Origin of the sequence: Chryseobacterium carnipullorum (assembly GCF_003815695.1) — a bacterium.
In the GTDB taxonomy this organism is placed as follows: domain Bacteria; phylum Bacteroidota; class Bacteroidia; order Flavobacteriales; family Weeksellaceae; genus Chryseobacterium; species Chryseobacterium carnipullorum.
Genome location: NZ_CP033920.1, coordinates 3,599,798 through 3,711,941, shown reverse-complemented (window position 1 = coordinate 3,711,941; position 112,144 = coordinate 3,599,798). Strand labels below are relative to the sequence as shown.

Below are 112,144 nucleotides of genomic sequence, written 5' to 3'. Positions count from 1 at the left end.
GCTATCGCTAATTATAAACACAATTTTCCAAATGCAAAATTCATCGGTTCAGTTGTCGATATTTCCGGAAGAGACTTTACAGGAGTTGACATTATCACTTTCGGATCGCCTTGTCAAGATTTCAGCCTTGCTGGAAAAAGAGAAGGGATGGACGGTCAAAGAAGTGTTCTTATCCTCGAAGCAATTAGATTGGTTACTGAGCTCAGACCATCTGTGTTTATCTGGGAAAATGTTAAAGGAGCTTTCTCCTCAAACTCTGGCGCAGACTTTTGGGGCATTCTCCAAGCCTTTGCCAACATTGGGGGTTATAGACTTGAGTGGCAACTGCTTAATACAAAGTGGTTTTTGCCCCAAAATAGAGAGCGGATATACCTTGTTGGACATCTTACAGGAAGAAGTGTCTCAGGAGTATTTCCTATCGGAGAAGATGACATCATACCTTCATTCGAGAAAGAATCAGAAAAAGGACGGTCACAAACCAAATATAGTGCCACAACATTAAGGGCTGGAAATATGAAGGCTACAGATACATATATTTCTGTACCTATAATTGCAGGAACATTGACAGCAGGAGGCAATTCGGGAGGACTTCATTCTGATATGACAACAATCCAAATTAACCCATCAAAAGAATCTGGGGGTGTTCAGCCATATCAGCAAAATCGTGTGTATTCAGACAAAGGTTTAATGGTAACACTCGATTTAGATCATCGTAAAAATGTAGAAACTAAAGGTCAATATAGGCGTATGACGGAGATTGAGTGGGAGCGCCTTCAAGGCTTTCCGGATAACTGGACTGAATTAGGGAATTATGATGGAATTGAAAAAAAAATACCAAAAACACAACGATACAAGATGCTAGGTAATGCAGTTACTGTAAAAGTAGTTGAAGAAATTGCAAAAAGATTATAGAAACAAACCATACAATGGAGTGATGTCGAAGTATGGAATAGGTACAGGTGATTGAGGCCTGGTGAATTGCTTTTGAAAATTACTAAATACTGAAGAATGAATGAAAGATCCTGCATTCTTATTTTATAGCAAAGACTTTTACGAAGGAACAAGAATGATGCTTCCGAAAGAGAGAGCTTGTTACATGGACTTACTTGTTTATCAACATCAAAACGGTAAAATACCCGATGACAACATTATTCTATTGGATTTCTGTCATGGGGTTGATGAAGCAACCCTTAAAACGACCCTTAATTTAAAATTTTCTCCTTCGGATAATGGTTGGGTTTGTAGAGATAATTTCATTCGAGCATTTAATCATCTGGGAGGTGAAAATCATTGGAATTGGTTGGGAGGTGTTTCTGATGCTGAGACTAAATTTCGAACATCTGCACCTTACGTCAGGTGGAAAAAGAAGGTACTAAGACGAGATAAATACAAGTGTGCAAATTGTTTTTCAACTGAAAATTTACACGTCCATCATATTAAACCTTATGCATTATTCAAAGACTTACGAACCGTAATTAGCAACGGAGTAACACTTTGTCAACCGTGCCACGTAATCGCACATAAAAACTTAATTAAATGAAAGATCCGGCAGTATTACTTTATGTTAACGATTGGCTAAACAGTACAGCTTCTATGGATTCTGATTGTAGAGGATGGTACTTGAATCTTATTTTACATAATTACGATAAGGGAAGTTTGCCAAATGATATTGAGAAACTTGCAGTTTTATGCAATGTTAAATTTTCAGAATTCCAACGCTTTCAACAAGTGTTCGAACAAGTGTTGAAACAAAAATTTGACGAAAATGAAGATGGTACAATATCTAATCCCAGAACACAACAAATTTTGCGAGCAAGAGAGGTTTTTAAAGATAAAAGGTCTGATGCAGGTAAAAAGTCTTATTTGTCAAGGTATTTTCAAAAGAAATTCCCGCAACAATTTAAAAAGAAAGCAATTAAAGAGTTTGTAATGGATCATTTAGATACTTCCGTAGACTTGAAAAATGAACAAATACTTGAACAAATGTTTGAACATGTGTTTGAACTATATAGAAATGAAAATGAAAATGAAGATGTAAATAAAGATTTAAATAGTTTAAAAGTAATAATTCCTAGCGAAAATGAATTTTTGGAATTTGTTAAAAGTTGGATGACTCAAAACAACAAAGACTTTGAATCAAAAAAAACTCAGATTATCACCAAATATCAAACTTGGGTAGATGCAGGTTGGAAAGATGGATTTGGAAACGAAATAAAAAATTGGAAACTAAAATTTCAAAACGTAGAACCTCACTTAAGAAAAGATTTCAATAATGGACAATCAAACAGCTTTAAAACAAAATCAAACGGGACCGGACTTAGACAGTCAGTTGAGCGGTGACGCCCCTCCTATTCTGACAAGAGCCATAGAATATCTTCTGGTAAATAATCCAAAACACCCGGTTGCAGAAAAATACAAGGAATTATTGATCAGGTATGAAAATGATTTTGATAAAATGATCGATTCGATACCAAAGCAGAAAGAGGTCATTCTGCCGGAATTAAAGCCCATGAGAGCAGAAAGTCTCTATGAGGTATTTAAAGCGAATTTTCCGCTTGTAAACGGCAAAGAATTCGATGATACGGCTAATGATGGAGAAGCGAAAAAGCTAGCCTATACTCTGATCGCTTATTTCCTTCAAAGAAAATCATTTTTTAACAGCCCTCTTCTAAACGATCAAAGTGTTCCAAGCCTCAATAAGGGATGGGTGATAATTGGAGAACCTGGAATTGGTAAGACTGCAATTGTAAAGACATTCTATGAAGTTTTCAGATATGCATCAGTAAATCCCTTGATTGTAAAGGATATTGAAGGCACAGATCAGTTGTTAAGAAGATATAATCTGCAGTTCAAGTATAATTCAGTTGATGAAGTTGTGAAACAATATGAATCTGCTAACCGTCATGATAGAGAGGTTGATCGCGATTATCAATTGTCACTTTTCCAGAAGAGATATGAGCTTGGAACTAACGCATTTGATGATTTATTATCTGAGGATATGGCTAAAAACTACGGAAGTGTTGATTTGATGAAAAAGATACTTAGTGAGCGGTACGTAAATCACGCTAGAACATTTCTCACTCTGAATTATTATGGGGATAACGTCAGAGAAACCATTAAAGAAATAAAGATCAGATATGGAGAACGAATCTATGATAGGTTCTTTGAATGCTTTAACATCATAGAATTACAAGGAATGAGCTTAAGAAAATGAAAAAATCAAGACCATGAGCCCAGAAATGAAAAGCCTAACTGAAGTATACAGGCAGAACAGAATAGAAAAATCAGCATGTATTAAATATTTTAAAGTGCTTACTGTAGGTAATTATCCAAAGGAATTGCAAACAAAAAATACCAGACATAAATTGAAAGATAGATCGGCGCCTGAAAAAGATTACTTCTTTTCCTCAACCAAAAGATCGCAAACACTGACGTGTAAAAACTCAGCTATTTTAAAAAATACATCAATAGAGGGTTGAGCCTTGTTATTGCACCATCTAGAAACTGATGTTTCTCCAGTTCCTAAATAAGCAGATAACGCTTTTTGATCCACATCTTTGTCGGCTAAAACAGCTTTTATTCTATTGTATTTACGCTTTTCCATATTGCAAATATAATAATTTATACTATATGTGCGATTAGTTGTATTTCAAATATATATTTTAACATATATTTAACACATTTAATTATTGTATTACAAATACAACTATATATATTTGTACAGTAATTAATATCAATCCAAGTACAATTATGAAAACAGTTAAATACACATTAGAAACTGGTCAAGAAATCGAATTAACACCAGAAGATATAAAGGCGCTTAAGCTGATAGTAGATGCAGCGTTCGCTAATCTGGACGATACGGTTTATAAAAAACTGAAAGCCTCAACCCCGGTTGAAATCAAAGAAGCTTTAGCAGCAATGTCAGATGAAGATCTTCTGCAGTTCGCGAGAATGAATGAGCCCCACCGAAGAAATGGCTATAAACCGGACCCTTTCAGTCTCAAAATTTACCAAGAGTTATTCAAACGAAATGGCTACGGTTACAAGCAGGTTTCTCACTTGAGTTTCAAGCAAGAGAGATTCTTAAAAAGTTTAGGACTTAGAACAAAATAACGCCCCGGGGTCGGCTTAAAGACCCCATATAAAATAAAAGAAATCAAAAATTATGATAGTAACTGAAATTTTTTACGGTGTAAAATGTGACCGTTGTGGCGAAATGAACGATAATGGCGAATACGCTTTTTGGAATGATGAAAGTGGCGCGATAGAAAACGCTTATGATTCTGATTGGCGAGAGATAAAAGGAAAGCATTATTGTGAAAATTGCCATGAGGTAAACGAAGAAACAGATGAAATTATTGTTTATCAGGATTATTCAGATCAATTAAAATCCCTAATCAAGTTCATCGATAGCGTCGCTAAGGGTATTAATAGAAAAGTCCATGAATATAATGCAGAATTCGTAGTAAAATGTAGTTTCTATAAAAAGCCTAAGATGGAAGTATTTGAGGAAAATTTCATCCAAAGCCTTCTAGGCAAGTTGTTTATCTCTTTGGAATACGAGCAGGATAAATACAATCGTACTACATGTATTATTAAGCTAAAACACGGGTTAACCACCTAAACAATCATGGTTAATTAGTTTTCCGGGCAGAGGTACGCCAAAGCCTGGTTTTAAAAATTTCAAAAATCAAAAAATATGAACAGAGAAATAAAATTTAGAGCATTCTGCCCAAAATTAAAAGTAATGTCAAAGCCTTTTTCATTTAATCAAGTATTGAATTTTGGCGATGTAGTATTTAATAGCCTTGATCTTAAAAAACACATTGTAATGCAATTCACGGGCTTAGTTGACAAGAACGGTGTGGATATTTACGAAGGGGATTTATTAAAAGGATTTGGAATGGTTTATCAAGTTGTATTTTCGGATGGAGCTTTTTATATGAAGCTAAAAACAGTACATCATAGACTTTCAAGAGTTTTCATTTCACAAGAAGAAATTGAAGTAATCGGTTCTATCCACTCTAACCCAGAACTAATAAAGCGATAAATTATGAAAAAAGATGTGTACACCATAGAGAATGATTTTACAAATGATTTAGAATTATTTGACAAAGTTCTCCATAAGCAGGTTATTTATAGGGATGGTCGAATTTACCAAAGCTTTATACTTGAATGGGAAAATTATAGGATTTTAGATAGTAGAGATTTTATTAAAAACATTCAAAAAGACAAAGGCATAATGAGTATGTTATCTTCCGCTCAGCCATTTGCTTGCTACGGATTTACATCTAATAAATTAGCAATAACCTTTAAGAAAGATTTAAAATTCTCCAAAACAAGAGCACTGGCAATGTTGAAGAATATAATCAAGGTTGGAAATACACGAAATAAAGTTGAGAACTAATAAAATAAATTATGATTTACTTATTATTAATAGCCCTGATAGCTTTGTTAATTTATTCACAATATGAAAGAAATAATTTAAAATGAAAACATTTACAGTAATTGAATACTACGTTGGAGACGCTGGTGATAGAGGAAATAAAATAGGTACTATTGAGGCGGAATCGAAATCAGATGCTAAAATTAAATGGCAGCAATTACACAATATTTCAGATTATGAGATTTGTTTTTACTCATTTGAAGAGCTTGAGAACTACTAAACAAAAAATCATGAGTAAAACAAAATACATTAAGGTGGCGGTGAGCGAAAGACTGCCGGAGCAAAGCGGTAACTATTTCGTTTTTACAGAGAGTGATGATTTAAAAAGCGGTGAATTAATGTGTACTAAAGATTTTGGTTTATTCGCTCAAAGGTTTGCTAAATGTCCATTTCCTATTAAATATTTCCTAGAAGAGGTCCCAGACAGAGAGCAGGAGATGAAGGAGATGCTGGAAAGAAAGATTGAATTAAATATTCAGACGGCTAAAGAATATGTAGGCTATTGTCTGGATAATAATATGGAAAATACAGCGCATTCATAGGAAGGAAGAATTTTAGCGTACAGGGAATTTTTACAGCTACTTAACTCAATAAAATAACAATAATGGAATTCAAAGGAACAAAAGGAAATTGGACTCAGAAACACGGTGATGTTTATTCTGATATTCAAGAAGGAGATGATGCAATATGCGATGTGTATAAATATAACACAGAAGAAGGTGAAGCTAACGCCTTGTTAATATCCAAAGCACCTGAAATGCTTGAAATGTTAAAGCAAATTTCTAAAACGGCTGAAAAGATTTGGGAAATAGAGCAAGACAGTCCGTTTTTCGACGAAATAGACTTTGCCGAAATAGATGATTTAATCAAAGAAGCAACAGAACTAAAATAAAATAAAAAAAACAATGGAAAACTTAAATTTTTTAAACGGCAAACAATATCCATTTGGATATAAATATTGGATCTGGCAAGTGTGCGTAGGTTTAAATTTAAACGATAAACACATAAATACCGCATACAAGCAAATAGATATTGATGCTTACTTGCCATATTTTATGGAAGGAAAATCGCCTAGCGAAACCATAAGAGAGGATTTGTCGCATGAACAATAGCAACAGCGCTAAAATAACCCGGTAAGCCTGCACCGGTTAAACGCAGGCAAAAAATCAAAATCTTTTACAATGAAAAAACTATTTTCAATCGGTGTGTTAACGCTGGTAATGCTAACTTCATGTCAAAACTCAAATGACGAAATCACGTCTAAACCTGAAGTTTCAAACTTAAAAGCTTCCAAAGTTCCTGAAGGAAAAGATCCTAAATACTTTTTCGAGATCGATACAGAGAAAAGAGAGCTAAAGTATGGGGGTAAAGTTTTAGGGCCTGTTGAGGATAAGGTTTTAGAAGCCGAAGTACAATTATCTGTTACTGGTCAAACTACAGGGCGATTCTTATCATTAAAGCCCCACTTCTGGCTATTTATAGCCTCAAATAATAACTTGTAGTTAGGATTGGTTTCTTCGGTAATAGTTGTTAACCTACTAAACAGCTTATCCACCTCTCTATCATGGATAAGCTGCTCTAATAGTAATATTTCCGAATCAGTTAAAGACATTTATATAATTGATGTTTAGGAAAGTAAAAATTAAAGGAGAATAATGTTGTCTTTGTTTGTGATTATTGATTCCAATAGCATTTTTTCATCCATACTATCATAAGGTAATTTCTCACTCGCTTTATCCAAAGAGGCCTTAATGCATTGTTCTGAATAAATTTTCATTGCCCTAATTACGGCTTTGAAAATAGGGCTATCTTCATCCATTTGATGAATAGTTTCTTCATTTACAATCATCTTCTTTTATTTTTAGGTTTAATAAATTTAGGTTTGTTATACTGGGAATAATTGTTTTTCCTTTTCTGTGATTAGATTGTCAATCCTCGCTTTTCCATCATCGAAATATTCTTTATCAATCTCAGTTCCGATGAATTCAAATTCTATTTCCGGAAATTCTGATTGTAGATTTATAACAGCTTCACAACAAGAGTTTGAGCCGCTGAACCAATCTGCAACAACTATATTTTTATTTTTCATTGGAATAACCAATTTTAAAAGGCGCTCTAAAAGACGGACGGGTTTTTGGGTTGGATGAATGTTTGAATAATGATTTCCATTATCATTAATAATACTTTGCTCACGCACGCCATTTTCCATCGCCAACAAAGTGTAAGTGCTAACACAGCTATTGTGGTTTTTATCTCCAAAAGAAGTCTTATGGGTTATCCCTTGTTTTATGCCATGCTCATAACTTCCTTTTTCGTCATTCATCCTAAGATTTTCTAAAACTTTTTCGTAAGATTTTCCTTTATTAAACAAACCTCCTAATCGTTTTATATCTTCAAAAACTTTATCTAAATCGAAAGCTTTAACTTCACCATAACAGACCTTAATTTTATTTATTTTACCCGTTTTTTTGGTGAATATCGCTACTGTCTCATGAACTCTCATTAGTGGTAAAACAGGAGACGAACCCCTTCTTTTGTTCCAAATTACTTCCTCCTTAAAAATAAATCCCAAATCTTCTAAAATCGTATTCCATCTGTAAAAAGAAGTTCCGCGACCAAACATCACAATAAATCCGTTTTTTGTTAAAAGTCTTTTGCATTCACAAAAGAATTTCAACTCATCAAAAACCCTCTCGAGCTTCTGATTTTTCAGATATAAATACGGCGGATCGATGCAAATAACATCAACACTTTCATCTGGAAGCCTTTTCATTACTTCTAAGTTGTCCTCGTTATATAAATCTATCTTCATATGCTTGGTTTGTTATTCTTTCTTCCGTTGGGTAGAGTGATGTATTTCTTCATAGTCTAATATTTACAAAAAGCGGTCAAGACAATAATTCTCCAACCATCATCTAATATTCCAATAATCCCCGTGTCGTCTGAATTTCCACTATTTGAAACCCACACTGGTGTGTCCTCATTCATAATGAATTCACCACCTTTCCAACCTGTATATTCTTTGCCGATAGCTGATTTTAATTGTTCTAAAAACTTATCAGCTTTACAGTCAGAAAAATGTTTTGAATTATTATCATACCCGCTTAATTCGTAACCTAATGCCAATTCTTCATAAGCACCTCGCCAACTGTCTAAAGTTGTAGGTATAGCACTTCCAAAATCGAAGCAAACATCTTTAATTTCATTATTATGTTCGGCAACAATTCCTATCCTTTCAATTTCAGAAATAAATTGTCCTAAAGTTAATTGAGAGGAATTTTCAAATGATTCATTTCTCATTTGTCTTATTTTATTATTTAGTTCTTCGTATGTCATGAGTATTTTATTTTGATGAATTACTTCTGAATTTTAAATAAACTCCAAACCATAGCCATTCTAAAGCAATACCATTGCTTGAAAATTCAATGCGCCTACCATAAATAATTGTAATTCGTGGAAGTAATTCAAATTGTGAATTGTAAGTGTTGTAAAATTTCATATCCTTTATTGTTTAAGCCACTCAATCAAATCTTAAATACTTTATCAGCGAATTCAGTTTCCTTTTGATTTCTGAGCCATTCCAAGACTTTCTCAGTATCAAATAATACTTTGGTCTTTTGCTTTCTGTGTTCATAGCCACCTATTACCAGGTTCTCCGGGAGAAGTTTATTCTTTAATAGTTTATGAATCGCACTTCTGTCTCTGCCGATTACTCTACAAAATTCCTCTAACGTAAGTGTAATTTTCTTTACCCTCTCAATTCTGTAAGCTGTTTCCAACATATCAATCACCAGCAAATCAGCACTCCTTTTAATCAATAGTTCGTCCATTCTATCATTTTATATGGTTATAAAGTAACACTTTAAGTAAGTAGTGCTAAATTACGTAATTGCATATTGTTGTGCAATAGTAATGAAAGTATTTTTGAATTCAATAATTAACAAATAAGAATTCATAATGTTTGAACAAGAAATCCTAACACAGCTTAAAACCAAGTATAAGAATTTGGGGTTGAGCGAAACAATTTTGAAAGCCAAAGCAAAACAATTGTCTAAGGCGGTCGAAAAACAGGAAGACATTGAAAACGCAGTAGCAGGGGTAGAGGATGATTTGGCAATATTCCAATCATTCGCTGATCAAAACCGAACGTTGGCAAAAAAAATAGAGGAATTGGAGAAAGGCAAAATCACAGACAAACCTGAGGATAAGCCAGAAGACAAACCTGTCGAAAAGCCAACGGGCGAAGCAGAACCAGCGTGGGTAAAAGCTTTCAGAGAGCAAATGGAAAAACAAAACGAGTTAATCTCTGGATTTCAAGCTGAAAAAACCGCACAAACCAATGCTCAAAAACTGCAATCGAAATTAGACGAGCTGAAAGTATCTAAATCTATTCAAGCTTTAATTCCGAGTAATATCACATTTGAGAATGAAGAACAAATTGAAGCATACGCAACTGAGATGAAAACCAAATCAGACGCAATTGCTCAGGAGTTCGGCAATCTTGCTTTAGGATCTACACCTAAACCATTATTCGGTGAAGCTAAAAAAGAGGGAGAGGTTTCGCCTGATGTTCAAGCATACGTGGATGCTAAAAAACAAGCAAAAACCAATGAATAATATTAACGATGATTTCCAGTCAGGAAGACAGATTGTTGTATTCGATCAGATTGACGCAACCTATCCGGGCGGTGTTCATGTGTCGAAAACAGATGCAGCATCCAGATTCTCTGATGGAGTAATTCCAGCTGGTACCGTAGTGGTTCCAGACGCAGACGGAAAATACAAAGTCTTAAATGCGGCTTTGACGGCACCCTTGCTTGCTGGTACAATTGGACTAGTGAAACATGATATTAAAATCGATGATTTCCCTTTAGCAGCAATTGTCATGGCAGGAACAGCAAGAGTTGATGCTTTGCCTGACAAAGAAAAGACCGGGATTGCTTTACTAAAAGCTGCTTTACCAAGAATCTCCTTCATCTAAAAAATAACGAACAATGATTATAAACGCAAACAATATTGTACCTGAATTTTCAGCATCCAATATGAACGCAATCATCAATGCGTATACTCTGGGAGATTTACAGTACAGAAACTATTTCCCACTTCAATATCAGACTGATTTGACGTATCAAAACCTTGAATCAACAACTTCAGCCAAAGTAATGGCGGACATTGTTGCAATTGGATCTAAGGCACCAAGAAAAGGACGTGATTTTATCGCGGCGATGAAGGGAGAGATTCCAAAGATTGAGATTGCCCGTGACCTTGACGAACATGATCTTATTAAGATTCAGCAGTTGAGAAACGCGGTGCAGTTGAATCCGACAAATGCAGCGATTAAAAACCAGATGATTGACAAGATTTATGGGGATTCAAACTTTGTATTAGATGGTGTGAACGCAAGAGCGGAGCATGCCGCAAAACAGTTTGCATCTACTGGTAAATACAAAATTACCGCGACAAACAATTCAGGAGGTGTTGCAGACCTGTTGATTGATTTCAAAGTGAGAGTTGTCAATGCAGCTAAAGACTGGTTCACTGCAGCAGACGCTGATCCAATCAAGGACATTCAAACATTGCAAACAGAAGCTTTGAGTAAGGGGTATAGATTTTCTACTATTACAGTAGATCAGGCGACAGCGAATCAGATCCCTACCATCAAATCTATGCAAGAATTTGTGTACGGAGTTGCAAACAATGGAGGAACAACCCAGATGTTTAAGCCTACTCTGGAAATGATCAATACAAGACTTGCCCTGTATGGCTTGCCTACGATCAGAATCTGGGAAACTTTTGTGAACTACGAAAGTAAAGCAGGTGTATTGTCAGCTACAAATGGATGGGAACCTGGCAATGTACTATTGTCTGTGTCGCCTGTTTTAGGCAACACGCAGTATACAACTACTCCAGAATTCAACATGACTTTTGGCGATACGACTTCACAGACTGTAAGTGATGGATTTATCCTGGTGAAAACTTTCGGAGTACAGGATCCTATTTTGGTATCCACGAAAGCTACAGCCTTTGCGCTGCCGGTTCTGAACGATACGAAGAAAAACGTAATTCTGAAAACGAAATTGGCATAATGACTATCGGGGAATACATACAAGAAAAATTTTCTAACTGGTCGGTTGAGTACTCCGATGGAATGGTCGCTGCAGAATTAGCACGCGTAAACCTTGATCCGTCCGATACCATAACGAATGACATTAATCTTGATACTTTCTTTTACAACATATTCCCCGACATCATTTTGCTTCCTAAATCAGTTTCAGAAGGTGGCTTTTCTATCTCATACGATAAAGATGCTATTACTGCTTACTACAAGATTTTAGCTTCCAGATTAGGGCTTCCAAATCTTTTGGCGAAAGATACAATTACAGACATTACTCATAAATGGTAAAACGTCTTCCTTACACTTTAATGGTGTTTCAAAAGATCGAATCTGTCTACAATCCAGAAGATGGTAGTTGGTCAGGTGGTTCTGAAGAATGGGTAAATGTTTCTAAATGCCGTGATGAAGGAAATGGAGGTGGTAGAAGTATAATGACAGAAGATAGTGAGGTATATGTGTTTAACGCTGTGATTTACCTGCCTAAAAACTGCCCAAAGGTAGCAATGGGAGAAAAGATAAAGGTAATCGATGCCGAAGGAAATACCAGAATCGAAGGAAACAATAAGCTTCATAAAAAAGAGCAATTACACTCAAGATTATGGCTGTAAGATTTATCGGAAATATGAACGCTATCAATCAGCGATTTGTTGAGGCTCAAAACGAAATCACTAACAAGGTGCTTAGAATTTTGAGATACGTCGGAGAAATGGCAATCAATGAAGCGAGAGCAGCCGGATCATATAAAGATGTTACTGGAAACCTTAGATCATCTGTCGGATATTCAATCATTATCGAAGGAAAAATAGTTGAGGAAAATTACAGCGGTCATGCTGAAGGTGTGAGTAAAGGAAAAGCAAAAGCCAGAGAATTAGCAAGTCAGCAAGTAGAAATCGCCTTAGTGGTAGTCGCAGGAATGAAGTATGCCAGTCAGGTAGAATCGAGAGGTAGAAATGTTCTTACATCTGCTGAGCAGTTAGCAAAAACGATGGTTCCAAATTTAGTGAGACAGTTACGATGAAAAAGACAGTAGGACAAGGGAAGCAATGGATTTTTGAGTTGCTTAATCAAGGGAATATCAAATCTACCATTAATGGACTTCTTTACAAAGACAGGAGACCAGCAGGAAGCACTAAGGAAGATATAGTAATCAATTCGCTACCAATGACTAATGATTTTCTTCAAGATGGTGTTTTCAATGTCAATTGCTACGTTCCGATGCTTTCGATAAAAGAAAATGGCATAACTCAAAATGTGCCGAATGCGCCAAGAGAAGAAGCAATTACGCAAGCGGTTTACCCACTATTAGAAAACATTTTCAGACCTCAGTTCAATCTTACAGTAGTCAATCACTCAACATTTGAGGAAGTAGAAGAAAAAGCTACATACGTGAATTTCAGAATCAATTTAAAAGCATATAACAATTAAAAATAAATAATACAATGGCAGGACTTATTACAGTAGGAGTTGCAAAAATCGAAGTCGGTGCAATCGCAGTTGATGGAGGTATGGGAACAACTCTCGCACCATTAGGATATACAGAAGAAGGATCAGCAGCAATCAATATGGATGATCCCACGGAAACAGAATTTCCGGTCGAAGAAATTGAAACGCCTCTTCACATTCAGTCAAAAGCAGGTAAGACTTCAATCGCATTTAAGGTGGCTAATCCGGATGAAGATACTTTGGTTTCTGTTTTCGGAGGTTCTAAAACTGGTACCGGACCAACGGCAGTTTACAAATGGCCAGTTACACCAGTAACAATTGAAAGATCAATCAAAATCACGCCTGCTCAAGGTATGGGAATCAATATTCCTCGTGCAAAGATTACCGCAAAATTCTCTTCTGAAATCGGAAGAGCTGCTCTCTTAGGAGTTGAAGTAACCGGAACTGTTATGCAACCAACAAAAGCAGACGAACCGGCACTTTCTACTTTCAGAGTAGTATAACAGAATTCTAAAATTAAATAAAAAAGAGCCTATCTGATTGGGTAGGCTCTTTTTCTACAAAAAATTACATGGAAAAACAAGAACAAGAAGAGCTGAATATCTTAACCGGAAAAGGTTATGAGTTTGAAACAATTCTTTTTGGCAAAAAAAGGAAATGGAACACCGGAAAGATGACACTCGGCAAAATGCTGAGACTTTCGCAGGTATTCATAAAAATGAGAATTGATGAATCAGAGATTTCAGATCCGGATTTAGCTGTTCAAATTCCGGCTCAATATAAAGCTATCAGAGAGAACGCAAAACTATCTATTGATGCTGTTTATATCTCGATTGAATCAGAGCTTCCAAATTGGGTTAAGAGTTTAAAATACATCTTAAAACCCTTAATAAAAAAACATTTACTGAATTCTTTCAGTTCTGCAGAGTTGGCAAAATTCACAATGGAACTATTGAAAAATTCAGATTATCAAAGTTTTATCACCTCTACGGTATTAATGAACGGAAATCGACCGACCAAAGCGATACCGATAGAGAAAACGGTTTAAAGTCAATTTACGGAGTAATGGGGCAAATCTGCCATCATTTCAGTTGGACTTTAGATTACCTGCTTTGGGAAGTAGACTGGCGAATAGTACAAAGAATGCTCATCGATGCACCAAGCTACGAAAGTGAAGAAGAAAAAAAAGAAAAGAAAAAACCTGTCATAAATCTTTCAGAACAAACCTCAGAAGATTTTCTACAACAATTATTAAAATAATGAATACCAGTCAAGGAGCCTTATATTTTGGAGCAGGAATCGACACCGCACAATTCCGCAGAGATATCGAATCTATGCGTAGAGATATATTAGGGCTTACTCAGACAACAGTCCAGCAGACGGGGCAAATGGATTCTGCTTTTAAGAATCTTTCTATAGGAATTGCGAGCTATTTTTCCATTGGCGCGATTAAAAGCTTTGTAACTGAACTTATAAACGTCCGGGGAGAGTTCCAGAAAACAGAGATAGCATTTTCTACAATGCTTAAAAGCGAAGCGAAAGCAGCCGAACTTATGGGGCAAATGGTTGATCTTGCAGCAAAAACACCATTCTCATTACAAGAAGTTTCCGCGGGTGCTAAACAGTTGCTAGCATTCCAGATCCCGGCTAATGAGGTTGTAGATGTCCTAACTCGTATGGGGAATATCGCTGCCGGATTAGGCGTGCCGTTAAGCAGGATCAACTTGGTGTATGGCCAGGTGAAAGCCAAAGGAAAGCTAATGGGTGATGATCTTCGTCAGTTTACTGAAGCCGGAATTCCAATGGTTGCGGAACTTGCAAAAAAATTCAATAAGACAACCGGAGAAATAACTGCAATGGTATCGGCAGGAAAAATTGGATTTAAAGATGTTCAAGATGTCTTATTCAATATGACCAATGAAGGTGGAATGTTTTTCAATTTGATGGAGAAACAGTCTAAATCACTTTCAGGACAAGTAGCGAATCTAGGAGACGCATGGGATCAGATGCTCAATAAAATTGGAGAAAGTCAGCAGGGGATTCTATCAGACGGCATACAGGGCTTAATTTACTTAGTTGACCATTATCAGGAAGTAGGAAAAGTATTACTTACTCTTATTGAAATATATGGAGCTTACCGGGCAGCATTAATTGTTACGAGTCTTCTACAAACTGGGATGACGTCTCCAGCAATTATTCAAGGATTTGCAAACTTAATAAAAATGATAAGAGGTGTTACGGTAGCCCAGGAAGCGTTGAATGCGGCGACAATAGCAAATCCATATGTTTTAGTTGCAACACTTATCGCAGCTCTTATTGCCATTACGTACAACTATCGTACAGAGCTGGGTGAACTACTAGGAATTATCGAAAAGCAGACAACGGCCCAAAAAGCACAAGAGGCTGTAATGGAATCGTATAATACAAGTTTTGGCAAAGGTGTAGCCGCAACTAAAGCAAGTGTGTCCCAGTTGATTGCTATAATCAGAAATGAGAATTCGTCATTAGAACAGCGAAAACAAGCATACGACCGATTGATTGCAATAGATCCAACTTTCCGCGGAACCTTGGATGCTCAATATAGGTCTACACGTAGACTAGGAGACGCGCTTGAATATGTGACTGGTAAGATTGATGCGTTTGCTATGGCCCAAGCTAAAGCTGCAGCCGCAAGAAAATATCTAGAAGAGTCATTTGAAGAACAATTCAAGGCCGGAGCATTAAAAACTCAAGTTTTAGATGCTGATGCTGAAGCAAAGAGATTGAGAAAGCTTTCAGATGATGCGGAAAAATCCGGAAAGGCGAGTTTAGATCTGCTACGTAAGGCTATCGATGCTGAAAATAAGAGGGGTGCATTATCTAAAAAATGGAGAGAACAACAAAATATAGCCAACGAAAAAGGGTCAATATCGAATACTATTATTCGCAACAATAATACTGAGATTGCTCAAAAAGAAAAACAATTATCTCTATTAGAGAAAGAAATAAAACTAGGCAAATTAAGCGGAGAAGTTTTAGAACTTAAGAAAAAACAAGCGGATAAAATAAAATATGAATTATCTGGGTTTAAGCCTGAAGTAATCACGGAAGAGGAAGATAAAGCACCTAATCTTGGTTGGGCAGGTAAAATTAAAGCTCAAATTGATGAATTAGAGGCTCAATTAGATAGCGCACCTACACAGGCTGCATATAATAAAATTAAGGCTAAAATTAAAGAGCTAAACGCCCTATTAAATCCTAAAAACAAAAACGACAATAAACAACTTGCAGAATTATTTCCTGAGGATAGTATTAAAGACCTAGAGCGTGATGCACAGTTAATCACTGATGCACTTCAGACTATTGAGAATGGGGTTGTAAAAATTCGTAAGCTGGACAAATATGGAAATGATAAGGATAAGAAAGGGAATCCTCTTTTAACAGGAGAGATCGTTTCTGTTGATGAAGCCTTACGCCGACGCGCTGAAATAAACGCACGTCTCGATGCAAAAAGAAAAGAAATTGAAGTAAGATCTTTTGAAGAAGAAATAAAAGAGACCAAAAGACAAATCGACGTACGGGATGAATTATTGAGATCTGGCTATTCTAAAGAAACAGTCGACGAAATGTTTCCGAAAGTAAAAGACAAAAGTTTCCTTCAATATCTTAATGATTTAAGTGATTCTTTACAAAAAGTACAAAGTAAAGAATCTGGAGAAAATTTAGTAAAACTTCAAAGTATTCTGTCAGATTATAGAGGCTCCGAAACATTTATTGAAAATGTAAATAAGCAGATAGAGGTGTTTAAATCAAAATTTGCAGGCGATGAGCTAATTGACAAATTAGAGGGATTCAAGAAAGCAACTTTCGAGAATACTACAGGCGAAGAAAAAAACGCCAAAAATATTGCCATTACTAAAGCTCAACAAGCTGAAGTAGATCGACAGAAAAACCTCTATCAGGAATTCCTTAATGAAGAAGCGTCATTTCAAAAGAAAAAAACTTTAATTCAACAAAAGTGGGATAAAATAAGAGCTGATATTGCCGCTTCTTCAATGTCCGATGAGGATAAAAAAACATATTCAAATACAGCTAACAAGAATGAAGCAAAGGAAATTTCTTCTGCATCATTTGAAGCTTTCAAAAAGACAGATTTATGGGTGAAAGCTTTTGGTGATCTTGACAGAATTGGTCCTAAAACCTTGTTGAAATTAAAGAAAGGACTACAGGATTTCATTAATTCTGACAAAGGTAAAAGCTTAGCTCCTACAGAATTAAAAGAAACTCAAGATCAGATAAAAAGACTGGATGATTTAATAACAACCAATAACCCCTATAAAGCCATTGGGATAGCTGTCGATTTGTATAAGCAAAAAAGAAAGGAGCTTAATGAAATCGAAAAAAAATCTGGCAAAGGCAGTGATGAATATAAAGCTAAGTTGGAAGAAACTAATAAGGCCTTTGTAAACATTGTTGAAATAACAGGAGCTGCAGCTCAAGCTACCATTGCGGTCGTTGGCACAATAGGAGATGCCTTTGGAGGCCTTTCAGATGATCTTAAACAAACGCTAGCTGAAGTCCAGCAGCTGATAGATGGTATCGTCAACACGGTAGCTGGTTATTTCTCCGGAAATTATGGACAGATGATTTCGGGTATAGTTCAGATCGTTGGTGCCATGGTTAAGCTTTTATCTGGTGACAAAGGAAGGGAAAGACAGATCAGAGAGTGGCAAACCGCTGTTGAAGATTTAAAAACGGCTTATGATTCTTTGCAGCACTCGATTGAAAAAACAGCGGGCGAGGCTGCTATCGCAATGCAAAGAGGCTTGATAGAAAATCTGGAAGATCAAAGAAGGATTGTAACTCAAATGAGGGATGAAGAAGCGAAAAAAAAGAAGGCCGATAAAGATAAAATCGCCAGCTTCAACTCCCAAATAAGCCAATTAAGCCAGCAAATTGAAGATGTATTTGATAGTTTCAAGAAAAGTGTTACCACTACAGATTTTAAGGATTTATCCGATAATCTCGCTAATGCCTTAATTGAGGCATTTGGCAAAGGAGAAAGCGCTGCTGAATCATTCGATAAAGTCGTTGATGAGGTAATGCGCAATGCTGTAGCTAATGCACTAAGAATAAAGATTCTTGAACCAGCCGTAAAAACCATGGTTGATAGTCTTTATTCCTCAATGGGATTCGGTAACGGCAGTGCAAATACAAATGACAATCAAATCGCTAAATATAAAAATGATATTGCAGAGCTTGAGAAACAAATAAAACTCAAGGAAAACCAAACATACAGTCCGTATTTAGCAAAAGAGGTAATAGGATTAAAAGAGCAAAGGCAAAAATTACTTGACTTAATTGGAGGATTGCAGGCTCAAAATGCGTCCACTCCTGCTGGAGGATCTTTTGATGGATTGACTCCTGAGGAAAGGGATAAAATTAAAGCAATGGGTGAGGATGCCATGAAAAAATACATGGATGCTCTCAAGCAATATCAGGATCTTTTTGGCCAATCTTCCGAAAATGCCCAGGGACTAAAAGGAGATATCAAGGGCATTACTGAGAAAACGGCCGGAGCCCTTGAGGGGCAATTTAATGCAGTCAGGATTAATATTGCTGCAGTCCTTAAAATCATGCAAGGAAACCAGATCGTATCAAATGCTCAAACCGCCCTTCTTTCCCAAATAGAAGTTAACACAAGGAATCTCCATCAAATGAGAAAAGATCTCGCTGAAATGAACTCTAAAATAAAGCCGGGACTTGCCGGAATACCATAATGGAAACAAAAGAAATATACAGAATTGCCAAGCAGGTTGGAATGTCGCCTGATTGTAAAGAGAGAATGTCATCAGATCTTTCAATTGAAAATCTATGTCAGATGTATTTTGATGGTGATGACTGGTCGATGGAAAATGATTTCCCAAAAGTAGAAGTACTAAGACAATTCAAGGGCAAAAGTGAAGTCCATGGACTTTTTACGGATTTCGTTGGAATGCCTAACAATTTACCTAAAGCAGCCTTTTTCGGTAAATCAAATGTGCAGATGATCTACAACGGATTTTCTGTTTCTCAATTGGTAATTCGTCATGAAACAACAGCAACGATAAAAGCAGCCGAAAATGCCATTGTCATTATCAATCTACTGGATGATGCAGAACTAGATATTGACTGCATAGAAACTGCTAGGGTCGATGTTTTCAGCTACGGAAGAGGAAAAATAAAATATACAGGTGATGTAAGAATTCACAAATCAAGTTTTAAAAAATGAGTGAAGTAAAATATTCAATAAACGGCAAGTATTTTAAGGATTTCGGAGTGTATGTTTCGGAGTCCTCAGGTCTTGTTGGTTTGTTAGAAAGAAAAAGCATCACGAATTATGAATGGGCTGAATATCATGGCTCATCACCGGATCTGCGAAATCCGAAATATAAAGACCGAGAGATTGAACTTAAATGTTTCATCCGCGGAGAAAACTGGGAAACGCTTTTCACATCATTCCGGGAGTTCATTATTGCTGAATTTTCAAAAAAAGGAACTCAAAGACTTCATATTGAGCCATTAAATTATAAGACCTTGCCTTACGAGGTTTACATGAAGGATGATGTCAAGCCAGAAAAGACATTTTCTGAGGGTGAAATGTTCGCAACCTTCTCGCTTAAATTGATTGAGCCAAATCCAATCAAAAAAGTATTGCGAACAATGCTTGATCAGTTCACCCTATCATATGAGATTGACTCGGAAACGGAAATATTCATGGGAGATGGTACCAAGCAGATCGGCCGAGGGAATGTAAGCTTTACAAAGTCATATTCACAACCATCTTATCAGGGCTCCGGAATATCGCTAATAGCAACAAGTGGTGTAAACAATACTTACTACGAGGCGTATACTATTCCTGCTGAAAATAACATCTATGAATTCTCTGTTACAGTAAGTCTTCAGTCACCAAAAAATATTGTTTTATATGTGTTAGGCAGAACTTTAACTGGGGTTTATGAAGCAACAGCTGTAAGTGTCGTGTTTGAAGGTAATGCCGGAAAAAATACTCTTTCTATTGTTAAAGAGTTGAACATAAATAACTATGGCAAATTCATTTATAAAGTTTTGGATTCAGAAGGAAACGAGGTCCCAGGAATTACATTTAATAATGCACGAATTGAAATAGCTGAGGTCCTTGGAGAATGGCGAGACATGGTAGGAAAAGAAAAAATAATCATCATAGCTGGAAATATCGAGAATATTAAAAACCTTGAAACCCCAGCAGAAGAAATTTGGAGTAAAATATAGAAAAATGGGAGAACAAATTAATATAACTGTTACGGACTTAATACCACCTGATAACCTAGCGACGATTGACGCGAATGGAAAGCTTGGAAATGCAGTGTCAAAGAACCAATTTAATTTAAAAATACAAAATATTGCTGATGAACTGGATGAAAAGATATTGCAAATTCAGCAGCAGGTTGAAACAGATTTTAAAGGAACCTTAAGTCCTCAAGACGCAGCGCCTTCGGAAGACGGATCGTACAAGCCTACAATTTCCTCTAAAGATAACATTGATGTAGATCCTGTTAACTACGGAACACTTTATGTTAATGCGGGTAATTTAAGAGCAAAAGAAGGATATGATACAATGTTTTATAAAAAGGGAACAGCCTGGACAAAATCTGAAAACAAAAAACCAGATATTGATTATAATACTACAACTTTAAACCCAGATTCGATTTCTAAAGCGGAAACAGGAAAAACAATTTCGAAGTATTTTAAAAACCAAACCATACTACCGAGGCAGACTTCTTTTTTAAAGGAAGACATTGTAAATGTATTTGATAAAAGCACAAGCTCTCAAGGATATTTAAATCAAGGTGTTTTTGCTTCAAACCCCAATTATCTAACGTCCGATTTTACACCCTGCCAGCCTGGTGATATAATTAGGTGTAAGACATACATTAACTGGGCTTGCTATGACGACAATAAGAACTTGGTTGTATACGACACGGTGCCTGGTTCTGCTAAAGAATTTATCATACCGGATAACACTCTAATTGCTTACTTTAGGATCGATGCTCCAATTTCAGAGAAAGACACAATGATGATCGTTATTAATATTCCTTATCCGCAAACGTATGTTGGATATGGGCAAAACGATATTGAGTTCGGAGATGATAATTTCAAAAATCTGATTGTTTCAACAATTAAAAACAATCAATTAGCTTTGCGAGAAAAGCATTTTAACTTATTAGATACTTCAAAATTATCTGATGGTTTTTTCAATTCTGATGGATCTATTAATGCAAACCCGGCGGCAAAACTAACGGATTTTATCCCAGTACAGCCAGGTAAAACATATTACGCTCCTGGCGCTTGGGACAGTGGTTACTTCGACTCTAATAAAGGTAATTTTCAGCTGGCATCAGGAACCGGTGGAACAATGGTGATACCTTCTGGTGTTTATTACATGCGCGTCGCAATACCAGCGTCTACACTTACTCCGACTTCTATGATATATGAGAAGACGCAGAATCCAGTAGATTTTATTCCCTATAGTTTGGCATCAATAATCTCCACTCTACCAGCTGAACAGCTAAGGCCATTGTCTTCCTCGATCCGCGGTAAGAAATGGGGAAATATTGGGGATTCTATCGCAAATTTCACAACTGGCTATAGAGTTTTAATTCCTACCATGTCAGATTGTGACATGTACAATTATGCCGTTGATGGAGGGAGTTATGCCCCTAAAACTGGCCAAACAATGGTTATCTCCGAAGAGTATGTAAATATGTCTAATGATTTGGATATTATAACTGTTCACGCAGGGGTTAACGATGTATCTGGAGGCATTGCTATAGGATCTAATTCAGATACAACCAACGCTACATTTAAGGGAGCTCTGAATGTTACCTATAAAGGACTGATAAAGAAATATCTTGGAAAAAAAATAGGCATAATAACTCCTATTCAGCGTCAGAATAATTCAGATCTACTCCCTTATGTTGATGCTATCAAAGATGTAGCTAAAATATATGGAATTCCTGTTCTGGATCTAAATGCGGGCTGTGGTCTTTGTCCCGATATTCCTGAGGTAAAGGCTGCTTATTTTGATGACATTGGACTTCACCCTAACCGTGCCGGGCATAAGGTATTTGCAAACAAAATATTAAGCTTTTTAGAATCGCTTTAAAAAATGAACAACATAACGCTATACAGGAATGGAAACCCTCTTTTCAATTTAATCGAAAGGGGGAAACTTTCTGTAGATTCTGCATCACTTAATCGGGTTTTGCTTTCTGATGATTCGGTTTCGTTCAAGCTTAATTCGTGCGATATTCTGGAAATTCGTATTAATGACTATTTCGTTCTGTTTGGGTCTGTGTACAGAATAAATTCACTGCCAACATATTCAAAAAATAGTGATTCTGAATACGAATATAATATCATTGCTCAGGGCTTAATGTTCGATCTACTTCGTTGTAAATTTTTCAATGCAGATGGTACCGGATTTAAAACAGACACAGACTTTCCTTTAATCGGAACAATGGAGACTTTCCTTATTTGCCTAAAAAACAATATGGAGCGATTTTCCGCAGGCTGGGAGATTGGAAACTTCGTGAATGGCGAAACTAAAACATTGACTTTTGGTGATGATACCTGCCTATCTGCTCTTCAGAAAATTTGTAATGAATTCAAGACTGATTTCTGGATCAAAGTAGAAGATGGAAAGTTCGTTATCCATACCGGAGACTACGGAAAAAAGGTGCCGATTAAGTTTGAGTATGGAAAAGGCAAAGGACTATATTCTCTCTCACGAAATAATGTAGACGAAAATGACATCATCAACCGTCTTTATGTTTCGGGTGGTTCAGAGAATATCCCGAATGAATATCGAAACTTCAGCACTAAATTAAAACTACCGGGTGCAGACTATCTTGAGGATCCATCGGCAATTGCATCGTTTGGACTTAAAGAAGGATCAATAACATTTGACGACATTTACCCGCACAGGACTGGAAAAATAACAGCTCTAGGAGATACAAAGTTCAAATTCTCAGATTCCACGATGGATTTTGACCTGAACGCAAAGGAATCTGATGGCGTTACCACGAAATACCTTGTTGCTGGAACTTCAGCGAAAGTACATTTTAACACCGGCAATCTGGCAGGGTATGAATTTGAGATCAAAAAAGGAGGTTATAATCATACGACAAAATCGTTTGAAATAATTCCTTTCAAAAATGATCAGGGGCAAAGTTTTCCAGATGAGGTATCATCAGCTTTTCAGTTTGCAGTTGGCGATGAATACGTGATCTTGGATATCGTAATGCCGAAAACGTACATTGATAATGCCGAAAACGAATTACTGGTAAAAGGACTGGAACAATTTGACCTGCATAAGAACGCTAAAGTTTCATATGATCTTGAAGTAGATCCATCCTACATGGAAAAAATAGGTTTAGGCAGGTTTGACATAGGAGATTATATTCAGGTTTACGATCCGGCTTTGCGAATTGATAAAGTCCTTCGGGTAAATCAAATTACAACTGATTTTATCCAAAGTGGGGATTATAATCCTTTCCGAACAAAAATTGTGATTGCGGATTCTTACGAGATTAATTATAGCTCTCAACTGATTCTGGATATCAAGGAGATAAAAAATGTAATGTCAATTACTAATCTCGGCCAGATCAACTATTCAAAACTAGGATTGAGAACAACGCAGGAATTGCAGAACCTAGTTTTTGATACAGATGGATTCTTTGATCCGGAGAATATTCGGCCAAATTCCATCGAAACAAATATGTTGACAGTAGGAGCAAAAAGCCAGCAAATAAGCTGCTCTGTAGTATTCTTTGTGATGTTTGAAAACAACAAGAATAAGGTTAAAGTAAATGCCGGATTGATTTATTCTCAGACATTTGAAAAGACCTGGAATATTCCGGAGGATGTTGTAACAATCGCAGATGACCAATATCGTTACGTATATGCTGCCTGCTCAAAAACGAATAATACAGCTTCAATGGTTTTCACTCAGGATAAAAAACTTTTCGATGAAGACGCAAATGATTATTATTTCCTGATAGGCATTCTTCACTCAGTAGTAGATAATGTGCGTGTTCTCTCTATTACCGTAGGAACCACAACCATCAATGGGGGATTGATCAGAACCGGAATTATATCTTCTCTTGATGGACAGATGACAATAAATCTGGACACACAGGAGATAAAGGCTAAAATTAAGTTTTTAAATGGATCTGACGGATTCACATCCATTAATGGTGGAGTAGTAACCAGTGAAAGGATTGAAGTCGGAGACGGAACCGAAAGGAACGCCTTTATATCTGGAATTACAGACAATGGTGAAGAAAGCATAAGATTTGCAGCAGGAGCCGATTACGAGCATAAAGATGATGCTCCATTCAAAGTACTTGACAATGGAAAATTGATTGCTGAAAACGCTGATATAAAAGGAGTGATCAATGCAACATCAGGAACTTTTTCTGGAACAATAAACGCTTATGCCGGGACATTCGGAAGCGTAATTACAAATAAGTACTTCTCTATAACAGCAAATGGGCTTGAAACACCGAAAGGGTGGATTGTTGCAGGTGATTACACTGGATCCGGAGATAGAAAATTCATTCAGATTTCGGGTGCTGATCTTGGAGCGCCGTTAATGATTTATGACGAAAAAGCAGACGGTAACTTTCATACTTGCTTAAGTTTAAGTGCTAAAAATGGGACAGGGGGGAATCTGGCATTGGATATACAAAATGGGGGAATCAGGGTAGCAGGACAACTTGGACGTAATGGAGCAATCAAAGTAAAGGATGTAGACGGCAATGATCTATTTCTTTCAGTAATTAACGGGATAATTACAAATACAATCTAAAATTATAATAAAAACCCCTTTAAAATGAAATGGCGAATCCAAATACAAATCAAATTGGAAAAATACAAAGTCTTATTGCAAAGAATCCAGTCGCCTTCATTGCGGCCGTCTTCTTTCTTATGTTTTGGGTTACCTACTTCTTAAACATAAATAAGAATAATAGTGCAGAACAATACTGGAAAGAGAAATTTGAAAAGGAACAGAACGAGAAAGACAGATTAAAAGACGAACTTTTAATGAAAGCAGGGTACATCAAGCAGGAAACAATAAAAAAAGCTGATAGTACTCTTCGAGAAAAAACACAGCAACAAGCAACAACACTTTTAGAACAAGCAAAATGAAAAACAAAGCAGTTATCGCAATTTTAGCATTGATCATACTCGCACTTGTTGCGAACCTGATCGGCGGATGGTTTACTTTGAGTAAAAAAGATCACATTGCAGAAGAATCTGAAAAAAATATAGATACGATCTATCTCAACACGTATGTGAATCCCAAGGATAGTACAACGCACGGAAAATTTGAGCAGAAAGAAGGAGAAGTCGTAAAGAATTACATCACTAAGAATTACATGACCTATGTAAGTGATACCCTTGCGCCGGCTCTGAATATTGCTAAGGAAAAAATCGATGAATTAACCAGGGCGAAATTTACTCTTGAAGGACAATTAAAAGCGAGTAAGATCCAACGAGAGAAAGATAGGGTTTATTATGAAAATAAATACTTACAGATAGTTTCAAATGTCCAGGATAGTACAGTTGATTATAAATATAATGCTATTGTTGATGTAGTGAAGTATCAGGACCGAAAATGGCTTCTCGGAAAAGAAAATACTTACATTGATATTTCATCACCGGATAAGAACATGAAGATAAACGGCGTTGAGCATTTCAAAAAACGCATTGATGTGAAACCAAAGCGGTTCGGGCTTGGAATTCAAGCGGGGTATTATTATGTTCCGGCGGCTAATCAATTCTATCCCGGTTTTGGAGTTGGTCTTTCTTACAATTTAATCCGACTATGACAGAAAACCTGTTAAGAGTCTCATTCTATTTAACACTTTATCTTATAGGAGCCGGGAGTGGTTTCTGTTTAAAATCAATAATTGATAAAATACTTGAAAAATGACTAACGAAATAATAAATCTTACAAAGAAAGTATCATCTGAGTTTGGATTTGACCCAGCGGTGATGCTTGCCTTTATTGAGGTGGAAACCGGAGGGAGAGGATTTGATTCTTCCACGGGTAAAATAATGATTCAATTTGAGCCCGCTTGGTTCAAAAAGAAAGCAGCTTATGCGCCTTCCGGATTATGGAATCTAAATAAAGTGGATGTACAATCCAAAGAGTGGCCAGCTTTCAATGATGCTTTTAAAAAGAATGAGAACGCAGCAATGGAAAGTACATCGATTGGATTAGGACAGATAATGGGATTCCATTTTAAAAGACTTGGGTTTGCCACTGTGGGTGAAATGTGGGATCACGCAAAAGAATCTTTACAGAATCAGATATGGCAAATTGCGAAATTCATTGATACTGACAAGAATCTAAAACAGGCAATAAAAAATAAAGACTGGTTTACAATTGCTAAGATCTACAATGGCTCCGGATTTATGGATATAGCCCGGAAATATAAGCGCGAACCATACAATATTAGTATGCAAGCAGCCTATAATAAGTATTCAAAATAACACTTTAAAAAAATGAGATGTATTTTATCTATGCCCCACGAGTTGGGGCTTTTTCGTATTCGGTATATTCTGGTGAGGTCATTAAGGTTTTAACTTTTGAATTTCACCAATGGGAATGAATGAGCCGTCTCTTTTGATATAAAGCTCTTCGTTGTCTCCTGCTTTTGTTGGTTCGATTAATTCTCTTACATCTACATCAATAGCTTCTGCAATAGTTCGTAGTGATTTTATAGTTGGGTTACCGTTGATTTTTTTATTCAATCCTTCCTTTGATAATTTCATTCGTTCAGCCAATTCTATTTGGCTAATGTTTTTTTCTTTTAAAACTTCTTGTATTCTAAGCATACTCTTATATCTACTGCAAATATAACACATAAGTTTAACAATTAACAAAAATATTATACAATTAAGTTAATTTTAATTTGCGTAATTAAATATTTAAGTTTAATTTTGTAAAAGAATTTAAAACATATAAGTTTAATTTCAAAAAACAAAAATGTTATGGTTGTAGAAAAGCATATTATTAATTTCGCTAAGAGAAATGACAGAAGAGAAACTCTTCTGTATAATAACAGATGTTTAATTATGTACATCAATCCATCTCAGCTGAGAAAAGACCAGTACGAAGCAAACAGACTATGGATTTTAAATCATTTTGCGTCATGAATGACAATACTACTTTATCTCAATTCATAAAGAATTGTAAAGCCGTGCGATTTGAACAAAGAATTCAGCACACGGGCAGATTTAGCCATACAAGATCATGCGGTTGTAATTATTATGTTTATGTGTGTCCTATAACATTTGAGGTCTTCAATCCATACACAAAGAAACATGAAGGTAGAGGTTATAAGAGCTTTTTCAGTTCTATTTCTGCTGACCATGCAAAAGAGCAAGCGTACAATTATATTATTGAGCAAAAGTCTTCCACTCTAACCCAGAACTAATAAAATAAATTATGAAAATGTTGGCCATTTATTTAAACGAGAAACAATTAGATGTTTTAAAATACATCTTTCAAAATACGTCAATTGAAGTATTTAATTACGCTGTGAAAAACTATAATATTCAGCGTATCTACACTCTTGTTGAAAATGGCGTTTCTGTTAATTTCTTTTCTAATGATAAATTACGAGCATCAGTTTTTGTGGCTGAATTATTTAATTTATTTCAAACAGAATATCAAGGGCTGAGAGCAAAAGAAATTAAAACCAATATGGATAAGCTTGAAAGATTAATAAAATTTAGAATGTCTTGCAAGCGGTCTTATTATAATGAATTAAGAACCTTTAATGAATTTAGAGACGAATATAATTTATTAAACGTAAGATTTTCTGAATTCCGAAAACTCTATAAAAAATATAAATCATGAATTGGAAACCTATTACCACAGCACCAAAAGACGGCACAAGAATAATTGTATGTCATTGGAAACATTACAGTCCTACAACAGCATCATGGCGAACCTATCACCCGAATGCTCAAGGTAAAGCCCAATGGCGTGATGACAGCGGTATAAAAACCGTACCAACACATTGGGATCTTTTACCAGAAGAGCCAATGCAAGACCAATGCGAGAAATGCAAAAAGATATTATCATTCGAAGAAATGAAATACAGCGAGAATAGTTTTATCTATTGTGAAGATTGCGCTGAACTACTAACTAAATAGATTATGAACGAGCACGAGTTAAAAGAAAACGGATTTACTTTTCAATCCAAAGGCAAATTGGATGGTGGTGAATATTACAAATGGTGGAAACTTAAAATCAGAGATATTATAATTTGTTACACGATTGAGTACACAGCCGAAAACGATGCTATTACAGAATATTGTGAAGTAAACGAACATAAACTAAAGAATCCCACAAAAAGAGATATTTTGACCTTAATACGGATTTTAGGAAATTAAATAGATTACTAACAAACAAAAATTAAATTATGAGAGATATAAAATTTCGTGGATTAAGAAAAGATGGTGCAGGTTGGATTTACGGATTCTTCTATAAGATCAGAGATAAAAGCTACATATTGAATGAAAAACTATCACCTGAAGGCTTTGTGATGCTTGATGTTATTATAGAAGTTATTCCTGAAAGTGTAGGTCAACTAATTGGCGAGACTAAAGAAGGCGACTTTCTTTTTGAAGGTGATATAATTATGAATGGTGAATCAATTCGATTTATAGAGTTTCGTTGGTCAAATTTCGTTGCAACCACTCCATCCAAAACAGAAACTATCCTACTAAGTTTCATAAAAAACGCTAAAGCAATCGGGAATATTCACGAGAATTCAGAATTATTAAACCCTTAAATAAAAACAAAGATGAAAAAGATAGAATTGAATTTACAGAAAAGACTTCTTATTGTGGAGTACGAAACGGAAGCAGAATTAAAAATTGAATGGGCGTTAATGAATGCTTTCAGGAATCCTAATATAACAAATCACGGTCATAAAGTTAAACCGATTTGTAAAGGCATCGAATTTAACGATGAAATAGCGAAAGATCTAGTAAAAAGTCCTGATAATTTTCAATTTCTAGATGCTGAAAACACATTCATTGGCGAGATTGAAAATCAAGGTTATTATTGGGGTGAAAATCTGATTGAACAGCCGTTTGTTGAAAAATATGGATGGTATACGGCGAATTCTCAAGAAGAAGAAAGTGGATGGATGTACGAAGAAGGAGAAGATAAATACTACGAAGCTTTGAAAGAATGGCAAGAAGCTGAATCAAAAACATTCAACCCAGAGAAAACATTAATATTCGAAATACTATTATGAGCAGATTACTTTCTCAAGAAGAAATTGAAAAGCATTTTGAACTATGCGAGTTCGATGATGAGTGTGACTTTTGCGATAATCCAGAACACGGAACCTACGCAAAAATTGATTACATCCCAGAAGATGTTGCTGAAACTGATTTCTATATCTGTGGTAAATGTGCTTCTGTAAGATTGGAAAACTACGATCAGGAAGAAAAAGAACATTGGGAACAGATGGGAAAAATGGCAGATTGGTGGGCAAAAGAACAAGAAAATAAAACTCTCTAATTTTTGAGGAATTGGAACTAAAATAAACGATATGGAAAATACAAAAGAAAAACAGTGTCCTCAATTTCCTTATTTCGGCGCAAAATATCCTGATGCAAGCTGTTCAGATGGTTATTTATGGGACTTAGACAGCTATGATAGCGATTCAGGCGGTTGTACTAAAGGTGGTGAAGACCCTTGCCCTTTTTGTAATGAATCAGAGTATGTTCAGCGGCTTAAAGATTCTGAATTCTCAGAAATTGAAATTGAAGCACATATTGAATATTTAAACAAAAAATACAATTATTAAATTGAAGTCTGAGTAAACTAAAAATTTAGATTATGGATAAAAGTCACGCAAAATATCTTTCAGAAAAATTGGATAATGACCACTTAAAGCAAATGCTTTACAAAGCAAAGGATAATATTAAAGATTGGACAGTTGCTTCCAGAATTAATAAAGGATTATCTAAAGGCGTTGCATGGAATATTCTCGCAAAAGATTTTGATGTAAATAAACAACTACATAATATCGTAAAGTATAATCTTATCAGAGAATACGGTGAATTTCTCCCAGAAGGTTTTCAGCAAAAGAAAAAACCAAAAACCGAAATAAAACCAGTTCACCAAAATCCAATTTTTTAAGCCGACATCTTACTGTCTAAAAAACAATTTAAAAATAAGAATTATGATAGTTACTGAAATTTTTTACGGTGTTAAATGTGATCGTTGTGGCGAGTTATACGAAGATGGTGAACACTCATTTTGGAACGATGAAAGTTCCGTAATTGAAAACGCTTATGAAAGCGAATGGCGAGAGTTAAAAGGAAAGCATTACTGCGAGGGATGCCACGAGATTAACGAAGAAACAGACGAAATTGTTGTTTTTGCTGATTACCCGCAACACTTAAAAACCCTAAACAGCTTTATTGATAGAATTGTGAAAGGCTTATCAAGAAAAGTATTTGAATACGAATCTGACTTTCAAGTAAAATTCAAGTTGTATAAATATTCAAGACTTGAGGAATCAGAGGAAAATTACATTAAAAACCTTTTAGGTGAGAATTTCAGCTCTTTAGAATATGAAGTTGGCAAATACGACAGTAAAAGTTGTATCATCAAAATTAAGCGTTAAAATACGTTTTCATGGTTTAGTTTTATCCTCGGCTTAGGTCGGGGATTTTTACCATAATTTTTAATACATTTGAAATATGGATAATGAAATTTTACTACTCAGGGAGTTTTTAACTTCCATTGGTTTTTCAGAAGATAGAGAATTGGTTTTCTTCAATCAAAATATTATGATTTATTTTAATGAAGTTCAGAACCAATGGAGAATTAAAAATGTTAATTCCTATCATGGCATGGACATAACATCTTTCGACATTCCTCTGGATGATGAAGAAAAGAAAAGAATCTGGAAAACAGTCTCAGACAATTATAGCGAGAAATAATTACTTCACAAACTTTTTATTTTCCTCTAAGAAATAAGGCTTTGATTTCCTTCTTTCAATCATTTCTCTGTTATCATTTACCCACTTATTGAAATTCTGGGGAACATCACCAACATAATTTTTAGAGGCTTCTGGTGATAGGTTTTGACCGTTGTTTATTTCGGTGATGAGTTCGGATTGAGATTTGAGAATCATTGTTCGGAAGCATTTACACGAGGTGTGCCATAAAAGCCAATTAAAATCTTTCGGGTAAGTTCCTTGCAATTCGTCACAGACATCAAACACCTTGTGTTGTGGACTTAGATTAATCTTTTGACCTACTACATCACTGTTTGCTCTGATTCGCTCCATTTCGGCACTTCTGTAAGCCATATTGATTTCATTTGATGCCAAACGTAAAGCATTTTTATGAGCAGAACGATAAACACCTTGTCCGGGATGAAAAGCTTGAGCGTTTTTCGACAAAACTAAATTTCCGTGCTTGTCTCTTACTCTTCGGAATAGCTTATCAGGATCATTTAGGTTTCCTTTTACTTTTCTTGCTAAATCTTGGGCAGACATACCCTCTTTGAGCGCATCATCAATAGCAAATTCGAGGTTTTCTTTTGCTTGCTTGGTAATATTCCAAACTCTTTCAGATACGGTGAATTTGCCGTTCTTTCGCTCTTGGAATGCTTCAAGTGCTTTTTTGTTTTGAGATTGCTTTGAGATTTCTCTCATTTTGGAATCGTAGGCGGCGGCAGGAATCTTTGGTTTGATACCATTTAGATTATCGGTAAGCAAATCATTGACTTTCTGATTAGCGAAATCCCATTCATATTCCGTGTAGATATTAATCTTCGACAAAAGACCATTGTTGTAGGTTATTAATGCTTCGCTTACAGCTTTTGTAATCCTACTGTAATCCTTGAATCTGAATAACTTCTCACTTACTTTTAAATTCACCACAAGCAAAGCGATTTCCCTCACTAAATCATCGTACAAGACATTGATTGAAGTGAGGTATTTGTTAATGCGCTTTATATGTTTTTCGTCTTGGGTCATCAAATAGCTTTATCAAATAATTCTGGTTGTTTTTCTGGAAGGTTTTCGATTCTTAATTTTCCATCATCGAAATATTCTTTGTCTATTTCGGTTGAAATTCCCCGCATTCCCATATTGTGAACAGCTTCCATGCATGACATTGAACCTCCGAAAAAATCAGCGATTACAGTTTCTTCACGTCGTTTATCTTTTGGAATTACTAAGGCTAAAAGACGTTCTATGAGGCGGACGGGTTTTTCTGTTGGATGAATTGCTTTGTAATGATTTCTTACTTCTTTTATGATTGATTTTTCATTCAGTCCAAATTCTACACCTTGAATTACATCAACACAGCGATCTCCTTTTTGTCTTTTATCACAGTTAACTCCAAATTTTGTAAAGGTTTCAGCATCATATCTGTCGGTACGAATTATAGATTTTTCATTTAAACCGTTGCTTATGCTATTGACAACTATTGCACATCTATCCATTTCCTTTGAATATCCTCGTAGATTAGCTTTACTAACGTTTTCTTTGGTATATTCATGATTATTTGCCTGTAAAAACTGCAATACAGCATCAAGTGATTTTGTGTTTTTCAAAATACTTTTCATTCTTTTCACGTCACCTATTACCGAATCTAAATCATGTGACTTCATTTCTAAATACGGAATTTTAACTTTATTTATACCAGCTTTCCCTTTACAGAAAATAGTAATCGTTTCATGAACACGAGAAAGATTCATTAGAGGGCTTGTACAGTGAGATTTATTCCAAATAATTTCTTCTTTAAAAGTGAATTTCAAATCACACAAAATCGTATTCCAACGATAAAAGCTTTCGCCACGCCCAAACATCACTATAAATCCGTTTTTCGTCAAAAGCTTTTTACATTCAGAAAAGAATTTGAATTCATCAAACGGTCTTTCAAGTTTCTGATTTTTTAAATACAAGTAAGGCGGATCAATGCATATTACGTCAATACTTTCATCTGGAAGCCTTTTCATTACTTCCAAATTGTCTTCATTAAAGAGTTGAATATTTTTCATTTCGTTTTTATAATAAGTCATTACTCATCTTCTTCTCCAAATCAGAATCAATATCTTTCATTTCCTGCTCAACATCTTTCACTCCTGCTCTTTCCATTGTTGATTTCTGGCTAAATAATGGTTGATTTCCGTTAACAGTCATAAGCATTTCATAGAACTTAGCTTCATTGTTTATGATGTAAGGTGTAATCACTGGTTCTGCATCTAAATCGGAATTTCTGAAAGATGTATTCATTAACTGCAGGAATGATTTTACTATTGACATTCTACGCTTCAAAGCAGGAATATAAACGCTCATTTTATCCATTACTTTGAGGTGTGGAAGCATAAAGAGAAATGCAGCGTTTTCGGTGGCGAGCATATTTCCCATGCCTTGAAGTGCTTCGGGGGAAATGTTCACTGAATTGGTCATCTTGTAAAGGATAGTTTCCAGATCTTCTTTCTCGTTGGCTAGTGATTCGCTTGCGTTTGGTGGTTGAACAAATTCTGCTCTAGAATTATCTCCGGTTAATTGTAATACCTTGCCTGTTTTGTCTTTAGAAAAACTTCCGGTTACTTTACCGCTTAATGCTAAGATAGGGGCTGAAAACTTCTTATTCACTTCTCCGGCATCACTTGATATTTCTTCAAGTCGCTCGATTGCCTTCTGTACTTTTGACCATTCCACATCTTCAAACTGATAAAAAACCAAAGGAATCTTGCCAATTGGATTAATGGAATCAGAAATCAAATCAAATTTGCCATCGAGGTCACGAAGTTGTGCTATCCTTTCAGCAGTGAAAATATCGTAATGTTTGACCTTTTGTCCGTTAACTCGCTTTTCATACTCTCTTAAAATAGCTATCAGATTTCCTTGATCATCAAAGAATGGATATATTTTGTTTTTATCTGGCGTAAGTAGGGAAACTTTTAATCTGTACTGAGAAGGAAATCCATAATAATTGTTAGGCTCGTCAACTGGGTACCATAATTCAGCGCATTGAGTAAATCTTCCGTTTGCTTTCGCAATTTCACGATCAATAAAGATTATCTTCTCCTTATCAGTAACCTTAAGAAAAGCATCATACATTGCAGTGTCTTCGAGATTGTTCGTGTACTTCACAGGGTTTCCGAAAAGAAACGTAACTGCAATTGAAACGATTTCTTTTTGATAAGCTAATGGGATACGATTGAGCTTCTCTATACGTTTACCCTCTTTTTTTTCGCCATTTTCATCAGTGTATTCGTACTCAATAATGCGATCAGGATAATTGTATAAATCGGTCATTATTCGGTGCTTTTTCTCATCCCATTCATTATTGAATTGCTCAATATTGGGAAGTTCCAAACCGTTATCCTTGAGATATGCGATTTTTTCACCGATGGTGCTGAGGTTGTTAAATTTTTCGTCCATTATATCATTCCAGCTATTTTGCTTAAGTTATTATTTGGTGCTTCTGTTAATTCGAGAACTACATATCTAATCGGATCAATTAAGTGATTCCAATCATCTATTGGAGTGCTTGATTTTTTATCGTGCCACACGTAATTGTTTAATTCTTTTTTCAAATTCTTACTATCTGGATCCACAACTAAAGTATAATCGAGCATTCTTGCAATTCCTCCACTTACCGAACCTGGTCCCTTTTCTGCAGGAATAATATTATTTCCTTTTTCTTGTAGCTCTTCGATTAGTCTCGGCTCGGCGCTATCTCCTACTATTAATGTTTCTCCTGCAATTAGTTTGTTAAACTCGTATATTTCTGAGGTCTTCATTTTAGGTTTGTAGAGATACTCTTTCAGATAAATCTTTTTAAGCGACTTCTCTATACAAACCTTGATCAATGTTGTTGGATCAACTGAGAATCCATAATCTTGACCGAAAATTGCTTTTCCATTATCTCTAAACTCTCCTGTCTCCCAATCTTCAAATATTACTCCCTCTGCTTTGCTTAACCATCCACCTAAAATAGTATGAAGAAAATACTTCGCTTTTTTTATGAGCTTCGGGTCCATTGCATCTTTCTCTTTTGGAGATGCTTCTTTCCACGCTTCGTAAATAAGTCTTAACTCTTCATATTCCTGCCAAGTATCATCTGATATAAATTCACGCTCAATATCTCGATATGTTGAATGGATGTAGAGAACATTTCCAACTATTCCATTGAATCCTGACTCTACTCCTTTTCCTTCAAATAATTCCTCGTGAATCCAATGCTCTTCCGTCGCCGGGTTTAATGAGAGAATAGAAAGATTTCGCACATCTAACGCTCTCATGGATTTCTTAATCTTATCCCATGTTGTGAAGTCCGGCATTTCTTCTGCTTCATCAAGGATAAAGATTGAGAAATTCTTCAGGGATTTTAAAGAAGCGGTTTGATTTCCAGAACCTGTCTTTATTCCTTTGAAAACAATCTTACTTTTATTATAAACACCTTTTATACTGTCTTTTGTAACTCGAAATTCATCAGCACAATTCAAAAGACCCAATTTCTCTTCAAACTCAGGAATGATCGAATCTTTCGCTGAGGTTAATGTATATCTGGTATAGAGTATCCTATGTTCATAATCTTTTGCAGCAATACCGGAAAATGTTCCTATACCAAATGACTTCTGAGAATACCTACCACCAGTAATCACAACAGTATTGACATGATACAAAGGATTTGGAATTGTCTTTTTTTCATCAAGGAATTTTGGACAATCCAACCACTCGAATAAAGGTTCATATTTATCCGAAAGTGTCAATACCTCTTCCTCAGTCTTTTCCTTTCGCACCTTTTGAGAATACAATTGTTGTTTTACCTTTCAATTCACCTGAATGTTCGATTTCGCTCTTACTTCCCCATTTCTTTCTTTGACGATTTCCTAACCATAAATTAATTGCCTGGTCAGACGGTGGATAATAATCTTCAACTTCTACCACTTCAACCGCATCATATAACTTTCCTGTTTTATCGTCAATTTGTCTCACCTTAAAAGCTACTTTTCTTTTCTGCAAATGTCCTAACGCTCTTTTATAGAGTGTAGATGCTACATTCGCATCAGCTTCGATTTTTCCAGCCAACATGGACTCTAAAAACTCCGGATGATGTTTCTTCCAATTATTGAAAGTTGCTTCTGAAATATCAAAAGATCCTGCCATCTGTGAATCTGTTAAACCTAATAAAGAATATTTTAAAACTTGCTTAGGGTGAACTTTAATATCATACTTTGTTTTACGTCCTGTTTTCTCTGAATCTTCCTTTGAACATACTTTACATTTTGCCCTACACCCATCACGAGAACTGGAATGCTTTTGGAATTCCGTAAAATCTTTCTCTTTGTTACATTTAGAGCAGGTTTTCACTTTATTGAAATTTTGATTTATTCTTTTGACTTGTTACATGCCATCCGTGACATTCTTTGCAGTAATAGACTCTCTTTGGTATCTTACTTCTGCTGCTGGCAGATTTGCATTTTGTGATGATATCCTTTGCCTCTCGCTCATTAGTATACATGAACTTACTGCATGGGCTCTTTGTGGTGTCAACTCGCATAGGTTTCATCTATTTTTTCGGCCAGTTCTTCTCCTTTGATGAATTTGTCCTCCGGATTGAATCCTAGGTATTCCAGAAATTGAACTTTTGCATCGTAATCAGAAAAGCTCACCGTGAAGTAAGGTTCACCATCCATCATTGCTCCTTCTTTTACTTTCTCTTTGATTGCCTTTACGTGCGCTTTCTTTTCTTCATCACTCATTTCTTTGGCATCCTTACGCTCCATTTCAGAAATACCGGCTTCTGGATGATTTACAGCATTTGAAAGCTCTTGCGTGATGCTCTTCTCATATTCTGCGTTGATTTTCTTTTCTTCCTGTGGTTCAAACGAAGGGATTTCGATATTGTCCGTATTTGGCATCTCTATTTCGATCATGGATACATCCACTTCATCAAGTCCCGCAAGTGCTGAATCAATATCCGGATAAATCTGTGCGAGCTTCTTATAATCCATTTCACCCTGGACAGCTTTTGAATTGAAGAAAATATTTAATTCCTTCTCTTTCTTCAGGTCCACATCAACAACCTCTACTTTGATGTCATAATCATTCCCTGCCTCGTATTTATTCACTTCATCAGCAATACTCAATTTCTGATGTCCAGATACAAGGTTTCCAGTTTGCTTATTCCAGACCATTCCTCCAATGATTCCATTCTCTTTTATGTTTTTCTTTAGGGATTTTCTGGCTTCATCTGTAATTGTACGAGGATTGTAATCGGCCGGAGTTATCTCAGATCGTTTTAATGTGATGGTTTCGCTCTGTTTAATCTTGTTCTGCATGCAATTGTTGTTTTTGTGAATGATCGTACTCAAATAATTTACGTTCTGTATCGGGGAACTCTTCTATAATCTTTTTTAGATCACCTGGATAATAGTTTCTACACCAAAGAAGAAATGAAATGTCATTAATGTCGCAACCTTGACTTCTTGTATTTCCAGTGTTCCCGTACTTCAAAGGTTCTAATAAGCGATTCTTACGGATGTATTGTAAAACTTCTTTATTTGACCAATCAGCCAAAGGATAAAGTTTTTGGCCCGCCTCGCTTGTCATAGAATCCGGATATGAATTAAGCATTAGCCTGCGATTAAGAGAATCATTTTTTTTGAATCCCATAACCGACCATTCAATTTCGGTTTGCTCTTTTACTTTATCATTGATTTTTGAAAGATTCCATTCTGAATATCCAATTTGTTCAGTACCGTTTATACCGTATTTCTTATTGTTGTAATAGGCGTAGTGTGGAGTTTGAATGAATCGGCAGTTAGGATATTTCTTTTCTGCCCATAGAATATACCGATTAATGTGTTCCAGATCCTTAACGATGTACATGAAAACACAAACTATTTCTTTAAAATGTGGTGCCATCATATTCAAAAGGCAAATACTATCCTTTCCTGCTCCGGAATGAAAGAGTATCACCCTATCAACTTTTGCTGATAGGGTTTTGATACTGTTTAAAGTAGCTGATAAATCCATTATCCTCTACGTCTAATCACTGTTGGACGAACTCTTGCGAAACTTCTTCCGACAGCTCTTCCTGCTCTTGCTCTTGAACTGTTATTCTCTGCCATTGCAATTGGTTTTAGGGTTAAACATTGAGACTTTCACAATTTATTTTTTCGAGAATTTCACCCAATACAATTACGAAATTGGAATTCTGTTCATTTAATTCTTCTTCCACGCCTTCATCAACTTCAATCAACACATCTTTACACTCAACAATCATTTGCGGAGCATTTTTCCTATATCCTAATTGAAATTTGATTGTTTCGTATTTACGGGTATCGATCAGCTCGCCATCTTTATCTAGTTCGCCAAGGCGCTCAACATAATATTCTGTGAAACTGCGATACTCTTCTTTCTTAACTCCTGTCAGGATTTCGAGAAACCACTTTTTAGTTAGAATTAAGTATAATTCTTTAGTGTTTTTCATACTTTAGTTTTTCTATTTGCTCAATTAAAAATTCTCGACTGTATCTAAAGCCATTTAAGGCTGCTTTTTGCTCTAACTGAATCAATCTTTGTTCACCGATTTTTAGCAGAAGATTGGCCCGGTACGGTATCAAATTGGCACTTAAATACTTGTTACATCTTACGCACTGGCCATGAATATTATCTAAATCAAATTTGACCGATCTATACTGCCTTGGTTCTTTCGGGTAATAATGGCCCGCATTCATCTGATTGATCGACTTTAGTTCATCACACGAAATGCAGATAAAAAAGCCATTTACACTGTCACGCCTTCTTACTTTAGCGTTTACCAGATCTTGCAGCTTATCTTCAAGCCATTCAATACTTCGACCTTTATACTTGATTTTTAATTCAGCCGTTACCATTACACGCAAATATATTTACTACTTTGATTTATTGCAACTTAAAATATAAAACATAAAGCATTACTTTAAACAATATCATTTTTAAACCACAAAAAAACCACCCTAAAAAATAGAGTGGTTGAATTTTAATATTTTGGTAAAGCTTAAAAGTTTATTCTCTCGATAATTCGACCTAAATGTGTTTCAAATTGCTGCTTGTGCTGAATATCTACGATTTCGACTAACATACGTCTTGCATCATCATGATAGCCCTCTTGAAGTAATAATACTTTGTGATTTCGCAGTTCACCATTTTTATTTATGAATCTTGAGCGGTAGTGTGGCGTATCGTCTCGATATTCAATTTTCTTTATGCCAGATTCTATTTGATCAAAATAGACTTTCTGTATAGGCAGGTAAAGAGGTTTTGTTTCAAGATCTGAACTTTTAGCAATTGTCTTTGCTGGTCTTGATACTTTTGTTCGGTGACGTTGGGCAGTGCTTCTCATGGTTAATCTTCTTTTAAAATATCTTCAATAGACCAATATTTACCTTTGGTTGTAGAGTATAATCTATATTCTAATTGCTCTGTTAAAATATAGAAGTCGGTTACAGTTAATTTTGTTTTAAAGTGGCTATTTAAAGTCTTTTCGCCTATACCTATCGTGTTACGACTGTTTCTTTTTAGCAGTCGGCAAAGTTCTTTTACTTCTTCTTTAAATTCTGGTATTGAGACCTCGATTTTTCTTTTTTCGATAGTAATCATAATTATTTAGCTTTTATAAATTTAATTCTTTTTCTAATAAGTTTAGCAGGTGATTTCTTCAAAACTTCAACCGCTTTTATTTCTGGGGTTTTGGTTTGCTCAACCATGATGAAATTCTCGATTTTAAAACATCTGAATGCACCTGCCTCGATATCGAAATAAGTGAAAGTAGAAATGCTCGGCTGACTTTGAGTTTTGAATTCGTAATCGATTTTCAACGTACCTATAGCCTTTCTGATAGAACCGTCTTTTTTCTCGAAATAAAACGTCACATCACCCTGGTGCATCTCTTTATTGATTCGGTACAATTGCCAGGCTTTCTTAAGGCTTTCTGACCAATCTTTACCTGTTACTGACATTATGTGATATGCTCTTAGCATTACTGTTTTTCTGAAAGAAATATTTTGCGTTTTCATATTTTCATTTTTAAAAGTTCAACTTTAACCTCTTGCCAAAAATCTTTATTTTCTTTATCTCTAATCATTCTTTCAACGTAAATTAATGCATTTTCTACCGTGTAATTAACACAATATAATTCATGTGCAATAAATAATTCTAAGGCTGTTTCTGATGCATTCATAGGTTTTTGCTTTTACCACCAAAAGCGGGTGTTACCCCGCTGAATATTTTATTAATAATTTTTCTGCTATATTTTTTTGAATTTTAGCATACCATACATCAAAATAATCATTAGAAGTAGATATAACCTTATCACATCTTTGTATTTCTTCTTTAAGAAATGTTATTGCTGGGTCTATTTTCATGATCTTTATTATTTATTAGAGGTTAAAAAGAGGTTTATAAATCTTCTGCTGTATGCCAACCTATACCGTTGCCATTTAATTCATCATCAAAATCATAGGCTTTAGGTGAACTGTTATTTTTTGGTAGATTATTTTTAAATTCTCTCGAATTTCTTTTTGACCAATAATCGCTTTCGGCTTGCTTTTTAGCCTCTTTCGCTTCTGATTTCGTTTTACCTTCTGAAATAGCGTTTTTATACGCTTTGTTGACTATGTTTAATCTGCTCATATTTTTTTTATTTGGGTTTGTTGATTGTCTGTTTTTGAAATCTTATAAAAGCTTCTGTTTTCTCAAATTCACCTTTGTAAGTTTCTAAATACGCGGTTTCATAATCATCTAAAATAAATCCATTTAATCTGAACCAATCGATGTATCGCTCATAAATATCTAACCTGCGATATCTATCGTATAAATTGGTGAAAATTGAATACTGCTTTGGTGAAACCTTTAATGTTGAATAATTTATTCTTAACAACGAAGTCAAAAAACTTAATTCAAATTTATTCAATAATTTTAGACGATTTAAAGTCGTTCGTATTAGAACTATCGATTCTCTGTTTATGTTTTTGGTTAATTTCATTTTAATTTAGATTTTACAATTAGAACACTTTGGCATTTCTTCACCTATTTTTAATCTTAATCTTTCGACTTTTTTACAACACTCACAAACTGCATCTAAAATTATGTGAGTGTTGGTCATTTGAATGAATTCTTTGACTTTCATTTTATTTTGCTTTTTTGAACGCTTTAAATTCTGCGTCAGTCATTGTTTCAAGTTTCGCTTTTAAAACGCTCATTAAATCGTTTACGTGAACACCACTAATCAACATCGCTTGGCTAACTCTTTTATACTTCGCTCTGCTTAATTCTAAATATCTCTGAAAGCCTAAAGAATAAACTGGCTCAACATCTGAATGAAACATTGAGAAAAGATCTTTTACGCTTTCTACTACCTCAGGTGTAACTTCGTAAGTAGTGATTGTTCTTGCGCTGTGGTTGATTACTGTAGTGTTCATAATGTTGTTTTAATTTTATACTGCAAATATCTAATTAATTTTAATGCAAAACAAGTATTTTCTAATTTATTTTAAATTTTAACACTTTTATTAAAATAGCAATTTATAATATATTGATTTATAGCACCAAATTATTTGTCAATAAAATAAAAAAATAGATATTTATAATATATTAGATTTTTATCTTTGTTTTATCGGGTATTTGTTTTAATTTTGGCTCAAATATTTAAAATGAAAAATTTAAGAATTAGAGAGATAGCAGGGCAGAAAAATATAAAAATCAGTGAAATTGCAGAATTTGCGGAATGCAGTCCCCAGATGATGAATAATTATCTGAATGAAACACACGGTATCCCTCTTGATAAATTATTTAAAATCGCTAATAAATTAAATTGTGAAATTTTCGAGTTAATAAATGTTAGCGAAAAATTAGATCATTTATACACTGGCTCTGGTGAATGGTTAGGAATAAGAAAGAAATAAGGGACTACTTAAAGTCCCTCAATTTTAAAATGCTTTGATTTGGATTTGCTTCTGAGCTTCCAATCTTCTTTTTTCACGTCCTACGGTGTAGATTGAAGTTGTCCGGTCATCACGATGGCCAGCCATTATTTGTGCGCTGTAATGAGCTTCCTCCACTTTATCGAGAAAAGTATGTTTGAGAATGTAAATGCCTTTATCTATTCCTATTTCTTTCATTATTTTTTTAGTCCAGAATTTATAAACATAAGTTCTGTGCATTATATCTTCGCCGGGTTGGTAGAAGAATGAAAAAATGTAATCATCATCAAAGAGAGCATTTTCCATTTGATCCTGCCAAAATGGTAAGGCATTTGGAATTATCGCTCTTTTTTCTCTAACATATAATTGCCCTTTTTTTAAAGTGATTGTGAACTCCGATTTTTCTAAATTAATATCTGATTTTTTTAAACCTAAAAGCTCCGGAACCCTACAGCCGGATAGATAGAATATTTGAAAGAAATTGTAAAAATGAGGATAGTTTTTTTTGATGTGCTTTTCGATCTGCTGCAGTTCTTCATTAGTGAAAATTTCTTTTCTCTCTACAATGTGTTTTTTGGTCTTGATTCCAGTACATGGATTTACCTTGATATAACCTTCATCTACCAAGTCAGTAAACAAAGACGAGAGATGAACTTTGAATTTATTAAAAGTGTAATTGGATAATTTCAAAGATTCTAGAGTTTGTTTAACGTGAATAAGCTCGATATCTTTAATCTTTAAATATCCAAGATCTAAGTTTGTCAACGCCTCAAGAAATCTACCTAAATGTAATTCAACATTCATTTTATGTTCAGGAGTAAATTCTTTGTTTTTGAGAGTTTGCCGAAGTGCTTCAGCTATATTTGAATATTGATTTATCTGCCCTTCCTGAAACATAAATTGTTTTGTTCTGGGATTGTAATCTTTCTCGTCAAGAAGTTCGGTCATTTGTTGCAGAAGGCTTTTCTCAATTGCTTTCCGTTCCTTTTCCGATTTGAAACGATTAAGCTTTCTTCGATAAGTAAAAGGCTTATCCTGCCCCTCTTCGTAGAAACGACATTGAATGAACCAGTCATCTTTTGAGCTGGTCACAAGGAAGTCGGAGCGTCTGCATCCGAAATTTAGATTTTTCATGCGCATTAATTTTGTTACCGATTTTGTTACCGATTAATACGCTTCAAAAAAGTGAGAAAAGGTGCAAACCCTTTGTGGGATTGGGTTTGCACCTTGTGACCGCGAAGGGATTCGAACCCCCAACCCTCAGAGCCGAAATCTGATATTCTATCCAGTTGAACTACGCAGCCATTGGTATGAGTAATTGGTCATCAATTGTGTAATACTACCGATCACCAATCACTCATTTTTTTATTAGAAAGTAATTTTCACTCCTCCTACAACCTGCGCGCCTAAGACTTTATAGCCTTTATACGTTTGGTAGTTTGAGTTCAGAAGATTATTTCCGAGTGCAAAAATACTGAAATTTTTGTGAAATTTATACTCTGCGGAAAGATTTAAATCAGCATACCCCCCAACTTTATCATTTTTGTTCTCTGTAGACTGGTAAACAAGGTTTGGATTGGCAACCCCTTCGATCGCGAAAGAGTTTGTGGTTCTGTCACTTGCAAAGATCCCTTTGAACCCTAACAGTAGTTTTTTATCCAGCATGGTATATTTTGCTCCGATGCTTGCATTCACTAAAGGAACGTTATAAATATCGGCATAATTCTTCAGATCGTACTTTGTAAACCTTACTTCTCCGTCTAAAACCAGATTTTCAAGTGGGAAGTACTGAACGCTTCCTTTAATATCGCTTACATTTCCGTCATCATAAACAGCAGAGAATGTATTTGCAAAATTATAAGCAGAACGGTTCAAAGTATAGACGTTGTCGAAAAGATTATTCCCCTGGAAGAACATAATATCCCTCATTTTTCCGTAACCGGCAGAGAAGTCGTATTTAAACGTTTCGTCGATGTCTCCACGTAAGCCTATGTAAAAGTGATATTGCGTCTCTGTTGGCTTTAAAAACTGGTCAGAAAGGATGAATGGGTTCGCCTGAAGAAGATCTCCGTACGTATTAAGCTTCAGTCCACCGTCTACCCCACCATAGAATTTAAATTCTTTAGCGGCAGCCACCTGAAACTCAGCCTGCGGAAACCAGTAGGTTTTGTTATTTTTCACTTCTCCACCCAATGCATCATTTGAATTCTTAGCGTTCAGGAATGAAAATCCGGAACCTAACATTAAGTAAGAATCTCCTTTTCTGAAGGTTACTTTTGGAGTAAGGCTTGTATTAAAGAAATTGGAAGAGTTTTTGTTGACAATCGCAAAATCTGTTTTCACTGCTTCTACGCCAACGCCTAAGTCTGCATTCAGATTAATTCCTGACTTCCCGATCTCCACTGCATGCTTTGAAAGATTCGCCAAAATGGAAACCTGATTTTCCTGTGCATCAAAATGATCTTTCAGGAAAGATGATTTTACCCTTACATCGTTTAAGATCTCATTGGAATAAAAATCATAATATCCGTTTACTTTGAACTGGTTGACTCTTTGCTTCAAATCTACATCCGCAGCGGGAGTCAGTGCATAAATTCCGTAGTATCTGTTATTATCCAAAACGTATTGGGCATTCAAGTTGAATTTTCCTTTTTCGCCGTATGAATTTAAGTACGCTCCAATAGCGGTAGAACTCTGCTTGGAATCCCAGTCATATTCTTTTTTCAGACCTAAAGTGGAAAGGAAATGGAAATCTGCTCCTACTTCCAGTTTGTTATCAAGGGTTTTGGAAATATTGGCATCACTCAAAATTTTCCCGAAGTTGCCCATTCCAAACTGCACATAGTTGTTCTGAGCTGTCCCGTCGAATTTTGGAGTAACATCCTGTCCTTGAATCGTAGATGTTTTAAAATCCGAAACCGCAGGCACATCGGTGATGGTATACTTCACAGGATTCTGGGATTTCTCTTCAGGCGGATAATTTTTGATGGTCTCCACGGAGGTCTTCTTCTTCTCTATCTTTTTCACCTCCGGTTCCCGCTTCTTATTAAGAATCAGTTTTTCCTCCTTGATCTGGGAGAACGCAAACTGCGAAAACCCTAAAAATAATATGGATAATAATTGAATTTTTCTGTTCATTGCTCAATATTTGTATTAATGTATAATGTCGGATGTATAATGTAGGTATTGGATTGTACTTTGTACTTTGTACTTCTTACATTATACTTTATACATTTTACTTTTTAATCTGCTTTTTAACCTCTTTTGCTTCCGCTACGATCTCAGGGAAATCTTTGTAGTTCTCAATGATCTGGTCACACGTATAGCTTGCCTGGTAGTTATCTTTCAGCCCAACATAGTTTTTAGCCATCAGCACCAAAGCTTTAGCTCCCCAGTAATCTTCAGAGGCATAGTTATTTGCCAGTTTAAAGATCGTCTCATTGGAAGACTTGAATGCTTTTCCCTTGTTCTGATAATAAGCTTTTGCATACAATGCTTCTGCTGCTACCGAGGTATTGGATGATTTTTCAAGAGAAGTATATGCTGACTGCGCGTCTTTATCTTTCCCTGAATTCATTAAGCTTCTCGCTTTGATCACTTTCGCTGTTTCCATAACCGCGGCAGAGTTTTTCGTGTTGGCAATTACTGCATCTGCCAGTTTTTCGGCCTGAGAGAAGTTTTTCTCCGCGGCATATAATTTCATCAGTTCTACATTAGCATAATTTTTAATACTGATGTCTGAAGAGTTTTTGATATTCTCAAGATACTTTTTAGCTTCCGCCGTATTCCCCTGAGCCACGAAGATCTGTGCCAGACGGGTCTGCGCATCATCCTGATAGTCGTTCTGTACAGAGGCTATTTCCTGAAGAACAAGAAGCGCTTTGGTAGCATTATTGGTTTGATAGTAACTTTCTCCCAACTCGTATTTAGCCTGATAAAGACCTTCTCCGGTAGGATTCTGCGTTAAATATTTTTCGTAGTATGAAATCGCGTTTTTGTAATCTTTCTTCGTGAAATACTGCTTTCCGGTCGATAGATTAATCTCATCGATTTCAGAAGCCGCTAAATTCACCCCGATATTTTTAGCAAAGCTTTCATATCCTGAAACGTCACCGTTTTTCGTGAAAATAGGCTTTGCTGCCTGAACGATCTTTTCAGCATACGCCGTATTTTTATATTGCTCTCCAAGAGATTTAAGCTCAGAAAGAGCTTTGTCACTTTGATTCTGATCAATATAATTCTGGGCTCTGTAAATCGACGCATTCGCAATAAGATCCTTATCCGAAGAAGTTTTGATCACTTTGGCAAAATAATCATTGGAGTTGGCAAAATCATCCTGTGCGGAGTAGGCAGTTCCTATTTCATATTGCGCATCATCGTAATATTCAGAATCCGGATATTTGGATAAAAGATTTTTCAGATTGGTGATCTTCGCCTGTGTATCGCCTTTGAATCCTAAAGCCATTGCTTTTTGGTATAAAGTATAGTCTGTGGCATCTTCATTTTTATCATAAATGGCAATCGCCTCGTTCAGGTCATTATTCGCGTAATGAATATCTGCCAGACGAAGTTCTGCATCATTTTTAAATTCAGGCTTCGGATTGCTCAGATACTGCTTGAAATACGTCTGTGCCTGATCGAACTTTTTAGCTTTAAAATAAGCATAGCCCAAATCGTAAGGCAGCTGCTGCTTTTCAGGGAAGGTTTCGGTAAGAAGTTTCTCATAACGGGCAATGGCAGACGGATAGTTTCCTTTCTGGTAATACACCTGTCCTAACCAATACAAGGCTCTGTTGTAAAATTCTTTGTTGATATTAAATCCTAAACTTCTCAGGAAATACCTTTCCGCTTCATCATAGTTTCCTTTGTTGAATTCTTCTGTTCCCAATAAATAAGAAACCTCCTGATCCACTTTATTGATCTCTGGCGTAGAATTCTGAAGCCTGTCGATCGCGTTCAATGTTTCTTTATAGTTTCCGGAATACAAATAAGATTTCACCAGAAGAGATCTCATTTCAGGTGCATTCGCATCATTCTGATGGTCGTTGATATAGTTTTGGATCACCCCGGAAGGACTTTCAAAAGGGTTTCCGATATCGTAACTTAATTTGGCGTATTGTTCATGAGCCAGTTTTTTAACCTTAGCATCATAATTCATCTGATAAGAAGATCTGAATGCAGAAAGGGCTTCCTGCTTTTTATCGACCGCCAGATAAGCGTTTCCTAATTGATAGTAGGCATTCTGTGCCAGCGCTGAATTGCTGTTGACAAGCTGGTTGTAATAAGAAACCGCTTCATCATATTTTTTAAGCTGAGCCGCCACAAACCCCATTTCATAAAGGTCGTTTTCAGAAGGATTCTGCTGTACGCTCAGATAATCTTTCAGGTGCGGATAAGCCGAATTATAGTCATTTTTCATAAAATAACTTTCCCCGATGATCTTATGAACCTCTGCTTTATAAGAATCTGAAATGCTTTCGCCCAACAAAGCTGTTCCTTCAGAAATAGCCTGGTCATAATTCTTATCGTTGTAGTACATCTGTACATAGTAAGGACGTACGAGTTTAGAGAATTTAGGCTGATCTTTCACAGAATCAAAATACTGGAAAGCTTTATCATTCTGACCACTTGAATAATACAAATGTCCAAGCATATAAGCGATGTCTCCTTTTTGGGATTCGTCAGCCGTTTTATATGCTTCTTCCAGAGCATCGGTCGCCCCTTTGGTATCACCGGTCATGAATTTAGCGTATCCCAGTTTCAGGATGTACTGCGTATTTTCTTCTTTTGAAAGCTGATATTGATTCACTTTTTTCAGTGTCTCCAACGCTTTGTCAAAATCTTTTTTAGCTAAATAATAATCTGCCAGCGGAAGATTTGCCTGAGCAAAATAAGCCGAATTCGGATATTCTTTCATGAAGGCCGTCAATCCTTCTTCTGCATGATTTTTCTGAAGAATCACCCCGATCACATTATCAAAAAACTGCGCTGCCTCTTTTCTGGATCTCGACAAATTCTGATTATAGAAATATTGTCGTGCATATTCGAACTGAGAAGCATTGTATATTTTAGTCTGATAAAGATTTTCTGCGAGATTGAACCTGTAATTTTCCTGCTGTGTAAAGTACTGTGACTGTTGCGCTTCGGAAACTCCGAAATAAAGTACTGCAGCTGAGAGAAGTATTTTTTTTGAATTCATTCTTTTTTTGAATAAAAAGATTAGTCTATATAAGGTAACGAAAATATTAAAAACTTATTGTTTAAGCAAGTTTTAAAGGTTTAATAACATAAATTAACAATTGACTCCATTTCACTGTTTGATGATAAAAAATGATTACTTTAGTATAATAAAACGTGAACAGATATCAAAAGAGCATCATCAAAACAATAATTTGATAAAATCCTCATTCTTCATCAGCTAAAAACATACCAATACATGAAAATTAAAATACTTTTAGCATTAATCGTAGTCAATCTCATACAGGCTCAGAAGTTTTACTTTCCCAAAAATGCGGTCTCCGACTCTGCTGTTCTTGAAAAACAACTCCCGGTGCTTGCCTCAAAACTGATGACACAGCCCTCATTGACGAAACTTAAGAATACCAACAGGCTGGCTTACCTGGACAATCTTTTCCGTTTACAGATCGTTGCCCGTGATTATAAAAAATCAATCGCTACCCTGTCGGATTACCGGAATGAATTTGCAGATCATAACATGGCCGGAAATAAATTCATTGCCTATGAATTTTACAGTAGTGCCAAAATGATGGAGGCGAAAGAACAACTTAATTTCCAAGATGCTCTTCAAAAAGCATTCAATAAGAAATACGGCAACCTTCCTGATCAACTGATTCCTAAAGTAGGGATTGGAGTCGACGGAGATGTGAATGCATCAAGAAAACTTCTGAAGGAAACACTTGCCAAACAAAGAGATAAGGACAGCATTGACTACGGATCGGCACTGGCTTTATGTAAAAGCTACCTGAATTATAAAACCTTTTCACAACTTAAGCCTCATATTGTACAATGGGTAGAATTAAAAGACAAGGAAAAATTCATTACCGACACCAAAGATCTGAAAACAAAAAACGGAAACACCCTGACGATCACTATTGTCAGAAAAAAAGAAAACACCGCTCCCCTTCCCGTCATCCTTACCAATAATATCTACGCAGGACCTATTGATGCTGTTTTTGGCAAAAGAGCAGCGGTCTATAATTATGTAGGTGCTGTGGTGAATACCCGTGGCAAAAGAAACAGTAATGATGAGAACAATCCTTTTGAACATGAGTCACAGGATCTATATGAAGTGATCGACTGGGTCAGCCAACAACCGTGGAGCAATGGTAAAGTCGGGATGATCGGAGGAAGTTATTTAGGCTTCAGCCAGTGGGCCGCGGTAAAGAAACTGCATCCGGCCTTAAAAACAATTGTCCCTCAGGTAGCAGTGGGAATTGGAATAGATTATCCTGCCCAAAATAATATTTTCATGAGCTATATGCTCCAGTGGATTAACTATGTGACGAACAATAAGCTTACGGATGAAGCCGATTTTAATAATTTCAAGAAATGGGATTCCATTAATACCGCATGGTACAAAAGCGGAAAATCATTCAGATCTCTGGATACCATAAGCGGTAAACCCAATAAGATCTTTCAAAGATGGCTGGATCATCCCGGCTACGACACCTACTGGCAGAAAATGGTTCCCTATAAAGAAGATTTTGCCAACATCAACATTCCCATTCTGACAACAACAGGATATTATGACGACGACCAGATAGGCGCTCTATCCTATTTTAAATCCCATCATCAATATAACAAAACTGCCAATCACTATTTGGTTATTGGTCCGTATGACCATGGTGGAGCCCAGAGCTTCGGGTATACTTACGTCAATGGAACAGCAATAGATCCTGCAGCCAGAATAAGCATTGATGACCTGGCTTTTTCATGGTTCGACTACATTTTGAAAGACGGCAAGAAGCCCGCGCTGTTAAAAGACCGGATTAATTTTCAGGTGATGAACACCAATACCTGGAAACATGTTCCGACTTTAGAAAAAATGCATACTTCAACTCTTAAATTTTATCTTCAGGATCACAAAGATGCTCCATCGGTATTTAATCAGCCTGCACAGAAAAATTTTGTTAAACAATCTATTGATTTTAAGAACCGGGACCCAAAAGAGACCTACCGCAAAGTAAGCAAAACAGACAGTGTAAAAACCACCAACTCCGTATATTTTGAAAGTGAAGTTTTAGACAAAGATCTTATCATCAGTGGAAATCTCGCAGGATTTTTCAATGTTTCCATTAATAAGAAAGATTTTGATACAGATACCTATTTGTATCAGGTGAATCCCCAGGGTAAGACCTTTTTATTATCAACGCATATTGTGAGAGCGAGTTATGCCAAAAACAATGCCGTGCGCCAGCTTCTTGAGCCTGGTAAAACAGAACAGATTCCCATAAAAAACTCCATCTTCATCAGCAAAAAAATAGAAAAGGGAAGCAAACTGGTCCTATTGGTTGGGGTAAATAAAAATCCAAGCTGGCAGATTAATTACGGAACAGGAAAAGATGTAAGTGATGAAACGATCAAGGATTCCGGTGAACCGCTGGAAATAAAATGGTACAATGACAGCTATGTTGAAATACCTATTTATCAAGAATAAAGGCATTTACCCTTTATAACCTTAACCTTTTTAACGAAATATTATGATTACAGCCAACACAAAAATAAAAAATGATTACATTTGCTTTTTTTCAAACTCAAATATAAATATTGAATGAATCAACTTTTCAGAAGGAAAAACTATTCAGCAACAGATACATCTACTAGTCTTTTAAGGGTTTTAGGTGTTTGGGATATTGTTTTTTTTGGTATTGCGGCCATTATTGGAGCAGGAAGTTTCAGCAGCTTAGGTGAAGCAGTTTTCAGAGGGGGCCCCGGAGTTATTCTACTTTATTTAATTTGTGGTTTTGCCTGTGGTTTCACCGCATTATGCTACGCCGAATTTGCCAGTCGAATTCCTACAGCCGGCTCTGCCTATACCTACGCTTATGCCAGTTTCGGGGAACTTATTGCCTGGGTCATCGGATGGGCACTGATCATGGAATATTCTTTCGGGAATATTTATGTGGCTTTTTCCTGGTCAGATTATTTCACCAGCTTTTTAGAGCGTCTGGGCATGCATATTCCGGATTATCTTACCTGCAGCTATACGGAAGCCCGAAAAGCTTTCCAGAATGGTTCCGAGAATAAAGAATTGTTAAGCGCATGGAGTAATGCACCTCTAATAGGCAATTTAAAGTTCATCGTTGACCTGCCTGCATTGGTGATCAACGGCCTTATCACATGGCTTTGTTATGTAGGGGTAAAAGAGAGTAAAAACTTCAACAATTCTTTAGTTATTTTAAAACTGGCAGTCATTGTTCTGGTAATTCTTGTAGGCTTTGCTTATATCAATACAGATAACTGGACGCCAGTCAATCCAGAAACACATGTCGCCTCATTCATGCCCAACGGTTTTGCCGGAGTTATGAGTGCGGTTTCCGGGGTTTTCTTTGCATACATTGGTTTTGACGCATTAAGCGTTCTTTCCGAAGAAACAAAAGATCCCCAGAGAACACTTCCGAAAGGAATGATCATTTCTCTGGTACTTTGTACGGTCATTTATATTGCTTTAACATTGGTTCTGACGGGAATGGTAGACTACAGGAAGTTTGATGGTATCGGAGATCCGCTTTCATTCATATTCGAAAAATCAAATGCCAATGTGGCCTGGATGGAACTTGTGGTTTCTTTCGTCGCTATTGTAGCCATTACCACCGTATTGTTGGTATTCCAGATGGGACAGCCAAGAATCTGGTATGCCATGAGCCGTGACGGGCTGATGCCTGAAAAATTCAAAACAGTACATCCGAAATATAAAACACCATCATTTGCTACGATCGTTACAGGTATTGCAGTGGGAGTTCCTATCCTTTTTACGGATAAAACATTCATTCTCGATTTTACAAGTATCGGAACCATCTTTGCTTTCGTACTGGTTTGTGCCGGGGTTTTAATGCTCCCTGCAAAACAAAAGGTTAAGGGAACGTTTCACCTTCCTTATATTAATGGTAAAATCATATTCCCAATTATTTTTATCGGTGGACTCATCGGTTTCTATATGTGGCAGCCTGCATTTTTCAATCATCTGACCGATTGGAGCGATCCTAAAGAAGGAGAATTCAGAGCTTCTATTTTGGTTTTTATCCTGATCAATCTGGTACTGTGTGTCTTTACCTTTATTAAAAATTTCTCTTTAATTCCTCTGATTGGTCTAAGTTCTTGTTTATATCTTCTCACAGGAATGAGCCATGAAAACTGGTTCTGGTTCGGGCTTTGGTTTGCTTTAGGTCTTATCATCTATTTCTGCTACGGTTACAGAAACAGTAAGCTTAGGAAAGAAACAGATTCAAAATAGAATTATACCATAGACAATATATTAAAAGGCAAATTGGCAATCAGCAATTTGCCTTTTTTCTTTTCAACTTTAAACTTCCCATCAAAAAATCGGCAGAATTATTGCATAGATTTCAATGGATATTATAAACTAATCAGCCATGTCAGAAAGAATAAAAACGTACCCGGAATTTTATCAGTTCTATCTTACCGAACATAGTAAAACAGGAACAAGGATCTTTCATTTCATCGGAACACTTCTTGTATTTCTCGTGATCTGGTATGTAATCAGTTCAGGAAAGGAAAGGTTCCTGTGGTACATCCCCATCTTCGGATATGGCTTTGCCTGGTTCAGTCATGCCGTTATTGAAAAAAACAAGCCTGCTACTTTTAAGTATCCTTTTTGGTCGCTGATATCAGATTTCAGATTATTTTTTGAACTGTTGATTGGTAAACAAAAATTCAGAGGGATTGCTCCGGCCCCAAAGGAAACTGAGAATCCTGAAGCTTCCAATTAATCTATTATTCTTACATCATAAAAGGTGAATTAGGTTTTTGATTGAATAGTTACCATTTAAAAATATACTTAAAGTAAAAGATTTTTACAGATAAGTTTCTGAGGTGTGTCAGGAAAAAGATGACCAATTGAAAATTGGGTTCCAAATATTTTTCGTAAAAAAACAAATATCTTGAATTTTGCGATTTTCATTTTGAACCAGATTATTCTTCGGATCGTTTGGCATTGATGCTCTTTCGTTAAATTTTTACATGAGGTTAAATTAAATCATTAAAAACTAAAAAATAAGAGAAAAACGACTTGAAAAACTTCGGCACAGTAATTGCGAACTAAGCTTTAAAATAAAGTTTATGAAAATTATAGCAACCATTCTAAAAGGAGTTGTTCCCGCAGCAGCATTATTCGCAATGACCCAATGTACCCCTATGGCTAACACTGCCGGAGCTGACGAAAAAACTTTCATCGTAGGACCTGAAACTGCAGATTGTACCGGAGTAGCCCCGATGAAATGTTTGCAGGTAAAAGAAAAACCTTCAGAAAGCTGGACCAATTTCTATACAAACATTGATGGATTTACTTATGAGCCGGGATATGAATATGTTTTGAAAGTAAAAACAGAAAAGATCGCCAATCCGCCAGCTGACGGATCTTCTATAAAATATACACTGATCAAAGAGGTTTCTAAAACCAAAAAATAATATGAAGAACTCCCGGAAATTTCCCGGGAGTTTTTTTATGTTCAATTCCCACAGATTATGGCATTCTTATGTCAGATCGATGATCACTTACTTCCTCTTTCTGTCTTGATTATTATCTTTATAGTTATCGACTTGTCCTAAATTTATTTAATGCAATATTGTTTCATAAATAAAGATTATATTTGTTACTGCAACAATATGGCATTAATCATATTGAAATTTACAGAAAATATGAAACAGTCGAGAAACACAGCAGCAAGAACGGAAATAACAAGGCTTATCCATGAATCCGGAGTAGCTTTGTCTCATGCAGAATTGCAGGTTTTATTGGATGGACTCTGCGACCGTGTAACGACTTACAGAGTACTGGACAGATTAATGCAGGAGGGCATCATCCATAAAGTGGTAGATATTGACGGTACCATAAAGTACGCGGAATGTCATACCTGTACCACAGAAATTCATCATCATGACCATCTTCACTTTAGTTGTGAGCAGTGTAAGACTGTGACTTGTGTAGAAGATGTTGAACCCAAAATCAAATTACCTGTAACTTATAAAGTTCATAAAATCAATCTTACGGTATCCGGAATCTGTCCGAATTGTCAATAACAATGGAATATTATGTTTCTTAGTGCCTTGAAATAAGTAAGCTCCTTTTTGTTCTTAAAAACGAATTGCACAAATATTTTCACAAAAGACACGAATATCCCTGACGAAGTAGTGACATTCGTTTCTTTTGTGGTAATTGTGGCTAAAATAGATGCTGACAAAATTAAACCGTCATTCCAATATCAATTCCTTTGATTTTTCTATAAAGATCGGTGGCAAAATTATCGGTCATTCCTGATACAAAATCAATTACGCCAAGCACTTTCTGGTAGTCGGTTCCTTCTTCATAAACAAATTGTTTAGGAAGCAGTTTCAGGGCTTTTATATCATATGATTTTCTCTCGTGTCCCGGTTTCAGGATCGAAGGAATGAAATGATCGAGAAGTTCATACATTACATTATATCCTGCATTTTCAATTTCTACAACGGCTTTATGGTTATAGATTTTTTCAATGGAGAATGCTTCAATGTCCTGAAGAGCGCGATTTTCGGATTTATAGATATCAAGCAGTCCATTATCAAGATTTCCCTTAAGAATGGTTTCAAAATTATTCTTGTAAATTTCAAGCGATTTATTGATCAGGGCATTGATCGCTTTTGCTCTCAGATATGATATTTTCTCATTTTCATTGGAAATGGAAGACAGCTTATTTTTCACCTTGTCCATATCACTGCTTTCAGACTTGATCAGTTCAAAAAACAGGTTTTCACAGTCTGAAGTGGATACAATTCCCAATCGGTGGGCATCTTCCATATCAATAATATTATAACAGATATCATCCGCAGCTTCTACCAGCCAAACGAAAGGATGTCTTTTGAATATATACGGTTCTTCGTTTTCTATAATTAAATTCGTTGCTTTGGCAATTTCAAGGAAAATCTCTTTCTCATTCTGGAAAAAACCGAATTTTTTCCTGTGAATAATTCCTTTTTTCTTGGCAACAGCTTCGCAAGGATATTTTGCAATACTGGCAAGCGTGGAAAAAGTCAGCTGAATTCCACCTTCATCTTTTCCCTGCTGGCGCTGAGCCAGAACCCTTATCGCATTGGCATTTCCTTCAAAATTGACCAGATCTGCCCATTCTTTCTCATTGAACTTTTGCTTCAGGTCTTTTTCATTTCGTTCAAAGTAGCTCGCAATAGCATCTTCGCCTGAATGTCCGAAGGCAGGATTTCCTACATCATGACATAAGCAAGCGGCAGCAATCACGTTTCCTAAATTATGAAGATAGAAGTTTTTTGAATCTTCTGTAAGGTCATTTTTATAGGTATCAAAGATAAATTCACCAATAATACTTCCCAAACTTCGGCCTACTGACGAAACTTCCAGCGAGTGTGTCAGCCTGTTGTGTACAAAAACACTTCCGGGAAGAGGAAAAACCTGAGTTTTATTCTGTAGTCTTCTGAACGCTGAAGAAAAGATAATTCTGTCGAAATCTCTCTGAAAATCAGTTCTTGAAGCTTTAGTATGCGGATTGTTCCCTGTACGCTGATTCGTGTAAATCTGGTTTAAATTCATCATTTTTCAAAATTACTCCAAATTTTATTTTTACGGAATAGTATTTGAACTTTTATTGAAAAGCAACACCATGCCTGAAGGACCATCCATACTTTTAATGAAGGAAGACCTGCTGCCTTTTGTCGGAAAAACCGTAACAGAAGCCGGAGGTAATGCTCCATTCGATAAGGAACCACTGATTGGCCAAACCCTTCATGAGATCCGTACTTTCGGAAAACAGACCTATCTTGTTTTTGATAAGTTAGCGATCCGTATTCATTTATTGATGTTCGGATCTTATGGTATTGACGAACAGACGAAGCCTGACAAAAGCTTACGTTTATCGCTTTTTTTCAAAAAAGGAAGCCTGTACTTTTATACCTGTTCTGTAAAGTCTGTAGATCTGGAATTTCTACATACTATAGATTGGGAAGCGGACATTATGAGTGATCTCTGGAATCCCAAAAAAGCAGAAACGAAACTGAAATCCAAACCTGAGATGATGGTTTGTGATGCGTTGATGAATCAGGATATTTTTTCGGGTGTAGGAAATATTATTAAAAATGAAGTGCTGTTTAGAATTGGAGTACAGCCTGAAAGTTTAGTAGGAAATCTACCTGCAAAAAAACTAAAGGAACTGATTGCTGAGTCCAGAAATTACAGTTTTGACTTTTTGGAATGGAAACGTGAATTTATTTTAAAGAAAAAATGGCTCGTTCATACCAAAACAGTTTGTCCGAAATGTGGTGAAAAACTGGTCAAAAAGCAAACGGGACTCGGAAAAAGAAGAAGTTTTTATTGTGAAAAAGACCAGAAGCTTTATTAAAATAAATATTTGAATTTAAATCAATATTAAAATTCGCGAAATGCTTAAATTTGGTTTAAATACTATAAAAAATGAGCGATACCTGGCTAGAACGGTGGAATGAAAGATACAGCAGCGATGAATTTGCCTACGGCATAGATCCCAACAATTATTTAAAAGAACAGATTGAAAAGCTCAATCCCGGAACGATTCTCTTTCCTGCAGAAGGAGAAGGGAGAAATGCTGTTTTTGCTGCAAAGCTTGGCTGGAAAGTGTCTGCTTTTGACATCAGTGAAGAGGGAAAAAGCAAGGCTCTACAACTAGCGAAAAATAATGAAGTAAAAATTAACTATCAGGTAGGTGAACTGGAAACCCTGGATTTCCATACGGAACAGTTTGATGTGATTGCGCTTATTTACGCTCATTTTCCTGCGGACATGAAATCATTCCTGCATAAAGTTCTGGACCAATATCTGCGCAAAGGAGGTTTGATTATTTTTGAAGCTTTCAGTAAAAGTCACCTTGAATATGTGACAAAAAACGAGAAGGTAGGCGGACCGAAAGATATCGGATCCTTATTTTCAATTGATGAGATTAAAGCAGACTTCCCGAATTATGAGGTCATAGAACTGGAAGAAAAAGAAATTGAACTTCGCGAAGGTGTCTTTCATAATGGAACCGGATCTGTCATAAGATTTACGGGACGAAAAGGATAAAAGAAGGGCGGAATTATTAATAATTTAAGAACCTGGATTTAATGATCCGCCTGAATATCTAACGAAAAAAGCAGTTTTTTATACGTCTCCCAAAAAATGGCAAATGAAAACCGAAGACACGGATGACAGCGGTACCGCGCGCCCGGGTTTTTAATAAACAAGAATCTTTTAAAGACTATATTTTGAAGCGAGCTACAACTTCAGAAATTGAGATCAATTGCCTTTTAAAGGGAAAAACTAAGAAAAAGTCATTAATCAAGGGTCAACAAGATGATCATACAGATCTTTACCATTTGGATAAACCTATCTCTACTGAATATAAAGAAGTCTTTTTTTTATTTTAAATTTTTCAATCATTAAATAAAAACGCTTAATGTGTCCCCATCTTTGAAAACACATTAATCACGATCACTCCTATCACGATCAGTACAATTCCTATGATTGCCGGCAGATCCGGAACCTGCTTAAAAGCAATAACTCCAATAAGGGTTATAAAAACAATTCCAACACCGGACCATATCGCATACGTTATTCCTACAGGGATCTGTCGCAGTGTAATGCTTAAAAAGTAAAATGCGGCAGCATATCCTACGACAGTTACTAAGGAAGGCCAAAGTTTTGAAAATTCTTCAGATTTTTTCAGAAAAGTTGTTGCGATGATCTCAAATATGATCGCTAAAGCAAGAAAGATATAGCTGCGTCCCATAAAGGTCTGTTTTTTTTACAAAAATAGGTAAAATGGCTTCCTTTCATGATAAAAAAAACTGATAAAATCACGATGAGATCACCTCATATTGTTTACAAAATAAACTTCATAATAGTTTATATCTCAATCCTTTCCTGAACGATCACCACATAAAATCTAACCCATTAAAATGTTCAAAATAAATCTATACTTAGTGATAATTAATTAAGCATCCGGTTTTAAATTACTGAAATGAATTAAATTACACTGGCTTAAAAAAGTCTGACAGTAGCCGTTTGAAACCTGTCATTATTTCATACATAAGTGACAAAATTATCAATTTTATGACATTTCTTTTGTCACACTTCAAAAAGATGAGAATAAAATCGGATCTCAAATAATAAGTTTTATTAACATAATATTACTTTCACTTTCCAAAATCTGACATTTAAAACCAACGCTAAAAGTGATTAGTATGCATCGCATTTCTTATTTTTTGTTTTATCAAGTCCAATATAGAAGTGCTCAAACCTTTGCCGATTTTTTATTTTTTTACAGATAAGACAATAAAGATATTAATAAATTCATAAAAACATATTAATTTTTTGTAAACAAACACTTAACAATAATTAAACTTTTAACCACATAACACACTGATATACATCATGATTATTTGCTTTGGCACGTGATTTGAAAGTTGTAATATTGCAATTAGAAAATTGATAAAATAATCACAAATAACTAAATAAAACAAAAATGGTAACTTACATCGGAATCGCAACATGTGTAGTAGTATTCGCTTCTTACTTTATGACAGTAAAAAGAGAACAAAGAAACTAAGTTCTATATAAAGCTCATCAGCCTATAGAACATCTGTATTCATTGTATTGTTTATGTTTTTGATCTGAAGGGTCGGATCCTGCACTTTTACTCATTGGAGTAAAAGTGCCCAAAAACATAATCCAAAAATTAAATTTCATAGCAAATTTTATATATCCAAATAGTCAAGCTGAGCTTTTGCTCGGCTTTTCTTGTTCAATACGTGGAAACGCTGCCCTAGAATGTGATAAAGTATATTCTTTTACCTATTTCTTTCTCACTTCTTTCATTTCTATCCTGGCCTACTCTATTATTCCATTTCAGGTCCCCACCTGTCATTCAATAAAGCCTTATCTTTGTGGTGATAAGAATCTTTTTAGTTTTTACTATGAATCTGTACAATCTCATCATTCAGGATAAAGAGGAAATAACCCTTAACGATGTATTTCTCGGTCAAAACAACAGAGACCAGCTTACCCAGCTTATTAAAGAACACACGTACGTCAAAGAACTGCAGGAATATGGCCTTCCGGTGAACAACAAGATCCTTTTGCAGGGAAAGTCAGGTTGTGGGAAAACCATGACCGCAAAAGCCATTGCGAATGCTTTAGGTAAAAGTATCCTGATCTTAAATCTAAGCAATATCGTTTCTTCGCGTATTGGAGAGACGTCACAGAACATTAAAATGATCTTTGACAAAGCTGCCCGGGAAAGATCTGTTCTTTTTCTGGATGAACTGGACCAGATCGGGAAAGCCAGAGGAAGCGATGATAAAGATGTGGGCGAAATGAGAAGGTTGGTGAATACACTGATCCAATTGATTGATTATTATCCTGAAAATGCACTTCTCCTTTGCGCCACCAACCATGCAGAAATTATTGACACCGCTTTGCTGAGACGTTTTCAGCTGAAGATCAGCTATGAAATGCCTTCTGATGAATTTCTGGATACTTTCTACGATGATCTCCTGTCTCAATTTCCTGAAGACCTGCGAGTGATAGACCGCCAATATCATATCTCTTTTGCTGAAGCGAAGGACCATGCTTTTACCTCCGTAAAATCGGCACTGATCAAAAAACTGGAATCCCAGACCATGACAACACAGCCATGAAAGAAGATATCCTCCACAATCTCGAAGTCATCCATGACAGAATAAAGAAAGCGTGTGAAAAAGCAGGAAGAAACCGCGATGAAGTCAGATTGTTGCTGGCTACGAAAACCGTTTCTCCAACATCTATTAAAATCGCTTTAGAAAACGGACAGACATTAATTGCCGAAAATAAAGTTCAGGAACTGAAAGAGAAATATGAGGAACTGAAAGAGACTCCGCATGAAAATCATTTTATCGGACATCTGCAGACGAATAAAATCAAGGATATTTTAAAATATGACGTGGCTTGTGTGCAGTCTCTGGACCGTATGGATCTGGCGGAAAAACTTCATCAACGGCTTTTAGCTGAAAGAAAAACCATTGAGGTTCTGATCCAGGTGAATACCTCCAACGAGGAAAGTAAATTCGGAGTATATCCTGACGAAGCGGCAGAACTGACCAGAAAATTATCTGAACTGAGTACTTTAAAAATCAAAGGACTGATGACGATCGGACTTTTCAGTGCAGAAACAGAGAAAGTACGACCTTGTTTTAGACTCCTTAAAAACCTGCAACAGGAAATCATCAAACAAAATATTCCCCATGTAGAAATGAAGGAACTATCTATGGGAATGAGCGGTGATCTGGAAACTGCCATTGAAGAGGGTGCCACGATAGTGAGAGTAGGAACGGCAGTTTTTGGAGCGAGGGTTTATCCGGACAGTTTTTATTGGGATGAAGGGGTTTGAATTTTGAAGTTTGAGGACTTGAGAGTTTGCGTGTTGATGCTATGTTATTTGGGTTTGGATTTTTTTCCACAGATCTTAAAAGAGGTTTAATTAAACATCTGTTTTAGTTTATTTATTTTTAATTACTTCTATATTTTTTTTCGAAAAGTAATGGGCTTATATTCTAAAAATAAGTATTCTTTAATGTAATCATTAAAATTTTACGTTAAAAATGTTAATCCTCTCATTAAAAAGAGATTATATCAGTTTTATTTATAGATTTACCGGACACAAATACACTCTGATGATGAAACAAAATAATCTGATTTCTCTCCGAAAATCATTCGGAATATTGTTCTTTATTTTAATCGGTTCATTACTGTTAATGGACTGTTCGAAATCTTCAACAAGCAATGAAAGCGAAACAATTAAGGCCACTTTCTTATTGACCTGCATTACCATTGCTGCAAGTTTCAGTATTTTCTTTCTCTCAAAAAAAATCAGGCGGAAAGAATAAAGATCAAACTTATTCCCTACAGTTTTTCCATTTTCCTTTCATCAACAGCTGATTTGGGGATTGTTTTTGAGTGCAATTGTATTAATTTTAGAGAAAATATATGAAACGAAGTCCTATGTTGATTCAGATAAGATCTGTAGTTTTATTTAAGAATCAACGCAAAGTTATATTAGAAAATAGAATTGGATAATTTCATACCTATCCATTTTTAATTATGATGAAAACTACTAATCCAAATTACTTCTTCCTTTTACTGTTACTCTTTCCCAACTTCCTCCTAGCCAATGCGGGCTCACCTATGATATGGTTTAGTTTTTTGCATTTGATTTGGATCAACTTTATCATCGGAACTTTTGAAAGTAAGTTTCTTCTCGAAAAATTCAACATTCCCAACAGAAAGTGGCTCATCGTTGCTGCGAACTACACTTCTATGTTTTTGGGTTACTATTTTATTGCCCCTCATTTTTCTTTTGAAAATGGTTTTCCTGATTTTTGGGGTATGAAATCAAGAGTCGGGGAATATGAACTTGGAGGTTTCTTCATTGGATTTCTATGCAGTTTTGTTGCAACCTTAATTATTGAATTTCCTTTTTATTGGCTTTCATTAAAAACCAAACAACAGGGATGGAGATTACTGAAACCATTTTTTCTGGTCAACCTTTTAACCAATTGTATAATGCTTCTCATTTATTTTGCCATTGTTGCTTTTTCTGCAAAATGGTCATAACTGTAAAAAAGGTGATTCTATTATTAATTTCATCAGGCGTTGAATTAAATATTGCTTTTCAACGGTTATTTATTTATTTTTAGCCTCATCTAATCTGGAGTGCCTTATTATATTACCATAAACCCTTATTGCAAAGCTAAAAATGTAATATTTCAACCCTTCCGAATGTCCTACATATAAATTAAGACCATGAAAAATTTAAAAGCCGTATTAATTTCGTCTTTATTCACCTTAACCACCCCATCAATATATGCCCAGAATTGCGACTGCACCAAAAACCTGGAGTGGGTAAAACAAACGTTTGAAGGAAACGATGCCGGTTTTGAATACGCATTAAAGCAAAAAAGCAATCAGGCTTACGAAGCCCATAATAAAACCATATCCGAAAAAGTAAAATCAGCTAAAACATTCAGTGAATGCACTCCTGTTTTGTATGAATGGCTTACTTTTTTCCGTTCCGGTCATGTGGCCATCAGACCTCTGAAACAGGAATCTCCAAAACAGAATACACCCGAAAAATCAAACAACGAATTTGCCAATTGGGAAACTCTGCCGGTAGAAACACAGGATTTCAAGAAGTACCTGGACAAAAAGAAAACGTCCGACTATGAAGGAATCTGGTATACGGAACCTTATACCATTGGAATAAAAAAGAAGGGAGATCAATATGTAGGATTCATCATAGAATCCGGCGCAGAAACCTGGACAAAAGGACAGGTGAAACTGAAACTCAATTCTTCAGGTGGCAAAATGAGCTCTGTCTATTATATGCGTGATCATTCGGGAGTGGAATCCAGTGAGATCACCTTGACCGGGAAAAATCATTTACAAATCGGAGATTTCAGTCTTTCAAGAGTATACCCAAAGATGGAGGATGACCCCAAATATACGCAGTACTTTAAGTCGATAAGCGCCAATGAACCGTATATCGAAAAATTAAACGAAACCACTTTTTATTTAAGAATCCCATCTTTTCAGGCTTCCCAGAAAAAGAAGATTGACAGCGTGATTGCTGCCAACAAAGATAAAATCCTCTCCACTGAAAACCTGATCATTGACATCAGAAACGGAACCGGAGGAAGTGATGCCAGCTACAACAGTATCCTTCCTTTGATTTATACCCAACCAATAAGAACCGTTGGTGTAGAGTATTTATCTACAAAACTGAACAATCAGAGAATGCTTGATTTCATCAACAAACCTGAATACGGGTTTAATGAAGAGAATAAAAAATGGGCCAAGGCTTCATTTGACATCCTGGAAAAACAGCAGGGAAAATTCGTCAACCTCAATGACAACGTCGTGAGCATTACAAAATATGACACCATTCATCCTTATCCGAAAAATGTGGGAATTATCATCAATCAGCGAAACGGAAGTACCGACGAACAGTTTTTACTGGCAGCCAAACAAAGCAGGAAAGTGAAATTATTCGGAACCACAACTTTTGGTGTTTTGGATGTATCCAATATGTATTATGTTCCTTCGCCTTGTAAGGAATTTGAATTAGGCTATTCGCTTTCAAGAAGTATGCGTATTCCTGATTTTACGATCGATGCAAAAGGATTGCAGCCTGATTTTTACTTGGACAGAAGCATTCCGGTGTATGAGTGGACGGAGTATGTGAATGGGGTGCTGAACGGGAAGTAAAACCAAAACGGAGAAGATATTTATAAAATAGCAAATAGTATATTTTTATGAGATTTTTATTTTTTTATATTTTTTTAGGAGCTTTCTTAAATGCCCAAACCGTAACAGGCAAGGTACTATCGCAATATGACAGAAGTCCTGTGCCTTATGCCAGGATTGGTATTGATACTGAAGAAAATGGAACTATTGCTGATGAACAAGGTAATTATACACTTGATTTAAGTACCGTAAATAAAGATTTAAATGTAACCGTAGCTGTTGGAGGTTTTGATAAATTTTCAGTTCCTATCAACAGCTTTCTACAAAGCAGTACCCATATTATTCTTCTAAAAGAAAAAGTAAAAGATATTACAGAAGTTACTATTACTCCTAAACGATTTAAAGATAAACACTGGGGAGTAGATTCTAAGTCAAAGAAAATTTTGTTTGCAACATATCCTGAAAGAAAAAAGGAAAAAGAAGAACAATCCCGTGAATTGGCAATTAAATTTTCAAATAAAAGAAAGGTGAAAATTCAAAAAATACACTTAAATGTGGCTGATTTCCAAACGGATGTACCTGTTGAATTAAGGATTAATGTTTATAATGAGAAAGATAATCTCCCTAATGAATCTGTTTTATATAAGGATGTTACAGCAGTTCTTACAAAAGATTCTATTATAGATGGTACCTTTACACTTGACGTAAGTGATTATGATATTTACGTAAATAGTGATTTTTTTGTTAGTATACAATTTATGAATTTTTTTAAAGGACATATATTTCTTAGCGGAGCTTTACTTAAAACGGTATTTAAAAGAAAATACTATGGCAGCTGGGAAAAGTCATCAGTCGCTTCTCCTGCTATTAATATTGATGTAAAAGTTGAAAAATAACTTCGATGTTAAATTCTATTTTTTCAACACATTTTTTTATCTTTACTATTCAAAATTTTCAATTAAAGCTTTCAAAAACCACAAATGGAACAGAAAATACATCAGGGAAGAAACGTAAAGAGATTCAGAGAAATGTTAGGAATCAAGCAGGAAGCTTTAGCTTTCGACTTGGGCGAGGACTGGAACCAGAAGAAAATTTCGTTACTCGAACAAAAAGAAACGATTGAAGATCCTTTGCTTCAAAAAATATCTGAAGTTTTAAAAATCCCTGTAGAAGCGTTCCAGAATTTTGACGAAGAACAGGCTATCAATATTATTGCCAATACTTTTCAGGATGACGCAGTTGCTTATGCTGAACAATACAAATGTACTGTTAATCCAATAGACAAAATCATTCAATTGCACGAAGAAAAAATTGCTCTTTACGAAAGAATGCTGAAAGAAAAGGATGATATGATGTCCAGACTTGAAGCATTGCTCAACCATAAATAAGCAATAAAGGATGATAATATTAAGCTGTCATTATAAATAAATTTAGTGAATAATGGTAGCTTTGGAAATAGACCTTATTTTCTCATCTTTGCTGAGTGGAACGCCTTTGCGATCATTATCATGCAGTGAGTAGTCAAAATCCTTAGGTTCTTTGCGTGGAGAAAAATGAGATTGCTTCGCTTCGCTCGCAATGACAATAGAATGAAATGGCTAGGCTGTTCTGAAAACTCCTTTCAAATCTATCTTTTAAAGATTTTCCTATTTACTACATACAGAATTCTGATTCCCATTGAATGTACGGTATATTTTTTGCTCGTAAAACATTAAAAACCAAACAAATATACCTATGATTAAAAAATTACTCTTTAGCTGTCTCTTCATGACAGTAGTATTCTTGTCTTCATGTGAGAAATCTCAAAATACATCATCAGCACAAGACAGTGAACTATCCATTAAAACAGTATCAATGGTAACTTTTGGAGCCATGGCTGTTGCACTTCTTGTAGCCTACAGCTACCGAAGAAGATAAAACAAGATCAAAAATAACAAAAAAAACACCCGTTTAGAATGTAAACGGGTGTTCTTTATAAAAACAAATCCCATCCTAAAAAAATATAAATTTGTTGATAAACAATTAAAAAAATTTTCACTATGGTTTTCCATAATGAGTATAAATCATTTCTGAGCTATTTTGTAAAAAATATTTAAACATAAATAGCTGCAAATAATTAAATAAAAAATCACTAGACATGAACTTTGAACATAAAATTACTACAACTACCACTAATAATAATAATAATAATAATGATGATTGCATTAAAAAGAAAAGCAATCCAATAAACCAATCATTTAAAAACTTTAAATTATGTGGTGGAACTTTAATATGTGTAATACCAATTGCTGATAAACTTGTAGTAGTTTCTGACAAACGATCTATAAATAAGAGCACAGGTGAAATTATTAGTGATGATATTGAAAAAATCATCCAAATAAATTCCAATTCTGTAATATCAATTACAAATGTCATCTATATGGATTATGGTCCTAAAGCACCTTTTCCACCTTATGATGTCATCGCAAAAACAAAAGAAATATTACAAAAAAAGTCAAATAACCTCACTAATAGTGAATCAAAAATTATACAATTAAAACTTCAACAAAGCGTACAAAATTATCTCAATCAAATTCCCAAAAAATATTGGCCCCACAGCGCTACCAACCCATTATTTCAAATTCTTCTATTTGAAAATAATTCATTTTTACAAATGACTATTTTTACGGTTTATTGTGATACAATAAGTGGTATTAATGTATCTTATACTGGAATAGATATTAAATCATCCTACTTAATGGCATTTGGAAACCCTTCTCTTTTAATGAATGCTAAGAACATACCTGAATTGGATACTCTTTTATCAGATAAAACCTTTATTACAATCAATAATCCTAACTATCAAGGATTTGTCACTGAACAGGAAGCTATTGCAGTTTCTAAACTTATCATTAGGCAAAGTGCACAATATTGGAACTTAATTCCCGGAAATATAAATGATATAGGAACAAATCTTGACGTAGTTGTTATAAGCTGTAGCAAAGGAATTATTTTTAAAGAAAAAAGCACTATTAATTGATACAAAACGTAAATATATTTTTTTCTAATATTTATTTATAATTTTTCTATTACATAAAGTTTAATTGCCAAAGGTAATAACAAATATCCCTCTCATTGCTGAAAGGGATATTTTATATTAAAAAACTTTTAATTACATATAAGCTTCAATCGGCTCACAAGTACAAACCAGGTTTCTGTCTCCATAAGCTTCATCAACTCTGGATACAGAAGCGAAGAATTTGTGGTCTCTTACCCAGTCTAGCGGATATGCTGCCTTTTCTCTGCTGTATGGTTTATCCCAGGAATCTGAGATTACCAACTGCTCTGTGTGAGGAGCGTTTTTAAGGACGTTGTTGGCCTGATCTGCTTCTCCGTTAGCAATCTCATCGATCTCTTTTTTGATAGAGATTAACGCCTCTGCAAAACGGTCGATTTCAGACTTGCTTTCAGATTCTGTAGGCTCGATCATCAATGTTCCGGCTACAGGGAAAGAAACCGTTGGCGCATGGAATCCATAATCCATTAGTCTCTTCGCCACATCAGCTACTTCAATTCCTAAAGTTTTGAACTGACGGAAATCTACGATACATTCGTGAGCAACTCTTCCACTCTCGTTTGAATACAAGATCGGGAAATGTTCTGCTAAAATTTCTTTCAGGTAATTTGCATTCAGAATCGCATGTCCTGTTGCTTTTTTCAATCCATCTGTTCCTAACATTTTGATGTAAGAATAAGAAATATTAAGGATCAGACCTGAACCGTAAGGTGCAGCAGAAATACCCTCGATCGCTTCTTTGGAACCAATTCTGATATTCGCATTGGAAGGAAGGAAAGGAACCAGGTGCTTAGCCACACAGATCGGACCTACTCCCGGACCTCCGCCTCCGTGAGGAATCGCAAAAGTTTTGTGTAAGTTCAGGTGACAAACGTCTGCTCCGATGTTTCCAGGACTTGTGAATCCTACCTGAGCGTTCATGTTGGCACCGTCCATATATACCTGTCCGCCGTGCTCGTGGATCAAGCTTGTAATTTCTTTAATATTCGCATCGAAGAATCCGTAAGTAGACGGATACGTGATCATTACGCAAGATAAATTCGCAGAATTCTGCTCTGTTTTAGCTTTCAAGTCTTTGAAATCAATTTCTCCGCTTTCAAGATTTTTAACGACAACAATTTTCATTCCTGCCATTGCTGCAGAAGCCGGGTTGGTTCCGTGCGCAGACTGAGGGATCAATACGACATTTCTGTGACCTTCACCTCTTGAAATGTGATATTCTCTGATCACCATTAATCCTGCATATTCACCCTGAGCTCCGGAGTTAGGCTGAAGAGAAGTCCCTGCAAAACCAGTGATTTCAGCTAAATCTTTCTCCAGTTCTCTGATCATTTCCTGGTAACCTCCAGCCTGGTCCACCGGTACAAATGGGTGAACAGCTCCCCAGTTATCCCATGAAAGTGGCAACATCTGAGTAGCAGCATTCAGTTTCATGGTACAAGAACCAAGAGAAATCATTGAATGCGTTAATGATAAATCTTTTCTTTCCAAACGTTTGATGTAACGCATCAATTCCGTTTCAGTATGGTATTTGTTGAATACGCTTTCTGTAAGAATTTCGTCTTTTCTTAAATTCTCCTCAGGAATGCTGTATCCTTCTTTTATTTCTAACTTGAAAGTCTGCTTGTCTTTGAACTGAGCGAAAGAAGCCATTAAATAATTTAATTTCTCCAATGTTGTGCTTTCGTTGATTGCAATACTTACCACTCCTTCCGTGAAATAGTTCAGGTTAAGTTTGTGATCAAGCATCATTCTCATCAATCTTCCTTTCTCATCTTCATTCATCGTGATTTTCACAGTATCGAAGATAGGCTCTTCTACGGTCTGGTAACCTAATGCTTTAAGACCGTTTTTCAAAGCGTTGGCTTTGAAGTGGATCTGATCAGCGATATAGTTTAATCCTTTCGGACCGTGATAAACGGCATACATTCCTGCCATTACCGCTAAAAGAACCTGAGCAGTACAAATGTTTGATGTTGCTCTTTCTCTTTTAATGTGCTGTTCTCTGGTCTGAAGCGCCATTCTCAATGCACGTTTTCCGTACATATCCTGAGAAACCCCGATAATTCTTCCCGGAATGTCTCTTTTGTAGTCTTCTCTGCAAGAGAAAAATGCAGCGTGAGGTCCTCCGTATCCTAGTGGAATACCAAATCTCTGAGAAGTTCCAACGGCACAGTCAGCCCCCATGGAAGCAGGAGATTTAAGTTTCACCAAAGCCATTGGATCACAAGCGACAACCACCTGTAAATCTAATTTTTTATAGTTTACAATATCTTCAGTATAGTCTAAAACGATACCGTTTTTACCAGGATACTGTAATAAAACACCATAATAGCTCTCGTCCAACTGATGCGTCTTGTGATCTCCTTCCACGATTTCGATTTCTAAGCCTTCTGCTTTAGTTTTCAACACTGAAACGGTCTGAGGTAAAACCAGATCGGAAACGAAGAATTTGTTTGCATTGGCTTTCTTCTGATCTTTCGTTCTGTTGTTAAAGAACATATGCATCGCTTCCGCAGCCGCTGTAGATTCGTCCAGAAGAGAGGCATTCGCCAGTCCAAATCCTGTAAGATCACATACTACCGTCTGGAAATTAAGAAGAGCTTCTAGTCTTCCCTGTGCAATTTCAGCCTGATAAGGAGTATACGCCGTATACCAGCTAGGATTTTCAAAGATATTTCTCTGAATAGCTGATGGCAAAAGTGTATTGTGGTATCCAAAACCAATGTAGCTCGTATAATCAGTATTCTTCGATGCTAAATCTTTCGAATGGTTCAGCATTTCGTATTCTGAAAGCGGTGCCGAGATCTCAAGATCTTTCTCTAATCGGATAGAAGAAGGAATGGTCTGAGAAATTAGTTCTTCAATACTTGAAACGCCCAATCTTTCCAACATTGCCTGTTTATCGGCTTCATTAAGGGAAATGTGACGGCTCACAAACTGTTCTGTATTCATTTTTATTTATTAGATTTTGTTCGTAAAAAAGATTCGTAAAATTACGTTTTTTTAAACGATTGTACAACAGTTCAAAATTGCTGAAATAATAGTCAGAATCTCTTATGCTTTTTAAAAATAATGAAACAGAATGCTTTTATTGATTAAAATTGAATCCGGCCTGTTTCAGAGTTGATTGCTTATTATTTTATTAAATCAACAATCCTATTCATTTTATCTTTACAATATGGAAAGCTTAAAAGACTATGTCTGACATTTGATCAACAAAAATCTTCACATTCTCCCGTCTGAATCTGAAACCTAAGTTTATAGTCATACTTAATCATCCAATATTTTAAGCTTTCAGATCTTACTTAACTTTATTTTGGGGAGGTGGATAATCCAAAATCAGCTTTTTTCCATTAAAAAATAAAGAGGTGAATATGGACTGAACCTTCTGAGCAACAGGCCATGTAAGTTTTATGAAATTTTATTAATTATATTTATTCTAAATTAATATATTTGCAACATGAATATGATTACCCCATTTAAAGTACCGCCTTTAGCTCCTGTATTTGCATTTAATAATGAAGATATGTATTGTGAAAAGAAATCTTGCTGTAAAAAGTTCAAGAAAGGGAAACGATGTAAAAAGTGTCCGGGAAGAAAAAAGCTGGCCTAAACTAGCTGAAATTCCTGAATATAAAATAAACAGCCGACGCTAAAATAATAATTCCCCAGATCAGCATCATGATTTTTGGCTGTCCGGATCTGTTCATTCTGGTTCTGGGCTGAGGCTTAAACATTTCCTCTACACTGCTTTTGAACTGAGCCGCATCGTTATCAAAGACTTCAGTAATGGTAATTCCCTGAACAACTGTTTTGTGAAGTAAAGAATTCGTTACATGAAGCAATAACTGGAATTTGCCGTCCTTAAATTCTGTAATCTTAAAAACCCGTTCTCCAAAAGGTTTTTCTAAGCCGAAAGGCAAAACTTTCACCACATCGGCATTGCTCGTCTGCCAGTTAATGATGATCTCCTCCCCTTTTTTTGCATGAATTTTATTCGCCGTAAACGTTTTGATAGAAGGCGGAATATTATATCGGAAACTTTTCTGATGGTTTTCTAAATTCTGATCGTAGGTACGCCTTCTTTCAGAATCACTCAAGATTTCATACGCTTCCTGAATTTCACGAAAACGTCCCGCAAAGAAATCATCGTTGTCATTCTTATCGGGATGGTATTTTAAAGACAGTTTTCTATAGACTTTCTTGATGTCTTCTTCTGAAGCATCCGGTGTAATCCCGAGAAAATAGTAGTAATCTTTCATTGAGCTATGCAAAAATAAGGAATTATTTTTTTTCAGGTTTATTCTTTAGGGGAATGTTTTAGGAAAACAATAAGGCTGTCAATATAAATGATCTGTTTTTTAACAAGGATGACCCAAATGTTTTCACAAATGGCACAATTTAATGACGGAGAACATTTGTAGCTCTACGTTATTTTACTGAAGACCGCAAAGTTTCTTTGATAAGCTTCCTCTTTTTTTAAGTTCTCAAGACGTTTCACTCAGTAACGGTGAAAGAAAATAGCTGCATTGCTGATGGCTTCGGAAACCTCAGCCATCAGCAATGCAACCTAAAAAATTCCGGCTCGGGAAGCAAAGCTTCCCGAGCCGGAATTTTAACAATTTCAATTGAGTATTTTACTTCTTACGCTTCGCAGGCATTGTTCTTTTTACAGCATCTTGAAGTGAATTCTTTTTTGAATTTCCCCTTCAGTTCCTGATACTGCTCATCATTCATTTCTCTGATCTTATCGGCAAGCCCGAAAGGTGACCTTTCTTTGATTCCGTATTCATTAAAGATCCCTTTGATAAATCTTTTTCTTTGTATTGCTTTTTTAGCGATTAACGCTACCCCCACAACGGCTAATGCTCCAAGAGCTCCTTTTAATGCTGAATTTTTCATTTTTTCAAAATTTTAAATTTTACTACTTCTTGTTTTTTATATAGACGAATGCATTTTAATTTTACTTTACTACTTCTTAAAAATTTCAAATTATTCGTTGGTTCTATTGTTCCTGTTAAAGAATCCGCCTGCACATTTTTCTCTCCAGACTTCTTTAAATTTTTCTCTTTCTTCCGGAGAAAGTCCTTCCATTCTTTCTCTCATTTTTCTTTCTTTAAAATCTCTCATTCCTTTTCCAAAATGGAAACCTCCAAATAGGATCTTACTCAAAATCAAAATTCCCATTGCCTGCCAATACGTGATTGATTTCACGCCTAAAATATCAGGAAGCAAACAATTCCAAAGGGACATGACGATCCATGTAACGCCCAGTAAAATCAGTGGCGGACATAAGAATAAAAGAATCCAGCCTTTTTTGTGTTTATTATGATTCATAACTTTCTTTTTACTAACTATTTAAATCTTCGTATAACCTTCTCAGTCTGTTTCTCAGATGCTTCACCGCATAATTTTTTCTACTGATAATGGTCTTTATATTTTCGCCCTGTTCATTGGCTATTTCTTGAAGTGTTTTATCGTTTAATTCATTTTCAACGTAAACGAGTCTTTGTTTTTCGGGAAGTTCGTCTAATGCTTCAAATAATTTTTTCCAAATTTCATCCTGAAACATTTTCACTTCCGGACCTGCACTTTCATCCAGCAATAAGATATCCTTGATAGAAAAACTTCCGTCTTCATCTTCATACACGAAATCTTCAAGATTTTCAGTTTTTTTCTTACGATACTTATCTGTGATTTTATTGGCTGTTACTCTATATAACCATCCGCCAACATTTACAATCTCTGAAAGATTGGTAATACTGCTGAACTGATACCAGACCTCCTGCAGAATATCTTCCGCATCTTCGGTGTTTTTCACTTTCGGACGAATATAAGACATCAGCTTTCCTCCGTACTTTGAAACGGTTTGTGAGATGATACTTGCTTTCTCCTCCTGTGGCATTGTTATTTCTTCGACAACCTCCATATTGCTATGACGATCTGCCTTTTGGTTTTACTTTAATAAATTTAAAAAAAATTCTCGACTGTTGAAGTTTTGTTTCCAGATGCAGGTTTGAGAGTAAGAAAGTTTTAGAGTCGGCAGGCAGAAACCGGAAGATCAAAAAAATAGTGCATACGATTGATATTACATCTCAGCCTCAGCCTAAAATATAATATCCCGCATTCCATCTCTTATCTCCTCATACCAATTTCTACCCTCTAACTTCTCCTCAAAAAAAACGGAAAGCCTTAGACTCCCCGTTTCTGTTATTGATGAAAATTGATATTATTTCTTGTTGAAATTTTCCGCAAAGAATCCCATCATATATTTGTACAGTTCTATTCTGCTCGGCTCTTTTCTGAACCCGTGACCTTCATCGTATTTTACCAGGTAAGGAACCTCAACTCCTTTAGCACGCATAGCTTTTACAATCTGATCTGATTCATTGATATTTACCCTTGGATCATTTGCTCCCTGAACTACAAATAATGGTTTCTTGATCTTGTCAATATGGAATACCGGAGATACTTCTTTAGCAATTTCAGCTTCTTTGGGATCGTCCAGATTGTACCATATTTCTTTGACCATTTCTTTGTAAGGTTTCCAGTATTCCGGGAAAGATTCAAAGAAAGTGAAAATATTGGAAACACCTACATAATCTACCCCGCAAGCATATAAATCCGGGGTTTTAATAAGTCCCATCAAAGTTGCATAGCCACCATGGCTTCCTCCGTAGATGGCAATTTTATTTTGATCAATCCAGCCTTGTTCTATCACGTATTTTACTCCATCTTCCACATCATCCATGGCTTTACGTCCTATCTGTTTGTAACCTGACTGCTGAAATTCTTTTCCATAACCACCGGAAATTCTGAAATTCACATGCAGCGTTGCATATCCTCTGCTGGCAAAAAGCTGGTCTTCAGGATTGAATCCCCAATTGTCTCTGATCCCCTGCGGACCCCCGTGAGGATTGACAATTAACGGAACTTTCTTCCCATTCACCGCATCTTTAGGCATCGTAATATATCCACGGATCGTAAGGCCGTCTCTGCTTTTGAATTCAATCGGCTTCATTTCAGCCATATCTTCTTCTTTCAGCTGCGGCATCAGGTTATAGAGAAGTTTTATCTGTTTAGATTTTGTGTCATATTCATAATACGTTCCGTACAATCTATCGCTTCCTACCACCACTAAAAGCTTGTCTTCATTGTCATCAGAAGAAACAACAGAAAATTCTTTGTCTTTGAATTCAGATTTTAATTTATCGTGAACTTCTTTGTAAAATGTACTTACCGGAATGATCTCACTTTTAATGCCGTTATAGCTTATATAATCCAGCTCATAATTTCTGTTTTTACGGGCAGTACTTATAGAACTGACATCATATACAGGATTGGAGTATACTTCTTTTATAATGGCATTTTTTTTCAGATCATACAGAACGATTCTTTCTTTATCACTGTCTAAATTGGTCACTACATACGCTTCGTCTTTATTTTTGGAATGGTCATTTAATCCTATGATGCTGAAGGTATTTTTCCAGTCTGTTGATTTGATCAGATTAAATTTACCGGTATCGAGATCTTTGTAATACGTTTTTGTAGTCAATCCGTTTTCCAGAACGGTATATCCTCTCATGTTTCCTTTCTTATCAAAAATATAGCCGTCGATAGGGTTATTAACGTCTTTATTTTCAAAAAGCTGGGTCATTTCCCCGGTATTGAAATTGATTTTATAAGGCTCGAAAATCTGTTTGTTATTTTTGTTCAGTGCAACGATAACAAATTCTGTATCCTTAACGATATCAGCGTAATTTAAAGTTACTCCCTCAAAAGGAGTGAGATCCTTAAGATTTTGTCCGTCAATATCTACAGCATACATATGGGTATTCTCATTCCCTCCTTTGTCCTGTGTGTAGAATAATCTTTTTTTATCCAGCCATCCGTAATTTCCGATAAGGTCATCTTTTTCTACGATAGCTTTTGTAATTTTCCCCGTTTTCAGTTCTTTTACATAGACGTGATTCTTTTTGTCTTTATCTTTTTCTTTATAGGAAAGATACTGCCCGTCCGGAGAAATTTTAAACTGTGAAGCATTCGGTCTGGCGAAATAATCTTCTACTTTGTACTTGAAGTTTCCTTTATCATAGGAAATTAATTTATCCAGCGTTTCTTTGGAAGAAGGAAGCGTAGGGTCGCCCGGCAGTTTAGCCGTTGAAGTCTGTGCATTGATCATAATGGCTGATAGTACGATTTGAGCCGCACCAAAAATTTTAGTATTAAGATTCATAACTCATGTGATTTTGATGTTTAAGTGTTTACTTAGTAAATAAGTCTTCTTCTAATAGGACATCCTTAAACTCAAAATGTTACATCAATTATAAAAATAATTAATAATAGAAATCAAAATCAAGAAGGCAGGAAGATCTGGGCGGCAATTTCTGACGGCAATACTTCCCTATTCAAACTTCAAGATCTTTTAAAAACCGGAAGGTTTTACCTTGAATTCAGACTAAATAAAGGCCAAAATACAAAGTCCATGCTATCAGAATAATCTGCATTGGAATTCTTTCACGATAAAGATATTGCATTCCCGGACCTGTATAATCTGCTTTGAAAATATTGATCTTTTTCTTTGAAGAATTGATGTTCGCTATAAAAACCAGGATATAAAAAATAATCAGGAGTATCGCGGTCAGTTCACGTATTGAAGGGATCATCAATCCTATTCCTGCAGCAATTTCAAGAACTCCCGTAGCATAAACCCAAAACATTTTACCGGGAACAAAGCCGGGAATCATCATTGCCATTCCTTTCTGAAATTTAAAGTGCGAAAGACCTGTAAATATAATGAACACAGCCATTCCCAGATTCCCTGAAAATAAGAAGTTAGGTTTTCCCTGCACTACAAAAGTGACCAGCAAAGCCAGAATAAACGTCCCGAAAAGGATGGATAATAATTTCATATTGTTGTTTATTACACTGTTTAGAAAAATAATGAATCTTTACATGATATCATTATAAAACCTTACAGCTGTTGAGGCCCGTAAGGTTGGATTTTATTAAAGCAAGGTACGGATTATTTGGTTTCGGCAAGAGTTTTTACCACTTCCAAACCTTTTGTAAATCCGATATTCATATGTTCTCTCCATTCTTTTTCAACCTGCACCTCAGTATGAAGTTTGGTTTTTCCATCCAGATCGATGAGAATATACTTTTCAAAAGAACCACTCCAGTCGATCACTTCTTTGCTGTGTATATCTTCATGACCTTCTTTATCTACCATTCCCAGATGTTTAAAGATAATCTGGTTTGGCTCATCTACACTGTCGATGGTGGACACCATGCCTTCTCCTTGCGCATTCAGGAAGTAGGTTTTTCCACCAACTTTCCAGTCGGATTTCATGACACATCCGGGACCGAAAAACTGAGTCCATTCGGTATAGGTTTCAGAATTCCACAGAACGTCCCAGACTCTTTGCAATGAGGCGTTGATGACTATTTCGTACGATAAGGTTTCCATATTTTATATTTTTGTGGTTGGTGTTATATATTTTTTACAATTGATTTTCAGAAAGATTTTTCACAATGCCCAGGGCTGTCGGGAACTTCTCTTCAAAAAACTCTTTAAATTCTTCAGGGGTCTGAATTTCTATTTTTAAAATTGTCCCCGTTTCTGTTTCTTCTAAAATATAAGCTTCTGTAGCTTCTCCCCAGTTCCGTTCTGTTTCTACACCATTATAAATCTCCCCTAAATGCAGGAATTTCATTTCTTCATGGGCTCTGTTCTTTTCTACACGACTGTACATTCCGTTATTGTTGGGATCAAAAAACTTCATCGTACTTCCCTCTTCAAAAGTCCCCTGATAAAAGGATCCTTCTGTAAATGCAGTGGTCCACTGTCTGTAGGTCATATCGCTCCAAAGTACTTCCCAAACTTTTTCAGGCGCTGCATCGATTTGGATCTCAAAAAATATTTTTTGCATTGTTTTTTTATTTAGATGTTTGATTTGGATTTTAGATAAAAGATGATAGACTGATAGATAATAGACTGATAGATAATAGATTGATAGATAATAGATAGATGTGAAAAGTACTACTATTAATTATTTTCACTCATAACCCATAACCCATAACTTATAATATCTAACTTCTAATTCACCCTCTTTAGGAACTTTGATTTGGATTGTGACCTTTTCTGGGAGTCATAAGCAAATCTTTTCCCTAAACTCCATCAAACAGCAAGCCGAAAACCAAAACTTAAAAAAGAAAAAGAACTGAAAGCTGAATTTTTCATTCCTCTTTCAGCCTATTGACTTTAAGAATTATAAGCGTTTTCCAATTCTTCTATCCCAATTTTCTGCATCTTCATCATTGCCTGAACTACTTTCTGTGCTTTTGACTGATCGGAATCGTTCATTAACTGGATGAGCCTTTTGGGAACAATCTGCCAGCTCAGTCCGTATCTGTCTTTCAACCAGCCGCACATGCTTTCTCTTCCGCCATCTGAAATAAGGGTGTTCCAAAAGTGATCGGTCTGCTGCTGATCATCGGTCATCACCACAATAGAAACGCCTTCATTGAAATCAAATTGATGATCATAAGAGTTATCCATACAGAAAAAGCTGTAGCCGTCTATGATAAAATGACCGTGCTGTATATGTTCAGCCGGTTCCGATGGGGATTGTTCTCCTGCACCGTATCCATATTTCAGAATGTTTCCAATGCCTGAATTGGGAAAAGTTTTGGTATAAAACTCCATGGCTTCCATTGCTTTTCCGTTGTTCTGATGGATAAACATGAGGGTGGGAACGATTTTCTGCGATTCAGGCTTTTCTCCCAGAAACAACTGCCAGTTAACGCCGTATCTGTCCTGTACCCAACCATACTTTTTACTCCAGAAATAGGAATCCAGAGCCATGAGGGCCGCTCCACCATCGATCAGTTGATCCCAATATTTCTGCACCTCATCTTCTGTTTCACAGATTACCATCAGGGAAACTGATGCATTTTTTTTAAAATGAGGACCTCCGTTCAGCAACATCAGTTTTTGTCCGAACAGTTCAATGTTCATGACTACAGGAGTATCTGTCGTAATTTTTCCGTCAAACACCTGGCAATAGAATTCTGCTGCCTCTTTAGATTCTTCATCAAACCAGAGACATGGGAAAATATCGTTATTCATCATATTAAATTTTAGGGTTGAAATATATCGTTTTATGAATCACTGCAGACCAATAAAGCCCGCAGTGACAAAAAGTAATGATCATTAAAATGATTAGTTTTTGAACGAAACGTGATGTTCCTTCATATGATTTTTCAGTTTTTCCATGGCATTCTTCCCGAAACCACGAAGTTGCCTGATCTCTTGTTCAGAATAATCCGAAAGCTTTTCAAGAGAATCTATTTTTTCCCGCTCCAAAGACCTTCTCGCTGGTATTGCAATAATGCCATACAGGAAGTCATTACTATGAGCAACATGGCTAACAGCACAAATGGAGCTTAAACATTTTGCCATTATTAAGAGATTGATCATGGCTGCAAATGAGTATTTTAGTTATTTTCAACGTACTTGTGAAAATTATTGAGAATAGCATACCAGCCATCTCTCTGCATTTCCACGGAATTCTGTTTTTCAGGATCGAAAATTTCGGTAACCTTTGTGGTATTTTCGTCGATCTTATCAAAGATGATCTCTACCTTACGACCGTCTTCCAAATGATATCTGATGTGGGCATTCGGAATAATTTCATCATAAATTGCTTCAAAATCGAAACCAAAACTTTTATCTTTTGCTTCCATTCTGGTTTTTAGCTTGCCTCCCACTCTCAAGTCATTTTCGGCACTTGGACATTCCCAGGTTTCATGGGCAAAATTCCATTTCGTGATATGTTTTGGTTCATTAAAATAATTCCAAACCTTTTCTACGGGGGATAAAATTGTAATATCTATCTTAATAGGATCCATAATTCTGCTTTTTAATGTTGAAGTAAAAAGGCAGTCCGGGTTTGAACCGCCTCTATAATTAAGTTAAATATAAGATTATTTTGTGTATTCTTCGTTATAGTTCACCATCCAATGAACGCCATATTTATCCTGAAAGCTTCCGAAATAATCTCCCCAAAACTGGTCTTCAATAGGCATTTCCACATTTCCGCCTTCCGAAAGCCCATTGAAAAGTCTGTCTGCCTCATCTTTAGACTCGGGGAAAATGGAAACATAATTGTTATTTCCTACATTAAGGGTCTGCCCGAAGCTTGGAACAATGTCCGAAGCCATCAGCAGGTCTTTCCCAACAGGCAGTGCGATGTGCATTACTCTGTTTTTTTCTTCCTCAGATAAATTTTCAGTTCCGGGAGCATTACCCATTTTGTAGATTTCACCCACAAATTCTCCTCCGAAAACAGATTTGTAAAAGTTGAAAGCTTCTTCTGCTTTCCCGTCAAAATTGAGGTATGGATTTAATTTAGCCATGATTTTTTATTTTTAAAATTAATAGTAATGATTTTTATATTATTTTTTTTAATGCTAAGACAAAAGACTCTTTACAATGATGTTGGCTTTAAGCTTAAGGCGTTTTACTCAGCAGAGTGATACACATTTTTTTTATGGAATAATTAAGATTTGATCAAGCTGTTTTTATAATATCAAGAAGAGGATTCATCCAACTCAAAGGTCAAAATGATTCATCTTAACTCAACTTAAAATATTCATATTACCTTAATGACTTAAAAATTTGACCACCTCACTTACAGTCAGGTTGATCAGATTGGAATCTGTGTTTCCTTCAAAGTCAGCCATCATGTAGGAGCCATGGGTAGCTGGCAGAATCATCAGTTGAGAATCCGGGATAAGCCTCCACATTTCTACGATATGTTCCGGTTTCATGACGTCTTTGTCTCCGCCGATCAGCAATGCAGGAACATCTATAGAGCTCAGAACCTCATCATCCCAGTCTTCAAAAGACTGCATTCTTTTACGGTCTTTATCGAAAAGATTTTCAAGTTTTGAAAAGTCCGGATTCAGATTAAGAAAATTGATTTTAAGGGGTTCTGGCATTGACTCCAGCGTAGCTGATGCCATACTTTCGAAAAAGCCGTCCATCATCCCGCTTCTTTTATAAAATGCAGAAGCGATGATTAATTTTTCAACTATTTCAGGATAAAGACGGGCCACCTGCATGACTGTATTTCCACCGTTGCTGAATCCCCAGAAAAAAGCTTTTTCGATAGGGAGTGCTTTTAAAAGGGCAGCGATATCATGAGCGTCCTGTTCAAAGGTTTCAGGAATATCACGGTGATCAGTCATTCCATGGTTCTGAAGATCAATTCCTATCAATTGAAATTGTCCTTCCAGCCTTGAAATAATTTCCTTAAAATCAAACAGAATCGAGGAGCCACCGCCATGAATCAGCACCAGAGGTTTTCCTGAACCATAGATTTCGTAATACATCCGGATTCCATTAACCTGTTGATAGCCTTTCTCTTTCGGTTCCATACTAATATTTCAGATTTTCATCCGTGTCATATTTCATTCCAGGATAGCCAAGAATTCTTCTCATCAGGCCTATCTGTCCGCATAGATAATCTTCACGGCCAATAGACATTCCGGTAAAATTGAGTTTGGTTTCGGGAACAAAAGGAATATTCATTCCAATCTCAAACATCTCATCCAGCTCTTCATCAGTAACTTCCATCAATTTCTGAAATACTTTTGCAGAAATATCATGAAAATTTTTCTTCAGCTCATCCAAATCCGGATACCTGTAGTTTTCGTCCAGGGCTTTTCCCTGAAAGAAAAGATCGCTGTAAGGGTCTTCCTCTTTAAGGCCTAAAACCCATCCCAAACTGTAGCGCATATTGACAAAGTTTCCTGCCATCCACACGATATGATTGGTTTTTCCTTCAATTCTTTTCAGAGCATCTTCTTCGGAGATTCCATCCAGGACATTAAGAAAGCTTTGGGTATGCATTCGGTAAGCCGGAATTACGATTTCCACTTTTTTTGATTTTGGGGTGTCCATTTTTTTTAATTTTTAGTTGTTTTAAAAATGAGATCTTTCTAAGTATATAAAATCCTCGCGTTTGGATAAAAAGTCCTGTCTGAAGAATCTGGCAGATACTTTTAACCCTACTTTACAGCGCCGGGTTTTCCGAGAATTCTTCTAAGATATCCTAATTGTCCGCTGTGATAATTTTCATGAAAGCATAAAATGGCAATATCATTAATTGTTTCCGGATTAAAACGTTCAATACTGATGATCTTTGCTTCTAATTGATCCTGAGATTGCTGCAGATAAGACTTCAGTTCTTCAAAAGTGATCAGTTCCTCTTTTCTTTCAAGGGGAACAGCTCCTCTGTTGTAGCATGAAAATTTCTCATTATCCCATAAAGATTCTTCTCCCAGAACATTTAAAAATGCATTTCTGATATAAATAAGATGTCCTAAAATCCAGTTCATGCAGTTGGCTTCTCCATTCGGAAAGATCATAGATTCTTGATGGGTAATGCTGTCGATATTCATTGAAATCACTTTGAAGTTACTGAATACCTGAATTTTTACGATTTCTATATCATTGGATTGTGTTTCCATACCGTTATATTTTTATTTTCATCTCCTATTCATCAACTGGATTCATTGAACCGGAAAACAGACCCAATTCTTCAATTTTTTCAACAGGGTATCCGGATAGCCACCGATGGTTTTGTGTGACTTTCCAAAATTGCCGGGATTGTATGTGATTATTTTGCCTTTCCGGAATAGATTAACAGGAAATATTAATGGATTATATTGATAGACTACCTTATTTCAAGCTATTCTGCGGGCATTTGAGAACTATCCGCAAACATCACATTCCAGCCATGTCCGTTAATGTCCCAAAAAGAATTATGGTACATCCATCCGTAATCCTGAGGCTCCTCATGTTGGGTAGCACCATTTTCCAAAGCTGCATTCACTACCTGGTCAACTTCCGCCCGGCTGTCAAGGCTAATGGCAACAAGAACCTGTGTAGTATCACCATTGGGCACAGGTCTTTCGGAAAAAGTCTGGAAAGATTCTTCGGTGAGAAACATAACGTAGATTTGCCCTTCTTTCATAACGACACAAACGGATTTTTCATTTGACATCTGGTCATTGACAGAAAAACCAAGTTGGGTCCAAAATTCTTTTGTTTTCTGTACGTCTTTTACGGGAAGATTGACGTAGATCTGATTGATTTTCATATGATAAGTATTTGATGTTAAACTTTTAACCAAAATTACCAAGCCTCCATGAAAATCAACTTGCCATAAGACAAGATTTAATTTTTCTTTGGATGGGAAACTATTTCTTTGCGGATACGGCTCAAAGAAGTATCGGTAACACCAAGATAAGAAGCGATCTGCTTGAGAGGTGCAAACTGTACTACCTGCGATTTTTGCTCTAAGAGATTAAGATACCGCCGGGTTACAGAAAGGGTAAACATTTCTACGGAACGCTGTTTATAGGCAAAAAGCTCTTTTGACATCCATGATCTGCCCCATTCTCTAAGATTGGGAATTTTATGGAACAGCTCCTGGAATGTTTCAAAGTCGAACTTCCAGCATTCACAGTCTGTAATGCATACGATATTTTCCTGGGAAGGAATTCTCTGGAAAAGAGACAGGACTTCGATAATGATTTCATTATCTGCAAAAAAATGGGTAGTTACTTCATTTCCGCTAAAATCGTTGACATAGGAACGGGCCAGACCTTTTTCCAGAATATAATATTCATTGGCCGTTTTTCCTTCTTCAAGAATGATATCTCCTTTTTGAAATGAGACTTTTTCGTGAGCCTGAAATATTTCCTCAAGCTCTTCCTGCATAAAAAACGGGAAATCATAACAGATTTCTAAGGCTTTGCTGGTCATGGAGTCGGTGTTTTTTTAAGATTTTAAAAATATGATTTTTAATTGAATCGCAAATAAGAAAAATTAAACAAATTGAAGGAATGCATAAAGAAAGCCGCATTTAACTGTATTGTTACTAACTGTTTTTACTGTTTCTAAATAATTAAACATGTTTTAGCCATCCCTTCAAATATTCGATTGCCCAATCCTCACAAGGACGGGAATGGTTACCACTTAATGGAAATCATCATGAGATCAGATGATTATTTTAAAATTTAAACTCTAAGAATAAATTGTGAACATTTAGATATTTATATCAGAATAGAGAAAGCTGAATAGGTTTTGGTTTTTTAGGAGGTTCTGCATCTCCGAATACTGTTTTCCCTCCAAAGCACCATGAATTTTGTCTTTCTTCTTCGATGACCTGCTGGATATCAAAATCTGGTGTAAAGTCTTTTTCGGTGTCCGCTACAATCTGATGCAGTTTATTTAAAGTATTCAGTTTATCTGAATTTCCGAGTTTTGATTTTTCTATTCCTTTTCTAAGAATGCTGATGCTTTCATCATAGGTTTTGGTAGGAACCGGGAAAGGGTGTCCGTCTTTTCCACCATGGGCAAATGAAAATCGTGCAGGATCAGCAAATCTTGAGGGAGCTCCGTGGATAACTTCACTTACCAACGCTAATGACTGCATGGTTCTTGGTCCTACTCCTTCGAGCATTAAAAGATCCTCGAAATTCTGAGGCTGTTGCTCACGAGTGAGATATAAAAGAGCACCCAAACGTTTTAAATCAACATCTGAAGCCTGAACATCGTGATGCGCAGGAAGAATCAACCTTGAAAAATCTTTCATCACATCAATGGAATCGGTATGTGAAATATCCAGAATTCCTTTTCTGTTCCCTGAAGCTTCTGCATCGGTAAGATTAAGGATTTTTCCTCTTGAAACCCCATTGATCCCTGTGTGCGGTTCTTCTATAAATGATTTGATATTTCCGGAATGCCAGTGATACCGTCTGGCCGTCCCGTCCGATTCATGCATTCCCTGTTGTACGACGCTCCAGCTTCCGTTATCTGCTAAAATAAAATTGTGCAGATACAATTGATAGCCATCCTGAATGGCCGTATTATCTACTTTTGCGGAAAGTTTGCTGGCTCTCACCAGTTCATGACCATTCAGCCCTGTTTTATCAGCAATCTGAAGAAGTTCTGATGGTGTTTCTCTGGAGAATTTACCTTTTCCCCCGCAGATATAAAGGCCAAGTGATTGAGAATTAGGATTAATGGAACGTTTCAAAGCTCCCATTACGGAAGTCGTGATCCCGGATGAATGCCAATCCATTCCCATGACGGCTCCAAAGCTCTGAAACCAGAACGGATCTGCCAATCTCCGAAGGACTTCATCTTTACCATAATCCATTAAGATTACTTCAATAATGGAAAGTCCAAGCGCGGACATACGCTCATACAGCCATGGCGGTACTTTTCCGTAGTGTAGGGGCATATCTGCAGTTCCTGAACGTTTCATCATGTAAAGGTAGTGTTATCCGGTGAATTTTTTGATGATCTGAATCATCTGTATGTTATCCATTTTTGAACAAAGCTTGTATCATCTTTTGCGAACCAACTCTCCTCTAGTGATCCCCTGAATAAAACTGAAGGCCTTTGTGCTTCTCATCATCAAATTCTTCGTTGAATATGATTGTATTTCCAAAAGGGTCGTTTACGGTAAATGATACTGCTCCGTAGAAGGCTTTTTCAAGTCCGGGGCGGTTGTATTTGTATTTTTATCAATCAGTTCCCTTTGATAGGCCGCTATTGTTGTATTTGGTCATACAATTCATCTACATTATCCACTTCTATTGAAAGTAAAGGAACTTCGGTATCATTTCCTCCCTGGGAGGCAAAACTTACCTGAAATTTTGCTTCTTCATAGTTTCCGAAAGTTTTAATCCAGCCATGGTTCATGAGTAGGTTAAGGTCCAAAATATCATGATAGAAATGATCTGCTCTTGAAAGATCATCAGATTTTATACTGGCGACAATTCTCTTTACCATATTGAATGAATTTAGATGATATAATGGCCCAAAAAAGCCCTGCAAAATAAAACGTTCACAAGGCTTTTATAAAAATTTTATCTTAAAATTATTTTAATGCTTCAATAGCTGCACTATAATTGGGTTCGTCTGCAATTTCAGAAACCTGTTCTGTATAAACCACTTTATTATTTTCGTCAGTTACGATGACAGCACGGCTTAAAAGTCCTTTTAGAGGAGAATCAGTAATGGTTACTTGATAGTCATCCCCAAAGTTGCTTCTGAAATCTGAAAGGGTTTCTACATTATTCAATCCTTCAGCTGCACAGAATCTTGTCAAAGCAAAAGGCAGATCTTTAGAAACATTGATTACCACGGTATTTTCCAAGCTCGAAGCTTCTTCATTGAATTTTCTTGCAGAAGAAGCACAGGTAGGCGTGTCAATACTTGGGAAAATATTGAATACTTTTTTCTTTCCTTCAAAACTCTCAAGCGTTTTCACATTTAATCCTGAATCCAGCAAAGCAAAGTCTTTAACGGTAGTTCCTACTGATGGTAAAGTTCCTATTGTATTAACGGCGTTTCCTTTTAATGTAATATTTGACATAATTTATTTTTTTGTTCTTCAAATTTACTTAAAATAGAAAGTTTTTGGAGCGCATTAAAGGTTAAATAATTCTTAAAGTAGAAATAAATGTACTTATCTGCCTCCGATGATTTTTCTGATTAAAATTTTATATATATTCGCAATCCAAAAAATAATAACTATGCGAAAAAAAATTACTTTCCTGCTCTTTGGGTTGCCTGTTTTTGGTTTCGCTCAGTCTGTGATCGGCAATATCAATTCCGGAGCAGTTTCTGACACCAATTTTACGCATTCTGTAGGAGAAATCTATGTCATTCCTACCGATCCTGACCAGGCTAATTCAGGGACTATGGGCATGTATTACCAATCTGTTTTAAAGGTTTTAGGCGTCAAAGAACTTGAAAAAGACCATGTAAAAATCTATCCGAATCCTACTGCTGATTTTGTTCATATCACTTTAAATTCTAAGTCGAAAATTGAGGATGCAGAAGTATACGACACTGCAGGAAGGCTTGTATTAAAAGCGAAACTGGACAGTGGGAAGCTTGATCTCCGCAGTCTTAATTCCGGAGTGTATATGATCACTTTTAAAAATCCGGACCTTCAACCTATTAAAATCATTAAAAAACCTTAAAAACTATTCAAAACATGAAAAAACTTTACACAGCTATAGGATTATATCTTGCTGCTTTACTAAGTGCACAGGTTCCACAGGCTTTCAGCTATCAGACTATTGCTTTTAATGCTTCAGGAGCACCGATTGCTAATGGAAACATTTCATTAAGAGTCAGCATTTTAGAAAACTCTGCTACAGGAAACATTCTGTATACTGAAACCCATAACAAAACGACTAACGCAAAAGGTCTGGTTAATTTAAATATTGGACAGGGAACTGCATCTACAGGGAGCTTCGGAGGAATTAACTGGGGAACCAATACCAAATTCGTCAAAGTGGAAATGGATCCGCAGGGTGGTTCCAATTACACCAATGTCGGGGTAAACCAACTGATGAGTGTTCCATATTCACAGGTAAGTAAAACAATCGTTACTGGCCCTGGCCAGGGCATTACTCTGGTATCTCCGAACGGAACCAATTATACATTAAACGTAAGTGACTCCGGTATGTTAAGTCTGCCTACGAATACGAGTTCATCCGGTAATACTTTACCTTCCAACTTATATACGTATGGATCCTATAACTCCTTTACTCCTTCCTCCGCTGAATTACTACGGGGAAATGGCACTACGAAAGTGGGTTATAAATACCTTCAGGCCAATACCCAGATTAAATTCATAGCTTCACCGGCTAATGGTGCACAGGTTTACGGTTCAGACTCCAACGGATTCGTTACTGCTAACGGAAGTAATTATAATGTTTCGTCCAACGGATACTACCAGATTCTGATCGCTCCAAACGGTCCGCAAATGAGGGCTGGTTTCTTCAACTTTGTTCCTAAAATCAGGTTTACTGCTATCTCAGGTACCACGCCTGTAACTTCGGTAACCTATAATAATGCTACAGGAAAATTTACGGCCATTATCAATGGAGTTACCACCAGTACAGGAGGTTCATTTTATATCCAGCTTGCGTCAGAGAGTATAGAGGTTGAAGATTTAGGAGATAACCTGAATGACGGATCTTTTGATATAGAAGGTACAGCAATTACTTTTCCCAATCTTTCTTCTACCGTACCCAAAAACTATAAGGTTGAATTCAGTCTCAATTTTGATGCTACCGGAACTTACACAATTACACAACTATAAATTTAAAGAGGCTCATGCCTCTTTTTTTATGCAAAATACCTTCATAAAACAATCATATTTAGTAAATTTGTGATTCTTAAAATATCAAATAATAAATACCAGTATAATGTCAGACAAATCAAAAATCTATTACACCCTTACGGATGAAGCTCCAATGTTGGCAACACACTCGTTTTTACCTATCGTAAAAGCTTTTACCAAATCAGCAAACATTGAGATTGCCGTTCCGGATATTTCTTTGGCAGGAAGAATCTTAGCCAACTTCCCTGAGTTTTTGAAAGATGACCAGAAGATCGGTGATGCCTTGGCGGAATTAGGTCAATTGGCGACTCAACCTGATGCAAACATTATCAAATTACCTAATATTTCAGCTTCTGCACCTCAATTGGATGCTGCTATTGCTGAATTACAATCTAAAGGTTTCGCAGTTCCCAATTATCCTGCAGAACCTAAGAATGACGAAGAAAAAGCAATCAAAGCTAAATATGCCAAAGTTTTAGGAAGTGCGGTGAACCCTGTACTAAGAGAAGGAAACTCTGACAGACGTGCTCCAAAAGCGGTTAAAAATTATGCAAAAGCAAATCCTCACAGAATGGGAGATTGGGCTTCTGACAGCAAAACTGATGTGGCTCATATGGACAACGGAGATTTCTACGGAACAGAAAACTCTATAACGCTTGAGAATGCAACACAGTATAAAATTACATTCAAAGGAGCTGACGGTGCTGAAACTTTACTAAAAGATTTTGCAGGTCTTCAGGCCGGAGAGGTGATTGACTCTTCTGTAATGAACTTAAATGCTTTAAGAGCTTTTGTACAGAAAGCTATCGCTGAAGCTAAAAACAAAAACGTTCTTCTTTCTGCTCACCTGAAAGCTACGATGATGAAAATCTCTGATCCCATTATTTTCGGAGCTATCGTAGAAACGTTCTTTAAAGATGTTTTTACCAAATATGCTGAAACATTCAAATCTTTAGATGTTAATCCAAACAATGGTCTTGCTGACCTTTTCGATAAAATCAAAGGAAATGCTCAGGAAGCTGACATTAAAGCTGATATCGAAGCTGCTTTAGCTAACGGACCAAGAGTGGCTATGGTAAATTCTGACAAAGGAATTACGAATTTCCACGTTCCTTCTGATATCATCGTTGATGCATCGATGGCTGCTCTTGTAAGAGGAGGCGGTAAAATGTGGAACAAAGAAGGTAAGGAAGAGGATACGGTATGTATTATCCCGGACCGTTCTTACGCAGGTTTCTACCAGTCTGTTATTGATGATATGAAAGCGCACGGAAAATTAGATCCTACGACCATGGGTTCTGTTCCCAACGTAGGTTTAATGGCTCAAAAAGCTGAGGAATACGGTTCTCACGACAAAACTTTCCAGGCATCAGCAGACGGAACTATTGAAGTTCAGGATGAAGCAGGAAATGTTCTACTTTCTCAAAACGTGGAAAAAGGTGATATCTTCAGAATGTGTCAGACGAAAGATGCTCCGATCCAGGACTGGGTAAAATTAGCGGTAAACAGATCAAGACTTTCTGATACTCCAGCTATTTTCTGGTTAGACAAAGGAAGAGCACACGACAGAGAAATCATCAAAAAAGTAGAAAAATATCTTAAGGATCACGATACGACAGGTCTTGACATCAGAATTCTGGATGTAAAGGATGCGATGACTGAAACGCTTAAAAGAGCAAGAGAAGGAAAAGATACAATTTCTGTTTCAGGAAACGTATTGAGAGATTATTTAACAGATCTTTTCCCTATCCTTGAATTAGGGACTTCCGCAAAAATGCTTTCTATCGTTCCATTGATGAACGGTGGCGGTCTATTCGAAACAGGGGCAGGAGGTTCTGCTCCAAAACACGTTGAGCAGTTCCTGGAAGAAGGTTATTTAAGATGGGATTCTCTAGGTGAGTTCTTAGCACTTCAGGCTTCTTTAGAGCACCTGGCTCAGACTCAAGGAAATACTAAAGCTCAGGTTTTAGCGGATGCACTTGATGAAGCTAATGCTAAGTTCCTAGCTACCGATAAATCTCCTGCAAGAAAAGTGGGACAAATCGACAACAGAGGTTCTCACTTCTATTTAGCAATGTACTGGGCTGAAGCTTTAGCTAACCAGACTGCTGACGCTGAACTGGCCTCTCATTTTGCTCCGGTTGCGAACGCCATGCAGGAAAGTGAAGAGGTAATTAATGCAGAACTAATAAGTGCTCAAGGTAAGCCACAGAACATTGATGGTTACTACAAAACTGACACGTACAAAACGTATACAGCGATGAGACCAAGTACAGTATTAAATGAAATTATTGACGGAATTTAATTTCTGACTGATATATCAAAAAAAGCTCCTTTTTTAAGGAGCTTTTTTTGTGTCCGAATGAATGCATTTTAAATCTATCCTGTGTAAGTCTTTAAATACATGCTATTTAAAATAAACTGCCTTACGCAAACTCTTTAGACCAATAATCAGTAAATCCTCCCGGAAATGAGAGGATTTATTGTAAAAACGATGTCGTAGAAAATTTAAGTCTATCAGTTCATAAAACTCTCAGGAATCCATTCATACCCACTGTCCTCTTTCTTTGTAAAGCCAAGTCCCGGCCAAGGCAAATGACTAGCAAAAGCTTTGGTTTTAGTTTCGGCCAGATAACCAAGCATTTTTGTTCTTGATTCTGTAGCAATATCCAGATCTGTATCCCCTGAAAAGCCCCAGTCAGGATGTGGAAAAAGAACGACATCAGAATGGACAAGATCTGCGATGTAGATTAATTTTTCATTGCCCGAATCTACAGACACCACCGTAAGTCCCGGCGTATGTCCCGGAGACAGCCGGAAATTGAAATGATCATATAATGGCATATCAAAATCATAAAATTTCAGCTTCGGACGAATTGTTTTCAGTACATTCTGAATCGCCGGAATTACCTGATTAAGAAGTTCAGGCTGTTTCTTTAGGAAACTATTTTTAAAATCTTTTATAGAAGCCTGCAGCCAGAAGTCGTATTCTACTTTTGAAATATAGAGATTAGCATTGGGAAAAACCAGATTATTCTGTTGGTCTACCACTCCACCGATATGATCCGGATGCGCATGGGAAATAAAAACATCAGTGATATCTTTGGGATAAAACCCTGCCTTTTGAAGGCTTTTTAAAAGAAAGTTTGTTTTTTCATCTGCGAAAATGCCCATTCCTGAATCTAATAAAATCAGTCTGTCTTTTGTTTTGACAAGCATCAGATTCATCGCAAGGTCTACATACTGATCGGGTCTGAAATGATCCCGCAGCATGGTTTTCATTTGAGGCACATCTGCTCTCGGGGAGAATGTATCGATATTTTTCTCGCGAATATATCCGTCTGTCAGAACAAATAGCTCCAGTGCTCCAAGTTTTAGCTTTTTAAACCCTGAAAGGTCTTCTTCGGGATCAGGCATCATCATTTTAGTTCCTGCAAAAACATCTGTAAAAGGAACAAAGCTTAATGCTCCCGCCATCAATCCGTTTTTTAAAAGTTCTCTTCTGTTCATAATCTAAATAAATGGTATCCAATAAATCCGGATCCCTGCTTATATTCAGAAATCCGGAAATAGGATAGGTTTAGTTATTGACTAATTTCATTGAACCTTCGGTATATCTTTCGCCCACATTAGGGTATTTTTTAAGAAGACTGTCGATCGTTTCTAGATCTGATGATGACAGATCAATGTTCACGGCTTCTATATTCTCTTCCAGATATTTGATACGTTTAGTGCCCGGAATAGGAATAATATCTTCTCCCTGATTGAGTACCCAGGCAAGTGCTAGCTGAGTGCCTTTTATTCCTTTAGACTGAGCCAGTTCATTGATTTCCCTTGCCAGATTTCTGTTGTTTTCCAAATATTCTTCCTGATATCGTGGTAAGGTTTTTCTGAAATCTTCGTCACCGAAATTCTGTACGTCATTGATATTAGCAAAAAGACCTCTTGCCAAAGGAGAATAAGGGACGAGCGTGATTCCCAGTTCTCTGATCGTAGGAAGTATTTCATTTTCTACATCTCTGGTAAGGATAGAATACTCTGACTGCAACGCAGTGATTGGATGGATTTTATTCGCTTTTCTGATCGATTCTGCAGAAGCTTCTGACAATCCCAGATATTTTACTTTTCCGGCTTTTACCAGTTCTGCCATAGCGCCTACCGTTTCTTCTACCGGAATATTCGGATCCACTCTGTGAGCATAATAGAGATCAATGGTATCGATTTTCAATCGTTGAAGACTTAAATCAACAGCTTTTTTAATCCACTCCGGTGAACCGTCAAAATAGGTCCCCGGTGCTCCGCTGTGACTTGGTTTTCCATCTTTAAATCTGAATCCGAATTTGGTCGCGATAAAGATCTTATCGCGGTTCGGAACCAAAACCTTTGAGATGAGTTTTTCATTTTCTCCATTCGCGTACATATCTGCTGTATCCCAGAAGTTCACTCCTAAATCTAATGCTTTGTGTAAGGTACTGATGCTTTCCTGCTCATCTGCCGGGCCATAAGCAAAGCTCATTCCCATACATCCTAATCCTACTGCAGATAACTGCTCTCCTGTGTTTCCTAATTTTCTGAATTTCATAATGGGTTGTGATTTTAAATTGAGAAGACAAAATTAAAACAAGACCAGTCCGGATATTCTATAGAATTCAAACCAAGAATTATAAAAATCAAACAACCGTTGTTCTGACTGCGTTGGGAGATAATCCGGTTTGCTTTTTAAAGAAGTTGGTAAAATAAGCGGGCTCCTCAAATCCTAATCCATAGGCAATTTCAGAGATATTCCAGTCTGTATGTTTCAGAAGTGCACTGGCTTCCTGAGTGATTCGTGATGCAATCTGCTGGCTGGTGGTCTTTCCGGTCATTTCTTTAACAGAACGGTTTAAAGAATTGACATGAATGGAAAGACTCTGTGCGTAATCATTAGGCGTTTTTAATTTCAGATAAGCTTCAGGGCTGTCAATGGGAAACTGTCTTTCAAGAAGTTCCATAAATAATGAGGCCACTCTATGGGAAGCATTCTGGTAGGGTTCAAAGTTTTCTGCAGGATGCATCTTCATTGTTTCATGGATCAAAAGATGAAGGCAGGTACGGAGCATATCATATTTGTGCATATACTCGGACTCTATTTCAGACATCATCTTGATAAAAAGATCAGAGATCGTTTTTTGCTGGTCTTTATCCACAAAAAAGATGGGCGTTCCCCCAATTTTAAAAAGCTGCGAATCCTGAAGGTTGCCCAGACGGGTTCCGTTCTGCAGAAACTGGTCTGTAAAAAGACAGAACCATCCGGTCTGGTCTTCGTCATCTGCTTCCCATGAATAAGGAACAACAGGATTTGAAAACAAGAGCGCCGGACGGTCTACATAGATCCATTTATCTGCATAATGGAGTTTTCCTTTTCCAATGATCAGCGAAATTTTATAATAATCCCTTCTGCTGTAAGGTGTTAACAGAGAACAGCTTTCACGCGTAAACACATTAAAATGCCCGACTCCGGCAGTCTTATCAGTTTCCAGTCTTTCCACTGTGGCATTCCGTAAATAAAATCCTTGTATTGTTTCTTTAGATTCCATTGTACTAAGTTATAAAATTCAAACCAATACAATGTTTTTAAACTGATTATTATGCAACAAAAAAATGACTGACAAAAATGCCAGTCACCTGTAATTGACTATATAATTGATATTAGATTTAATGATGATGCCTTTTTTCCCTGTTCATTTTATACTCTTTGTTTTTATGGCCTTTATTTTTCTTATCGTTATTTTTGTTACGGTTATATACTGCTACAGGATTCTGCCCTTTATAATAGTTCTTTTTAAACTTAGTATACTTTTCTCTTCCGAGTATTCTTTCGATCTCATTATACCGATCTTCCCTCCATCTGTCCGGATGACTTACATAAGTCCTGTTCCAAGAATCATAATCCCTGTATCTGTCATTTAAAGAATTCAGCTGGTTGGTCTGGGATACGGAAAGCAAAAGATCTTCTGCCACTGACTGCCAGTTGACATCATTGATACTTCTTCTGTAATCATTATAATAATCTGACTGTGCAAAGCTCAATCCAAAAGTTCCTGTGAGCATTAATGCAATTACTATTTTTTTCATTCTTAGTATCGTTTTAAAATTAGATTACTCTACTAAAGTCAATTAAAATGCCAATCCTTCAAATTATACTCCCAATCTTTGTTAAAAAAGAATAAACCCATGACAATCTTTAAAATGATAGCAGCAACGGACTTAAAATTTCGTTAAGTTTGGTAAAAACTGATGTTTTGTATTATTTTAATTTGTAATTTTAAATGGGTGAACAATAAGTCTGCAAGAAATTTCACATTTTCACCTTATGACCATCTTTGATCACCGGAATTAAGGAAATCAATTTAACCCAACCAAATCTTAATTATTATGGAAAATATAAAGTTTGAAATATCTCCCTATCAGGACGAACTGCAACTATTACTGGATGGAGAAAAAGCAGGATATATGTCTATAAAAATTGACGGAAGGCTGCTGATCGTTTATTATACTAAAATTATTGAGGAACGCGAAGGCCACGGCTATGCCAAAATGCTTCTGGATGAACTGGTCCGCTATTCCGAGGAAAAAGATCTTCTGGTAGATCCCGAGTGTGATTTTGTACGCCAGCAGTTTGAAAATCATCCTTCAAGATATAAGAATATCTGGCATGCATGAATCAGGCTTCCCACCAATGGTTAAACTGGTGATCTAAAGCATTCATATCCAATACTTCCCCAATCATTGGGGTAAGGATGTTGAGTCCTTTTTCTTTTCCTAAATCCGTTACTTTCTGAAGCGGTTCATTCCATGGATGAAGAGCAAGTGCAAACTTTGAAGAATGGACAGGAATAGTATTTTGGGCCCGCAGGTCAATCGCAGCCTGAACAACATCTTCAGGAAGTGCGTGGATATACCTCCAGGCTTCGTCATATTGTCCGTTCTCCAGAACTGCATAATCAAAAGGTCCGAATTGCTCACCTATTGCTTTAAAATGAGAATCGTATCCACTATCACCACCCAGAAATATTTTTTTTGTAGGCGTTTCCAGAACGTAGGAGGTCCAGAGTGTATTGTTCTGCTTTATTTTTCTTCCGGAAAAATGTCTTGCCGGTGTAAAACTGATTTTTATGTTATTTTTTAAAAGCACTTCTGCTCCCCATTCTTCTTCAATCAATTTTTCTTCAGGATAGCCCCATCTTTCAAGGTGCGCTCCGGCTCCTAAAGGCACAATAGCCCTACCCGTCCGGTCTTTGATTGATTTCACAGTAGGATAATCCAGGTGGTCAAAATGATCATGCGTAATCACCAGATAATCAAGATTGGGAATATCTTCCGGTTTGAAAATATCTGATCCTTTAAATGCTTTGTTAAAATACTTAAAAGGAGAACCATATAAGCTCAGCACAGGATCTACAAGAAAAGATACACCATCCGTCTGGAGATAATAAGAGGAATGCCCCAGCCAGATGAATACCTCCTGATCTTTGTCTAGTTTTTTTAGATCTGTATGAACGGAAGGAATCGTCTTCAATGGTTTGAGGAGCGGATCTTTTTTACCCAAAATAAAATCATAAGTAACTTTTAGAGTACTGTACCCTTCGGTAATATTCGGGGTATGACTGATATTTTGAAATTGACGGTTTTTATAGAGTTTTGACTGTTTTATGCGCTCGAGTCTTTTGCCTTTTGGTGCCGCTCCAAAAGCCGGCAGATTCATCACCATGAAGGATAAAGCAATCAAAAAAACGGCTGGTAAAATAAAATAGATCATCTGCATTAAAATAAGCTTCAAAGGTATTTATTTTTAAACTGACATGGAAATTCAGCTTTTTTTTTAGCATAATTCAAATATAAATTGTGGCAATTAAATAAAAAACTCCCAATTACCTATCAAAGATAATTGGGAGTTTATGAAGTTATAAAAATTGCTTAATCTGAGATTACAGGGCAATTTTTCAGGATTTTAATATGTTTTTTTAAGTTCCTGCAAACGACTATTATTGGTACCGGTTGTTCTTACAAGAGAGCCATCATTAAAATGGTAGATATCAAATAGCATAGAAGGTATAATTTTCAGATTACCACGGGTACCGTTAGGATCACTAAAATACCTCATACCGGTATTTACATCCTCGGAAAGACGTGCGTTTGCCTGTATCATTGGCCCTCTGCTTCCTTGAATAATTTCAATATCATCAACTTTATTGATATAAGTGGCAGGCATGTTAAGCGGACGTTTATTTCTAAAATCAAATACCCTGGTAAGAACCTCTGTATTTTCAATCATTCTTAGCTGTCCTTCCATAACTACATATACAGAATTAGTCTTTTTATCCTGATAGAAAGTCCCGTCATGGATTCTGTATTCATAAGGTGCAGGTTCTTTAAGGTAAAAAGCGATTCCTTCATATACAAAACCGTTCTTTCCGTCTCCTAATTCATTTTTGTCTCTTGTATAAAAATGAGATTTGGTTTCATTTCTGAAATATCTGTATATAGGGAAGGTTCCCGGCTCATTGCCAATAAAGCTTTTACCTAAATCATTCACTTTTTCCCAGCCGTTTTGCCCTGTAAATTCATTTGGATTGGTCGTCAGAACCAAATCCTGGGTATTGGTATTAAACCAGGATGAAATCATGCTGCCATTACCATTTCCTTCGCCATCAGTGGCTCCCAAAGCTCTGTCCAGAAAATACCATGACTGTCCTGGCTGGGTTTTAGGAATCATGGAAGGATGCCCGCTGCTTGAATACATATGTTTATTCAAAAAGCTGCTGTAAAATCCATAAATCTGCCAAGGATAATCAATAATCTGCCATACTTTATTTTGTGGATCAGTAGGAGTGTTTACAAATCCTCCTCCTCCACGCTGTAACAGATCATTTTTAGTTTGAATCTCATTGTTTTGAATGTTCACATCTTCCAGGGTATCTTCCGATGAGCAACTTAATAAACTTAAAGTTATTAATGGTAATAATAATTTTTTCATATTCTTTATAATTTATATATTTTTCGCGCAAAACTAATGATTTAAGAGTAGAAACAATATGCATCTTTTCACAACCTGACATTTATCACTTATTGTAGAGTAAATATTTTAAAGGAGAAACAAATGAATCTGTAAATATAGAAAACTGTAAATTCAGAACATTTTATGAAACATTCTGAATAATTTAGCATTTATTTAACCAGAATATTTTTAATCTTTTTTAATTTAGCAGATTGAAAAAAGTCAAAACACGTTGAAAAATTATTCGATTATATTGCTGGCCGCAGCGCTATCCTCATGTGCATCTATCAGAAGGCACAATGAACAGCGGGCATCTTGCATTGAACCAGACAAGCTTAAGGAAGACGTAGACTATGCGTATTCAAAGCTTCAGAAGATGCATCCCCAGCTTTACTGGTATATTTCCAAACAGGATCTTGACCACAAATTTGACAGTCTGAAACAGACAATCAACCAACCTCTTACTCCCCTACAGTTTTATTTTAAACTGCAACCCGTGATCGCGGATATCCGTGAAGGACATCTTTCGCTGAGAATTCCCAGAAAGAAATTTTCGAAAAGAGAGATCAAGACTCTTGAAAACAAGAAAGGATTGTTCAGCCGCTTTGAATATTATGTAAAAGATGATCATTTATACATCACTGAAAATAAAGACTCGATAGAAAACATACAACCGGGAACTGAAGTTTTGTCTATCAATACGGTTCCTGTCAGTGAATATTTAAAAAAATACCGTGCCCTGATCAGCAGTGACGGATACAATACTACTTTTCAGTCTTATTTTTTAAAAGATGTATTCTTTAATTTTTATACGGCAGAAAACGGCTTTAAAGATACCGCAACGATAGAAACGTTGTACAAAGGGCAAAAAAACACGTATACATTACACCGGGAATCCAAATCCAGAAATGATCTGGACCAGGATAAGCAGCAGGAAAAACGCACGCCTGAAAAGAAAGTGAATGATTATGTAGCATCAAGCAATTCTTATAACCGGAATTTTAAATTTCTGGATAAGGACAGCACCACTGCTTACATAAAAGTTAAAAGTTTTTCAAGGGATTATTCTGATAAGTTTTACAAGGAAACCTTTGAAAAGATCAAAAAAGCAGGATCGAAATACCTTATTATCGACGTTCGTAACAACTACGGAGGATCTTTGTATGAGATCAACAATCTGTATTCATATCTGGCACCACAGCCTTATGTACTGATCAAGCCTTCGCAGCTTACCTCAAGGCTTACTCCGTTAAAGACGAATTATTTCAGAAAAAGCAATGCTTTTCAATATGCCTTTAAGAGTCTGGCCTACCCTACTTATGTTTTTGCACAGACCTTCAGCACCTATAAAAAGGATGGAAAAGTCTTTTATAAAATGAAAGCAGACAAGCCTACAAAACCCAACAAGGATGCATTCAACGGGAAGGTTTTTGTCTTGATTAACGGGGGAAGTTTTTCAGCTTCTTCGATCATCACAGCAAAGCTGAAATATGATCAAAGGGCAGTTCTGGTTGGTGAAGAAACCGGGGGTGCGAATGACGGAACGGTGGCTGGATTTTATTCCTACCAAAAACTGCCGCATTCCAGAATCAATCTTCCCATCGGATTATTACTGGTACAACCCAACATCAATTTTCTACATACGAAAAAAGGAGTTGCGCCGGATATTACCATTACAGAAAGTATGCAGGATATTATTGAAAAGAGAGATCCGCAGCTGGAATGGGTAAAACAAGAAATTGCAAAAGAAAAAGAACATCAATAGTTTTATAGGGTTTCGGCGGGCTGAAAGCCCGCCGAAACTGTTTCTACTTCTTTAATTCCTTCATAAGATCTTCAATATGGACAATATATCTTCCATAATAACGGTTGAACCAGAATTTTCCGGTCAGAAACAAGAAGAAAAGTCCGCCTGTCACTGAGCTGATCAGAATAACGGCTGTTTTTATTTCACTCATCGGCTCACGCCATGGAATAAATTCTATTACAATGATCATCTCGCAGACGATGAAAGGCACAAAGCTCAGATAGTATGACAAATAATATTGTTTATTCAGATTGACCTGCATCACGAGATCTTTCAGGGAATCATACGTTTTGAGCATGGGATTGCTGATATCACTGTACAATCTGAAAAATTTACTGAAAAAGAAGATCGTAACCAGGAGCATGGATGCAATAAGGACCGTAATATAAAACTGGAGTTTGAATGGCCTGCAAAAAGCACATACTGTAAATGAAAATATAAAGATCCCAATGATAGACCAGAATTCCATGCGCATGTTTTTACGCATTTTTTCCAGCGGAAGGTTGATCTTATTTCTCTGCTCAATACTTATTTCAGGGGTTTCTTCCGAAACCTCTTCATTCCATACGTTTTTTAATTCATCTATATTCATTGGGGTACTGATTTAAAGTTATGATTGATTTGAGTTTAAGATATCTTTCAGTTTATTTTTGGCGCGGTTCATTCTTACCCTTGCATTACCTTCGGAAATCCCCATCTGTTCTGCAATGTCTTTTCCGGAAAAGTCTTCCAGATAGTAAAAAATAAAAGCTTTATCAATCGCATTCAGCTGACGGATGGCCTGATACATTTGGATCAGTTTTTCTTCCTTTCCTTCGTCATATTCTTCCTGAATAACTTTATACACGGAAAAATCTTCATTGGAAATAAAACCTCTCTTTTTCTCTGATTTCAAAAAAATAATAGCGGTATTGAGGGCAATCCTGTAGAGCCATGTAGAAAACTCGCTCTGGCCTCTGAAGTTGGGATAGGCTTTCCAGATCTGATACGTTATTTCCTGAAAAAGATCATCCCGGTCGTCTTTTTCGGACATATACATTTTAGAAATCTTAAAAATGATTCCTTTATGTTTTTCTATTTTGTCTAAAAATTCCTGCTCTGATGAGTTCATATCTTCGGGCTCTACAGAGTTAGTTTTAAATGTAAAAAAATGTTACAGATATTTCTTAAAATAAAAAACCCAACAGAAAATTTCCTGCCGGGCTCCATTGTGTGTTTTATTTTTCTCCGGCATCCGTTCATAAAACAGCGCCTTTGTACGAAATAATTTAATCTATAAACTTTTACAGAATGGTTTATCAATTAAATTGAACAGTCAGTTTTCATTTGAGCAGCACAAGTCCCAATGGGTTACTAACATTTTATGTTTCTAGTAGTTAGTAGGAAAAAAGTAAAAATGTTACACTTCCAGGTGAAAAATTTACACAAAAAAGCAATATCATTCGTATACAATTTAACCCCATATTCCCGGGTCCCCTAATACAGGCGTTTTTCAGCTATTACCCTTTTGTTCAAAATTTAAAAAATAACCCGGAAGAAAATTTTCTTCGGGGTGTGGTATTCTATTAAGTTCTTTAAAGAAATTAATTCAGCCGGTCCAAAGCCTTCTGAAGGGTATGAAGATCTATACAATCAAGCTTGACACCAATGATGATGAGAAGCAGAAGAACGAGGGTCAAAAAAAGGATGATAAAGACATAGACTGATACAAACCAAATGACGGTATTCACGATATTTCCTTTAAGTCCGAATTTATTCATAAAAAACTTCTGGGAACGCTCAAACCATGAATTTTTTCCGGCTTTTCTGGGTGGTATTTCCAAGCCGTTCAGTTCATCTACCAAACGTACCACATCTTCTATATACCGGCCGTACATATAATAGATCCAATATTTTATAATAAACCAGACCAGCATGAGGGTAATCAGAAAACTGACCCCGAAAATGGCCAGATTATACTGCACTTCAAAATGAAAGTTGATCTTGATAAGAGATAGCAGAAAAGCGAGCGGAATGTAGGAAATATAATAGGAAATGTAGATTTCTTTCGATATTAAAAGCTGTGTTTTAAGGTTAAACAGATCATAATTGGTATTGATGCCGCTTTTGCACAGTATTTTGTAAAGTTTGAGAAAGCGGGAATAGAAATAAATAATAAACCCCACCGTCAGAACGACGACAAAGGCCGAGATAATCACAATATTCCGGTCACCAGAGGCAAACGGAAAGCCGATCAGAAGCATGGGCATGGTGACGACCATCAGCCAGAATTCTGTTTCCATATTGATCTTCAGCATCTGCATCGGAGAATGGATCTCGTTTTGTTTTTCGAGGGAAATTTCAGGCAGATCCTGCCTGTTGTCTTTATTCCAAAGTTCTTTTAAATTTTCTAACTCCATTTGTTTTTGTTTTAGATCTTATCTTTTTTTTTGCTTTTCGATGATTTCCTTTAATTTTACTTTTGCTCTATTGAGCTTTACGCGGGCATTCACTTCCGTAATTCCCAACTGGAGGGCAATTTCTTTGCCCGGAAAATCTTCCAAAAAGAAAAAAATAAGTGCTTTGTCTATGGGGCTGAGCTGGTGGATGGCCTCATACATCAGTTTCATATTTTTATCATCTGCATCATTATAGGATTCATGCGGAACAACAAGATTCTCTATCCCCTGATTTTGTATAAAACTACGTTTTTTTTCGCTGCGCAGAAATACAATGGCTGTATTCAGCGCTGTTCTGTAGAGCCATGTAGAGAAGTCACTTCTCCTTTGGAAATCGCCGTATGATTTCCAGGCCTGATAAATGATCTCCTGATAAAGATCATTCTGATCATCCTGATCGTCCATATACATTTTAGAGATCTTGAAGATAACACCTTTATGTTTCTCAATTTTCTCTAAAAATTCTTTTTCCATTAAAGACATGCTCGAAACTCTACTCGTACAGCAGCATTTTCATAAAAATACTACTTTTTTAACATAAAAACTAAAATAGCCACGCTTCAAAATACAAAATCCTCAAAAAACAAAGAAATTTAATGAGGATTATTATTTTATGTTAAATAGAATAGAAATTCTGTCTAGAAAATATAGTCTGTACTTAGAAAATTAGAATCATGTTCTCTCACGATGGTATTTAATAATTTCTTATTGGAATCCGTAAGTTTTGCGGCTACCAGAGATCTGATAGAAAATGAACGGAGTGCATCGAAAACAGAAAGTGTTCCTTCGGCACTGTCTTTTCTTCCTGTAAACGGAAAAACATCCGGGCCGCGCTGGGCCTGACAATTGATGTTCACACGGCTTACCAGGTTCACAAAAGGATCAATTAATCGGGAAACCTCCTGCGGATCTTCACTGAAAATGCTCACCTGCATCCCATGAGAGGCATTGACCTGATAATCTATAGGCTCTTCTATGTCTTCAAACGGAACCACAGGAATCACAGGGCCGAACTGTTCTTCATGATATAATTTCATATCACTGCTGACCGGATAAACCACGGCAGGAAAAACAAAAGATTCTTCCGTGAATCCTCCGTTTTCATTTAAAACTTTTCCACCTTTTGCCAAAGCATCTTCAATACATTCTTTCAGATAAGAAGGTTTATTCACTTCGGGAAGTGGGGTTACTTTGACATCTTTTTCCCACGGCAGCCCCGGCTTCAGGGCAGAAACAGCAGCACTTAGTATTTTTGTAAATTCTTCAGCAATTTCTTTTTGAACAAATATCAGTTTCAGGGCGGTACAACGTTGCCCGTTGAAAGATAATGCACCAAGGATACATTCGCTTACTGCAACATCCAGATTGGCATTTTTAGTCACGATGGCTGCATTTTTAGCATCAAGGCTCAGGATGGCGCGTAAACGGTTAACTTTAGGGTGCAGCTTTTTCAGTCCGTTGGCTACTTTGCTGGATCCGATGAAAGCCAGAACATTTACTTTTCCGCTTTCCATGATGGGAGTAATGATCTCTGAACCTTTACCATAAAGGGTGTTGACGGTTCCTTTCGGAAAGGCTTCTTTAAAAGCATTCAGTAACGGGTAATGGGCTAAAACACCATGTTTTGGAAGTTTAAATAAGATGGTATTTCCCATGATCAGGGCAGGAATCAAGGTAGTGAAGATCTCATTCAAAGGATAATTGAATGGTCCCATGCTTAAAACAACGCCCAACGGAGCTCTTCTGATCTGCGCAATCGTTCCTTCCGCTTCCTGGAAACGGGAAGATTCCCTGTCCAGATCTTTCAGGGCATCAATGGTCTGATTGATATAATCTACAGTTCTGTCGAATTCCTTGGTAGAATCGGCGAGCGTTTTCCCGATCTCCCACATCAGCAGTTTGATAACGAGGTCACGCTGCTCAATCATGAGGTACACAAATTTCTGCATGCATTGGATGCGCCCTTCTACAGACATGGTTGGCCATTCGCCCAGGCCATTATCATAAGCTTTCACGCAAGCGTCAAGAACGTCCATCGCTTCTTTGGGGCCAATGTTGGGGATACTTCCGAGAAGTTTTCTTTCGAGACCTTTTTCTGTAGGAATGCAAACGGGAGAATAGATATTCTGCACCTCTCCTTTCCATTCTACCAGCTCCCCATTCAGAAGATAGACCTTCTGGTGAATCTCGGGAACTTTATATTCTTCGGGAATATCGTTTTCATTTTTAAAAATATCTTGAAATAACGGCTTGTTGACTGAATTCATAAATTTTTATTTTTTTGATACTTGAGTGTGATTCTAATATTATACAGAATAAAGGTAGCCGTTAAAATTGATTTTAAAAACAGGCAGTTGATAGATTTGCTCTATTGATCGGGTATTTGAATTAAAATTAATAAACGGAGACTAAAAAAAGAATAATTTTGTTTCAAAATAAAATGTCATGTTTTCAAAAATAATTTTCAGTACGTTATTCCTTTTCTCCGTATGTACTTTCGCTCAGAATACAGTCATGATGGGAGGAAAACCCGTTCATACTTACGCCAAACTTCCGGCCGTGAATAAGGCTGCACCCAGGTTTACCCTTACGGACGTTACAATGAAAGACCAGACTCTGGAGTCTTACAAAGGTAAATTCATCATTCTTAATATTTTTCCAAGCGTAGATACAGGCGTTTGCTCGGCTTCCGTCCATCATTTCAATGAAGATGCTGCCAATATCCCCAACACGGTGGTTCTTTGTATTTCCAAAGATCTACCTTTTGCCCAAAAAAGATTTTGTGGCGCAGAAGGCATCAAGAATGTGGTGATGCTTTCGGATTTCCGTTCTGATTTCGGGAAAACATATGGGGTGGAAATCACAGATTCTGTGATGAAAGGTCTTTTAAGCAGAGCCGTTGTGGTGATTGATCCTTCAGGAAAGATTGTGTATGAAGAGCAGGTGGATGATATTTCGCATGAACCTAATTACGAAGCAGCTATTGCAGCAGTGAAAAAGTAAGTTTTTTACTTTTGAAATAATTTAAAACGAGTTGCGGCGATCTTCGATCGCCGCAACTCGTTATTTTTTTAGCTTTTCTTTCTTTTTAGTGGTTACTACAATGACGCCATTTTGAGCTTTTGAGCAATACATTGCCATTGCAGAAGCTCCTTTCAGAATATTCATTGTTTTTATTATTTTAGTGTCCATCGAACTGAGTTCTTCGAAACTACTCACCTTTCCATTGATGACACATAAAGGTTTTTCAGTACTCTTCAGCGTTGATGAAGCGCCTCCAATCATCATTTTCCGGTAAGCGGTATCGTCTTTTTTTACAGTAGTAATTGCCTTACCCATCAAACCGCTCAGCTGGGCCTGCATTTCACTCCGTTGAGTATTCACTAAAAGATTTCCCGGTATTACGGTCGTTGAACCCAGCAGCAATTTTTGTTTTTGTGGGAAGATCACAACGTCTTTTATTTCGTCTGCTTTTAAAGTATCGTGTACTTCATTTTGCTGTGCATATACTGAAACAAATCCTCCTGTTGTCAGCATAAAACCGACCGCAAACTTCGTAAAGAGTGAATTGATAAAAGAATATTGCAGATCTCTGTTAAGCTGTGATGCATTAAAATTTCCACAAATGTCTTCTGAAGAATGAGAAAAAACCTCTATAATTTCCTGATCAGAAGCCACGGAGAAATCCCGGACAGTTTTGGAACAAACGGAACAAAATCTACCTTTCTCTTCGGGCGTCATTATTTCCCAGTTTTCGTGACATGGTTTTGGTATGGTGATTTTCATAGTCTCTTTTTATATAGAGATGCGGGATGATGGGAAAAGGTTGGAAACATGTAGATAAGTTCTGTAAAAATGAGCAGCAAAGGGAAGCTTTTTGATTAAGATCTATTTTTTATATTTGGGAACTCTTTTTTAGATTAAGACAATTCGTTAATTTAAACATCAAACCACATTTAAAAACAAACTCCATGAAAACTTTAAAATTTCTTTTATTATTTGTAGCAGCCATTACTTTAATAGGTTGTGGAACCTCTCATAACTATACGAACAAAACTTTGAATAAAAATTTTTATGCAGAAAAATCTATTTATTTCAAACTAAATCCTAAAAGCCAAAATCAAATTAATATGACGGGAACAGTAGGAACTATTTTTGGTCCTACCCCTTCACCGGATGTAAAAGAAACTTTCAAATTATCTATAAATGAGCTGGCAAGTGAGACCAAAATAAAACTAAAATTCATTGAAAATTCAGAAGAAATCACCGATAAAGATCCTTTAATTATTGATGCTGACATTTCGGAAATAAACTGGCACTTTGGACTTTCTATAGCGACCCTAAAAACAGTGGTGAATTATAAAACTCTCACCGACAATAAAGAAATAAAAACAACCGGAATCCGTAAAAGCGGTGGTGGAGACAAAACGAACAATCTAAAAAAATCTCTGAAAGATGCTACTTTTAATTTTTTGAAAGAATATGAAAAACAATAAAGCGCAACCTCTGTTTTTTTTGCGTAATATTTTGCATATTTGTAGAAAATACAGCTATGCAAAAAGAAAAACTACGCGAGGTAAGAAAAAGAAAAGGCATCACACAGCAGCAGATCGCAGATATCATTGCCACAGACGTTTCCAACTACAGTAGAAAAGAAAGCGGAGATGTAAGCATCCGAAAAGAAGAATGGGAAAAAATTGCCCGTTTTCTGGAAGTTCCTGTGGAGGAAATTTATCAGGAAGAGGAAGCTAAACAAATCAATCATTTTGATAATATTACCTCAAGCAGTAGTTTTGGAAATAATATAAGCGGTAACTATTACTGCAACGTCCCGGAATATCTTCTGGAAAGCCAGAGAGACCTTATCCAGATCCTGAAAAAGGAGAACCAAAGGCTGGAGGAAGAACTGAAAAAGTATAAAAAATAAAGAGTTTCTAAACTTTATTTATTTTGAACCATTAAGAAAATTTAAGGTATTAAGGGTTGTTAAGAAACATCAAAGATGTTTTATAAAGCGTGACGCTTACTATTTTTAAACAGCTCAAATACACTTAATGATTCCTGTCGTGATTGCGATGGGTGCAGCGACGAAGCAAGATTACTCCCCACTTGCCGAAAATCTTCGGTTTTCTTGCGCCTTACCTCATCATATAGCTAAAAAAAACATTGCGCCTTTGCGATGGTCTAACGATAAGAAATACAAAAAACTCAGCGCTGTGCTGAGTTTTTTTGGTTTCATTGTTTTAAGATGGTTTTTCCTGCTTTGGATTTAAGACCGAAGAGTTTTTCGCGGCCTTTACCAATTCATTGACATCATTGTAGAAAAGTTCCCACCCCGGAACGTTTTTCATCACGGTTAATAAACTGATATACGTTTTCAGATTTTTTTCCAGATCCTTCCGGATGGCCGATGCGCTTTTCATCTGGCGAAGATCAGCATTAATCCCTGCCTGTTCAGAAAACAGCGTTTCAAAAGCTTCATGTTTGGCTTTCATATCAGCCAGTGCGGTTTCCAGAGCAAGGGTTCTGATTTTGTGCATATTCTCGGAACTTTCCAGGGTTTCGATCAGCTTTTTCATTTGGGCAGTCTGGGAAGAATAGCTTCTACGGTCCAGATCCAGCCCGAAAGTTTTAAATACCCGATAGAGGTCTTCCGCCAGCTGATAATTGGCGGCAGAAGAAAGCTTCCGGTACCCGTTCAGGAATGCTTTCATGCTGTTGTACGCCACATCTCTTTCATGATCCAGCGCGGCAACGTCTTTTCCTTTTCCGCTGTAGACCTGCTTGGTGTATACCCTATCGTATTCGGTATAGGAAGCCAGCAAATCTGCAAGCAGCGGATGGTTGGCAATAACCGGATATTTCCCCGACTGGGCATTTGAAATGGTTCTCTGAGCTAAAGTCGCAAGATCCTTAGTACTCAGCTTGGTGAGTGCGATTTTCATACGTTTTTTTGTGTATTGGTTAATGAATGGAAACTTATTTTCAGAATCAAATATATTAAAAAGTCGCTAGGTTACAAACAGTCTTTCGCGTGATCTCCGTAGCACTTCTGTGGTTTCCTGCACGTTGCGGGAGACTTCCGGAGTCCTCCGGAGATTAGAAACAGGTTTGTTTTGAAGTTCCGGAGGGGGAAGGTGGTTTGTTTTAGTAGTGGGTGGGAGTTGCGGAGGGGTTGGGTGGGTTGTGGGGAGGATTGGAAGTTTTTTAATAAAAATTTCCGTAAAAATACGGAGTTTATTATTAATCTTGTTAAATATATTTGATAATTACAATAAAATTAATTATGGCAAAAAAAAATGAAGAAAAAGGAAAAGATTTAGAACTTCCAAAAAAAAATAATTCCTCGTCAAACGACTTCACATCACTCGGTGATTCACTTAACAAAATGTATGGTGCCTTTGAAGGAATAAATTCTCTAGGGACATCTTTTGCAAAAATTCCCGATCAAAATTCAATGTCTTCTTTAGTAAGTTTATTTGAAAATATAAATAATCCAATTTCAACTTTTCAAAATAATTTACGATCTACTAATTTTGAAAAACAAATTAAGCTAGAGGAAGAAATTAATAAAATAAAATCAAAACTTAGTTTAACATTAAAAGAATTAAATGAAGAAAAAGATAAGTCAAAAAAAACAGACGAGTTACAAACACTATTAGATCAATTAAATTCAAAAGAAAAAATTAATCATATTATACCAAGAATCCATGAAGAGGCTCAAGAGAAATTATTTTCTGATGAAAATTTTAGATCTAATTTTGATAACGGGAAAGATTATTATTCAATAGTTGTTTCTATTGATATTCGTAGATCTACTGAATTGATGCTTAAAGCTAGAAAACCTGAATTATTTTCAAAGTTTATAACAGAATTAAGTAAGAAACTATCACAAATAATTATAAATAACTATGGGATTTTTGACAAATTTACAGGAGATGGAATTTTAGCATTTTTTCCAAAGTTTTACAGTGGTGAAAATGCAATCATTCGATCTTTAAAAGCAGCAGAAGAATGTCATCTGGCTTTCAAACAACATTATGACATTTCCAGAGACTGTTTTAATGTTTTTATCAAAGATGTAGGTCTTGGTATTGGTATAGATTATGGAAATGTGACCCTAGTTAATACTAGTAATGAGTTAACTGTAGTTGGAATTCCGGTTGTTTATGCATGTAGAATGTCTGGAGCTAATGCAGGTGAGACATTATTAAATCAGCCAGCTAAAGAAGAGCTTTTAACACATTGCACAAAAAATTTAAAAATATCTGAAACTGAGATTCAAATAAAAAATGAAGGAACTGCTCTTGCATATAAGGCGGAATTCATATCAGAAATAACACTAAATGATGATTTTGTGTGGAAAAATGATGAAAATAAACCTACAACATCAAAAGATGAAAAAATCGATAAGACTACTTAATATTTTTAAAATGATATAAGCTAGTAGGTCTCTCAGATTTGCAATCCGTAAGAATTAACAAAAAAGCAGCATTATACATTTACAATAAAACGATAAAACCTGCCTCACAGCAGGTTTTTCTATATCTAAAAAGTTTTTAAAACAAACTCTCATCCACAAAATTCGGAAGCGTTACTTTCAGATTCGGTTCTGCTTCCATGGCTCTTTTAATGGCGAAAACAGCGCCTTCATTTCTGGCCCAGCTTCTTCTCAAGATTCCGTTAGATTTTACAAAAATCTAATCCCCGTCCCCACCAATAGAACTAAACTCCTGCGTTGAATAATGTAAGAAAAACAACGCTAGCAAGCCATCAACAGATTCGTCAACTTCAAGGTGATAAATAGGATATTTAAGTTTCTTTTTATCCTCGGTTGTTACTTCTATTAAGAGTTTTTCTTTTTCAAATAGCTGATTTGTTTTACTCAACTTGAAATTATAAATCCTAACATCCGCTCCGGACTTAATGATTCTTTCTTTTCCCAAATCTGTAAAATAAATGACGCCCTTGGAATTAAAAAGTTCTGCATCGTTCTTCAGAAAACCCACATTCTTGATATCATAGCTTCTGGAATTAAAGATGATGTAATGTCCTGAAGAAAAAAACTTATTGAGTTTTACAATCCTCCCAATCTCTTTTTGATCTTCTGAAACTAAGACAAGTTGTTTGTTGTTAATTTGTGCGGTATATTTTTTCAACTATTTTTAGGCTTAAGATTTATATAAAAATAAACAACTTTGCTATACAAAATACAGCAAAGTTGTTTATTATGATTTAATTTCTTTTGAATTAAAACAAACTCTCATCCACAAAATTCGGAAGCGTTACTTTCAGATTGGGTTCTGCTTCCATCGCTTTTTTAATCGCGAAAACAGCACCTTCATTTCTTGCCCAGCTTCGTACAGTATTTTTCACTTATTTTAAATTAGTAGTTTTCGTTTTCAAACTACTTTGTAACATTAGCTTAAAAATATCTATTAAAAGAAAAATGAGAATTAAATTTTCCAAGAAATTTATATAATCAAACTGTACAATCCCCCAGTCCACTAAAGAATCTTTTCCTAAAGAAGATTTTTTCAGATAAAAATATTTTGGAAAACCAGAAGTTTCAATAAGCCAATCATTTGATTTTGAAGATTCACAATACGACAACCCCAATAACGTAATGACAAAAGCTGATACAATCACTTTCCAATCAAACAAAACTTTCCAATTTTGCTTTTTAAATCTTAAAATGATAAGATTTAATGCAACAAAAGTTGTAAATAAAAGTAGAAAGTACATACTTGTAAATTGATTGTGAATATCCATTTTCAAATTAATTCATTCTCAAATTCTCAAATTAAAAAAGACTCTCATCCACAAAATTCGGCAGCGTCACCTTCAAATTCGGTTCTGCTTCCATCGCTCTTTTAATAGCGAAAACAGCGCCTTCATTTCTAGCCCAGCTTCTTCTGGAAATTCCGTTGTTCACGTCCCAGAAGAGCATAGATTTCAGTCTTCGGTCTGCTTCATCACTTCCGTCCAGCAGCATTCCGAAACCACCATTGATCACTTCACCCCAGCCTACTCCGCCACCGTTATGGATAGATACCCATGTAGCCCCACGGAAACTGTCGCCAATCACGTTGTGAATCGCCATATCTGCGGTAAATCTTGAACCGTCATAGATATTGGAAGTTTCTCTGTAAGGAGAATCTGTACCGGAAACATCGTGATGATCTCTTCCCAAAACAACAGGTCCGATCTCCCCGTTTCTGATGGCATTATTGAAAGCTTCAGCAATCTTCATTCTTCCTTCTGCATCTGCATAAAGGATTCTTGCCTGTGAACCTACCACCAGTTTGTTTTCCTGAGCGCCTTTGATCCACTGGATATTGTCTTTCATCTGCTGCTGAATCTCTTCAGGAGAGTTTTTTACCATCTCTTCCAAAACAGCACAGGCAATATCATCTGTCTTTTGCAAATCTTCCGGTTTTCCGCTGGCACATACCCAACGGAACGGCCCGAAACCGTAATCAAAACACATAGGTCCCATAATATCCTGAACATAACTCGGATATTTGAATTCTCTTCCCAGCGTAGGATTTTCAGCCATTACATCTGCTCCGGCTCTGGAAGCTTCCAGTAAAAAGGCATTTCCATAATCAAAGAAGTATGTTCCCTTCTGAGTATGTTTATTGATCGCCGCTGCGTGTCTTCTTAATGTTTCCTGAACTTTTTCTTTAAACAATTCAGGATTTTCAGCCATCATCGCATTCGATTCTTCAAAGCTCTGACCTGCCGGATAATAACCACCAGCCCAAGGATTATGAAGCGATGTCTGATCTGACCCGATATCGATTTTTAAGTTTTTCTCATCAAACTTCTCCCAAACCTCAACAATGTTTCCAAGGTAAGCAAGAGAAACGGTTTCTTTATTTTCCTGAGCTTTTCTTACTCTTTCTATCAGTTCCTCTATATTCTCATAAATCTCATTCACCCACTTCTGGTCGTGACGGATTTTTGTGATCTTTGGATTTACTTCAGCACATACCGTAATACAGCCTGCAATATTTCCTGCTTTTGGCTGCGCACCGCTCATTCCACCCAATCCTGAAGTGACGAAAAGGCCTCCCTGCGGTTCTTTTTTGATCTTTCTGAAAGCATTCAGTACCGTAATCGTGGTTCCGTGAACAATTCCCTGCGGACCGATGTACATATAACTTCCCGCTGTCATCTGCCCATATTGGGTAACGCCCAGCGCATTGAATTTCTCCCAATCATCCGGTTTGGAGTAATTAGGAATCATCATTCCGTTGGTTACCACTACTCTTGGTGCATCTTTGTGAGAAGGGAATAATCCCATCGGATGCCCGGAATACATGGTTAAAGTCTGTTCGTCCGTCATTTCAGACAGATACTTCATCGTCAGAAGATATTGTGCCCAGTTGGAGAAGACGGCTCCGTTTCCACCATAGGTAATCAGTTCGTGAGGATGCTGTGCCACTGCATAATCCAGGTTATTCTGAATCATCAGCATGATGGCTTTTGCCTGCTCCGATTTCCCGGGATAATCTGCGATGGACCTTGCCTTCATTTCATAATCCGGACGGAATCTATACATATAAATTCTCCCGTATTTCTCTAGTTCCTCTCTAAATTCAGGCAGCAATTCTGCATGAAACTGAGGTTCAAAATAACGTAAGGCATTTTTCAGAGCAAGCTTTTTTTCTTCTTCTCCTAAAATTTCTTTACGCTTCGGTGCATGGTTGATATTGGTTTCGTATGGTTTAGGCTGTGGCAGCTGATTCGGAATCCCCTGCTGTATCTGTTCTTGAAATGTCATATTGCTATCTAGTTCAATGTTTAGAATTCAACGTTTTGAAGTTTTAAAGATATTCAAATTAGAAAATATAGGCAAGGGAATTTGATGATGTCTTCATATGCAGATACCGACTGTTATAAATACGCCAACCGAGATTCCCCTCCTCCGGAGGGGTGGATTGGAAAATTCTATAAATTTTGCAAGACGGGGTGGTTACTACGTAATGCGTACGTTGAAAATGCGTGTATAATTTTTGACCACCCCGTCTTCTCCTTTCAGGAGAATCCACCCCTCCGGAGGAGGGGAATGATATTCGTTGCAGTATAGATGATTGTCTGAAATAGTGAACTTGTTGATGGATTATCTGTAGATACCGACTGTTAAAAATACGCCAACCGAAGATTCCCCTCCTCCGGAGGGGTGGATGGCAAATTCTATAAATTTTGCAAGACGGGGTGGTTACTAAGTAATGCGTGCGTTGAAAATGCGTGTTTGCTTTTTGACCACCCCGTCTTCTCCTTTCAGGAGAATCCACCCCTCCGGAGGAGGGGAATGATAGTTGTCGCAGTATAGTGGGGTGGATGGTAAAATTTATGGAATTTTGGAAGACGGGGTGATCCCAAAATTTTCTATAATAAAATACTCCAGTTCCTTCATGGCTACATATAAATTATTCTTTATGTCAAAGTCGCTGATTCTGAAAACTAAAAGTCCCAAAGACTCAAGATATTCCTGCCTGATTCCATCATACACTTGTTTTTCATCATGACTGGAACCGTCAATTTCAACAATTAATCCTAAAGTTTTTACATAGAAATCTACAATATAGTTTCCGATGATTCTTTGTCTGTCAAAATCAATGTGGTGAAATGTTCCGGCCCGAACTTTTTTCCAGAAAATGACCTCACTTAAAATACGTGCTTTTCGTTTTTCTTTCAACAATACTATCAGATGGGGATTAAAGGGCAGGTTTTCTACGAAGTTCCTTTGGATGGGAACGCCTTGGATGTGGGTTAAGATTTCTTTCATTGTTTGTGTATTTGTTTTTTACCACCCCGTCTTCTCCTTTTAGTCGAATCCACCCCTCCAAAAGAGGGGAATGATATTCGTCGCAGAACAGATGGTTTTCAAAAATAAAAAAACCTTACTAATTTCAGTAAGGTTTGTATGCTGTAAGCTTAGAATTTACGTTAAAACATCATCATTTTTTTCTTCATGGTCATCTTCATTATCGCTGGTGCTCCAGTAGTTGTTTTCTTCATCCTCAGA

General features: G+C 36.4%; 133 protein-coding genes, 1 tRNA gene and 1 pseudogene (2 of these 135 cut by a window edge). 66 read left to right on the top strand and 69 right to left on the bottom strand.

Annotated features, from left to right (window positions below; all coding sequences use genetic code 11):
- From EG346_RS16825 to EG346_RS16810, 4 genes are all read left to right on the top strand, one after another.
- On the top strand, positions 1–912 hold the 3' portion of the coding sequence (locus EG346_RS16825) for a DNA cytosine methyltransferase (protein WP_228426022.1). Its footprint begins 117 nt before the window's first position; 912 of the gene's 1,029 nt are visible here — the last part of the coding sequence; its start codon lies beyond the left edge, outside the window; the stop codon is at positions 910–912.
- A 100-nt stretch (positions 913–1,012) separates the two neighbouring features.
- On the top strand, positions 1,013–1,540 hold the full coding sequence (locus EG346_RS16820; protein WP_123880245.1) for an HNH endonuclease: 528 nt from the start codon (positions 1,013–1,015) through the stop codon (positions 1,538–1,540).
- Complete coding sequence (locus EG346_RS16815) at positions 1,537–2,340, top strand: DUF1376 domain-containing protein (RefSeq protein ID WP_123880243.1); 804 nt, start codon at positions 1,537–1,539, stop codon at positions 2,338–2,340. The genes EG346_RS16820 and EG346_RS16815 overlap by 4 nt, the downstream gene beginning before the upstream one ends.
- Positions 2,273–3,214, top strand: a complete 942-nt coding sequence (locus EG346_RS16810; RefSeq protein WP_123880241.1) for a hypothetical protein — start codon at positions 2,273–2,275, stop codon at positions 3,212–3,214. Before EG346_RS16815 ends, EG346_RS16810 begins: the two co-directional genes overlap by 68 nt.
- Positions 3,215–3,394: 180 nt before the next feature.
- Here the strand turns inward: EG346_RS16810 and EG346_RS16805 are convergent, their stop codons facing one another.
- Positions 3,395–3,604 carry a helix-turn-helix transcriptional regulator gene (locus EG346_RS16805; protein WP_123880239.1) on the bottom strand — a complete coding sequence of 70 codons (210 nt, stop codon included), beginning with the start codon at positions 3,602–3,604 and terminating at the stop codon, positions 3,395–3,397.
- A gap of 146 nt (positions 3,605–3,750) precedes the next feature.
- On the opposite strand from EG346_RS16805, the gene EG346_RS16800 reads away from it, so the two are divergent.
- The 9 genes from EG346_RS16800 (at position 3,751) to EG346_RS16765 (ending at position 6,951) form a co-directional block, all read left to right on the top strand.
- Entirely contained in the window at positions 3,751–4,116 is a 366-nt protein-coding gene (locus EG346_RS16800) for a hypothetical protein (protein ID WP_123880237.1), read from the top strand.
- A 52-nt stretch (positions 4,117–4,168) separates the two neighbouring features.
- Positions 4,169–4,627: a hypothetical protein gene (locus tag EG346_RS16795; protein WP_123880235.1), complete on the top strand. Its 459-nt coding sequence runs from the start codon at positions 4,169–4,171 to the stop codon at positions 4,625–4,627.
- Positions 4,628–4,702: 75 nt separating this feature from the next.
- Positions 4,703–5,053: a YopX family protein gene (locus tag EG346_RS16790; protein WP_123880233.1), complete on the top strand. Its 351-nt coding sequence runs from the start codon at positions 4,703–4,705 to the stop codon at positions 5,051–5,053.
- 3 nt (positions 5,054–5,056) lie between these two features.
- Entirely contained in the window at positions 5,057–5,410 is a 354-nt protein-coding gene (locus EG346_RS16785; RefSeq protein ID WP_123880231.1) for a hypothetical protein, read from the top strand.
- 82 nt (positions 5,411–5,492) lie between these two features.
- Positions 5,493–5,669, top strand: a complete 177-nt coding sequence (locus EG346_RS24880) for a hypothetical protein (RefSeq protein WP_164466206.1) — start codon at positions 5,493–5,495, stop codon at positions 5,667–5,669.
- Positions 5,670–5,679: 10 nt separating this feature from the next.
- Positions 5,680–5,991, top strand: coding sequence for a hypothetical protein (locus tag EG346_RS16780; protein ID WP_123880229.1), 312 nt, complete (start codon positions 5,680–5,682; stop codon positions 5,989–5,991).
- A 62-nt stretch (positions 5,992–6,053) separates the two neighbouring features.
- Positions 6,054–6,341, top strand: a complete 288-nt coding sequence (locus EG346_RS16775; RefSeq protein ID WP_123880227.1) for an XkdD/Y8K6 family phage-associated protein — start codon at positions 6,054–6,056, stop codon at positions 6,339–6,341.
- Positions 6,342–6,354: 13 nt separating this feature from the next.
- Positions 6,355–6,561, top strand: a complete 207-nt coding sequence (locus tag EG346_RS16770) for a hypothetical protein (RefSeq protein WP_123880224.1) — start codon at positions 6,355–6,357, stop codon at positions 6,559–6,561.
- Between the two features lie 69 nt (positions 6,562–6,630).
- Positions 6,631–6,951 (top strand): hypothetical protein, encoded by a 321-nt coding sequence (locus EG346_RS16765; protein ID WP_123880222.1) that lies wholly within the window; start codon positions 6,631–6,633, stop codon positions 6,949–6,951.
- 140 nt (positions 6,952–7,091) lie between these two features.
- Here EG346_RS16765 and EG346_RS16760 read toward each other — a convergent pair whose 3' ends face one another.
- The 4 genes from EG346_RS16760 to EG346_RS16745 all read right to left on the bottom strand — a co-directional run bounded on the left by EG346_RS16760 (position 7,092) and on the right by EG346_RS16745 (position 9,279).
- Positions 7,092–7,298, bottom strand: a complete 207-nt coding sequence (locus tag EG346_RS16760) for a hypothetical protein (RefSeq protein ID WP_123880220.1) — start codon at positions 7,296–7,298, stop codon at positions 7,092–7,094.
- A gap of 36 nt (positions 7,299–7,334) precedes the next feature.
- Positions 7,335–8,261, bottom strand: coding sequence for a DNA-methyltransferase (locus tag EG346_RS16755; RefSeq protein WP_123880218.1), 927 nt, complete (start codon positions 8,259–8,261; stop codon positions 7,335–7,337).
- 56 nt (positions 8,262–8,317) lie between these two features.
- Positions 8,318–8,785, bottom strand: a complete 468-nt coding sequence (locus EG346_RS16750; RefSeq protein ID WP_123880216.1) for a hypothetical protein — start codon at positions 8,783–8,785, stop codon at positions 8,318–8,320.
- A 188-nt stretch (positions 8,786–8,973) separates the two neighbouring features.
- A complete protein-coding gene (locus EG346_RS16745; RefSeq protein WP_123880214.1) occupies positions 8,974–9,279 on the bottom strand; it encodes a hypothetical protein in 306 nt (101 codons plus the stop codon).
- A gap of 127 nt (positions 9,280–9,406) precedes the next feature.
- On the opposite strand from EG346_RS16745, the gene EG346_RS16740 reads away from it, so the two are divergent.
- The 18 genes from EG346_RS16740 to EG346_RS16655 all read left to right on the top strand — a co-directional run bounded on the left by EG346_RS16740 (position 9,407) and on the right by EG346_RS16655 (position 26,567).
- The gene (locus EG346_RS16740) at positions 9,407–10,066 is read left to right on the top strand and encodes a hypothetical protein (protein ID WP_123880212.1); all 660 of its coding nucleotides are present in this window, start codon (positions 9,407–9,409) and stop codon (positions 10,064–10,066) included.
- Complete coding sequence (locus EG346_RS16735) at positions 10,059–10,430, top strand: hypothetical protein (RefSeq protein ID WP_123880210.1); 372 nt, start codon at positions 10,059–10,061, stop codon at positions 10,428–10,430. The genes EG346_RS16740 and EG346_RS16735 overlap by 8 nt, the downstream gene beginning before the upstream one ends.
- A gap of 13 nt (positions 10,431–10,443) precedes the next feature.
- On the top strand, positions 10,444–11,535 hold the full coding sequence (locus tag EG346_RS16730) for a major capsid protein (RefSeq protein ID WP_228426021.1): 1,092 nt from the start codon (positions 10,444–10,446) through the stop codon (positions 11,533–11,535).
- Entirely contained in the window at positions 11,535–11,852 is a 318-nt protein-coding gene (locus EG346_RS16725; RefSeq protein WP_123880208.1) for a DUF6706 family protein, read from the top strand. Before EG346_RS16730 ends, EG346_RS16725 begins: the two co-directional genes overlap by 1 nt.
- Positions 11,846–12,172 carry a hypothetical protein gene (locus tag EG346_RS16720; protein ID WP_123880206.1) on the top strand — a complete coding sequence of 109 codons (327 nt, stop codon included), beginning with the start codon at positions 11,846–11,848 and terminating at the stop codon, positions 12,170–12,172. Before EG346_RS16725 ends, EG346_RS16720 begins: the two co-directional genes overlap by 7 nt.
- Positions 12,163–12,582: a hypothetical protein gene (locus tag EG346_RS16715; protein ID WP_123880204.1), complete on the top strand. Its 420-nt coding sequence runs from the start codon at positions 12,163–12,165 to the stop codon at positions 12,580–12,582. The genes EG346_RS16720 and EG346_RS16715 overlap by 10 nt, the downstream gene beginning before the upstream one ends.
- Positions 12,579–12,989, top strand: coding sequence for a hypothetical protein (locus EG346_RS16710; protein ID WP_123880202.1), 411 nt, complete (start codon positions 12,579–12,581; stop codon positions 12,987–12,989). The genes EG346_RS16715 and EG346_RS16710 overlap by 4 nt, the downstream gene beginning before the upstream one ends.
- A gap of 14 nt (positions 12,990–13,003) precedes the next feature.
- Positions 13,004–13,510, top strand: a complete 507-nt coding sequence (locus EG346_RS16705) for a phage tail tube protein (RefSeq protein ID WP_123880200.1) — start codon at positions 13,004–13,006, stop codon at positions 13,508–13,510.
- A gap of 68 nt (positions 13,511–13,578) precedes the next feature.
- Positions 13,579–14,055, top strand: coding sequence for a hypothetical protein (locus tag EG346_RS16700; RefSeq protein WP_123880198.1), 477 nt, complete (start codon positions 13,579–13,581; stop codon positions 14,053–14,055).
- A gap of 17 nt (positions 14,056–14,072) precedes the next feature.
- Positions 14,073–14,267, top strand: a complete 195-nt coding sequence (locus EG346_RS16695) for a hypothetical protein (RefSeq protein WP_123880196.1) — start codon at positions 14,073–14,075, stop codon at positions 14,265–14,267.
- Positions 14,267–18,766, top strand: a complete 4,500-nt coding sequence (locus tag EG346_RS16690; protein WP_123880194.1) for a tape measure protein — start codon at positions 14,267–14,269, stop codon at positions 18,764–18,766. Before EG346_RS16695 ends, EG346_RS16690 begins: the two co-directional genes overlap by 1 nt.
- Complete coding sequence (locus EG346_RS16685) at positions 18,766–19,257, top strand: hypothetical protein (protein ID WP_123880192.1); 492 nt, start codon at positions 18,766–18,768, stop codon at positions 19,255–19,257. The genes EG346_RS16690 and EG346_RS16685 overlap by 1 nt, the downstream gene beginning before the upstream one ends.
- Positions 19,254–20,276, top strand: a complete 1,023-nt coding sequence (locus EG346_RS16680; protein ID WP_123880190.1) for a hypothetical protein — start codon at positions 19,254–19,256, stop codon at positions 20,274–20,276. Before EG346_RS16685 ends, EG346_RS16680 begins: the two co-directional genes overlap by 4 nt.
- Before the next feature lie 4 nt (positions 20,277–20,280).
- Positions 20,281–22,170, top strand: a complete 1,890-nt coding sequence (locus tag EG346_RS16675; protein ID WP_123880188.1) for an SGNH/GDSL hydrolase family protein — start codon at positions 20,281–20,283, stop codon at positions 22,168–22,170.
- Positions 22,171–22,173: 3 nt separating this feature from the next.
- Positions 22,174–24,876: a phage tail family protein gene (locus EG346_RS16670; protein WP_123880186.1), complete on the top strand. Its 2,703-nt coding sequence runs from the start codon at positions 22,174–22,176 to the stop codon at positions 24,874–24,876.
- A 29-nt stretch (positions 24,877–24,905) separates the two neighbouring features.
- Positions 24,906–25,217: a hypothetical protein gene (locus EG346_RS16665; protein WP_123880184.1), complete on the top strand. Its 312-nt coding sequence runs from the start codon at positions 24,906–24,908 to the stop codon at positions 25,215–25,217.
- Positions 25,214–25,900: a DUF6808 domain-containing protein gene (locus tag EG346_RS16660; protein ID WP_123880182.1), complete on the top strand. Its 687-nt coding sequence runs from the start codon at positions 25,214–25,216 to the stop codon at positions 25,898–25,900. The genes EG346_RS16665 and EG346_RS16660 overlap by 4 nt, the downstream gene beginning before the upstream one ends.
- Positions 25,901–26,000: 100 nt before the next feature.
- Positions 26,001–26,567 (top strand): N-acetylmuramidase domain-containing protein, encoded by a 567-nt coding sequence (locus EG346_RS16655; RefSeq protein ID WP_123880180.1) that lies wholly within the window; start codon positions 26,001–26,003, stop codon positions 26,565–26,567.
- Positions 26,568–26,648: 81 nt separating this feature from the next.
- Here EG346_RS16655 and EG346_RS16650 read toward each other — a convergent pair whose 3' ends face one another.
- Complete coding sequence (locus EG346_RS16650) at positions 26,649–26,912, bottom strand: helix-turn-helix domain-containing protein (protein ID WP_164466204.1); 264 nt, start codon at positions 26,910–26,912, stop codon at positions 26,649–26,651.
- Between the two features lie 613 nt (positions 26,913–27,525).
- Here EG346_RS16650 and EG346_RS16645 point away from each other — a divergent pair.
- The 10 genes from EG346_RS16645 (at position 27,526) to EG346_RS16600 (ending at position 31,052) form a co-directional block, all read left to right on the top strand.
- Positions 27,526–27,939, top strand: a complete 414-nt coding sequence (locus tag EG346_RS16645) for a hypothetical protein (RefSeq protein WP_123880176.1) — start codon at positions 27,526–27,528, stop codon at positions 27,937–27,939.
- Positions 27,936–28,238 (top strand): hypothetical protein, encoded by a 303-nt coding sequence (locus EG346_RS16640; protein ID WP_123880174.1) that lies wholly within the window; start codon positions 27,936–27,938, stop codon positions 28,236–28,238. Before EG346_RS16645 ends, EG346_RS16640 begins: the two co-directional genes overlap by 4 nt.
- Positions 28,239–28,241: 3 nt before the next feature.
- Complete coding sequence (locus EG346_RS16635; RefSeq protein WP_123880172.1) at positions 28,242–28,478, top strand: hypothetical protein; 237 nt, start codon at positions 28,242–28,244, stop codon at positions 28,476–28,478.
- A gap of 29 nt (positions 28,479–28,507) precedes the next feature.
- A complete protein-coding gene (locus tag EG346_RS16630) occupies positions 28,508–28,879 on the top strand; it encodes a YopX family protein (protein WP_123880170.1) in 372 nt (123 codons plus the stop codon).
- 12 nt (positions 28,880–28,891) lie between these two features.
- The gene (locus EG346_RS16625; RefSeq protein ID WP_123880168.1) at positions 28,892–29,350 is read left to right on the top strand and encodes a hypothetical protein; all 459 of its coding nucleotides are present in this window, start codon (positions 28,892–28,894) and stop codon (positions 29,348–29,350) included.
- The gene (locus EG346_RS16620) at positions 29,347–29,619 is read left to right on the top strand and encodes a hypothetical protein (protein WP_123880166.1); all 273 of its coding nucleotides are present in this window, start codon (positions 29,347–29,349) and stop codon (positions 29,617–29,619) included. The genes EG346_RS16625 and EG346_RS16620 overlap by 4 nt, the downstream gene beginning before the upstream one ends.
- A gap of 31 nt (positions 29,620–29,650) precedes the next feature.
- Positions 29,651–29,908 (top strand): hypothetical protein, encoded by a 258-nt coding sequence (locus EG346_RS16615; RefSeq protein WP_123880164.1) that lies wholly within the window; start codon positions 29,651–29,653, stop codon positions 29,906–29,908.
- A gap of 32 nt (positions 29,909–29,940) precedes the next feature.
- A complete protein-coding gene (locus tag EG346_RS16610; protein ID WP_123880162.1) occupies positions 29,941–30,243 on the top strand; it encodes a hypothetical protein in 303 nt (100 codons plus the stop codon).
- A 43-nt stretch (positions 30,244–30,286) separates the two neighbouring features.
- Positions 30,287–30,733, top strand: a complete 447-nt coding sequence (locus tag EG346_RS16605; protein WP_123880160.1) for a hypothetical protein — start codon at positions 30,287–30,289, stop codon at positions 30,731–30,733.
- 76 nt (positions 30,734–30,809) lie between these two features.
- Positions 30,810–31,052: a hypothetical protein gene (locus EG346_RS16600; RefSeq protein WP_123880159.1), complete on the top strand. Its 243-nt coding sequence runs from the start codon at positions 30,810–30,812 to the stop codon at positions 31,050–31,052.
- On the opposite strand, the gene EG346_RS16595 is transcribed toward EG346_RS16600, so the two are convergent.
- The 16 genes from EG346_RS16595 to EG346_RS16530 form a co-directional block, all read right to left on the bottom strand.
- Entirely contained in the window at positions 31,053–32,096 is a 1,044-nt protein-coding gene (locus EG346_RS16595; protein WP_123880157.1) for a hypothetical protein, read from the bottom strand.
- Positions 32,096–33,124 carry a DNA-methyltransferase gene (locus tag EG346_RS16590; protein ID WP_123880155.1) on the bottom strand — a complete coding sequence of 343 codons (1,029 nt, stop codon included), beginning with the start codon at positions 33,122–33,124 and terminating at the stop codon, positions 32,096–32,098. Before EG346_RS16590 ends, EG346_RS16595 begins: the two co-directional genes overlap by 1 nt.
- A gap of 7 nt (positions 33,125–33,131) precedes the next feature.
- A complete protein-coding gene (locus tag EG346_RS16585; protein WP_123880153.1) occupies positions 33,132–34,517 on the bottom strand; it encodes a phage portal protein in 1,386 nt (461 codons plus the stop codon).
- Positions 34,517–35,881 (bottom strand): PBSX family phage terminase large subunit, encoded by a 1,365-nt coding sequence (locus EG346_RS16580; RefSeq protein ID WP_164466202.1) that lies wholly within the window; start codon positions 35,879–35,881, stop codon positions 34,517–34,519. Before EG346_RS16580 ends, EG346_RS16585 begins: the two co-directional genes overlap by 1 nt.
- Positions 35,862–36,308 carry a C-type lectin-like domain-containing protein gene (locus tag EG346_RS16575; protein WP_317048630.1) on the bottom strand — a complete coding sequence of 149 codons (447 nt, stop codon included), beginning with the start codon at positions 36,306–36,308 and terminating at the stop codon, positions 35,862–35,864. Before EG346_RS16575 ends, EG346_RS16580 begins: the two co-directional genes overlap by 20 nt.
- A 323-nt stretch (positions 36,309–36,631) precedes the next feature.
- The gene (locus EG346_RS16570) at positions 36,632–37,423 is read right to left on the bottom strand and encodes a ParB N-terminal domain-containing protein (protein ID WP_123880147.1); all 792 of its coding nucleotides are present in this window, start codon (positions 37,421–37,423) and stop codon (positions 36,632–36,634) included.
- Positions 37,407–38,120, bottom strand: a complete 714-nt coding sequence (locus EG346_RS16565) for a phosphoadenosine phosphosulfate reductase domain-containing protein (RefSeq protein WP_123880144.1) — start codon at positions 38,118–38,120, stop codon at positions 37,407–37,409. Before EG346_RS16565 ends, EG346_RS16570 begins: the two co-directional genes overlap by 17 nt.
- Before the next feature lie 112 nt (positions 38,121–38,232).
- Positions 38,233–38,577 (bottom strand): hypothetical protein, encoded by a 345-nt coding sequence (locus EG346_RS16560; protein ID WP_123880142.1) that lies wholly within the window; start codon positions 38,575–38,577, stop codon positions 38,233–38,235.
- A complete protein-coding gene (locus EG346_RS16555; protein ID WP_123880140.1) occupies positions 38,564–38,983 on the bottom strand; it encodes a recombination protein NinG in 420 nt (139 codons plus the stop codon). Before EG346_RS16555 ends, EG346_RS16560 begins: the two co-directional genes overlap by 14 nt.
- A gap of 143 nt (positions 38,984–39,126) precedes the next feature.
- Complete coding sequence (locus EG346_RS16550; RefSeq protein ID WP_123880138.1) at positions 39,127–39,471, bottom strand: hypothetical protein; 345 nt, start codon at positions 39,469–39,471, stop codon at positions 39,127–39,129.
- A 2-nt stretch (positions 39,472–39,473) separates the two neighbouring features.
- Positions 39,474–39,728: a hypothetical protein gene (locus EG346_RS16545; protein WP_123880136.1), complete on the bottom strand. Its 255-nt coding sequence runs from the start codon at positions 39,726–39,728 to the stop codon at positions 39,474–39,476.
- Between the two features lie 2 nt (positions 39,729–39,730).
- Positions 39,731–40,144, bottom strand: a complete 414-nt coding sequence (locus EG346_RS16540) for an SH3 beta-barrel fold-containing protein (protein WP_123880135.1) — start codon at positions 40,142–40,144, stop codon at positions 39,731–39,733.
- Complete coding sequence (locus EG346_RS24875; protein ID WP_164466200.1) at positions 40,141–40,308, bottom strand: hypothetical protein; 168 nt, start codon at positions 40,306–40,308, stop codon at positions 40,141–40,143. The genes EG346_RS16540 and EG346_RS24875 overlap by 4 nt, the downstream gene beginning before the upstream one ends.
- Before the next feature lie 31 nt (positions 40,309–40,339).
- Complete coding sequence (locus EG346_RS24870; RefSeq protein WP_164466198.1) at positions 40,340–40,492, bottom strand: hypothetical protein; 153 nt, start codon at positions 40,490–40,492, stop codon at positions 40,340–40,342.
- Between the two features lie 34 nt (positions 40,493–40,526).
- Entirely contained in the window at positions 40,527–40,760 is a 234-nt protein-coding gene (locus tag EG346_RS16535; RefSeq protein ID WP_123880133.1) for a hypothetical protein, read from the bottom strand.
- Positions 40,761–41,257: 497 nt separating this feature from the next.
- Positions 41,258–41,548 carry a hypothetical protein gene (locus tag EG346_RS16530; RefSeq protein WP_123880131.1) on the bottom strand — a complete coding sequence of 97 codons (291 nt, stop codon included), beginning with the start codon at positions 41,546–41,548 and terminating at the stop codon, positions 41,258–41,260.
- Positions 41,549–41,779: 231 nt separating this feature from the next.
- Between EG346_RS16530 and EG346_RS16525 the strand changes: the two genes are divergently transcribed.
- On the top strand, positions 41,780–42,031 hold the full coding sequence (locus EG346_RS16525; RefSeq protein ID WP_123880129.1) for a helix-turn-helix domain-containing protein: 252 nt from the start codon (positions 41,780–41,782) through the stop codon (positions 42,029–42,031).
- A 24-nt stretch (positions 42,032–42,055) separates the two neighbouring features.
- Here EG346_RS16525 and EG346_RS16520 read toward each other — a convergent pair whose 3' ends face one another.
- From EG346_RS16520 to EG346_RS16505, 4 genes are all read right to left on the bottom strand, one after another.
- Positions 42,056–43,183 (bottom strand): tyrosine-type recombinase/integrase, encoded by a 1,128-nt coding sequence (locus EG346_RS16520; RefSeq protein WP_128124813.1) that lies wholly within the window; start codon positions 43,181–43,183, stop codon positions 42,056–42,058.
- Positions 43,184–43,279: 96 nt separating this feature from the next.
- Positions 43,280–43,353 (bottom strand) — tRNA-Arg (locus EG346_RS16515).
- A gap of 64 nt (positions 43,354–43,417) precedes the next feature.
- Positions 43,418–45,187, bottom strand: coding sequence for a TonB-dependent receptor (locus EG346_RS16510; RefSeq protein WP_123880125.1), 1,770 nt, complete (start codon positions 45,185–45,187; stop codon positions 43,418–43,420).
- A 97-nt stretch (positions 45,188–45,284) separates the two neighbouring features.
- Positions 45,285–48,248, bottom strand: a complete 2,964-nt coding sequence (locus EG346_RS16505) for a tetratricopeptide repeat protein (RefSeq protein WP_123880123.1) — start codon at positions 48,246–48,248, stop codon at positions 45,285–45,287.
- Positions 48,249–48,485: 237 nt separating this feature from the next.
- Between EG346_RS16505 and EG346_RS16500 the strand changes: the two genes are divergently transcribed.
- The 5 genes from EG346_RS16500 to EG346_RS16480 all read left to right on the top strand — a co-directional run bounded on the left by EG346_RS16500 (position 48,486) and on the right by EG346_RS16480 (position 54,328).
- Entirely contained in the window at positions 48,486–50,726 is a 2,241-nt protein-coding gene (locus EG346_RS16500) for a CocE/NonD family hydrolase (protein ID WP_123880121.1), read from the top strand.
- Between the two features lie 114 nt (positions 50,727–50,840).
- Positions 50,841–52,523 carry an APC family permease gene (locus EG346_RS16495; protein WP_073332626.1) on the top strand — a complete coding sequence of 561 codons (1,683 nt, stop codon included), beginning with the start codon at positions 50,841–50,843 and terminating at the stop codon, positions 52,521–52,523.
- A 139-nt stretch (positions 52,524–52,662) separates the two neighbouring features.
- Positions 52,663–53,019: an Mpo1-like protein gene (locus EG346_RS16490; RefSeq protein WP_123880119.1), complete on the top strand. Its 357-nt coding sequence runs from the start codon at positions 52,663–52,665 to the stop codon at positions 53,017–53,019.
- 349 nt (positions 53,020–53,368) lie between these two features.
- Positions 53,369–53,716, top strand: a complete 348-nt coding sequence (locus EG346_RS16485) for a DUF4377 domain-containing protein (RefSeq protein WP_123880117.1) — start codon at positions 53,369–53,371, stop codon at positions 53,714–53,716.
- Positions 53,717–53,914: 198 nt separating this feature from the next.
- On the top strand, positions 53,915–54,328 hold the full coding sequence (locus tag EG346_RS16480) for a Fur family transcriptional regulator (protein WP_228425996.1): 414 nt from the start codon (positions 53,915–53,917) through the stop codon (positions 54,326–54,328).
- Between the two features lie 163 nt (positions 54,329–54,491).
- On the opposite strand, the gene EG346_RS16475 is transcribed toward EG346_RS16480, so the two are convergent.
- A complete protein-coding gene (locus EG346_RS16475; RefSeq protein WP_123882725.1) occupies positions 54,492–55,847 on the bottom strand; it encodes a deoxyguanosinetriphosphate triphosphohydrolase in 1,356 nt (451 codons plus the stop codon).
- A 70-nt stretch (positions 55,848–55,917) separates the two neighbouring features.
- Here EG346_RS16475 and EG346_RS16470 point away from each other — a divergent pair, with 70 nt between their 5' ends.
- Positions 55,918–56,652: a DNA-formamidopyrimidine glycosylase family protein gene (locus tag EG346_RS16470; protein WP_073332633.1), complete on the top strand. Its 735-nt coding sequence runs from the start codon at positions 55,918–55,920 to the stop codon at positions 56,650–56,652.
- Positions 56,653–56,723: 71 nt separating this feature from the next.
- Entirely contained in the window at positions 56,724–57,347 is a 624-nt protein-coding gene (locus tag EG346_RS16465) for a class I SAM-dependent methyltransferase (RefSeq protein WP_123880115.1), read from the top strand.
- A 370-nt stretch (positions 57,348–57,717) separates the two neighbouring features.
- Here the strand turns inward: EG346_RS16465 and EG346_RS16460 are convergent, their stop codons facing one another.
- Entirely contained in the window at positions 57,718–58,053 is a 336-nt protein-coding gene (locus EG346_RS16460; protein WP_073332639.1) for a DMT family transporter, read from the bottom strand.
- Positions 58,054–59,239: 1,186 nt separating this feature from the next.
- On the opposite strand from EG346_RS16460, the gene EG346_RS16455 reads away from it, so the two are divergent.
- The 8 genes from EG346_RS16455 to EG346_RS16420 all read left to right on the top strand — a co-directional run bounded on the left by EG346_RS16455 (position 59,240) and on the right by EG346_RS16420 (position 66,561).
- Positions 59,240–59,962, top strand: coding sequence for an AAA family ATPase (locus tag EG346_RS16455; RefSeq protein ID WP_123880113.1), 723 nt, complete (start codon positions 59,240–59,242; stop codon positions 59,960–59,962).
- On the top strand, positions 59,959–60,690 hold the full coding sequence (locus tag EG346_RS16450) for a YggS family pyridoxal phosphate-dependent enzyme (RefSeq protein WP_123880111.1): 732 nt from the start codon (positions 59,959–59,961) through the stop codon (positions 60,688–60,690). Before EG346_RS16455 ends, EG346_RS16450 begins: the two co-directional genes overlap by 4 nt.
- Positions 60,691–61,400: 710 nt before the next feature.
- Entirely contained in the window at positions 61,401–61,913 is a 513-nt protein-coding gene (locus EG346_RS16445; RefSeq protein ID WP_123880109.1) for a hypothetical protein, read from the top strand.
- A 189-nt stretch (positions 61,914–62,102) separates the two neighbouring features.
- The gene (locus EG346_RS16440; protein ID WP_123880107.1) at positions 62,103–63,563 is read left to right on the top strand and encodes a S41 family peptidase; all 1,461 of its coding nucleotides are present in this window, start codon (positions 62,103–62,105) and stop codon (positions 63,561–63,563) included.
- 47 nt (positions 63,564–63,610) lie between these two features.
- On the top strand, positions 63,611–64,438 hold the full coding sequence (locus EG346_RS16435; RefSeq protein WP_073332654.1) for a carboxypeptidase-like regulatory domain-containing protein: 828 nt from the start codon (positions 63,611–63,613) through the stop codon (positions 64,436–64,438).
- A gap of 84 nt (positions 64,439–64,522) precedes the next feature.
- Positions 64,523–64,930 carry a helix-turn-helix domain-containing protein gene (locus EG346_RS16430; protein WP_073332656.1) on the top strand — a complete coding sequence of 136 codons (408 nt, stop codon included), beginning with the start codon at positions 64,523–64,525 and terminating at the stop codon, positions 64,928–64,930.
- A 379-nt stretch (positions 64,931–65,309) separates the two neighbouring features.
- Positions 65,310–65,459 carry a hypothetical protein gene (locus EG346_RS16425; protein ID WP_228425994.1) on the top strand — a complete coding sequence of 50 codons (150 nt, stop codon included), beginning with the start codon at positions 65,310–65,312 and terminating at the stop codon, positions 65,457–65,459.
- A 220-nt stretch (positions 65,460–65,679) separates the two neighbouring features.
- Positions 65,680–66,561, top strand: coding sequence for a hypothetical protein (locus EG346_RS16420; protein ID WP_123880105.1), 882 nt, complete (start codon positions 65,680–65,682; stop codon positions 66,559–66,561).
- A gap of 132 nt (positions 66,562–66,693) precedes the next feature.
- On the opposite strand, the gene gcvP is transcribed toward EG346_RS16420, so the two are convergent.
- From gcvP to tpx (EG346_RS16310), 22 genes and pseudogenes are all read right to left on the bottom strand, one after another.
- On the bottom strand, positions 66,694–69,552 hold the full coding sequence (gene gcvP, locus EG346_RS16415; protein WP_123880103.1) for an aminomethyl-transferring glycine dehydrogenase: 2,859 nt from the start codon (positions 69,550–69,552) through the stop codon (positions 66,694–66,696).
- A gap of 662 nt (positions 69,553–70,214) precedes the next feature.
- On the bottom strand, positions 70,215–70,862 hold the full coding sequence (locus tag EG346_RS16410; protein WP_123880101.1) for a J domain-containing protein: 648 nt from the start codon (positions 70,860–70,862) through the stop codon (positions 70,215–70,217).
- A 382-nt stretch (positions 70,863–71,244) separates the two neighbouring features.
- Entirely contained in the window at positions 71,245–71,502 is a 258-nt protein-coding gene (locus EG346_RS16405; RefSeq protein WP_073332674.1) for a hypothetical protein, read from the bottom strand.
- Positions 71,503–71,592: 90 nt separating this feature from the next.
- Positions 71,593–71,937 carry a hypothetical protein gene (locus tag EG346_RS16400; protein WP_073332677.1) on the bottom strand — a complete coding sequence of 115 codons (345 nt, stop codon included), beginning with the start codon at positions 71,935–71,937 and terminating at the stop codon, positions 71,593–71,595.
- 13 nt (positions 71,938–71,950) lie between these two features.
- Positions 71,951–72,529, bottom strand: a complete 579-nt coding sequence (locus EG346_RS16395) for an RNA polymerase sigma factor (protein ID WP_034707508.1) — start codon at positions 72,527–72,529, stop codon at positions 71,951–71,953.
- Between the two features lie 300 nt (positions 72,530–72,829).
- Entirely contained in the window at positions 72,830–74,836 is a 2,007-nt protein-coding gene (locus tag EG346_RS16390; protein WP_123880099.1) for a S9 family peptidase, read from the bottom strand.
- 217 nt (positions 74,837–75,053) lie between these two features.
- Positions 75,054–75,512, bottom strand: coding sequence for a DoxX family protein (locus EG346_RS16385; RefSeq protein ID WP_073332682.1), 459 nt, complete (start codon positions 75,510–75,512; stop codon positions 75,054–75,056).
- A gap of 113 nt (positions 75,513–75,625) precedes the next feature.
- Positions 75,626–76,069 carry an SRPBCC family protein gene (locus EG346_RS16380; RefSeq protein WP_123880097.1) on the bottom strand — a complete coding sequence of 148 codons (444 nt, stop codon included), beginning with the start codon at positions 76,067–76,069 and terminating at the stop codon, positions 75,626–75,628.
- 34 nt (positions 76,070–76,103) lie between these two features.
- Positions 76,104–76,532, bottom strand: a complete 429-nt coding sequence (locus tag EG346_RS16375; protein WP_123880095.1) for an SRPBCC family protein — start codon at positions 76,530–76,532, stop codon at positions 76,104–76,106.
- A 332-nt stretch (positions 76,533–76,864) separates the two neighbouring features.
- A complete protein-coding gene (locus EG346_RS16370; protein ID WP_228425992.1) occupies positions 76,865–77,734 on the bottom strand; it encodes a VOC family protein in 870 nt (289 codons plus the stop codon).
- Positions 77,735–77,824: 90 nt separating this feature from the next.
- On the bottom strand, positions 77,825–78,064 hold the full coding sequence (locus EG346_RS16365) for a helix-hairpin-helix domain-containing protein (protein ID WP_073332690.1): 240 nt from the start codon (positions 78,062–78,064) through the stop codon (positions 77,825–77,827).
- A 35-nt stretch (positions 78,065–78,099) separates the two neighbouring features.
- A complete protein-coding gene (locus EG346_RS16360) occupies positions 78,100–78,513 on the bottom strand; it encodes an SRPBCC family protein (RefSeq protein ID WP_073332693.1) in 414 nt (137 codons plus the stop codon).
- Between the two features lie 75 nt (positions 78,514–78,588).
- Positions 78,589–79,020 (bottom strand): VOC family protein, encoded by a 432-nt coding sequence (locus tag EG346_RS16355; RefSeq protein ID WP_123880093.1) that lies wholly within the window; start codon positions 79,018–79,020, stop codon positions 78,589–78,591.
- Positions 79,021–79,266: 246 nt separating this feature from the next.
- Positions 79,267–80,043, bottom strand: a complete 777-nt coding sequence (locus tag EG346_RS16350) for an alpha/beta fold hydrolase (RefSeq protein WP_123880091.1) — start codon at positions 80,041–80,043, stop codon at positions 79,267–79,269.
- A gap of 1 nt (position 80,044) precedes the next feature.
- A complete protein-coding gene (locus tag EG346_RS16345) occupies positions 80,045–80,569 on the bottom strand; it encodes a DinB family protein (protein WP_123880089.1) in 525 nt (174 codons plus the stop codon).
- A gap of 107 nt (positions 80,570–80,676) precedes the next feature.
- Positions 80,677–81,138, bottom strand: a complete 462-nt coding sequence (locus EG346_RS16340; protein WP_123880087.1) for a DinB family protein — start codon at positions 81,136–81,138, stop codon at positions 80,677–80,679.
- Between the two features lie 221 nt (positions 81,139–81,359).
- Positions 81,360–81,770, bottom strand: a complete 411-nt coding sequence (locus tag EG346_RS16335; RefSeq protein ID WP_123880085.1) for a VOC family protein — start codon at positions 81,768–81,770, stop codon at positions 81,360–81,362.
- 77 nt (positions 81,771–81,847) lie between these two features.
- Positions 81,848–82,438 carry a Crp/Fnr family transcriptional regulator gene (locus EG346_RS16330; RefSeq protein ID WP_123880083.1) on the bottom strand — a complete coding sequence of 197 codons (591 nt, stop codon included), beginning with the start codon at positions 82,436–82,438 and terminating at the stop codon, positions 81,848–81,850.
- Positions 82,439–82,733: 295 nt separating this feature from the next.
- A complete protein-coding gene (locus EG346_RS16325) occupies positions 82,734–83,945 on the bottom strand; it encodes a DUF763 domain-containing protein (protein ID WP_123882719.1) in 1,212 nt (403 codons plus the stop codon).
- A gap of 106 nt (positions 83,946–84,051) precedes the next feature.
- Positions 84,052–84,153 (bottom strand): annotated as a pseudogene (locus EG346_RS25165) (VOC family protein); the annotation flags it as partial.
- A 79-nt stretch (positions 84,154–84,232) separates the two neighbouring features.
- On the bottom strand, positions 84,233–84,475 hold the full coding sequence (locus EG346_RS16315; RefSeq protein ID WP_181876064.1) for a VOC family protein: 243 nt from the start codon (positions 84,473–84,475) through the stop codon (positions 84,233–84,235).
- Positions 84,476–84,563: 88 nt separating this feature from the next.
- Complete coding sequence (gene tpx / locus EG346_RS16310) at positions 84,564–85,061, bottom strand: thiol peroxidase (protein ID WP_073332711.1); 498 nt, start codon at positions 85,059–85,061, stop codon at positions 84,564–84,566.
- Between the two features lie 160 nt (positions 85,062–85,221).
- Between tpx (EG346_RS16310) and EG346_RS16305 the strand changes: the two genes are divergently transcribed.
- The 3 genes from EG346_RS16305 (at position 85,222) to EG346_RS16295 (ending at position 89,130) form a co-directional block, all read left to right on the top strand.
- Positions 85,222–85,674 carry a T9SS type A sorting domain-containing protein gene (locus EG346_RS16305; RefSeq protein WP_164466196.1) on the top strand — a complete coding sequence of 151 codons (453 nt, stop codon included), beginning with the start codon at positions 85,222–85,224 and terminating at the stop codon, positions 85,672–85,674.
- 14 nt (positions 85,675–85,688) lie between these two features.
- Positions 85,689–86,804 (top strand): DUF8740 domain-containing protein, encoded by a 1,116-nt coding sequence (locus EG346_RS16300; protein ID WP_123880079.1) that lies wholly within the window; start codon positions 85,689–85,691, stop codon positions 86,802–86,804.
- Between the two features lie 106 nt (positions 86,805–86,910).
- Positions 86,911–89,130, top strand: a complete 2,220-nt coding sequence (locus EG346_RS16295) for an NADP-dependent isocitrate dehydrogenase (protein ID WP_073332719.1) — start codon at positions 86,911–86,913, stop codon at positions 89,128–89,130.
- A gap of 212 nt (positions 89,131–89,342) precedes the next feature.
- Here EG346_RS16295 and EG346_RS16290 read toward each other — a convergent pair whose 3' ends face one another.
- The 4 genes from EG346_RS16290 to EG346_RS16275 form a co-directional block, all read right to left on the bottom strand.
- Positions 89,343–90,335, bottom strand: a complete 993-nt coding sequence (locus EG346_RS16290; protein WP_123880077.1) for an MBL fold metallo-hydrolase — start codon at positions 90,333–90,335, stop codon at positions 89,343–89,345.
- Between the two features lie 70 nt (positions 90,336–90,405).
- On the bottom strand, positions 90,406–91,407 hold the full coding sequence (locus EG346_RS16285; RefSeq protein ID WP_123880075.1) for an aldo/keto reductase: 1,002 nt from the start codon (positions 91,405–91,407) through the stop codon (positions 90,406–90,408).
- Between the two features lie 88 nt (positions 91,408–91,495).
- A complete protein-coding gene (locus tag EG346_RS16280; protein WP_123880073.1) occupies positions 91,496–92,401 on the bottom strand; it encodes a helix-turn-helix domain-containing protein in 906 nt (301 codons plus the stop codon).
- A 118-nt stretch (positions 92,402–92,519) separates the two neighbouring features.
- Positions 92,520–92,939: a hypothetical protein gene (locus EG346_RS16275; RefSeq protein WP_123880071.1), complete on the bottom strand. Its 420-nt coding sequence runs from the start codon at positions 92,937–92,939 to the stop codon at positions 92,520–92,522.
- A gap of 300 nt (positions 92,940–93,239) precedes the next feature.
- On the opposite strand from EG346_RS16275, the gene EG346_RS16270 reads away from it, so the two are divergent.
- A complete protein-coding gene (locus EG346_RS16270) occupies positions 93,240–93,527 on the top strand; it encodes a GNAT family N-acetyltransferase (RefSeq protein ID WP_073335245.1) in 288 nt (95 codons plus the stop codon).
- A 1-nt stretch (position 93,528) separates the two neighbouring features.
- Here EG346_RS16270 and EG346_RS16265 read toward each other — a convergent pair whose 3' ends face one another.
- A complete protein-coding gene (locus tag EG346_RS16265; RefSeq protein WP_317048598.1) occupies positions 93,529–94,644 on the bottom strand; it encodes an MBL fold metallo-hydrolase in 1,116 nt (371 codons plus the stop codon).
- 171 nt (positions 94,645–94,815) lie between these two features.
- Positions 94,816–95,841 carry a hypothetical protein gene (locus EG346_RS16260; RefSeq protein ID WP_123880069.1) on the bottom strand — a complete coding sequence of 342 codons (1,026 nt, stop codon included), beginning with the start codon at positions 95,839–95,841 and terminating at the stop codon, positions 94,816–94,818.
- Positions 95,842–96,094: 253 nt separating this feature from the next.
- Here EG346_RS16260 and EG346_RS16255 point away from each other — a divergent pair, with 253 nt between their 5' ends.
- Positions 96,095–97,627, top strand: coding sequence for a S41 family peptidase (locus EG346_RS16255; RefSeq protein WP_123880067.1), 1,533 nt, complete (start codon positions 96,095–96,097; stop codon positions 97,625–97,627).
- A 43-nt stretch (positions 97,628–97,670) separates the two neighbouring features.
- On the opposite strand, the gene EG346_RS16250 is transcribed toward EG346_RS16255, so the two are convergent.
- The 5 genes from EG346_RS16250 to EG346_RS16230 all read right to left on the bottom strand — a co-directional run bounded on the left by EG346_RS16250 (position 97,671) and on the right by EG346_RS16230 (position 102,374).
- Entirely contained in the window at positions 97,671–98,261 is a 591-nt protein-coding gene (locus EG346_RS16250; RefSeq protein WP_123880065.1) for a hypothetical protein, read from the bottom strand.
- Positions 98,262–98,279: 18 nt separating this feature from the next.
- Positions 98,280–98,780, bottom strand: coding sequence for an RNA polymerase sigma factor (locus EG346_RS16245; RefSeq protein WP_073335249.1), 501 nt, complete (start codon positions 98,778–98,780; stop codon positions 98,280–98,282).
- A gap of 472 nt (positions 98,781–99,252) precedes the next feature.
- Entirely contained in the window at positions 99,253–100,068 is an 816-nt protein-coding gene (locus tag EG346_RS16240; RefSeq protein ID WP_123880063.1) for a hypothetical protein, read from the bottom strand.
- 18 nt (positions 100,069–100,086) lie between these two features.
- Positions 100,087–100,590: an RNA polymerase sigma factor gene (locus tag EG346_RS16235; protein WP_123880061.1), complete on the bottom strand. Its 504-nt coding sequence runs from the start codon at positions 100,588–100,590 to the stop codon at positions 100,087–100,089.
- A 155-nt stretch (positions 100,591–100,745) separates the two neighbouring features.
- Complete coding sequence (locus tag EG346_RS16230) at positions 100,746–102,374, bottom strand: NADP-dependent glyceraldehyde-3-phosphate dehydrogenase (RefSeq protein ID WP_123880059.1); 1,629 nt, start codon at positions 102,372–102,374, stop codon at positions 100,746–100,748.
- A gap of 178 nt (positions 102,375–102,552) precedes the next feature.
- Between EG346_RS16230 and tpx (EG346_RS16225) the strand changes: the two genes are divergently transcribed.
- A complete protein-coding gene (gene tpx / locus EG346_RS16225) occupies positions 102,553–103,110 on the top strand; it encodes a thiol peroxidase (protein ID WP_123880057.1) in 558 nt (185 codons plus the stop codon).
- A 60-nt stretch (positions 103,111–103,170) separates the two neighbouring features.
- On the opposite strand, the gene EG346_RS16220 is transcribed toward tpx (EG346_RS16225), so the two are convergent.
- A complete protein-coding gene (locus tag EG346_RS16220; protein ID WP_123880055.1) occupies positions 103,171–103,893 on the bottom strand; it encodes a TonB-dependent receptor plug domain-containing protein in 723 nt (240 codons plus the stop codon).
- Positions 103,894–104,078: 185 nt separating this feature from the next.
- On the opposite strand from EG346_RS16220, the gene EG346_RS16215 reads away from it, so the two are divergent.
- Positions 104,079–104,603: a hypothetical protein gene (locus tag EG346_RS16215; RefSeq protein WP_123880053.1), complete on the top strand. Its 525-nt coding sequence runs from the start codon at positions 104,079–104,081 to the stop codon at positions 104,601–104,603.
- A 56-nt stretch (positions 104,604–104,659) separates the two neighbouring features.
- Positions 104,660–105,034: a helix-turn-helix transcriptional regulator gene (locus EG346_RS16210; RefSeq protein ID WP_123880051.1), complete on the top strand. Its 375-nt coding sequence runs from the start codon at positions 104,660–104,662 to the stop codon at positions 105,032–105,034.
- A gap of 316 nt (positions 105,035–105,350) precedes the next feature.
- On the opposite strand, the gene EG346_RS16205 is transcribed toward EG346_RS16210, so the two are convergent.
- Complete coding sequence (locus EG346_RS16205; protein ID WP_123880049.1) at positions 105,351–106,052, bottom strand: DUF6261 family protein; 702 nt, start codon at positions 106,050–106,052, stop codon at positions 105,351–105,353.
- A gap of 341 nt (positions 106,053–106,393) precedes the next feature.
- On the opposite strand from EG346_RS16205, the gene EG346_RS16200 reads away from it, so the two are divergent.
- Positions 106,394–107,530 carry an adenylate/guanylate cyclase domain-containing protein gene (locus EG346_RS16200; protein WP_123880047.1) on the top strand — a complete coding sequence of 379 codons (1,137 nt, stop codon included), beginning with the start codon at positions 106,394–106,396 and terminating at the stop codon, positions 107,528–107,530.
- 277 nt (positions 107,531–107,807) lie between these two features.
- On the opposite strand, the gene EG346_RS16195 is transcribed toward EG346_RS16200, so the two are convergent.
- The 6 genes from EG346_RS16195 to EG346_RS16175 all read right to left on the bottom strand — a co-directional run.
- Complete coding sequence (locus EG346_RS16195) at positions 107,808–108,266, bottom strand: hypothetical protein (protein ID WP_123880045.1); 459 nt, start codon at positions 108,264–108,266, stop codon at positions 107,808–107,810.
- A gap of 91 nt (positions 108,267–108,357) precedes the next feature.
- Positions 108,358–108,483, bottom strand: a complete 126-nt coding sequence (locus tag EG346_RS25380) for a hypothetical protein (RefSeq protein WP_262511556.1) — start codon at positions 108,481–108,483, stop codon at positions 108,358–108,360.
- Complete coding sequence (locus EG346_RS16190) at positions 108,484–108,879, bottom strand: hypothetical protein (RefSeq protein ID WP_123880043.1); 396 nt, start codon at positions 108,877–108,879, stop codon at positions 108,484–108,486.
- Positions 108,880–108,910: 31 nt separating this feature from the next.
- Positions 108,911–110,896, bottom strand: a complete 1,986-nt coding sequence (locus tag EG346_RS16185; protein WP_123880041.1) for a urocanate hydratase — start codon at positions 110,894–110,896, stop codon at positions 108,911–108,913.
- Between the two features lie 570 nt (positions 110,897–111,466).
- The gene (locus EG346_RS16180) at positions 111,467–111,904 is read right to left on the bottom strand and encodes an endonuclease domain-containing protein (protein WP_123880039.1); all 438 of its coding nucleotides are present in this window, start codon (positions 111,902–111,904) and stop codon (positions 111,467–111,469) included.
- Between the two features lie 156 nt (positions 111,905–112,060).
- Positions 112,061–112,144 carry the 3' portion of a hypothetical protein gene (locus EG346_RS16175; RefSeq protein ID WP_073335263.1) on the bottom strand. 207 nt of this gene lie beyond the right edge of the window, so only the last 84 of its 291 coding nucleotides appear in the window; its start codon lies beyond the right edge, outside the window; it ends in the stop codon at positions 112,061–112,063.

What these genes read in the sequence shown, in the direction of transcription:
- EG346_RS16820 (WP_123880245.1), top strand. Translation starts at nt 1,013, where the DNA reads ATGAAAGATCCTGCATTCTTATTTTATAGCAAAGACTTTTACGAAGGA.
- EG346_RS16815 (WP_123880243.1), top strand. Translation starts at nt 1,537, where the DNA reads ATGAAAGATCCGGCAGTATTACTTTATGTTAACGATTGGCTAAACAGT.
- EG346_RS16810 (WP_123880241.1), top strand. Translation starts at nt 2,273, where the DNA reads ATGGACAATCAAACAGCTTTAAAACAAAATCAAACGGGACCGGACTTA.
- EG346_RS16805 (WP_123880239.1), bottom strand. Translation starts at nt 3,604, where the DNA reads ATGGAAAAGCGTAAATACAATAGAATAAAAGCTGTTTTAGCCGACAAA.
- EG346_RS16800 (WP_123880237.1), top strand. Translation starts at nt 3,751, where the DNA reads ATGAAAACAGTTAAATACACATTAGAAACTGGTCAAGAAATCGAATTA.
- EG346_RS16795 (WP_123880235.1), top strand. Translation starts at nt 4,169, where the DNA reads ATGATAGTAACTGAAATTTTTTACGGTGTAAAATGTGACCGTTGTGGC.
- EG346_RS16790 (WP_123880233.1), top strand. Translation starts at nt 4,703, where the DNA reads ATGAACAGAGAAATAAAATTTAGAGCATTCTGCCCAAAATTAAAAGTA.
- EG346_RS16785 (WP_123880231.1), top strand. Translation starts at nt 5,057, where the DNA reads ATGAAAAAAGATGTGTACACCATAGAGAATGATTTTACAAATGATTTA.
- EG346_RS24880 (WP_164466206.1), top strand. Translation starts at nt 5,493, where the DNA reads ATGAAAACATTTACAGTAATTGAATACTACGTTGGAGACGCTGGTGAT.
- EG346_RS16780 (WP_123880229.1), top strand. Translation starts at nt 5,680, where the DNA reads ATGAGTAAAACAAAATACATTAAGGTGGCGGTGAGCGAAAGACTGCCG.
- EG346_RS16775 (WP_123880227.1), top strand. Translation starts at nt 6,054, where the DNA reads ATGGAATTCAAAGGAACAAAAGGAAATTGGACTCAGAAACACGGTGAT.
- EG346_RS16770 (WP_123880224.1), top strand. Translation starts at nt 6,355, where the DNA reads ATGGAAAACTTAAATTTTTTAAACGGCAAACAATATCCATTTGGATAT.
- EG346_RS16765 (WP_123880222.1), top strand. Translation starts at nt 6,631, where the DNA reads ATGAAAAAACTATTTTCAATCGGTGTGTTAACGCTGGTAATGCTAACT.
- EG346_RS16760 (WP_123880220.1), bottom strand. Translation starts at nt 7,298, where the DNA reads ATGATTGTAAATGAAGAAACTATTCATCAAATGGATGAAGATAGCCCT.
- EG346_RS16755 (WP_123880218.1), bottom strand. Translation starts at nt 8,261, where the DNA reads ATGAAGATAGATTTATATAACGAGGACAACTTAGAAGTAATGAAAAGG.
- EG346_RS16750 (WP_123880216.1), bottom strand. Translation starts at nt 8,785, where the DNA reads ATGACATACGAAGAACTAAATAATAAAATAAGACAAATGAGAAATGAA.
- EG346_RS16745 (WP_123880214.1), bottom strand. Translation starts at nt 9,279, where the DNA reads ATGGACGAACTATTGATTAAAAGGAGTGCTGATTTGCTGGTGATTGAT.
- EG346_RS16740 (WP_123880212.1), top strand. Translation starts at nt 9,407, where the DNA reads ATGTTTGAACAAGAAATCCTAACACAGCTTAAAACCAAGTATAAGAAT.
- EG346_RS16735 (WP_123880210.1), top strand. Translation starts at nt 10,059, where the DNA reads ATGAATAATATTAACGATGATTTCCAGTCAGGAAGACAGATTGTTGTA.
- EG346_RS16730 (WP_228426021.1), top strand. Translation starts at nt 10,444, where the DNA reads ATGATTATAAACGCAAACAATATTGTACCTGAATTTTCAGCATCCAAT.
- EG346_RS16725 (WP_123880208.1), top strand. Translation starts at nt 11,535, where the DNA reads ATGACTATCGGGGAATACATACAAGAAAAATTTTCTAACTGGTCGGTT.
- EG346_RS16720 (WP_123880206.1), top strand. Translation starts at nt 11,846, where the DNA reads ATGGTAAAACGTCTTCCTTACACTTTAATGGTGTTTCAAAAGATCGAA.
- EG346_RS16715 (WP_123880204.1), top strand. Translation starts at nt 12,163, where the DNA reads ATGGCTGTAAGATTTATCGGAAATATGAACGCTATCAATCAGCGATTT.
- EG346_RS16710 (WP_123880202.1), top strand. Translation starts at nt 12,579, where the DNA reads ATGAAAAAGACAGTAGGACAAGGGAAGCAATGGATTTTTGAGTTGCTT.
- EG346_RS16705 (WP_123880200.1), top strand. Translation starts at nt 13,004, where the DNA reads ATGGCAGGACTTATTACAGTAGGAGTTGCAAAAATCGAAGTCGGTGCA.
- EG346_RS16700 (WP_123880198.1), top strand. Translation starts at nt 13,579, where the DNA reads ATGGAAAAACAAGAACAAGAAGAGCTGAATATCTTAACCGGAAAAGGT.
- EG346_RS16695 (WP_123880196.1), top strand. Translation starts at nt 14,073, where the DNA reads ATGGGGCAAATCTGCCATCATTTCAGTTGGACTTTAGATTACCTGCTT.
- EG346_RS16690 (WP_123880194.1), top strand. Translation starts at nt 14,267, where the DNA reads ATGAATACCAGTCAAGGAGCCTTATATTTTGGAGCAGGAATCGACACC.
- EG346_RS16685 (WP_123880192.1), top strand. Translation starts at nt 18,766, where the DNA reads ATGGAAACAAAAGAAATATACAGAATTGCCAAGCAGGTTGGAATGTCG.
- EG346_RS16680 (WP_123880190.1), top strand. Translation starts at nt 19,254, where the DNA reads ATGAGTGAAGTAAAATATTCAATAAACGGCAAGTATTTTAAGGATTTC.
- EG346_RS16675 (WP_123880188.1), top strand. Translation starts at nt 20,281, where the DNA reads ATGGGAGAACAAATTAATATAACTGTTACGGACTTAATACCACCTGAT.
- EG346_RS16670 (WP_123880186.1), top strand. Translation starts at nt 22,174, where the DNA reads ATGAACAACATAACGCTATACAGGAATGGAAACCCTCTTTTCAATTTA.
- EG346_RS16665 (WP_123880184.1), top strand. Translation starts at nt 24,906, where the DNA reads ATGGCGAATCCAAATACAAATCAAATTGGAAAAATACAAAGTCTTATT.
- EG346_RS16660 (WP_123880182.1), top strand. Translation starts at nt 25,214, where the DNA reads ATGAAAAACAAAGCAGTTATCGCAATTTTAGCATTGATCATACTCGCA.
- EG346_RS16655 (WP_123880180.1), top strand. Translation starts at nt 26,001, where the DNA reads ATGACTAACGAAATAATAAATCTTACAAAGAAAGTATCATCTGAGTTT.
- EG346_RS16650 (WP_164466204.1), bottom strand. Translation starts at nt 26,912, where the DNA reads ATGCTTAGAATACAAGAAGTTTTAAAAGAAAAAAACATTAGCCAAATA.
- EG346_RS16645 (WP_123880176.1), top strand. Translation starts at nt 27,526, where the DNA reads ATGAAAATGTTGGCCATTTATTTAAACGAGAAACAATTAGATGTTTTA.
- EG346_RS16640 (WP_123880174.1), top strand. Translation starts at nt 27,936, where the DNA reads ATGAATTGGAAACCTATTACCACAGCACCAAAAGACGGCACAAGAATA.
- EG346_RS16635 (WP_123880172.1), top strand. Translation starts at nt 28,242, where the DNA reads ATGAACGAGCACGAGTTAAAAGAAAACGGATTTACTTTTCAATCCAAA.
- EG346_RS16630 (WP_123880170.1), top strand. Translation starts at nt 28,508, where the DNA reads ATGAGAGATATAAAATTTCGTGGATTAAGAAAAGATGGTGCAGGTTGG.
- EG346_RS16625 (WP_123880168.1), top strand. Translation starts at nt 28,892, where the DNA reads ATGAAAAAGATAGAATTGAATTTACAGAAAAGACTTCTTATTGTGGAG.
- EG346_RS16620 (WP_123880166.1), top strand. Translation starts at nt 29,347, where the DNA reads ATGAGCAGATTACTTTCTCAAGAAGAAATTGAAAAGCATTTTGAACTA.
- EG346_RS16615 (WP_123880164.1), top strand. Translation starts at nt 29,651, where the DNA reads ATGGAAAATACAAAAGAAAAACAGTGTCCTCAATTTCCTTATTTCGGC.
- EG346_RS16610 (WP_123880162.1), top strand. Translation starts at nt 29,941, where the DNA reads ATGGATAAAAGTCACGCAAAATATCTTTCAGAAAAATTGGATAATGAC.
- EG346_RS16605 (WP_123880160.1), top strand. Translation starts at nt 30,287, where the DNA reads ATGATAGTTACTGAAATTTTTTACGGTGTTAAATGTGATCGTTGTGGC.
- EG346_RS16600 (WP_123880159.1), top strand. Translation starts at nt 30,810, where the DNA reads ATGGATAATGAAATTTTACTACTCAGGGAGTTTTTAACTTCCATTGGT.
- EG346_RS16595 (WP_123880157.1), bottom strand. Translation starts at nt 32,096, where the DNA reads ATGACCCAAGACGAAAAACATATAAAGCGCATTAACAAATACCTCACT.
- EG346_RS16590 (WP_123880155.1), bottom strand. Translation starts at nt 33,124, where the DNA reads ATGAAAAATATTCAACTCTTTAATGAAGACAATTTGGAAGTAATGAAA.
- EG346_RS16585 (WP_123880153.1), bottom strand. Translation starts at nt 34,517, where the DNA reads ATGGACGAAAAATTTAACAACCTCAGCACCATCGGTGAAAAAATCGCA.
- EG346_RS16570 (WP_123880147.1), bottom strand. Translation starts at nt 37,423, where the DNA reads ATGCAGAACAAGATTAAACAGAGCGAAACCATCACATTAAAACGATCT.
- EG346_RS16565 (WP_123880144.1), bottom strand. Translation starts at nt 38,120, where the DNA reads ATGGATTTATCAGCTACTTTAAACAGTATCAAAACCCTATCAGCAAAA.
- EG346_RS16560 (WP_123880142.1), bottom strand. Translation starts at nt 38,577, where the DNA reads ATGAAAAACACTAAAGAATTATACTTAATTCTAACTAAAAAGTGGTTT.
- EG346_RS16555 (WP_123880140.1), bottom strand. Translation starts at nt 38,983, where the DNA reads ATGGTAACGGCTGAATTAAAAATCAAGTATAAAGGTCGAAGTATTGAA.
- EG346_RS16550 (WP_123880138.1), bottom strand. Translation starts at nt 39,471, where the DNA reads ATGAGAAGCACTGCCCAACGTCACCGAACAAAAGTATCAAGACCAGCA.
- EG346_RS16545 (WP_123880136.1), bottom strand. Translation starts at nt 39,728, where the DNA reads ATGATTACTATCGAAAAAAGAAAAATCGAGGTCTCAATACCAGAATTT.
- EG346_RS16540 (WP_123880135.1), bottom strand. Translation starts at nt 40,144, where the DNA reads ATGAAAACGCAAAATATTTCTTTCAGAAAAACAGTAATGCTAAGAGCA.
- EG346_RS24875 (WP_164466200.1), bottom strand. Translation starts at nt 40,308, where the DNA reads ATGAATGCATCAGAAACAGCCTTAGAATTATTTATTGCACATGAATTA.
- EG346_RS24870 (WP_164466198.1), bottom strand. Translation starts at nt 40,492, where the DNA reads ATGAAAATAGACCCAGCAATAACATTTCTTAAAGAAGAAATACAAAGA.
- EG346_RS16535 (WP_123880133.1), bottom strand. Translation starts at nt 40,760, where the DNA reads ATGAGCAGATTAAACATAGTCAACAAAGCGTATAAAAACGCTATTTCA.
- EG346_RS16530 (WP_123880131.1), bottom strand. Translation starts at nt 41,548, where the DNA reads ATGAACACTACAGTAATCAACCACAGCGCAAGAACAATCACTACTTAC.
- EG346_RS16525 (WP_123880129.1), top strand. Translation starts at nt 41,780, where the DNA reads ATGAAAAATTTAAGAATTAGAGAGATAGCAGGGCAGAAAAATATAAAA.
- EG346_RS16520 (WP_128124813.1), bottom strand. Translation starts at nt 43,183, where the DNA reads ATGAAAAATCTAAATTTCGGATGCAGACGCTCCGACTTCCTTGTGACC.
- EG346_RS16510 (WP_123880125.1), bottom strand. Translation starts at nt 45,187, where the DNA reads ATGAACAGAAAAATTCAATTATTATCCATATTATTTTTAGGGTTTTCG.
- EG346_RS16505 (WP_123880123.1), bottom strand. Translation starts at nt 48,248, where the DNA reads ATGAATTCAAAAAAAATACTTCTCTCAGCTGCAGTACTTTATTTCGGA.
- EG346_RS16500 (WP_123880121.1), top strand. Translation starts at nt 48,486, where the DNA reads ATGAAAATTAAAATACTTTTAGCATTAATCGTAGTCAATCTCATACAG.
- EG346_RS16495 (WP_073332626.1), top strand. Translation starts at nt 50,841, where the DNA reads ATGAATCAACTTTTCAGAAGGAAAAACTATTCAGCAACAGATACATCT.
- EG346_RS16490 (WP_123880119.1), top strand. Translation starts at nt 52,663, where the DNA reads ATGTCAGAAAGAATAAAAACGTACCCGGAATTTTATCAGTTCTATCTT.
- EG346_RS16485 (WP_123880117.1), top strand. Translation starts at nt 53,369, where the DNA reads ATGAAAATTATAGCAACCATTCTAAAAGGAGTTGTTCCCGCAGCAGCA.
- EG346_RS16480 (WP_228425996.1), top strand. Translation starts at nt 53,915, where the DNA reads ATGGCATTAATCATATTGAAATTTACAGAAAATATGAAACAGTCGAGA.
- EG346_RS16475 (WP_123882725.1), bottom strand. Translation starts at nt 55,847, where the DNA reads ATGAATTTAAACCAGATTTACACGAATCAGCGTACAGGGAACAATCCG.
- EG346_RS16470 (WP_073332633.1), top strand. Translation starts at nt 55,918, where the DNA reads ATGCCTGAAGGACCATCCATACTTTTAATGAAGGAAGACCTGCTGCCT.
- EG346_RS16465 (WP_123880115.1), top strand. Translation starts at nt 56,724, where the DNA reads ATGAGCGATACCTGGCTAGAACGGTGGAATGAAAGATACAGCAGCGAT.
- EG346_RS16460 (WP_073332639.1), bottom strand. Translation starts at nt 58,053, where the DNA reads ATGGGACGCAGCTATATCTTTCTTGCTTTAGCGATCATATTTGAGATC.
- EG346_RS16455 (WP_123880113.1), top strand. Translation starts at nt 59,240, where the DNA reads ATGAATCTGTACAATCTCATCATTCAGGATAAAGAGGAAATAACCCTT.
- EG346_RS16450 (WP_123880111.1), top strand. Translation starts at nt 59,959, where the DNA reads ATGAAAGAAGATATCCTCCACAATCTCGAAGTCATCCATGACAGAATA.
- EG346_RS16445 (WP_123880109.1), top strand. Translation starts at nt 61,401, where the DNA reads ATGATGAAAACTACTAATCCAAATTACTTCTTCCTTTTACTGTTACTC.
- EG346_RS16440 (WP_123880107.1), top strand. Translation starts at nt 62,103, where the DNA reads ATGAAAAATTTAAAAGCCGTATTAATTTCGTCTTTATTCACCTTAACC.
- EG346_RS16435 (WP_073332654.1), top strand. Translation starts at nt 63,611, where the DNA reads ATGAGATTTTTATTTTTTTATATTTTTTTAGGAGCTTTCTTAAATGCC.
- EG346_RS16430 (WP_073332656.1), top strand. Translation starts at nt 64,523, where the DNA reads ATGGAACAGAAAATACATCAGGGAAGAAACGTAAAGAGATTCAGAGAA.
- EG346_RS16425 (WP_228425994.1), top strand. Translation starts at nt 65,310, where the DNA reads ATGACAGTAGTATTCTTGTCTTCATGTGAGAAATCTCAAAATACATCA.
- EG346_RS16420 (WP_123880105.1), top strand. Translation starts at nt 65,680, where the DNA reads ATGAACTTTGAACATAAAATTACTACAACTACCACTAATAATAATAAT.
- gcvP (WP_123880103.1), bottom strand. Translation starts at nt 69,552, where the DNA reads ATGAATACAGAACAGTTTGTGAGCCGTCACATTTCCCTTAATGAAGCC.
- EG346_RS16410 (WP_123880101.1), bottom strand. Translation starts at nt 70,862, where the DNA reads ATGAAAGATTACTACTATTTTCTCGGGATTACACCGGATGCTTCAGAA.
- EG346_RS16405 (WP_073332674.1), bottom strand. Translation starts at nt 71,502, where the DNA reads ATGAAAAATTCAGCATTAAAAGGAGCTCTTGGAGCATTAGCCGTTGTG.
- EG346_RS16400 (WP_073332677.1), bottom strand. Translation starts at nt 71,937, where the DNA reads ATGAATCATAATAAACACAAAAAAGGCTGGATTCTTTTATTCTTATGT.
- EG346_RS16395 (WP_034707508.1), bottom strand. Translation starts at nt 72,529, where the DNA reads ATGGAGGTTGTCGAAGAAATAACAATGCCACAGGAGGAGAAAGCAAGT.
- EG346_RS16390 (WP_123880099.1), bottom strand. Translation starts at nt 74,836, where the DNA reads ATGAATCTTAATACTAAAATTTTTGGTGCGGCTCAAATCGTACTATCA.
- EG346_RS16385 (WP_073332682.1), bottom strand. Translation starts at nt 75,512, where the DNA reads ATGAAATTATTATCCATCCTTTTCGGGACGTTTATTCTGGCTTTGCTG.
- EG346_RS16380 (WP_123880097.1), bottom strand. Translation starts at nt 76,069, where the DNA reads ATGGAAACCTTATCGTACGAAATAGTCATCAACGCCTCATTGCAAAGA.
- EG346_RS16375 (WP_123880095.1), bottom strand. Translation starts at nt 76,532, where the DNA reads ATGCAAAAAATATTTTTTGAGATCCAAATCGATGCAGCGCCTGAAAAA.
- EG346_RS16370 (WP_228425992.1), bottom strand. Translation starts at nt 77,734, where the DNA reads ATGATGAATAACGATATTTTCCCATGTCTCTGGTTTGATGAAGAATCT.
- EG346_RS16365 (WP_073332690.1), bottom strand. Translation starts at nt 78,064, where the DNA reads ATGGCAAAATGTTTAAGCTCCATTTGTGCTGTTAGCCATGTTGCTCAT.
- EG346_RS16360 (WP_073332693.1), bottom strand. Translation starts at nt 78,513, where the DNA reads ATGGATCCTATTAAGATAGATATTACAATTTTATCCCCCGTAGAAAAG.
- EG346_RS16355 (WP_123880093.1), bottom strand. Translation starts at nt 79,020, where the DNA reads ATGGCTAAATTAAATCCATACCTCAATTTTGACGGGAAAGCAGAAGAA.
- EG346_RS16350 (WP_123880091.1), bottom strand. Translation starts at nt 80,043, where the DNA reads ATGGAACCGAAAGAGAAAGGCTATCAACAGGTTAATGGAATCCGGATG.
- EG346_RS16345 (WP_123880089.1), bottom strand. Translation starts at nt 80,569, where the DNA reads ATGGACACCCCAAAATCAAAAAAAGTGGAAATCGTAATTCCGGCTTAC.
- EG346_RS16340 (WP_123880087.1), bottom strand. Translation starts at nt 81,138, where the DNA reads ATGGAAACACAATCCAATGATATAGAAATCGTAAAAATTCAGGTATTC.
- EG346_RS16335 (WP_123880085.1), bottom strand. Translation starts at nt 81,770, where the DNA reads ATGAAAATCAATCAGATCTACGTCAATCTTCCCGTAAAAGACGTACAG.
- EG346_RS16330 (WP_123880083.1), bottom strand. Translation starts at nt 82,438, where the DNA reads ATGACCAGCAAAGCCTTAGAAATCTGTTATGATTTCCCGTTTTTTATG.
- EG346_RS16325 (WP_123882719.1), bottom strand. Translation starts at nt 83,945, where the DNA reads ATGAAACGTTCAGGAACTGCAGATATGCCCCTACACTACGGAAAAGTA.
- EG346_RS16315 (WP_181876064.1), bottom strand. Translation starts at nt 84,475, where the DNA reads ATGGTAAAGAGAATTGTCGCCAGTATAAAATCTGATGATCTTTCAAGA.
- tpx (WP_073332711.1), bottom strand. Translation starts at nt 85,061, where the DNA reads ATGTCAAATATTACATTAAAAGGAAACGCCGTTAATACAATAGGAACT.
- EG346_RS16305 (WP_164466196.1), top strand. Translation starts at nt 85,222, where the DNA reads ATGCGAAAAAAAATTACTTTCCTGCTCTTTGGGTTGCCTGTTTTTGGT.
- EG346_RS16300 (WP_123880079.1), top strand. Translation starts at nt 85,689, where the DNA reads ATGAAAAAACTTTACACAGCTATAGGATTATATCTTGCTGCTTTACTA.
- EG346_RS16295 (WP_073332719.1), top strand. Translation starts at nt 86,911, where the DNA reads ATGTCAGACAAATCAAAAATCTATTACACCCTTACGGATGAAGCTCCA.
- EG346_RS16290 (WP_123880077.1), bottom strand. Translation starts at nt 90,335, where the DNA reads ATGAACAGAAGAGAACTTTTAAAAAACGGATTGATGGCGGGAGCATTA.
- EG346_RS16285 (WP_123880075.1), bottom strand. Translation starts at nt 91,407, where the DNA reads ATGAAATTCAGAAAATTAGGAAACACAGGAGAGCAGTTATCTGCAGTA.
- EG346_RS16280 (WP_123880073.1), bottom strand. Translation starts at nt 92,401, where the DNA reads ATGGAATCTAAAGAAACAATACAAGGATTTTATTTACGGAATGCCACA.
- EG346_RS16275 (WP_123880071.1), bottom strand. Translation starts at nt 92,939, where the DNA reads ATGAAAAAAATAGTAATTGCATTAATGCTCACAGGAACTTTTGGATTG.
- EG346_RS16270 (WP_073335245.1), top strand. Translation starts at nt 93,240, where the DNA reads ATGGAAAATATAAAGTTTGAAATATCTCCCTATCAGGACGAACTGCAA.
- EG346_RS16260 (WP_123880069.1), bottom strand. Translation starts at nt 95,841, where the DNA reads ATGAAAAAATTATTATTACCATTAATAACTTTAAGTTTATTAAGTTGC.
- EG346_RS16250 (WP_123880065.1), bottom strand. Translation starts at nt 98,261, where the DNA reads ATGAATATAGATGAATTAAAAAACGTATGGAATGAAGAGGTTTCGGAA.
- EG346_RS16245 (WP_073335249.1), bottom strand. Translation starts at nt 98,780, where the DNA reads ATGAACTCATCAGAGCAGGAATTTTTAGACAAAATAGAAAAACATAAA.
- EG346_RS16240 (WP_123880063.1), bottom strand. Translation starts at nt 100,068, where the DNA reads ATGGAGTTAGAAAATTTAAAAGAACTTTGGAATAAAGACAACAGGCAG.
- EG346_RS16235 (WP_123880061.1), bottom strand. Translation starts at nt 100,590, where the DNA reads ATGTCTTTAATGGAAAAAGAATTTTTAGAGAAAATTGAGAAACATAAA.
- EG346_RS16230 (WP_123880059.1), bottom strand. Translation starts at nt 102,374, where the DNA reads ATGAATTCAGTCAACAAGCCGTTATTTCAAGATATTTTTAAAAATGAA.
- tpx (WP_123880057.1), top strand. Translation starts at nt 102,553, where the DNA reads ATGTTTTCAAAAATAATTTTCAGTACGTTATTCCTTTTCTCCGTATGT.
- EG346_RS16220 (WP_123880055.1), bottom strand. Translation starts at nt 103,893, where the DNA reads ATGAAAATCACCATACCAAAACCATGTCACGAAAACTGGGAAATAATG.
- EG346_RS16215 (WP_123880053.1), top strand. Translation starts at nt 104,079, where the DNA reads ATGAAAACTTTAAAATTTCTTTTATTATTTGTAGCAGCCATTACTTTA.
- EG346_RS16210 (WP_123880051.1), top strand. Translation starts at nt 104,660, where the DNA reads ATGCAAAAAGAAAAACTACGCGAGGTAAGAAAAAGAAAAGGCATCACA.
- EG346_RS16205 (WP_123880049.1), bottom strand. Translation starts at nt 106,052, where the DNA reads ATGAAAATCGCACTCACCAAGCTGAGTACTAAGGATCTTGCGACTTTA.
- EG346_RS16200 (WP_123880047.1), top strand. Translation starts at nt 106,394, where the DNA reads ATGGCAAAAAAAAATGAAGAAAAAGGAAAAGATTTAGAACTTCCAAAA.
- EG346_RS16190 (WP_123880043.1), bottom strand. Translation starts at nt 108,879, where the DNA reads ATGGATATTCACAATCAATTTACAAGTATGTACTTTCTACTTTTATTT.
- EG346_RS16185 (WP_123880041.1), bottom strand. Translation starts at nt 110,896, where the DNA reads ATGACATTTCAAGAACAGATACAGCAGGGGATTCCGAATCAGCTGCCA.
- EG346_RS16180 (WP_123880039.1), bottom strand. Translation starts at nt 111,904, where the DNA reads ATGAAAGAAATCTTAACCCACATCCAAGGCGTTCCCATCCAAAGGAAC.